General features: G+C 47.1%; 91 protein-coding genes, 4 tRNA genes, 3 pseudogenes and 1 riboswitch (1 of these 99 only partly in view). Of the genes and pseudogenes, 37 read left to right on the forward strand and 61 right to left on the reverse strand.

All coding sequences use genetic code 11. The features are described 5' to 3' along the window. Positions 1–50: 50 nt before the first annotated feature. From ACYVFD_RS11905 to ACYVFD_RS11915, 3 genes are all read left to right on the forward strand, one after another. Complete coding sequence (locus ACYVFD_RS11905; protein ID WP_461090265.1) at positions 51–329, forward strand: hypothetical protein; 279 nt, start codon at positions 51–53, stop codon at positions 327–329. 226 nt (positions 330–555) lie between these two features. Next, positions 556–1,536, forward strand: coding sequence for a ThuA domain-containing protein (locus tag ACYVFD_RS11910; RefSeq protein ID WP_461090813.1), 981 nt, complete (start codon positions 556–558; stop codon positions 1,534–1,536). A gap of 363 nt (positions 1,537–1,899) precedes the next feature. Beyond that, positions 1,900–4,377 carry an ABC transporter permease gene (locus tag ACYVFD_RS11915; RefSeq protein WP_461090266.1) on the forward strand — a complete coding sequence of 826 codons (2,478 nt, stop codon included), beginning with the start codon at positions 1,900–1,902 and terminating at the stop codon, positions 4,375–4,377. Positions 4,378–4,879: 502 nt separating this feature from the next. Here the strand turns inward: ACYVFD_RS11915 and ACYVFD_RS11920 are convergent. The 9 genes and pseudogenes from ACYVFD_RS11920 to lipB all read right to left on the reverse strand — a co-directional run bounded on the left by ACYVFD_RS11920 (position 4,880) and on the right by lipB (position 11,086). Further along, positions 4,880–4,953, reverse strand: a tRNA-Gln gene (locus ACYVFD_RS11920). Between the two features lie 148 nt (positions 4,954–5,101). Then, positions 5,102–5,181 (reverse strand) — tRNA-Tyr (locus ACYVFD_RS11925). Between the two features lie 6 nt (positions 5,182–5,187). Next, a tRNA-Pro gene (locus ACYVFD_RS11930) sits at positions 5,188–5,259 on the reverse strand. A gap of 449 nt (positions 5,260–5,708) precedes the next feature. Continuing rightward, positions 5,709–6,081 (reverse strand): annotated as a pseudogene (locus tag ACYVFD_RS11935) (peptidylprolyl isomerase). 242 nt (positions 6,082–6,323) lie between these two features. Next, a tRNA-Arg gene (locus tag ACYVFD_RS11940) sits at positions 6,324–6,395 on the reverse strand. An 87-nt stretch (positions 6,396–6,482) separates the two neighbouring features. After that, positions 6,483–8,933 (reverse strand): ribonuclease R, encoded by a 2,451-nt coding sequence (rnr, locus tag ACYVFD_RS11945; protein WP_461090268.1) that lies wholly within the window; start codon positions 8,931–8,933, stop codon positions 6,483–6,485. A gap of 136 nt (positions 8,934–9,069) precedes the next feature. Continuing rightward, positions 9,070–9,807: a 3'-5' exonuclease gene (locus ACYVFD_RS11950; protein WP_461090269.1), complete on the reverse strand. Its 738-nt coding sequence runs from the start codon at positions 9,805–9,807 to the stop codon at positions 9,070–9,072. Positions 9,808–9,885: 78 nt separating this feature from the next. After that, entirely contained in the window at positions 9,886–10,290 is a 405-nt protein-coding gene (locus ACYVFD_RS11955) for a hypothetical protein (RefSeq protein ID WP_461090271.1), read from the reverse strand. 43 nt (positions 10,291–10,333) lie between these two features. Then, on the reverse strand, positions 10,334–11,086 hold the full coding sequence (lipB, locus tag ACYVFD_RS11960) for a lipoyl(octanoyl) transferase LipB (RefSeq protein WP_461090272.1): 753 nt from the start codon (positions 11,084–11,086) through the stop codon (positions 10,334–10,336). Positions 11,087–11,265: 179 nt separating this feature from the next. On the opposite strand from lipB, the gene ACYVFD_RS11965 reads away from it, so the two are divergent. The 3 genes from ACYVFD_RS11965 to ACYVFD_RS11975 all read left to right on the forward strand — a co-directional run bounded on the left by ACYVFD_RS11965 (position 11,266) and on the right by ACYVFD_RS11975 (position 14,826). Next, positions 11,266–11,619: a YraN family protein gene (locus ACYVFD_RS11965; RefSeq protein ID WP_461090274.1), complete on the forward strand. Its 354-nt coding sequence runs from the start codon at positions 11,266–11,268 to the stop codon at positions 11,617–11,619. A gap of 89 nt (positions 11,620–11,708) precedes the next feature. Beyond that, complete coding sequence (locus ACYVFD_RS11970) at positions 11,709–13,172, forward strand: S41 family peptidase (RefSeq protein WP_461090276.1); 1,464 nt, start codon at positions 11,709–11,711, stop codon at positions 13,170–13,172. A 181-nt stretch (positions 13,173–13,353) separates the two neighbouring features. After that, positions 13,354–14,826 carry a TonB-dependent receptor gene (locus ACYVFD_RS11975; RefSeq protein WP_461090278.1) on the forward strand — a complete coding sequence of 491 codons (1,473 nt, stop codon included), beginning with the start codon at positions 13,354–13,356 and terminating at the stop codon, positions 14,824–14,826. On the opposite strand, the gene ACYVFD_RS11980 is transcribed toward ACYVFD_RS11975, so the two are convergent. Then, a complete protein-coding gene (locus ACYVFD_RS11980; RefSeq protein WP_461090280.1) occupies positions 14,818–15,366 on the reverse strand; it encodes an RNA polymerase sigma factor in 549 nt (182 codons plus the stop codon). The genes ACYVFD_RS11975 and ACYVFD_RS11980 overlap by 9 nt on opposite strands. Before the next feature lie 840 nt (positions 15,367–16,206). On the opposite strand from ACYVFD_RS11980, the gene ACYVFD_RS11985 reads away from it, so the two are divergent. Both ACYVFD_RS11985 and ACYVFD_RS11990 read left to right on the forward strand, forming a co-directional pair. After that, entirely contained in the window at positions 16,207–16,482 is a 276-nt protein-coding gene (locus ACYVFD_RS11985) for a hypothetical protein (RefSeq protein ID WP_461090282.1), read from the forward strand. Between the two features lie 156 nt (positions 16,483–16,638). Continuing rightward, entirely contained in the window at positions 16,639–17,190 is a 552-nt protein-coding gene (locus tag ACYVFD_RS11990) for an RNA polymerase sigma factor (RefSeq protein ID WP_461090284.1), read from the forward strand. A gap of 68 nt (positions 17,191–17,258) precedes the next feature. Here ACYVFD_RS11990 and ACYVFD_RS11995 read toward each other — a convergent pair whose 3' ends face one another. The 5 genes from ACYVFD_RS11995 to ACYVFD_RS12015 all read right to left on the reverse strand — a co-directional run bounded on the left by ACYVFD_RS11995 (position 17,259) and on the right by ACYVFD_RS12015 (position 24,088). Then, positions 17,259–18,014 (reverse strand): Dph6-related ATP pyrophosphatase, encoded by a 756-nt coding sequence (locus tag ACYVFD_RS11995; RefSeq protein ID WP_461090286.1) that lies wholly within the window; start codon positions 18,012–18,014, stop codon positions 17,259–17,261. Then, positions 18,011–19,060: a YncE family protein gene (locus tag ACYVFD_RS12000; RefSeq protein ID WP_461090288.1), complete on the reverse strand. Its 1,050-nt coding sequence runs from the start codon at positions 19,058–19,060 to the stop codon at positions 18,011–18,013. Before ACYVFD_RS12000 ends, ACYVFD_RS11995 begins: the two co-directional genes overlap by 4 nt. Then, positions 19,057–21,009 carry a TonB-dependent receptor plug domain-containing protein gene (locus ACYVFD_RS12005; protein WP_461090290.1) on the reverse strand — a complete coding sequence of 651 codons (1,953 nt, stop codon included), beginning with the start codon at positions 21,007–21,009 and terminating at the stop codon, positions 19,057–19,059. Before ACYVFD_RS12005 ends, ACYVFD_RS12000 begins: the two co-directional genes overlap by 4 nt. A 60-nt stretch (positions 21,010–21,069) precedes the next feature. Next, positions 21,070–21,280: riboswitch (cobalamin riboswitch) on the reverse strand. A gap of 81 nt (positions 21,281–21,361) precedes the next feature. Further along, positions 21,362–22,738: a M16 family metallopeptidase gene (locus tag ACYVFD_RS12010; protein WP_461090292.1), complete on the reverse strand. Its 1,377-nt coding sequence runs from the start codon at positions 22,736–22,738 to the stop codon at positions 21,362–21,364. A 6-nt stretch (positions 22,739–22,744) separates the two neighbouring features. Continuing rightward, positions 22,745–24,088, reverse strand: a complete 1,344-nt coding sequence (locus tag ACYVFD_RS12015) for a M16 family metallopeptidase (RefSeq protein ID WP_461090294.1) — start codon at positions 24,086–24,088, stop codon at positions 22,745–22,747. Positions 24,089–24,299: 211 nt separating this feature from the next. Here ACYVFD_RS12015 and ACYVFD_RS12020 point away from each other — a divergent pair, with 211 nt between their 5' ends. The 3 genes from ACYVFD_RS12020 (at position 24,300) to ACYVFD_RS12030 (ending at position 26,089) form a co-directional block, all read left to right on the forward strand. Then, on the forward strand, positions 24,300–24,653 hold the full coding sequence (locus ACYVFD_RS12020; protein WP_461090814.1) for a PadR family transcriptional regulator: 354 nt from the start codon (positions 24,300–24,302) through the stop codon (positions 24,651–24,653). 17 nt (positions 24,654–24,670) lie between these two features. Further along, on the forward strand, positions 24,671–25,207 hold the full coding sequence (locus tag ACYVFD_RS12025) for a hypothetical protein (protein WP_461090296.1): 537 nt from the start codon (positions 24,671–24,673) through the stop codon (positions 25,205–25,207). A 111-nt stretch (positions 25,208–25,318) separates the two neighbouring features. Beyond that, positions 25,319–26,089 (forward strand): SDR family oxidoreductase, encoded by a 771-nt coding sequence (locus ACYVFD_RS12030; RefSeq protein WP_461090298.1) that lies wholly within the window; start codon positions 25,319–25,321, stop codon positions 26,087–26,089. A gap of 124 nt (positions 26,090–26,213) precedes the next feature. Here ACYVFD_RS12030 and ACYVFD_RS12035 read toward each other — a convergent pair whose 3' ends face one another. The 3 genes from ACYVFD_RS12035 to ACYVFD_RS12045 all read right to left on the reverse strand — a co-directional run bounded on the left by ACYVFD_RS12035 (position 26,214) and on the right by ACYVFD_RS12045 (position 30,088). After that, positions 26,214–27,158 carry a sugar phosphate isomerase/epimerase family protein gene (locus tag ACYVFD_RS12035; RefSeq protein WP_461090300.1) on the reverse strand — a complete coding sequence of 315 codons (945 nt, stop codon included), beginning with the start codon at positions 27,156–27,158 and terminating at the stop codon, positions 26,214–26,216. Between the two features lie 176 nt (positions 27,159–27,334). Continuing rightward, positions 27,335–28,546 (reverse strand): DUF1501 domain-containing protein, encoded by a 1,212-nt coding sequence (locus ACYVFD_RS12040; protein WP_461090302.1) that lies wholly within the window; start codon positions 28,544–28,546, stop codon positions 27,335–27,337. Between the two features lie 93 nt (positions 28,547–28,639). Beyond that, complete coding sequence (locus ACYVFD_RS12045) at positions 28,640–30,088, reverse strand: DUF1800 domain-containing protein (protein WP_461090304.1); 1,449 nt, start codon at positions 30,086–30,088, stop codon at positions 28,640–28,642. A 253-nt stretch (positions 30,089–30,341) separates the two neighbouring features. Here ACYVFD_RS12045 and ACYVFD_RS12050 point away from each other — a divergent pair, with 253 nt between their 5' ends. Both ACYVFD_RS12050 and ACYVFD_RS12055 read left to right on the forward strand, forming a co-directional pair. Next, the gene (locus ACYVFD_RS12050; RefSeq protein ID WP_461090306.1) at positions 30,342–30,908 is read left to right on the forward strand and encodes a hypothetical protein; all 567 of its coding nucleotides are present in this window, start codon (positions 30,342–30,344) and stop codon (positions 30,906–30,908) included. An 18-nt stretch (positions 30,909–30,926) separates the two neighbouring features. After that, the gene (locus tag ACYVFD_RS12055; protein WP_461090308.1) at positions 30,927–31,403 is read left to right on the forward strand and encodes an RES family NAD+ phosphorylase; all 477 of its coding nucleotides are present in this window, start codon (positions 30,927–30,929) and stop codon (positions 31,401–31,403) included. A 68-nt stretch (positions 31,404–31,471) separates the two neighbouring features. On the opposite strand, the gene ACYVFD_RS12060 is transcribed toward ACYVFD_RS12055, so the two are convergent. The 3 genes from ACYVFD_RS12060 to ACYVFD_RS12070 all read right to left on the reverse strand — a co-directional run bounded on the left by ACYVFD_RS12060 (position 31,472) and on the right by ACYVFD_RS12070 (position 33,414). Continuing rightward, on the reverse strand, positions 31,472–32,140 hold the full coding sequence (locus tag ACYVFD_RS12060) for a hypothetical protein (protein ID WP_461090310.1): 669 nt from the start codon (positions 32,138–32,140) through the stop codon (positions 31,472–31,474). 64 nt (positions 32,141–32,204) lie between these two features. After that, complete coding sequence (locus ACYVFD_RS12065; RefSeq protein WP_461090312.1) at positions 32,205–32,771, reverse strand: hypothetical protein; 567 nt, start codon at positions 32,769–32,771, stop codon at positions 32,205–32,207. A gap of 40 nt (positions 32,772–32,811) precedes the next feature. Next, positions 32,812–33,414 (reverse strand): hypothetical protein, encoded by a 603-nt coding sequence (locus ACYVFD_RS12070; RefSeq protein WP_461090314.1) that lies wholly within the window; start codon positions 33,412–33,414, stop codon positions 32,812–32,814. 197 nt (positions 33,415–33,611) lie between these two features. Between ACYVFD_RS12070 and ACYVFD_RS12075 the strand changes: the two genes are divergently transcribed. Then, complete coding sequence (locus ACYVFD_RS12075) at positions 33,612–37,670, forward strand: S8 family serine peptidase (protein WP_461090316.1); 4,059 nt, start codon at positions 33,612–33,614, stop codon at positions 37,668–37,670. Between the two features lie 90 nt (positions 37,671–37,760). Next, positions 37,761–40,553 (forward strand): S8/S53 family peptidase, encoded by a 2,793-nt coding sequence (locus tag ACYVFD_RS12080; protein WP_461090318.1) that lies wholly within the window; start codon positions 37,761–37,763, stop codon positions 40,551–40,553. 85 nt (positions 40,554–40,638) lie between these two features. Here ACYVFD_RS12080 and ACYVFD_RS12085 read toward each other — a convergent pair whose 3' ends face one another. Further along, the gene (locus tag ACYVFD_RS12085; protein WP_461090320.1) at positions 40,639–42,243 is read right to left on the reverse strand and encodes a S8 family peptidase; all 1,605 of its coding nucleotides are present in this window, start codon (positions 42,241–42,243) and stop codon (positions 40,639–40,641) included. A 116-nt stretch (positions 42,244–42,359) separates the two neighbouring features. Further along, positions 42,360–43,478: a DUF3500 domain-containing protein gene (locus tag ACYVFD_RS12090; RefSeq protein WP_461090322.1), complete on the reverse strand. Its 1,119-nt coding sequence runs from the start codon at positions 43,476–43,478 to the stop codon at positions 42,360–42,362. Between the two features lie 176 nt (positions 43,479–43,654). Between ACYVFD_RS12090 and ACYVFD_RS12095 the strand changes: the two genes are divergently transcribed. Next, a complete protein-coding gene (locus tag ACYVFD_RS12095; RefSeq protein WP_461090324.1) occupies positions 43,655–44,752 on the forward strand; it encodes an LBF_2804 family protein in 1,098 nt (365 codons plus the stop codon). Positions 44,753–44,826: 74 nt separating this feature from the next. Here ACYVFD_RS12095 and gldE read toward each other — a convergent pair whose 3' ends face one another. The 3 genes from gldE to mutY form a co-directional block, all read right to left on the reverse strand. Then, on the reverse strand, positions 44,827–46,167 hold the full coding sequence (gene gldE, locus ACYVFD_RS12100; protein ID WP_461090326.1) for a gliding motility-associated protein GldE: 1,341 nt from the start codon (positions 46,165–46,167) through the stop codon (positions 44,827–44,829). A 42-nt stretch (positions 46,168–46,209) separates the two neighbouring features. Continuing rightward, positions 46,210–46,734 carry a single-stranded DNA-binding protein gene (locus ACYVFD_RS12105; RefSeq protein WP_461090328.1) on the reverse strand — a complete coding sequence of 175 codons (525 nt, stop codon included), beginning with the start codon at positions 46,732–46,734 and terminating at the stop codon, positions 46,210–46,212. A 72-nt stretch (positions 46,735–46,806) separates the two neighbouring features. Then, positions 46,807–47,925 carry an A/G-specific adenine glycosylase gene (gene mutY / locus ACYVFD_RS12110; RefSeq protein ID WP_461090330.1) on the reverse strand — a complete coding sequence of 373 codons (1,119 nt, stop codon included), beginning with the start codon at positions 47,923–47,925 and terminating at the stop codon, positions 46,807–46,809. Positions 47,926–48,064: 139 nt separating this feature from the next. Between mutY and ACYVFD_RS12115 the strand changes: the two genes are divergently transcribed. The 3 genes from ACYVFD_RS12115 (at position 48,065) to ACYVFD_RS12125 (ending at position 51,273) form a co-directional block, all read left to right on the forward strand. After that, the gene (locus ACYVFD_RS12115; protein WP_080059271.1) at positions 48,065–48,367 is read left to right on the forward strand and encodes an HU family DNA-binding protein; all 303 of its coding nucleotides are present in this window, start codon (positions 48,065–48,067) and stop codon (positions 48,365–48,367) included. Positions 48,368–48,434: 67 nt separating this feature from the next. Then, positions 48,435–49,292 carry a tetratricopeptide repeat protein gene (locus ACYVFD_RS12120; RefSeq protein ID WP_461090815.1) on the forward strand — a complete coding sequence of 286 codons (858 nt, stop codon included), beginning with the start codon at positions 48,435–48,437 and terminating at the stop codon, positions 49,290–49,292. A 418-nt stretch (positions 49,293–49,710) separates the two neighbouring features. Continuing rightward, positions 49,711–51,273, forward strand: coding sequence for an Rne/Rng family ribonuclease (locus ACYVFD_RS12125; RefSeq protein ID WP_461090332.1), 1,563 nt, complete (start codon positions 49,711–49,713; stop codon positions 51,271–51,273). 100 nt (positions 51,274–51,373) lie between these two features. On the opposite strand, the gene ACYVFD_RS12130 is transcribed toward ACYVFD_RS12125, so the two are convergent. Together ACYVFD_RS12130 and ACYVFD_RS12135 are read right to left on the reverse strand one after the other, a co-directional pair. Beyond that, positions 51,374–52,486, reverse strand: coding sequence for a lysophospholipid acyltransferase family protein (locus ACYVFD_RS12130; RefSeq protein WP_461090334.1), 1,113 nt, complete (start codon positions 52,484–52,486; stop codon positions 51,374–51,376). Between the two features lie 12 nt (positions 52,487–52,498). Further along, positions 52,499–52,672, reverse strand: coding sequence for a hypothetical protein (locus ACYVFD_RS12135; RefSeq protein ID WP_461090336.1), 174 nt, complete (start codon positions 52,670–52,672; stop codon positions 52,499–52,501). Positions 52,673–52,835: 163 nt separating this feature from the next. Between ACYVFD_RS12135 and ACYVFD_RS12140 the strand changes: the two genes are divergently transcribed. The 3 genes and pseudogenes from ACYVFD_RS12140 to ACYVFD_RS12150 all read left to right on the forward strand — a co-directional run. Continuing rightward, the gene (locus ACYVFD_RS12140; RefSeq protein ID WP_461090338.1) at positions 52,836–53,843 is read left to right on the forward strand and encodes a LytTR family DNA-binding domain-containing protein; all 1,008 of its coding nucleotides are present in this window, start codon (positions 52,836–52,838) and stop codon (positions 53,841–53,843) included. A gap of 591 nt (positions 53,844–54,434) precedes the next feature. Further along, a pseudogene (locus tag ACYVFD_RS12145) lies at positions 54,435–54,614 on the forward strand (LuxR C-terminal-related transcriptional regulator); the annotation flags it as partial. A gap of 112 nt (positions 54,615–54,726) precedes the next feature. Continuing rightward, positions 54,727–54,930, forward strand: a pseudogene (locus tag ACYVFD_RS12150) (LytTR family DNA-binding domain-containing protein); the annotation flags it as partial. A gap of 10 nt (positions 54,931–54,940) precedes the next feature. Here the strand turns inward: ACYVFD_RS12150 and ACYVFD_RS12155 are convergent. After that, entirely contained in the window at positions 54,941–55,636 is a 696-nt protein-coding gene (locus tag ACYVFD_RS12155; RefSeq protein WP_461090340.1) for a LuxR C-terminal-related transcriptional regulator, read from the reverse strand. 316 nt (positions 55,637–55,952) lie between these two features. Between ACYVFD_RS12155 and ACYVFD_RS12160 the strand changes: the two genes are divergently transcribed. After that, positions 55,953–56,348 (forward strand): hypothetical protein, encoded by a 396-nt coding sequence (locus ACYVFD_RS12160; protein ID WP_461090341.1) that lies wholly within the window; start codon positions 55,953–55,955, stop codon positions 56,346–56,348. Positions 56,349–56,425: 77 nt separating this feature from the next. Here ACYVFD_RS12160 and dnaG read toward each other — a convergent pair whose 3' ends face one another. After that, a complete protein-coding gene (dnaG, locus tag ACYVFD_RS12165) occupies positions 56,426–58,504 on the reverse strand; it encodes a DNA primase (protein WP_461090342.1) in 2,079 nt (692 codons plus the stop codon). 261 nt (positions 58,505–58,765) lie between these two features. Between dnaG and ACYVFD_RS12170 the strand changes: the two genes are divergently transcribed. Beyond that, entirely contained in the window at positions 58,766–60,103 is a 1,338-nt protein-coding gene (locus ACYVFD_RS12170) for a vanadium-dependent haloperoxidase (protein ID WP_461090816.1), read from the forward strand. 90 nt (positions 60,104–60,193) lie between these two features. Here the strand turns inward: ACYVFD_RS12170 and ACYVFD_RS12175 are convergent, their stop codons facing one another. The 3 genes from ACYVFD_RS12175 to ACYVFD_RS12185 form a co-directional block, all read right to left on the reverse strand. Then, the gene (locus ACYVFD_RS12175) at positions 60,194–62,086 is read right to left on the reverse strand and encodes an amidophosphoribosyltransferase (protein WP_461090343.1); all 1,893 of its coding nucleotides are present in this window, start codon (positions 62,084–62,086) and stop codon (positions 60,194–60,196) included. Between the two features lie 115 nt (positions 62,087–62,201). Next, positions 62,202–62,840 (reverse strand): phosphatase PAP2 family protein, encoded by a 639-nt coding sequence (locus ACYVFD_RS12180; protein ID WP_461090344.1) that lies wholly within the window; start codon positions 62,838–62,840, stop codon positions 62,202–62,204. 51 nt (positions 62,841–62,891) lie between these two features. Continuing rightward, complete coding sequence (locus ACYVFD_RS12185) at positions 62,892–63,371, reverse strand: gliding motility lipoprotein GldH (RefSeq protein ID WP_461090345.1); 480 nt, start codon at positions 63,369–63,371, stop codon at positions 62,892–62,894. A gap of 107 nt (positions 63,372–63,478) precedes the next feature. Here ACYVFD_RS12185 and ACYVFD_RS12190 point away from each other — a divergent pair, with 107 nt between their 5' ends. The 3 genes from ACYVFD_RS12190 (at position 63,479) to ACYVFD_RS12200 (ending at position 66,859) form a co-directional block, all read left to right on the forward strand. Further along, positions 63,479–63,838 carry a BlaI/MecI/CopY family transcriptional regulator gene (locus tag ACYVFD_RS12190; protein WP_461090346.1) on the forward strand — a complete coding sequence of 120 codons (360 nt, stop codon included), beginning with the start codon at positions 63,479–63,481 and terminating at the stop codon, positions 63,836–63,838. Positions 63,839–63,971: 133 nt separating this feature from the next. Continuing rightward, the gene (locus tag ACYVFD_RS12195; RefSeq protein ID WP_461090347.1) at positions 63,972–65,858 is read left to right on the forward strand and encodes a M56 family metallopeptidase; all 1,887 of its coding nucleotides are present in this window, start codon (positions 63,972–63,974) and stop codon (positions 65,856–65,858) included. An 8-nt stretch (positions 65,859–65,866) separates the two neighbouring features. Further along, positions 65,867–66,859 (forward strand): hypothetical protein, encoded by a 993-nt coding sequence (locus ACYVFD_RS12200; RefSeq protein WP_461090348.1) that lies wholly within the window; start codon positions 65,867–65,869, stop codon positions 66,857–66,859. Positions 66,860–66,903: 44 nt separating this feature from the next. On the opposite strand, the gene ACYVFD_RS12205 is transcribed toward ACYVFD_RS12200, so the two are convergent. The 3 genes from ACYVFD_RS12205 to recQ form a co-directional block, all read right to left on the reverse strand. Continuing rightward, on the reverse strand, positions 66,904–68,094 hold the full coding sequence (locus tag ACYVFD_RS12205; RefSeq protein ID WP_461090349.1) for a PSP1 domain-containing protein: 1,191 nt from the start codon (positions 68,092–68,094) through the stop codon (positions 66,904–66,906). Between the two features lie 97 nt (positions 68,095–68,191). Then, entirely contained in the window at positions 68,192–69,478 is a 1,287-nt protein-coding gene (purD, locus tag ACYVFD_RS12210) for a phosphoribosylamine--glycine ligase (RefSeq protein WP_461090350.1), read from the reverse strand. 93 nt (positions 69,479–69,571) lie between these two features. Then, on the reverse strand, positions 69,572–71,782 hold the full coding sequence (recQ, locus tag ACYVFD_RS12215) for a DNA helicase RecQ (protein ID WP_461090351.1): 2,211 nt from the start codon (positions 71,780–71,782) through the stop codon (positions 69,572–69,574). Positions 71,783–71,889: 107 nt separating this feature from the next. On the opposite strand from recQ, the gene ACYVFD_RS12220 reads away from it, so the two are divergent. The 4 genes from ACYVFD_RS12220 (at position 71,890) to ACYVFD_RS12235 (ending at position 76,411) form a co-directional block, all read left to right on the forward strand. Continuing rightward, positions 71,890–72,858 (forward strand): KpsF/GutQ family sugar-phosphate isomerase, encoded by a 969-nt coding sequence (locus ACYVFD_RS12220; RefSeq protein ID WP_461090352.1) that lies wholly within the window; start codon positions 71,890–71,892, stop codon positions 72,856–72,858. A 274-nt stretch (positions 72,859–73,132) separates the two neighbouring features. Continuing rightward, positions 73,133–73,648 carry an RNA polymerase sigma factor gene (locus ACYVFD_RS12225; protein ID WP_020597432.1) on the forward strand — a complete coding sequence of 172 codons (516 nt, stop codon included), beginning with the start codon at positions 73,133–73,135 and terminating at the stop codon, positions 73,646–73,648. Between the two features lie 329 nt (positions 73,649–73,977). Further along, entirely contained in the window at positions 73,978–75,450 is a 1,473-nt protein-coding gene (locus tag ACYVFD_RS12230) for a phytoene desaturase family protein (protein WP_461090353.1), read from the forward strand. A gap of 124 nt (positions 75,451–75,574) precedes the next feature. Then, positions 75,575–76,411, forward strand: coding sequence for a phytoene/squalene synthase family protein (locus ACYVFD_RS12235; protein ID WP_461090354.1), 837 nt, complete (start codon positions 75,575–75,577; stop codon positions 76,409–76,411). 170 nt (positions 76,412–76,581) lie between these two features. Here the strand turns inward: ACYVFD_RS12235 and ACYVFD_RS12240 are convergent, their stop codons facing one another. Then, entirely contained in the window at positions 76,582–77,469 is an 888-nt protein-coding gene (locus ACYVFD_RS12240; RefSeq protein WP_461090356.1) for a cupin-like domain-containing protein, read from the reverse strand. 176 nt (positions 77,470–77,645) lie between these two features. On the opposite strand from ACYVFD_RS12240, the gene gatB reads away from it, so the two are divergent. The 3 genes from gatB to proC all read left to right on the forward strand — a co-directional run bounded on the left by gatB (position 77,646) and on the right by proC (position 81,163). After that, complete coding sequence (gene gatB / locus ACYVFD_RS12245) at positions 77,646–79,136, forward strand: Asp-tRNA(Asn)/Glu-tRNA(Gln) amidotransferase subunit GatB (RefSeq protein WP_461090358.1); 1,491 nt, start codon at positions 77,646–77,648, stop codon at positions 79,134–79,136. Next, positions 79,133–80,266, forward strand: a complete 1,134-nt coding sequence (locus ACYVFD_RS12250) for a redoxin domain-containing protein (protein ID WP_461090360.1) — start codon at positions 79,133–79,135, stop codon at positions 80,264–80,266. The genes gatB and ACYVFD_RS12250 overlap by 4 nt, the downstream gene beginning before the upstream one ends. A 93-nt stretch (positions 80,267–80,359) precedes the next feature. Then, positions 80,360–81,163, forward strand: coding sequence for a pyrroline-5-carboxylate reductase (gene proC / locus ACYVFD_RS12255; protein WP_461090361.1), 804 nt, complete (start codon positions 80,360–80,362; stop codon positions 81,161–81,163). 96 nt (positions 81,164–81,259) lie between these two features. On the opposite strand, the gene purB is transcribed toward proC, so the two are convergent. The 16 genes from purB to ACYVFD_RS12335 all read right to left on the reverse strand — a co-directional run bounded on the left by purB (position 81,260) and on the right by ACYVFD_RS12335 (position 102,460). After that, a complete protein-coding gene (gene purB / locus ACYVFD_RS12260; protein WP_461090362.1) occupies positions 81,260–82,600 on the reverse strand; it encodes an adenylosuccinate lyase in 1,341 nt (446 codons plus the stop codon). Positions 82,601–82,691: 91 nt separating this feature from the next. Beyond that, entirely contained in the window at positions 82,692–84,212 is a 1,521-nt protein-coding gene (locus tag ACYVFD_RS12265; RefSeq protein ID WP_461090364.1) for a DUF1207 domain-containing protein, read from the reverse strand. A gap of 49 nt (positions 84,213–84,261) precedes the next feature. Then, positions 84,262–85,623 carry a dipeptidase gene (locus ACYVFD_RS12270; RefSeq protein WP_461090365.1) on the reverse strand — a complete coding sequence of 454 codons (1,362 nt, stop codon included), beginning with the start codon at positions 85,621–85,623 and terminating at the stop codon, positions 84,262–84,264. A gap of 149 nt (positions 85,624–85,772) precedes the next feature. After that, on the reverse strand, positions 85,773–86,423 hold the full coding sequence (plsY, locus tag ACYVFD_RS12275) for a glycerol-3-phosphate 1-O-acyltransferase PlsY (protein WP_461090366.1): 651 nt from the start codon (positions 86,421–86,423) through the stop codon (positions 85,773–85,775). Between the two features lie 163 nt (positions 86,424–86,586). Beyond that, on the reverse strand, positions 86,587–87,867 hold the full coding sequence (locus tag ACYVFD_RS12280; protein ID WP_461090367.1) for a M16 family metallopeptidase: 1,281 nt from the start codon (positions 87,865–87,867) through the stop codon (positions 86,587–86,589). Positions 87,868–87,971: 104 nt separating this feature from the next. Next, a complete protein-coding gene (gene porV, locus ACYVFD_RS12285) occupies positions 87,972–89,165 on the reverse strand; it encodes a type IX secretion system outer membrane channel protein PorV (protein ID WP_461090368.1) in 1,194 nt (397 codons plus the stop codon). A 116-nt stretch (positions 89,166–89,281) separates the two neighbouring features. Continuing rightward, positions 89,282–92,719, reverse strand: a complete 3,438-nt coding sequence (porU, locus tag ACYVFD_RS12290; RefSeq protein WP_461090369.1) for a type IX secretion system sortase PorU — start codon at positions 92,717–92,719, stop codon at positions 89,282–89,284. 28 nt (positions 92,720–92,747) lie between these two features. Beyond that, a complete protein-coding gene (locus ACYVFD_RS12295) occupies positions 92,748–93,371 on the reverse strand; it encodes a sprT domain-containing protein (protein WP_461090370.1) in 624 nt (207 codons plus the stop codon). A gap of 62 nt (positions 93,372–93,433) precedes the next feature. Further along, the gene (locus ACYVFD_RS12300; RefSeq protein WP_020597416.1) at positions 93,434–93,625 is read right to left on the reverse strand and encodes a hypothetical protein; all 192 of its coding nucleotides are present in this window, start codon (positions 93,623–93,625) and stop codon (positions 93,434–93,436) included. 143 nt (positions 93,626–93,768) lie between these two features. After that, on the reverse strand, positions 93,769–94,281 hold the full coding sequence (locus tag ACYVFD_RS12305; RefSeq protein ID WP_461090372.1) for a GtrA family protein: 513 nt from the start codon (positions 94,279–94,281) through the stop codon (positions 93,769–93,771). A gap of 225 nt (positions 94,282–94,506) precedes the next feature. Beyond that, entirely contained in the window at positions 94,507–95,913 is a 1,407-nt protein-coding gene (locus ACYVFD_RS12310) for an NADH-quinone oxidoreductase subunit N (protein WP_461090374.1), read from the reverse strand. A gap of 74 nt (positions 95,914–95,987) precedes the next feature. After that, complete coding sequence (locus ACYVFD_RS12315; RefSeq protein ID WP_461090376.1) at positions 95,988–97,466, reverse strand: complex I subunit 4 family protein; 1,479 nt, start codon at positions 97,464–97,466, stop codon at positions 95,988–95,990. A 53-nt stretch (positions 97,467–97,519) separates the two neighbouring features. Next, entirely contained in the window at positions 97,520–99,430 is a 1,911-nt protein-coding gene (gene nuoL, locus ACYVFD_RS12320) for an NADH-quinone oxidoreductase subunit L (RefSeq protein WP_461090378.1), read from the reverse strand. Positions 99,431–99,539: 109 nt separating this feature from the next. Further along, positions 99,540–99,884: an NADH-quinone oxidoreductase subunit NuoK gene (gene nuoK / locus ACYVFD_RS12325; protein WP_020597411.1), complete on the reverse strand. Its 345-nt coding sequence runs from the start codon at positions 99,882–99,884 to the stop codon at positions 99,540–99,542. Between the two features lie 117 nt (positions 99,885–100,001). After that, entirely contained in the window at positions 100,002–100,823 is an 822-nt protein-coding gene (locus ACYVFD_RS12330) for an exonuclease domain-containing protein (RefSeq protein ID WP_461090380.1), read from the reverse strand. A 56-nt stretch (positions 100,824–100,879) separates the two neighbouring features. Then, positions 100,880–102,460 (reverse strand): FAD-dependent oxidoreductase, encoded by a 1,581-nt coding sequence (locus ACYVFD_RS12335; protein WP_461090382.1) that lies wholly within the window; start codon positions 102,458–102,460, stop codon positions 100,880–100,882. Between the two features lie 162 nt (positions 102,461–102,622). Here ACYVFD_RS12335 and ACYVFD_RS12340 point away from each other — a divergent pair, with 162 nt between their 5' ends. Further along, positions 102,623–105,187: a TonB-dependent receptor gene (locus ACYVFD_RS12340; RefSeq protein WP_461090384.1), complete on the forward strand. Its 2,565-nt coding sequence runs from the start codon at positions 102,623–102,625 to the stop codon at positions 105,185–105,187. Positions 105,188–105,459: 272 nt separating this feature from the next. On the opposite strand, the gene ACYVFD_RS12345 is transcribed toward ACYVFD_RS12340, so the two are convergent. From ACYVFD_RS12345 to ACYVFD_RS12355, 3 genes are all read right to left on the reverse strand, one after another. Further along, positions 105,460–105,852, reverse strand: a complete 393-nt coding sequence (locus tag ACYVFD_RS12345) for an ExbD/TolR family protein (RefSeq protein ID WP_020597408.1) — start codon at positions 105,850–105,852, stop codon at positions 105,460–105,462. 81 nt (positions 105,853–105,933) lie between these two features. Further along, positions 105,934–106,644 carry a MotA/TolQ/ExbB proton channel family protein gene (locus ACYVFD_RS12350; RefSeq protein WP_461090387.1) on the reverse strand — a complete coding sequence of 237 codons (711 nt, stop codon included), beginning with the start codon at positions 106,642–106,644 and terminating at the stop codon, positions 105,934–105,936. 224 nt (positions 106,645–106,868) lie between these two features. Continuing rightward, positions 106,869–107,840: a zinc-dependent alcohol dehydrogenase family protein gene (locus tag ACYVFD_RS12355; protein ID WP_461090389.1), complete on the reverse strand. Its 972-nt coding sequence runs from the start codon at positions 107,838–107,840 to the stop codon at positions 106,869–106,871. 234 nt (positions 107,841–108,074) lie between these two features. Between ACYVFD_RS12355 and ACYVFD_RS12360 the strand changes: the two genes are divergently transcribed. Further along, a complete protein-coding gene (locus ACYVFD_RS12360; protein ID WP_461090391.1) occupies positions 108,075–108,800 on the forward strand; it encodes an MIP/aquaporin family protein in 726 nt (241 codons plus the stop codon). 104 nt (positions 108,801–108,904) lie between these two features. Here the strand turns inward: ACYVFD_RS12360 and ACYVFD_RS12365 are convergent, their stop codons facing one another. Further along, on the reverse strand, positions 108,905–110,251 hold the full coding sequence (locus ACYVFD_RS12365) for an FAD-binding protein (RefSeq protein ID WP_461090392.1): 1,347 nt from the start codon (positions 110,249–110,251) through the stop codon (positions 108,905–108,907). A gap of 77 nt (positions 110,252–110,328) precedes the next feature. Between ACYVFD_RS12365 and glpK the strand changes: the two genes are divergently transcribed. Then, positions 110,329–111,828, forward strand: coding sequence for a glycerol kinase GlpK (gene glpK, locus ACYVFD_RS12370; RefSeq protein ID WP_461090394.1), 1,500 nt, complete (start codon positions 110,329–110,331; stop codon positions 111,826–111,828). Positions 111,829–111,939: 111 nt separating this feature from the next. Here the strand turns inward: glpK and ACYVFD_RS12375 are convergent, their stop codons facing one another. The 4 genes from ACYVFD_RS12375 to lon all read right to left on the reverse strand — a co-directional run. Then, positions 111,940–112,347 (reverse strand): Dabb family protein, encoded by a 408-nt coding sequence (locus ACYVFD_RS12375; RefSeq protein ID WP_461090395.1) that lies wholly within the window; start codon positions 112,345–112,347, stop codon positions 111,940–111,942. A 168-nt stretch (positions 112,348–112,515) separates the two neighbouring features. After that, on the reverse strand, positions 112,516–113,742 hold the full coding sequence (locus ACYVFD_RS12380) for an NADP-dependent isocitrate dehydrogenase (RefSeq protein WP_461090396.1): 1,227 nt from the start codon (positions 113,740–113,742) through the stop codon (positions 112,516–112,518). Positions 113,743–113,836: 94 nt separating this feature from the next. After that, positions 113,837–115,084, reverse strand: coding sequence for an AGE family epimerase/isomerase (locus ACYVFD_RS12385; RefSeq protein WP_461090397.1), 1,248 nt, complete (start codon positions 115,082–115,084; stop codon positions 113,837–113,839). 103 nt (positions 115,085–115,187) lie between these two features. Further along, positions 115,188–115,343, reverse strand: the 3' portion of a protein-coding gene (lon, locus tag ACYVFD_RS12390; protein ID WP_461090399.1) for an endopeptidase La. It continues 2,334 nt past the right edge of the window; 156 of the gene's 2,490 nt are visible here — the last part of the coding sequence; its start codon lies beyond the right edge, outside the window; its stop codon occupies positions 115,188–115,190.

Raw genomic sequence — 115,343 nt, forward strand, 5'->3', positions numbered from 1 at the left:
GTAGAATACATGAATATGTTGATCCTTACCCAGTTTGTTTACGTTTAGCTATGGGAACCAGCTTCTCAGACGAAAATTCTCAGGAAACCTTTCTGGCGGTTTTTCAACTGCACGAAATGCCCGGTGTTGTTGCGTTCGATTCTACTGCTGATGCCATTGATTTTCTGGAAACAAGTGCCGATTTAGATGAACTTTCTCCGTTAGGTGTTGTCGAATGGGATCAGTACAGAAACAGCGCCAAAGAAGTATATTGGCAATACAGCTCATCCATTTCTCCCGGAATGATTATGGCAACGGCCTTTCAGGGCTATGTAGGTTGCCGAAATTAGACCAGACAAGTGTTAGGTTGCCCAATATCCTTGTTAATTCATACCCGATAGCTTCACGGCCACGCCAAGTGGCTCCACTGCCCTCCACGAAGTGAGCATAACGCCGTGGTAAATCATACTGCTTAAGTAGATTCAAATCCATTAGTTGTTTTGAAAACTATGACTCCTCTATGCAGACTCGCTAGGGCATACAGGAATCATGACCATTCTCCTTAATCAAAGCATGATACAATCCCTATACGCGCTTATCGTATTGACGGTCCTTTCTGGCCATACGGTTCAGCTTCAATCACCGATAAAGGAAAAAGCTAAAGTCATTCGGACGTTGATTGTTGATGGACAAAACAATCATGAACAATGGCCTAAAATCACCTTTATGATGAAGCGATACCTCGAAGAAACGGGTAAGTTTTCGGTCGATGTAAAGCGAACCTATTACACCTGGAACGGAGGTGACTTGATCGAGAAATATAAAATCCCAGGCGTTCAAAACACCAAAGCATTACCTAAAGCTAAAGCAGACTCAAGCTTTCACCCCGACTTTTCGAAGTACGATCTCGTAATCTGCAATTTTGGCTGGAATGCCGCTCCCTGGTCCGACGAAACGCAGGCCGACTTTGAAAACTTTATGAAAAAGGGGGGCGGCCTGGTCGTCGTCCATGCGGCTGATAATTCGTTTCCTTTATGGCCTGCCTATAATAAAATGATCGGTCTGGGAGGCTGGGGCGACCGCACCGAAAAAGACGGGCCTTATGTTTATTACAACAACGAAGGAACGTTAACCAAAGACCCACAGCCCGGCCGCGCTGGCTCACATGGAGCACAGCAGGAATTCCTGATAACGGTTCGGGATGCCAGCCATCCTATTACCAAAGGCATGCCACTAACCTGGATGCATACAAAAGACGAGATGTACGACCGTTTGCGTGGACCCGCCGAAAACATGACTGTACTAGCTACGGCTTTTTCGCCGAAAGAAAACAGAGGTACCGATCGAAACGAACCCATGCTGATGACCATCAACTACGGAAAAGGCCGGATTTTTCATACGCCACTAGGGCATGTCGATTACTCCGTCGAATGCGTTGGATTCATTACCTGCCTACAGCGGGGAGCCCAATGGGCGGCCACTGGCAAAGTTGACATTCCCATCCCCAGCGATTTTCCAACCTCCACTGCCACCAGCAAACGGAGTTTTGCTGAGTAGTGACAACCCATTTTCAAGGCTTAGTTCAGTTCCATGTAAACGTTCGCTCAGGCAAACTGATCACCATGGTTGGGAGCGTATTGCCGAAATCTGGCCTATCTGGCGAATAAGCTGTAAATTCTTGATTGCCGGTTATAATCTCATCTGACAGATAGGGCACTACCATCAGTCCTTCATCCCATTTTTAGCCCTATTCATCCCATTTTTTCCTTCTGCTTATACTAGCCCAGTATTTTGGCTGCAGATTACCCGTGTATTCGAACTGAATACTTCGGGCTGATTTGCCTTATCGACGCGTATAGGCTCTTCAGAATTTATACCGTACGAAGACCAACATGTGTAAACCTTTTTATCGACTGGATCATGATCGGAAGCTACATCAAAACAACAAGACGTAACTTAATGCGTAATAAGTTGTTCTCGGCTATCAATATTGTCGGTCTTGCCATCAGCATGTCTGTCGGCTTACTGCTGATCGCCTTTGTACTCGACTTATATTCGTACGACAAATTCCACACGAATGGGGATAGGATCTACCGGATCACCAGCATACAGACTGCAAATCGTGAACAGAGCCGAGCGCGGTCTGGCGACAAGTTTGCAACCACATCAATAAAAATTGGTAAGCTTATCCGGGAGAAAGTGACCGGCATTAACCGCTACACCGGCGCGGAAGTGGCTATTCTTCGCAACGACTTTTCGCAGGATGCGAAGGTTGGCGACAACATTGTATCGATCAAGGGGCTCTGGGCCGATCCGTCACTATTTAAGGTATTTACATTTCCGATGCTGGAAGGCAATCCCAACACGGCCCTGAAAGATCCTTACTCGATCGTTCTTACGGAAACTGCTGCCCGGAAAATTTTCGGAACTCAGGATGTACTGGGCAAGTCGATCAAGTTTGATACAACCGATTATCAGGTGACCGGTGTTATGAAAGATGTCCCTTTCTTTTCGCACATTAACTTCGAAGCCTTGGTATCATTGTCGACGGCTGAGCAACTCAACAAGAACAACGCCGAAAAGTGGGCAAATATGCCGTCGAATTATGTGTACCTACTGCTCCCCGAACATGTCGATATGGCGTCAATCCAATCGCAGCTGGACGCCATTGCCAGGGAGGCAAATTACACCCAGGACAATACAAAAATTCAACTCGAACTTCTTCCATTATACAAGATCGTAGTCGGTGAAAATCTTCGGCCTTCCGAGGGAGGGTCTGGCTACACGGGTCCTCACCTTTCGCCGACTTTGCTTTGGATACTCGGCGGGCTTGCACTGGTTGTGATCTTGTCAGCATGTTTCAACTACACTAATCTTTCGATGGCACGAGCCATGCGTCGTTTTAAGGAAGTAGGTCTTCGTAAAGCGATCGGCGCGGATAAGAGCCAGGTGCGAAAACAGTTTCTGGTGGAATCGATTATGATTTCCCTGGCCGCTTTTGTTCTTTCCTGCGTTATTTTCCTCGTGTTACGACCACTGCTGATAAACCTGGCTCCGGAGATGCAACGCCTGGTGAAGCTCGAACTTACGCTGCCGATGATCATAGCTTTCATCATCTTTTCGGTCACTGTAGGTATTGTTGCCGGCTTCATGCCTGCCCTATTTTTCGCGAAAGTTAGCGCGATCAATGCACTTCGAAATGTATCTACCCAGAATGCCGTACCACCAGCCTACCGGGCGGGGAGCGTATTCAACTACGTGTCACTCAGACGTGCGCTGGTGGTGATTCAATACACGATTACACTAATCTTTATAACAACAACCGCCATTGGCTATGTGCAGTATAAAAACATACTGGCATTCGACCTGGGATACAAGACGGAAAATATCCTGAACATTACTATGCAGGGTAATAAGCCGGATGCGTTCCTTAAAGAACTGAGCGAGATGCCTGAAGTAACTGCCCTATCGCGATCGTTAATAATCACCAGCGTCGGGAATGCATGGGGCGGCTTTATGAAATACAAAGATTCACGCGATTCGGCCCTGGTCTTAACGAACAACGTCGATGAAAACTACCTGGCGCTGCATGAATACAAACTCATTGCCGGAGAAAATTTCAGAGCTCGACCCACTACAACCGCAGCCGCCACTGAAGTGATTGTTAATCAGCAGGTCTTAAAACGATTTAATATAGCTAACAAAGACCCACAGAAAGCAATTGGACAGGAAATCACATTCAGCAATTTCCATGGAACACGCAGGATGACCATTGTTGGTGTAATAAAAGACTTTCACTATGGTAAAGTCGACAACCTCATCGAACCGGTTGCGTTCATGTTCTGGACACCCGGCGACAGGGCAGTCATTAATGCCAAAATACAGAGTAATGACCTGCTGGCGACCAGAGCCAAAATCGAGTCGGCCTGGAAGAAGATTGATCGTGTTCATCCATTACAGGCTGAATTCTATGATGAAGCCATAGAAGAGGCATACAGTGAGTTTTCCACGATGATCAAGATCATTGGCTTCCTTTCATTTCTTGCCATTTCGATTGCATCAATGGGGTTATTCGGAATGGTGGCGTATACTACCGAAACCAGGTTGAAGGAAATCAGTATTCGGAAGGTAATGGGTGCAACCTCAGGCAATCTTGTTTACTTATTGAGTCGGGGGTTTCTCCTGCAATTGTCAATATCGGCACTCATCGCGCTGCCCGTAACGTATCTTTTCTTCGAAAACGTTGTGCTTACCCGTTTCCCCTATCACAAGCCTGTGCAGATCGCTGAGTTGTTTGTCGGCCTGTTGGTGGTATTGCTAATTGCCTTCATGATGATCGGGTCGCAGACGATGAAGGCGGCAAAGAGTAATCCAACAGAAATTCTGAAGAGTGACTAGGAATTAACTACTGTACAAACGCGAAGAAACAACTGATACAATCACTTAATAACTTCTTCGTGGTACAAAGAATGGGGTACACTGTAGTGCAAATCATTGGGTAAACACTATTAATCCCGCTTAATTATAAGGGCATACATAACACAAAATATCAGGTATCAGGTCAGATTGGAAACGATGTTCAACGGCAATACAGGCCGATAACCTACCACTCACCTACTAAGTTGGGATAGATAGACTCGAACTATCGCTTTTGAAACCTATACTGTTCCTCTGTCCTACCCTTAGACGATATCCCAATAAAATACTCGATGTCCTGCCAGGGTTTGAACGGCAACGGCTGACCGTCTGAGACCTGTTGAGCTTCAGGACAATGGCAGAGAGACAGGGATTCGAACTGCTCCGGCATCTCTCTACAAAAGGGGTAACAAACTAAACGGGACTGAGCGTACCCAAAACGAACCGGGACGCCGGAGCGGTAACCCGCTTATACGAGACCCGTTGGTTGGGGTAGATGGAATCGAACCACCGCGATCTGAACCAAAATCAGACGTACTGCCACTGTACTATACCCCAATGTTGCACATCTGGATTGATTCGAACCACAACGGCGGACCGCTATCCTAGCCACTGGACGACAGATGTATAGAGCCTAGTTTCGGAATCGAACCGAATCCGACTGTTTTGCAGACAGTTCCCACGCCACATGGGTTACTAGGCCTAGTAGGAGTAGCAGGACTCGAACCTGCGAAGCCGAAGCAACTGATTTACAGTCAGTCGTAATTGCCGCTATACGATACTCCTATGTTGTAGAGTAGGCCAGATTCGAACTGACGACCCCTTGGTCCCAAACCAAGTATGCTACCGCTGCACCACTACTCTGGAAATGAAAAAGCCCCTACCGTATTGCATCGGTAGGGGCTTTCTATAGAAAAAGTCGTTGAACTTACTCAATAGTCATACCCCTAGCGTGCCAATACTGACAGCTACATGGTTGGGGTTGATATTGCGTCATTGCGTTCATACTGCAAAGGTAAAACAAATCAATTCACATTTGCAAATACTTTAGAATTCAGCAGCGCTTGATCTTAATTTAAACAGATCGTAATGACCTTGACGTACCGGAGGTCTTTGCGGCCAAAGACCAGGCACGCCATAAATCGGTAACGCATGAATGGATAGTGCTGATCGGTTTCAAAATGCCATCTTGTAAACTGGTTCATGTGGGAAATTTTACTCTATGGGTTTCCCTTTAGACTGAACAAAAGGTGGTAAGTCATTAATCAATCCACTACGTGACGGCCATCATAACGGGGAACGAGACCTACAACTTACTTTGATGGAACGATTAGCTTGCTTGAGGTAAGTAAGCAGTTACGGAGGTTGTTGGTATTGGGTCCTCTATTGGCCATGCTGACAATGCCCATTCCACTATGTTTGAGCTGAAAATTCTCATCCTGAAATTTATCCCCGTAGATGGACTTACCTCCCGTTCCCCTTGGTAATATCCCCGCCCTGCATCATGAACGTCGGAATAATCCGGTGAAACACATTTTTTTTGTAACCAAATCCATTCTGACCTGTGCACAGGGCCCGAAAGTTAGCGGCCGTTCGGGGGACAATGTCATCATACAGCTCAATCACTACTTTAAGAGGCTGGCCGAAGTTACTGATTGATAGGTCAAGAAAGACGCGTGAATTCATACAATTAAGCGTGAAAGGTGAGTGGGAAAGATACAGGTTTAGTCACTGCAAGTCAACGACTTACCTTCAATTTAACCCTCTTAATAAGCGATCACAGGAAGGACAAAACCTCTAACGATGGTAGATCTTATGTAGCAAAATCGTAGTAAATCAGATGAGTAGCTTTTATTCGCTGCGAGAGTTAATGAAATAAAAATGCCTTATAAATCAGAGACTTATAAGGCATTTTTATTTATTCTAAGTGCTCCCGAAGGGATTCGAACCCCTATCGATGGTACCGGAAACCATAATTCTATCCATTGAACTACGGGAGCAGACATTCCAGTTTGGGAGTGCAAAGATAGCACATCGAATCGCTAAAAAGCAAGTTCACCTCTGGAAGTCTTTACGCATTTTGGGGTTTATCGACGGCCCCGGCCACCCCGCCGGTTCTGGCCTTTGGCCGCCGTACCTTCTTTCCGCTTCGATTTGGTTACTGGTTTCGCCGTACTATGCGAACGCCCCGAACCCGATGAACGGCCGCTTTCCCGTTCTCCGGCTCCAAAACGCCCTTTAGGCTCTGTCATGCGATCCGACTTATCGCCTACCAGCGCAAAATCCATACTCCGGCGCGCCAGATTCGTTTCTTTCACCCGAATAACCACCGGATCGCCAAAGGTGTATATCTTCTTATGCCGAACTCCCACGATCCGGTAATTGTCTTTGTCGAACTCGTAGTAGTCATCACTCAGGTCCTGCATCCGAACCAGTCCTTCACAACTGTTTTCGGTGATCTCAACGAAAATACCAAACTCCGTAACGCCCGAAATGACACCTTCAAATACCTGGTTGGGGTCCATGCGGCTCATAAACTCCACCTGCTTGTATTTGATACTGGCCCGTTCGGCTTCGGCGGCCATGCGTTCACGTTCCGACGAATGACGACATTTTTCCTCATACTCCTCCCGATCAGCCGGTTTGCCTTTGTCCAGATAATGCTGAAGCAGTCGATGCGCCATCATATCCGGATACCGACGAATGGGCGACGTAAAATGCGAATACCGACGAAAAGCCAGACCGAAGTGCCCAATGTCTTCAGTGCTATACCGGGCTTTCGACATGGTTCGAACGGCGAGTTGCTGCAACATTCCGGCTTCAGGCCGTCCTTCAATGCTACTCATAAACCGATTCATCGACGCCGACAGATGCTCCTCATCGACAGCCAGTTTATAACCCAGCCGACGAGCGAAATCGGAGAACATCTTCAACTTCTCTTCATCCGGTCCTTCGTGAATCCGGTACACCATGGTGTTCTCTTCGCCGTGCTTATTCCGCTTCGACAATGCATGTACGTACTCGGCTACCCGTTTGTTGGCCAGTAGCATAAACTCTTCGATGAGCTTGTTGGTATCCTGCCGGATTTTAGGATACACCGCCAGCGGAACGCCGTTTTCATCCAGCCGGAATCGAACCTCAACGGTCTCAAAATTGATCGCGCCGTTTTTAAATCGTTCGTCGCGAAGTTTATAGGCCAGCTCGTTCAGCAGCCGCAGTTCTTCCAGAAAGTCGCCCCGGTCGTTGTTCAGAATTTCCTGCGCTTCTTCGTAGGCAAATCGGCGGTTCGAGTGCGTTACCGTACGGCCAAACCATTCGTTTACGATTTTGGCATGAGGGGTTAATTCAAACACGGCTGAAAACGTCAGCTTATCTTCATTAGGCCGAAGTGAACACAATCCGTTCGAAAGCTTTTCGGGAAGCATCGGCACCACGCGGTCGACCAGATAAACTGACGTTGCCCGTTTGTAGGCTTCGGCTTCCAGTTTCGAACCAGGCCGAACGTAGTGCGTAACATCGGCAATGTGAACACCGATTTCGTAGTTACCATTGTCGAGCAGTTGAACTGACAACGCATCATCGAAATCTTTGGCATCGACAGGGTCAATGGTGAAGGTGGTTACCTCACGCATATCGCGCCGTTTGGCAATTTCTTCATCCAGAATCTGGGTTGGAATAGTCTCAGCCTCCTGTTCTACCTCTTCCGGGAACACAATGGGCAAACCAAATTCAGCCAGAATGGCGTGCATTTCGGTATTGTTCTGACCAGCCAGCCCCAGCACCGTAATCACTTCGCCTTCAAACTGCTGTTTATGGCTGTCGGCGTCGGGATATTTCTTCAGCCGGACAATGACCTTTTCGCCATTTTTAGCCCCGCTCAGTTTGTCCTTCGGGATAAAAATATCTTCGTAAATCTTTTTGCTATCGGGCGTAACAAACCCATAAGTCGGCCACACCTCAATGCGCCCAACCAGTTCGGTTCGCCCCCGCTCGATAACACTAACGACCTTTCCTTCAATGCGTCGCCCGCGATTACGGGAATCCGTAAAGCGGATAACGCGCACCCGGTCGCCATCAACGGCCCCGGCCAGATCGTCGGTCGATACCCAGATGTCATCGTCCCGATCACCCCGACTACCATCAGCCGTAGCAGGTACAACGAAAGCAAATCGGGAATTAACATGATCTACGACACCCTCAATCAGGTTTGCATCAGCATCAGCACGATAACTGCCATTGGGCTGGCGAACTATGGACCCTTCTTCGGTCAATTCACCAATCAGCCCATGCATGATCAATTTCATACGCCGGTCATGCACCCCAAAGTGCTCCAATAGCTCATCCTGCGTAAATGATCGGTCGTCGTTTATTTGAAAAAACGCCATCAGGTCGTTTTTCAATTCATCCAGAAACGAATCGGCTTGATGAATTGGCCTCGTCTTTGATTTTTCCACGCCCTTTTCACGCGGACGCGCCGTATACGACGAGCCGGAGCCAGACTGTGAATATTTATTTTGTTTTGGTTTTCCGTTTCTCATACTTCTTTGCCTAACTCAAAAAGCAGGCTTAAATGTTTATGTATAGTGAGTGATTTAAATACAGAGGCACAGGGTACACAGAGATGAATGGTTAAAAAACTTTGTGTGCTCTGTGTCTCTGTGTTTAAATCATATACTAGTCGCTCAATACAATATGCTCCTCGGCTACGAGTGGAGCGCCTACCATTTTTAAATAGACCTGAACGAGCATTACCATCGAATCGCGGGCATACTGCTCAATACGGGCCCAGTCGTGTTCGCGGTAATACACTTCGCTGGTGCGGTCGCCGGTCCACTCCAGCGGGCGAGTCGGAATGTTCAGCACAGCCGCCAGCAAATCGAGGGGAACAAAATGCCGCTTATCGCCAAACTGCCATTGTTCCATTGTATCCCGATGGGGGATTTCCCAGGGTTTCTTTCCAGCAATTTGCAATGCGGGCGGCAGTGGCAGACCATTTACCATTAGCCGACGACACAGGTATGGGAAGTCGAACTCTTTGCCATTATGCGCACACAGGGTCAATTCGCCGGGTGGGTAGCGGTTTACGATCGTCAGAAACTCCTGCAAAATGAGTAACTCGTCGTCGTTGCTGATGAGCTTGACTTTTAGATGCGGCTTATCGTCGTCATCGAAAAACAATCCGCCTACGCTGATGCAGATAATCTTCCCGAACTCCGCAAAAAACGACGCCCGGCGATCATACCAGCCAGCCGCCGACAGGTCATCATCCGTTTTAAAATACCGGCTTTTTTCTTCCCACTGCCGTTGCAATCGTGGGTCAACGGCCAGCAGTGACGGCTCACCGGCTACCGTTTTCAGATCAATAAACAGGAGATTTTTTAGACGACGTTTCCAGGAGACGGGCTGAGGCATAGTGTAGCGCGGACATCCTGTCCGCAATGTTAGCTATACGGCGGACAGGATGCTGGTTCATCAACCCGGCCGCGTTATTTAATCGTGCAAAATTCCCTCCAAACCCAAGGCTGGAATGGTTATGAGATTTTCTTCCACGATACTATCAGGCACGAAGATAAACTTCTTATCGAAAATCTGATCACCAATGAAGTAGCTCACCCAGTACTCGTTGTTCAGGTGAAACACATCGGGCATAATGGTTTCGACTACCTCATGGGCTCCGGGGTTTATTTCAACGAAGAAATGACGCAATGTTGATGTTTTCTGCTCCTCTTCGTCTTTCTTGCCGTACCCCCGCGATGTCACAAACACCGTTTTAATGGGAACGTCGTTTTGGTTAATCAAAAAAACCTGCCAATCGTAACCACCAGCCAAGGCTTCTTTTCGGGCAATCACAACCTGTACACCCTCAACGGGCAAAAAATTTATGTCTTTTTTCATTCAACGTAACGCGGACATCTTGTCCGCTACTAGAAAACAGGATTTAATGGGCCGGATGCCCAATCACCAATTCCATTTCAAATAAGGTAGCCATATGTTCCCGAACACGTTCAACAACTTCGTCCATCGGCACGTCATGACCCAGTTCAATCGCCATTGAGGTTACGGCCTTATCGGCAATACCACAGGGAACAATATGGCTAAAAAACCGCAAATCTGTATTCACATTTAAGGCAAACCCGTGCATTGTTACCCAACGGCTGGCTTTTACGCCCATGGCACAAATTTTACGGGCAGGCCCGTCATTCTCATTTCCGGTTGCTTCGCAGCCCAGCCAAACTCCAGTCAGCCCGTCGATCCGCCCTGCTTTTAGTCCAAAATCGGCCAGGGTCTGGATGATGCTTTCTTCCAGCAGGCGCATGTAGTGATGAATATCGGTGAAAAAATTGTCGAGATCCAGAATCGGATACCCAACAAGTTGCCCCGGCCCATGAAAGGTAATGTCGCCCCCTCGCCGGATTTTAAACAACGTTGCGCCCAGTTCGGTGGCCAGTTGCTCTTCATCCAGCAGCAGGTGCTCGGCCTGACTGCTTGTACCCATTGTATACACGGGTGGATGTTCGCAAAAGAGCAGATAATTCGGAGTCAATTGCTGTTGATCGGCCGGACAGGTTCGGTTAGCCAGTTTCTGATCGACAATGGTGGCAAACAGCCGTTCCTGTTCATCCCAGGCTGCTTTGTACTCCATTAATCCCAGATCCCGAACCTCAACTCGTTTATTCATTCGACTATTCATCCCATTTCAGACAGAAAAACTGTCTCTCAAATAACTAACAACCGTCTCACTCCGTTTCGTTCGATTCTGCCCCTTTTGTAGCCTTACCCGGTTTTGCAAGCGACATTCTCTACCGTTATAGGGTATCTAAAAGGCGCTCGCATCGTCTAATAGCTTTTACCTGAACATTACGACATCTAATGGCCCAACATAACGAAACCGGTAAGCAGGGTGAAGCTGAAGCAGCCAACTATTTACGCGAAAAAGGCTACGAAATCATTACCTGGAATTATCGTTACCAGCATGCCGAAATAGACCTGATTGTGCAGAAAGGCAAACTGCTGGTCTTTGTCGAAGTAAAAACCCGAACCAACGTAAGCTTTGGCAATCCTGAAGAATTTGTTTCGTACACCAAGGCCAAACTAGTTATGAAAGCCGCCGAACACTACATTTTCGCCACCAACTGGCAGTATGATGTTCGGTTCGATATTGTTGCCGTTACGGTTTCGGGCAATCAATTGCAGGTAAAACATATTGAAGACGCGTTCTCCTGAAAATTAAGACCCTAACCGCCTTTCACTAAATTATTTAGGCATAATTTTCGTTAGGTAATAAGGACCTAAACAATGCATCAACACACGTTATGAACGTATTTCCCATCGGGCGGGCGGCACTCCTTTGGCTGGTAGCTGGCGCCTTTTTGATGACCTCCTGCAAAAAGAACACCGATGTTACGCCGGTAACTCCTACTAACAACACCTCTACAGTAAATGGCGAGGTGAACAGTTGGGTACTGTCGAATATGCAGCATTATTACTTCTGGAATGACAAACTCCCCACGACGACCGATACGTCATTAACACCCGACAAGTACTTCTATACCCTATTGTACGATTATTATAATACAGCCAATACTGATCGGGATCGGTTTTCCTGGATTCAGCAGAGTGCTGATGAATTGAAGGCGTCGCTCAACGGTCAGTCAAAAACAACCGGGATGGAATACAGTCTCTACTATCGGGATGCGTCGAATACAGGGGTTATTGCTGTGGTGATTTACGTACAACCGGGTTCGCCAGCCGCAAAAGCGGGCATTAAACGGGGTGATGTGATTTCAAAAGTAAACGGCGAATTACTATCGAAGGCTAATTACCAAACCCTGCTGTCCAGCAATGCCGATTCGTATGTATTTGGGTTTGCTACCCTGACCAATGGCGTGCTTACCGACAGTGATCAGACGAAACAGGTCAGTGCCATTGTGTTTCAGTCAGACCCTGTTCTGCTGGACACTACGTACAGCATCGGCGGCAAAACGATTGGCTATGTCGTTTATAATCAGTTCGTTCCCGGAGTTTACAAAACCGATGGTACTACGGATAAAACATACGACCTAAAGCTGGAGTCGATCTTTGGCAAATTCAAACAAAAAGGCGTCAACGAGCTGGTGCTCGATCTGCGTTACAATCGAGGTGGCTACGTCAGTTCATCTACAAACCTGGCGAGTCTGATCGGTAAAAATATTGATGCCTCAAAAGTGTATTACAGCCAGAAATGGAACAGCATTGTCACCGATGAGAACGACAAGAAATACGGAAAAGGCTGGAATAACCAGAATTTTCTGACGAAGTCAACTGCTATTGGAGCTAACCTGAGTCGCGTGTTTATCCTGACAACCGGCAGTACAGCGTCGGCCAGCGAGCTGGTGATTAATGGCCTCAAACCGTTCATGACTGTCAGCACCATTGGAACGACGACAGTTGGTAAAAACGTTGGCTCGATTACCATCTCCGATAACACGGGACGGATCAAATGGGGGATACAGCCGATTACGTTTAAGTCGGCGAATGCGCAGGGATTCACCGATTATGCTGGTGGGTTTACCCCAACCGTAAAAGTGACCGATCCTGATCCTCGCAAAAACAGTCTGAAAGCGCTGGGTGACCTGACGGAACCACTGCTGGGCGAAGCCATTTACCAGATTACCGGTACACGTATGGCTCGCCGGGCAGCATCAATCGAGAGCGAAGTACCCAGCCTTGGCTCTTCGATCGACAGCAAAGCTGGAGGGGGTAATATGTTCATTACGAGTCTGCCAAACGGTCAATAGTACAATAGCAGGATGTTATTTTGTTATTGTCATACAGGAGATCATCGACATAATTTCCTATGAAAAAAGCTTCTGGCCAAAAATCATTAAAATTGGATTATTTTACAACAGAAGCGGCTTAATGGGCTGCTTTTGCTGTTTTATCCTGTAACTTTATCATCAGGCAACCCGCTACAACACCATGTACGAGAAGAATATAGGTACCAAGCAGAAAGCATTACGAATAAATCTTGATCGTCGTATCTATGGGTCGTTTGCCGAGATTGGCGCCGGTCAGGAAACGGCGGCCATGTTTTTTAAGGCTGGTGGCTCGTCGGGAACCATCGCCAAAACCATGTCGGCCTACGACATGACGTTTAGTGACTCAATTTATGGCGTGGAAGAAAGTGGTCGGTATGTGGTGGAGTCGCGACTCGTCAAAATGTTGAGTAAAGAATACAGCTTACTGGAAAAACGACTGGCCGACAAACGAGGGCCTGATACTACGTTCTTTGCCTTTGCCAATACGGTTGTTGCGCTTAATTACCAGAAAACCAACGAAGCCCATGGCTGGATTGGCTGCCGATTTCAGCTAAACCCACAGGCAGGCTATAACGACGTAATTATCCACGTCCGGATGCTCGACAACGAAAACATCCTGCAACAACAGGCTCTGGGCGTCATTGGCGTAAACCTCATCTATGGGTGCTATTACTACGCGAAATCGCCCGAAACACTTGTTCTGTCGCTAATGGACGATCTGGCCCCCGAACGGATTCAGATTGATATGATTCGATTTAACGGCCCCGACTTTCTGGAAGTCGACAACCGATTGATGAGCCTGCATCTGGTGAAAAACGGATTTACCGATGCCGCCTTGTTCGGACCAGACGGACAGGTACTACAACCTTCGGAAGCACTCTATAAGAAGCATATCCTTGTGATGCGGGGGCGGCTCCGTCCATTGACGAACGTGCAGTTGGATATGATAGAAAATGGGCTGAAGCAGTTCAAAGAGGAACCGGATGTCGACGGAAATCGGGTTGTATCGCTGGCTGAGTTAACCCTGCATAACCTGAAAGCGAACGAGCAGGGAATCGACGAGAAAGATTTTCTGGACCGGGTCGACATCCTATGCTCAATGGGTCAGGCGGTAATGATTTCCAATTACCTGGAGTATTACAAACTGGTGGCGTACCTGGCCCGACTGACGCGCCTTAAAATTGGTCTGGTAATTGGCATTCCGAACCTGGAATATATTTTTGAGGAAAGCCACTACGAATTTTTACCGGGTGGTATTCTGGAATCCTTCGCTACGCTGTTCAGCCGGAAAGTAAAGCTTTTTGTTTACCCAACGCTGAAAGAAGGGGCCATTTACACCTGCAACGAATTCAAACTACCTCCAACGCTGGAGCCACTTTTTCAATACCTGGTCCGCAACGATAAGATTGAGGATATTACCGATTTTAAGGAACAGCACCTGCACATCTCCACCGACCATGTGCTGGAAATGATTCAGCAGGGCGAAGACGGCTGGGAAGCCATGGTACCCGAACGGGTGGCTGAACAGATCAAAGCGAACTGTCTGTTTGGCTATCCTTGCGAAGTCGAGTATGTACCCATTGGGCAGCAGGTTCGTCAGCAGCAAGTGGAAGAGCAGGCAACGTCAAGCTAAATGCTTTTTATAGAGCTGATAAATTTTATCGCGGCTTCGTTTCAGCCTCATCTTTACGGCGCTGGGATTCAGATTATAGAGTTGAGCGATTTCATCGATGCTCATATCCTGCTCGTATTTGAGCTGCAACAGCGTTTGCTCGTGAGCCGATAGGGTGGCCATAGCTTTTTTAACAAACAGAATCGTTTCTTCATGAAACTGTGATTCTTTTTCGTCGGCAATGTCCTGTTGTAATCCCTCTTCTACTGAAGAAAAGCTAAGCCGTTTTCCACTCCGAAGCTGATCAGAACAATAATTGAACGCAATAGAGTAAAGCCAGGTTGAGAACGTCGAGCGTTCCTGAAAGGCGTTGAGTTTTGTAAAGGCTTTTAAGAAAATATCATGCGTGAAATCTTCGGCCTGCTCGGTGCTTTTCGTCATGGATAAGCAACGCCGATATACTTTATTCACATAGCGGTTGTAAAGTGTCTCAAAGCATTCCTGAGGGTGGCTGTTTAAGTACTGCCGAATCATTTCCTCGTCTGTTAGTGAAGTATTCATCACAAAATAGCCTATTCAAGCTGCCAGAATTATGTGTCATTCAGTCTATGGGTCTTTGTAAATAGTGACACTAAGACGAAGGCAGACTCAATAGGATACTAAAAATATATTAAGTGGTACATCCTTCCCACCTAAGCTGTTCGATTAAAATATATTAATCTTTCGTAGGCAGAACCGCACTCCCAAGGCTGTATATATAACTAAAAAGACCGTTTCAGCAATCAGTTGAAACGATTGGCTCGCCAAATGGCTATGCAAAATTGTCTGTATCCAATGAATTAAAGCGGCACAGTAGCCAATGAACCCAATTAAAAAGCCGGCAACAATAAGCAGTGAAATAACCAGTCGATTTATTTTTTCTGATACCATTTGAACGAATGCTAGCGTATTGACGCATCTAAGTTGATTTAATGGCCTTTAGCATACTACCCAAAATGTATAATCGGCCGGATTCAGCTAATAACAGGTGAATCGAGCTTCTATTTCACAACTTCAGATTTACCAATAGTCTAGTTGACCTATTAAATCCCCTGTACAACAGTGTTTGACGAAGCAAACTTAAACACCTCAACAAACTGGACTTCCCCTAACCTATAGCAGGTTGGTTTCGCTTTACATGTGGAGAATATAGCGCTATAAATGGCCTATACCTCATTCGTCGCTCCTTCTATATGTTACTTTTTCTGCTTCTAGAGTCTAACCTGTTCATTAAAATCAGGTAATGGGCTTTTACTGAATAGCGGCCTTTTTCACGTAAGTACTAAACAATTACCAATCAGACACCTGTCAGTTTGGCGTTGGATTTGCTTATTATTTTAGAGAGAAGGTCTAATTAACGCTATGAGAACTAAACTGTCGACCCCTAAAGAAATCACCCAAATATTACACAGTCAGAAAAAGCGATTAGCTGAATTATATTCTCTTGAGAAATGGACTGAAACTGAATTTGAAGAAATCATGCGCTGTTCGAGTGAATGGAACGCCGAGATACAAAGCTGGACATTTCCACTTCCAGCCATAGAAAAGCTTGCCTTCGATGCCCGAACACCCGATAAACAGGCCAGAAGCTTGCAGTTTATTGCCAGACAAATAACTTTAAATAGTGCAAATCGCTAATCAATATCAACATATATTAACTTATTAACCAGCAATTAAGACCGATAAATAAATTTTTATAATATAAATTTACCAATACAAACCATTAAGAAACTTCAACTAAGATTATTCATAAATTTATTGTCTACTATGTAACTTAGACTTAATACCTACCTTATGAAAAGTTCATTATCCGATGAAGAAATGATTCGGGCTCACCTCTTCACTCAACCCGATCATTGCTTCGAGACTCTATACAATCGATACGTTGGCAAGGTTTATCAGCAATGTCTTCAGATGACTAATCATTCCGAACAGGCTGAAGATTTTACGCATGACATTTTCCTCAAAGCGTTTTCCAAACTAGATGCCTTCCAGGAGCGATCCACATTTTCAACCTGGCTCTATGCTATTGCTTTTAACTACTGTGCCGACCAAATACGACTATCGAAGCGTATGAACACCACGGCCATTAGCGAAGGGCATGAACAAAGCATGACCGAATCGAAAGACAATCAGCTTCAGGAAGAAACACTTCATCTGGTCAAACAAGCTTTAGAGACGCTCTCGACGAATGAGCAGCAAATTTTGCGCATGAAATATGAGGAAGGCCGAACAATTGAGGAAATTGCTCAACTCTATAAAATAAAACCCGGCGCTGTTAAAATGCGGCTTAAACGCAGCCGGGAACGAATTTATCACTTCTGCCAGAAATCCTATCCTGGCTAAAATACCATCGACGTTCGGAAGTAATTCGTCTGACCTATACCTTTTCCGGTGGCCTTCTTGCCAGATACCTATAATAGCCCATCGGCCAGAGCCGGATTTACCAATAAAAGGTCCTGATACCAGAAACCTGTGTCCCAGTTCTGATCAGCTTTTTTCTCCTCGGTATTTGTGTCGCCCGATGAGGTATAGGTTCGCCGGACCACTTCGCCTTTACGAAAGGCTATTGGCTTAGAAAAAATCGGACCGTCGTATACAAATGAATGGTACTCGCCATTTTCGCCACAGGGGTCAACGGATCTGGGTAAATCTTTCAGTAAGTCCAGATTTAGTTCACGACCCAAAAACTCGGCAGGCAGTACTTTTTCATTGACACAGACCAACACTGCCCGGAAACCTAACTCCACAAACTCGTGGATCAATTCTGTTGTGTCACGTTTCCAGAGTGGAAAGGCACCGGTTAGATTAACCTTTGTTAGCTCTGATTCGCGGTAACGACGTAAATCTCCCAGGAAAATATCGCCAAAAATGGAGTGTGTGACACCCTGTTCCCGCAAGGGTTGCAGTGTTTCCCGCATTCGGGTATTGTACATGTCCATCGACACATCGCCGGGCAATTGCAGCGTATGTAACGGTAACTTTAGCTGTTCGGCCTGCGCCAGTAGCAGTTCTGTCCGAATGCCGTGCATACTGACCCGATTATGCAGCTCATTTACCGACGTAAGCAATCCTTCAATCGCCCACTGGCCGGAGTGGAGACTATGATACAGCGCCAAGGCTGAATCTTTGCCTCCACTCCAGTTTATTATGGCCCGCTGTCGGCTCATCGGAAATAAAAGCCTGAAGGGCCTATTTCAGCTTTAACTGAATCGACCAAAGCACCAGATGTTTCGTAACGTAATATATACCCGGCCTGTTTGTAGGATGGAATTACGCTGGCATAGATACGTTTGGTTGTTGGATCAAAGCCAAGTGCGCTGAAAGACCGGGAAATCACAACGCTACTGGCCGGAGTTGACGAGCTAGTGGCTAAGCTGTATGTTTTACCATTATAGGTATAATAAAAGGTTCGTTTGGTATCATCTAAAATAAGCGAACCAGGCGCTGATGCGAAAGTCAGACGTTTCGCCACAAGTCGAGTAGCCGGGTCAAGTTGCACCAGATCATTACCCGCTTTGAGCCATAGTTTCCCATCCGCATCAAGAGCAACCGGCTCAGGCGTAGCGCCAAAATCAATTCGCTGCTTGACAGCATCCGTGACCAGGTCGATGACCAGTAACGTTTTATCACCACTATAGGTATTGCTCCCGACAAAGACTTCTGTGCCTGACAGCACCATGCCCTCAACTCCTTTCACAGCCGGAATTTTTTTGGTAACCGTATTGGTATTCAGGTCAACTACAGCAATATAACCCGGATCTTTATAGAAATCGGACCCTGAACCCGAAACATCCCAGCAACTGATGTACGCCTTGTTTGGCCCAACCTGAATGACCTGACGGGGGTTTTCAATGTCGGGCGATTTCAGCGTTGCCCGCGACTGAAAGGTTCCGTACTCAACAATCTCTACTTTGTCCTGGCCTGTGTTGCTATTATCGACCAGAATTAATCCTTTACCATTCACTTCGATAAATCCCTGTACCCCACCACTAAGCGTTAATGATGGGTTTGCGGCCTGGAAAATATTGGTAGCTACCGTTTGGCTATTGCGTGATAAAAATGAAACCGTACCATTATTATCAAAGAAATTACCTGCATTTAAAATAAATACACCTGATTCATAGGGAGTTGGTTCGGGGTCCGACGTTTTACAGTTCCAGACACTCAGGGCCACCAGCCCAACTACCATTGATTTGGTCCATTGCTTTTTCATTGTGTATGAGAAGGAAAATTAATAATCAGATTAATGGCCCAGTTTCGGCCCGGTAATGCATTCCGTTTTACGCCCAGCACAAGCGCATCGAACACATTATTCACCTGTCCCTGTATCCGAATCGGAACTGTTTCCCAGACGATCGAGTGCTGCAATAGCACATTTGCCAGCACTGTACCTTTGAAAAACTGGGTATTATCGAAGGTGGTATACCGACGGGAATTGGCCTGAAGTTGGACACTTAGGCGCGTTTGACCTTGCTGCAGATAGGCATTAAGCGTACCCGTGTGAATTGGCACATAAATGAGTTGTTTGCCAATTATATCTTGCGAATACGCATCGTACGCCCGCTCCTGCGACGAGCGGGTTAAAGCATAACTCATCCGTACTCCCGCCTTCCAGCCAACCTGTGCGTAGGTTAGCCCGGTCGTCAATTCAAGGCCGCGTGACATAACTAATTGCAGATTTTCGACATGATAGTTCGTCGTCGGATTCCAGTAGGTCCAGTTATCGACCCGGTTTCGATACGCTGTCAGCTCCGCCGTCAGGTTTAGGTTGTCTGATAGCGCGCCTGCCGTTGCTAAACCGGCTTCCAGGTTCAGGCCATTTTCGGGCAGGAGGTTTGGGTTTCCTAAATCAGTCCAGTAGCGTTCATTTAAGGTTGGTACGCGATAACTTCGGCTAATGGCTCCTTTGGCCGTAAGGCTGAAGTTTTTATGTTGCACAAGCTGATACTCTGCTCCGATTGAAGGAGTAAGTGGAGGATTGAAACGGGCCACAAATGCCTGTCGAACGTTGGCCGATACCAGCCAGCGTGTTGCCTGGAGTCGGAACAACGCATACAGATCGGCCCGATTTTCTTCGATCAACTGCCCACCATAGCCATCCGTCCGGGTTCGGTAATGCGACCATTCACCACCGGTCCGTAACGTAAGCTGGTAGGTTTGGGTCGATTTGATAGAAAACTCCCGTTCTATCCGGCTAATGAATCGGTCGGTCTGCGTATGGGCAGGATCATATATATTGCCTTTGGCATAATCCAGTACGTCACGAATCCAGCCAACTCGAATGGTTGTTTTATCGGCCTCGTACGTAGCCAAAAAGCGGGCCGACTGGGTTCGGGTGCGCTCTCGGGCAATGGTATCCTGTGGTGACTGAATTAAGTCGTTATCTGTTAACCAGGCATTTATGGAAATTTGACGACCGCTCTTGTGCAAAAAATATAAATCCTGAATAAGTCCCCGCTGCCCGGTTGTCGATGGCTCCAGAAAGTAGTTTTGTCGTTCGGTGTACGGATACCTGTTGTTGAATTTTGAGAGATAAGTCAGCGTCTTACCCGCCAATTTCCAGCTCGCTCCCAAGGCCGTTGTATACTGTACGCCAACCTGTGTCTGGTTATTCCGAAAGCTAGCAACCTGCTGGCCAACCGTCAGACGCAATCCAGGTTGCCAATCGGGCGTATTACCGAGCAACACACTCCCCCCAACGGCATCGGACCCTACGGCACTGGCTGAAGAGCCATATTGGACAGCCAATCGATCAAACCCAGCAACGGGTAACGTCGAAAAATCGGTTTGCCCCAGATTTGGCTGGTTGATGTTGATACCATTCCAGAGTACGGCCGTATGATTGGCCGATGTACCTCGAAACGATACCGTTGCCAGTTGGCCAGGGCCGTAGCTTTTGAAAGCCAGTGGGGTGTTCAGTGCCAGCAAATCCGTGAGGGAAGCGAACCGAAACTGAAGCAATGTAGTGGAGTCGATACGTTGAAGTTTCTGGCCAGCCAGGAACCGTTCAGGCGCAATGGCCCGCACCGTAACCGCCGACAGCGATACCGCGTCCGACAATCGACTCGTTGTGGCCGAATCGGATTGCGCAGCGACCGGTTGCCCGACTATAAAGCCGACAAACCATCCCAATACCCACCAGCGAAGGGCTTGCCTTTTCACAATAACGATAACAAGTGTGCAACATCAGCACGCGGCCAGGGTGTTTCCTCCGAACACCAGAACAGCGGATGGTCGTCGGCAGGTCTCCTGGCTCGTCTCATCGATTCGAACCTTCCCGCCCTGATTACCAGCGCAGTGGTCACGTAGTATGAATCGACTTTTTTGAGAGACTTACAGTTGCGGGGACAGCGCTGGCGTTTCACCAACTTCCCTTTTAAGCCTTGAAAGTCGCCACGAAACGACATCAGGCACCGAAAACTCACGACAAAGGTACAGGAATTTAAACACAGAGACACGGGGTGCACAAAGAAATCTAGCGCTGTGCACTCCGTGTCTCTGTGTTTAATCGCAATTAAAACCCGTCGGCTTTGATTTCTTTTTCGGTAATGACGCCGTACTTTTTCACCTTGTCGCGGATGGCGTCGGCTTTGCCAATCAGCACAAATTGCAGGTTATTTTTCGGAAAATACTGGTCGATGATCTGGCGCGTTTTGGCCACGGTTAACCCATCGACGTTCTTTTGAAAATTATTGATAAACGATTCATCGAAGCCCAGGCTAAACATATCGGTCAACAGGTTGGCCAGTTCGGAGGCCGATTCATAGCGGGGTGGGAAGTCGGCTTTGACGTAGTTTTTAGCCGAGGTAAGCGTTTTTTCGTCGATTCCAGTCTTGTGCAGGCTGTCGAGTACCATTAGCGCCATGTCTATTGCCTGCGTAGTGGTACTGACTTTGGTAAAGGTCGAAATGGCAAATGTGCCGCTATTCCGAAAGGTCGCAAACCGACTACCTGCGCCGTAGGTCAGGCCCGAGTTCACCCGTAGGGCATCATTCAGCCAGGAGGTAAACCGCCCGCCCAGAATGGTATTGACCACCGTAATCGGAATAAAATCGGGATTATTTTGCGTAACACCTTTGCCACCGATCAAAAACGTCGTTTCGCGAGCATCGTCTTTATTGACCAATAACACCCGGTTTTTATCGAAAGCAACGGTAGGCTCGGTCAACTTCGGCGACGTTGCCGCAGCCGTTTTCCAGCTCCCGAACAAATCAGTAATGCGTTTCTTCATGGAAGGTGTATCGAAATCGCCCACTACAGCAATGGCAGCCCGATCAGCCGTATAATTTTTCAGGTAAAATTGCCGGGCATCGGCTGCCGAAATGGCCGAAACCGCCGTTGGCGTACCCGTTATCGGGTTAGCGTAGGGATGACCTTCGTACACAAACCGATTGAAATAAGAGTTGACCACTCCACGCGGACTTTCCTTCTGTTGGGTTAGCTGGAGCAGTTGACGCTGTTTATACTTATCGAATTCTGCCTGATCGAAGGTTGGTTTGGTGATCACATCCTGAATAATATCGAACAGTAAATCCTGGTCTTTTACGGCAAACGACGCCGACAGTTTAGCCACCTCTTTTCCCGCATAGGTATCGATAGTAGCGCCAACATATTCAGCTTTTTCTTCCAGCTGAGCTTTGGTGTATTTGGCGCTACCAAACAGCAGTGCTTCGGCGGCCATGTTGGAGAGTCCATACCGATTACCATCCTGCACAGCACCGGCATCAAACACCGCCGACACGTTGATCAGCGGCACTTCGCGCTGCTCCATCAGGTAAACGGTAAGGCCATTTTTCAGCTTGAATTTCTGATAAGGCGGCACCTTGAACGTCTGCGCCCACGACGCACCTGCCACCAAAAGGGCAAGCAATACAAAAGATAGTTGTCTCATTAGTAGTTAGTTATTTTTCGACGGATTCGTTTTCGGCTCGGGCAGTAAATAGCCAACCGTTCGATTCCGGGCGGTGAGATAGGTTTTGGCCACACGCTGTACGTCTTCTTTGGTCACTTTCTCGTACAGCGACGGCGCTTCATATAGTTTTTTGTAATCCCCGAAGAACAGTTCGTAGGTTCCCAGCGAATTAGCCTTCCCGTTGATGCTTTCCATGGTATGATAAAATTCCATCAACTTCTGATTCTTAAGCTTTTGAAGCTCGACGTCGGTAATTCCTTCGTTGACGACCTTATCGATCTGATGCAAGACGGACCGCTCCAGTTGCTCGGCCGAAATCCCACTGGCAGCAATGGCATAAATCGAAAACAGGCTTGGGTCGAACGATTGATCCATATTGGAAAATACCCGCGACGCAATGGTTGAATCGAGCACGAGCGACTTCACCAGACGAGACGAGTTACCCGAACTCAATACACCACTGAGCAGATCGAGTGCATAATAGTCGGGGTGTCGGGCAGCGGGCGTATGATAGGCAAGTAAAATATTAGGGGTCGCAACATCCTTGTACGTAGTGGCCCGACGTTCGCCATTCTGGGGAGGCTCTACCGTCCGAAGGCTATCGGGCAGTTTCTGGGCGGGAATGGGTTCAATATATTGCTCAGCCAGCTTTTTCACCTGGGCTGCTGTTACATCACCCACGACCACAGCCACCGCATTGTTCGGCGAATAATACGTTTTGAAATACTTTTCCAGATCGGCCTGCGTCCACTTTTTAATGTCCGATTCAAAACCGATCACCGGAAACATATAGGGATGCTCCACAAAAGCCACCGACTGCACCAACTCACTAATAACCCGGTAGTTACTATTTTCCAGCCCGGTACTCCGTTCCGACAGAACAACACCCCGCTCACTTTCTACCATTTTGGGATCAATGGCCAAATCCCGAATCCGATCCGATTCAAGGTCGAAAATCGTTTCGAGGGCACCGCTCTGAAACCAGTCCGTATAAACGGTGGTGTTTTCGGTTGTGTAGGCATTGTTGGAGCCGCCGTTGGCTTCCATTACCCGGTCAAACTGCTTAGGGCCGTACTTCTTCGCTCCATTGAACATCATGTGTTCGAAAAAGTGCGACAGGCCCGTAATGCCATGCACTTCGTTGCGGGAACCAACTCGCCAGAAGGTATAAAAGTTGGCATTGGGAATCGAATGGTCTTCCAGAACCATGAATTTCATCCCATTCTTAAGCGTGAACGTCTGAACGTCCTCCGGTTTGGGCTTATTCTGGGCTAGCACGACACTTGTCGACAGTATTAGGCCAGCCAACAGCCCGGTTCGTTTGTTCATGAGAAAATTAGCTTGAAAACGTTAAAAATAACAGTGAAACCGAGGATTGCCAAACAGGGTCGTTTAAGCGGTATGCTGCTATTTAGTCTTCGTTTTTAATCCAACCAACAAGCCGATGGCTGCATCATCAATAAATACAAACTAGTACTTGTATATTTAATTTTCTTATATATATTCGTAGCGACAAACGGGGCAATTTGTGCTCATTAACATGGAACCCATTGGTAGTGAATTTTTACGCGGAACATTAAAGACAATTGTCTTAAAGCTGCTTTCAGAGCAGAATAAAATGTACGGTTATCAGATTACGCAGGCCGTGAAGGAACGTACCAAAGGGGAGCTTACCTTAACCTTTGGTGCGCTGTATCCCGTATTACACAAGCTGGAACAAGAGGGATTGCTGATCACCGAATCGGTAGAAGTAGAAGGGCGATTGCGTAAATATTATTCGCTGACCGACAGTGGCAATGAATTAGCTCTTCAGAAAATATCTGAGTTTGAACGTTTTGTCGATTATATGCAGCAACTATTTCAAACCCCTCCGTCAATTGCCTATGGCCATTGATTTAGCCCGTTACGTTTATGGAAAAACTTACACCCCAGCAAGTCGACCGCCTTTACACCTATCTACTTCAAAGTGGCCTGACCGACGAATTGTTCACTGAGCTACTCGATCACCTCGTTTGTGAAGTTGAACACTACATGTGGATTGGTCTCCCGTTTGAAGCGGCCATGCAGAAAACACTGATGGAAGCCAATGCCGACTCCGTCCAAAAGCTTCGTAAAGTATACCAGCGCGAATTAGCCTTTAACGACGCACAACTCGCCGAAGCCAGCCTGGACGATATCCTGTTCCAGTTTCGGAACAAATCCTACGGAGCGTATGCCATGCGACAGTCGTACAATCGAACGTTGATTTATGCCCTATGTGGTGCCTTAGGCCTGGGTCTGATGATGATTGCGTTGCTGCATCTGATTAGCCAGAAATCTTGGTCGTACTGGAGCCCCTGGGGTATGGTCTGGATTGTTGGCGTGGGAGCCGTTTCAGTGGCAGTGGTGCTGTATTTTCTGCAACAGGAACGCTGGCAAACCGTACCCGAGCACGAAGAAAGGTTGTAATTTACCCGTTGAAGTTCCAAGTTTGTAGTTTCAGGTTTCAAGTTGGCGAACGTATACTAAAAACTGTACATCCGCCAGCTTGAAACCTGAAACTATAAACTTGGAACGTATATGAATCAATCTCTTTGGTCACTCAAAGGCCAGCGTGCGCTCGTTACGGGTGGCACCAAGGGTATTGGCGAAGCAATTGTCCAGCAGTTTCTGGAACTCGGTGCTTCGGTCTTCCTCATCGCCCGCAACAATGACTTACTTCAACAACAATTAACCGACTATCGGCAACAGGGTCATACGGTGGATGGCATAGCTGCTGATATTAGCCAGCCGAGTATAGCTGCGCAGGTCATAGACAAAGTCCAGGCCATGTGGGGCAGCCTGGATATTCTGGTTAATAATGCCGGTACTAACATTCGGAAACCCACCGCTGAATACAGCTCAGCCGAATACGATCATATCCTGAATACCAACCTGCGCTCAGCTTACGAACTTACTCAGGCCGCGTATCCGCTCCTGAAGGCGTCGGGTAATGGGAAAGTGGTCTTTATTTCATCGGTATCGGGATTGGCGCACACCAGCAGTGGCTCGCTTTACGGCATGACCAAAGCGGCTCTGTTGCAATTAACCCGAAATTTAGCGGTCGAATGGGCACCCGATGGCATTCGGGTCAACGCCGTAGCCCCCTGGTACATCAAAACGCCGTTAGCCACACCCGTGCTGACTAATGCCGAAAAGCTTAGTGGCATTCTAAAGCGAACGCCCATGAATCGAATTGGTGAGCCCAAAGAAGTCGCGTCGGTGGTTTCGTTTCTGACGATGCCTGCATCCAGCTACGTAACCGGCCAAACCATTTCGGTCGATGGCGGATTAATGGCGTGGGCGTATTGAATGTCATTGGATGGTCATTCGCTTCGCGTCATTGATCGTCATTCAGTAGTCATGTATGGCAAGCACCCTAACGATGCATGACAGTGAATGACGCGAAGCGAATGACCAATTAATGACCAGTGAATCACACACCTGTCACCATGGCTTTCATTTTCGTCATGGCGGTATTGGCTACGGTTTGAGCTTCCTGTGCGTAGTAGGCTTTGTTGAAGACCTCTAAGGATAACACGATAGGCTTGTCGGAACGCTTGATTAACCGTAGCGTTTCTTTAATTGGCGCTACACCATCGCCGGGGAATACACGGTCAGCATCGGTGATCTTTTCGCGCGTAAAATCGGCGGTATAGTCGTTGACGTGGAATACCTCAAGGGCAGATTTCCCAACCAACGGCAGCATTGTATTCCCTGAGCCGCCTTTGTAGAGATGGTAAATATCCAGCAGCACGCGAGCTGATGGATGGCCACTTTCAATGGCGACAAACATCACTTCGCCCAGCCGACTTAGGTTTGGCGAAAAACCCCACAGTTCGAGTTGTGGAATAACCTTCGTTTTATCGCTTAGTTCGAGAAGGGTGCGATACCGTTCGGCCGCTTTATATAGATCGATTTTGGGACTGTTGGGCGTCTGTGCCCCGATGGGTGGTGTAGCTACACGCATACAACCGACCTCAGCGAGCATCTCCATTTCACGCTTCATCTGATCCAGGCCTTTGGCGCGGTCAGCATCGTTATCGACAATCCAGGGCGCAAACCCGATCGCATTTTCGACTTTTATCCCGGTATCGCTCAATACTTTACGGGCATCGGCTGCTGTCGCACCACTTTTCAAATAAGTCTGCAAGGTTTCAATCCATATTTCGACCGAACGAAAGCCCGCCTTTGAAGCTACTTCCAGTTCTTTGACAAACCCGAGCTTATGGCCCCGGATGGTACTCATGTTCAGGCATAGCGTAAACAGCGACTGAGCCGTTGGCGCAGCTACTACTTCGGATGATTTTGGCGCAAGGGTGGCTCCAACGGTAGCAGTCAGAGCGGCTAAGGTTTGGCGACGAGAAACAGACTGGGTCATGAACGATACATTCAGGCGATTTAGCACTGCCTATTAAATGCGAAAAAGGCCCAAACCTACTTCATTGAATTGTCATAAACTGGTCAGTAGGTAGTCATTCGTTGTCATTTATTGTGAATAGTCTTAACGATTAATGACTACAAATGACAATTTAATGACCACCTAATGGCATTTCTTCAGACAATCTTGACGCCATCAAATTTGCGGCCCAGAATGGCGACATCATCGGCGCCGAGGTAGTCGTGGAGAAGCGTTGCGTAGATTTGACGAAAATCGACCGAATAGCGTAAATCACCTTCATCCAGTTTGGCCAGGTTGGGGGCTTCGTTCAGAACGCGTTTGGAAGGCAGCCCACCCCCAATCAGGAATACATTGTTGGCCGTACCATGGTCGGTACCATTACTGGCGTTTTGTTTTACCCGACGACCAAATTCCGAAAACGTCATAACCAACACGTCATTCTGCCGACCAGCCGTTTTCAAGTCAGTCATAAAAGCCCCCATCGCTTCAGCATATTGGCCTAACAAACGCTCCTGTTGCCCCGGCTGGTTGATGTGCGTATCGAAACCGCTAATCGACACATAGTAAACGCTGGTGGCTACATCCGACTGAATCAGTTGCGATACAATTTTGAGCCGATTGCCCAGTTCAGTTGTTGGGTACGATGCCGTATTCGTATGAACCTTCGCCTTATCGAATACGTACTCTGCCGACGACACCGTTTCGGCTAGTGTCTTGTACAAATAAGCGACCGATTCGGGTTCCTGACCTACGGCCTTATGACCGTTGTTGAGCCCGGTCACTAAACCGCTACGGGTTTGGTTGTAGAGTTTCTTCGGGTCTAAAACGGCCAGTCCATTCAACTCAGTCCCTTTCATGGCCAGACTCAGCGTATCGTCCACTTCAATAGTTCGGAACGGCTGCTGAGCTTTACCGGCACAGGCCGCATCCAGATACCGGCCTACCCATCCCGTCCGTAAGTACTTGTCGGAATCACTAGCTGTTTGCCAAATGTCCATCGACCGAAAATGGGAGCGATCCGGGTTTGGATAGCCGACGTTGTTGATCACCGTAACCAGTCCCTCGTCGTACAGCGCTTTCAAGGGCGTCATGGATGGGTGTAGCCCAATTTCATCGTTCAGTGTAAGCACTTTCTCGGGCCTGATAGCAATAGATGGTCGTTCGCGGTAGTAAATATCATTGCGGTAAGGCACCACCATATTCAGGCCGTCATTTCCACCAGAAAGCTGCACCACCACCAGAATTTTACCGTTCGATGCGAGTCGCTGACCCAGCATCTGCGCTTCGTAAGCTTTCAGAAAATGCGGAATCAGCATCGTTCCCGCTGTCGTAAAAGCCGATTGTTTAAGGAAGTTTCGACGGTTCATAATCTTAATGATTGAATGAGTGAGTGATAGAATGATTGAATAAGAAGGCTTGCGTCAGCCTATTCAATCATTCTATCATTCACTCATTCAAAATTAGGTTAACTGATACTCAGGCAGGCTCATGAGCGCTGCGGTGAGGGTATGAATGCGTTCAGTACGCGACTGATCGGGTTTGGTTTGCTTTTCGATGGTGGTGCGTTGTTCGGAACGAAGCGGAAAGGGCAGCAGGGCATTGGCAATGGCATCGGTCAGGTCGGCGTCGGGTGTTTTGGCAAAGGCAGCTTCAAAACTTGACCAGTCGATCTTGGTTTGAAAACGATTCCCTCCTTTTCGGGCTAACTGCTGCGCATTTATATCGCCCTCATCTTTAGGCTGAACAGTCACTTCAGCTGACTTCAATACGAAGCTGGGCAATTGCATCCGAAACAGCAGGCTCGACGAATCGATCCAGTTTTTACCACCGGGCCAACCGGCTACGTTAGGTGGATAGAACAAAATCTGCCCAAGTGTCCGTTGCACAAATACCTGCGACTGCGGTTGTTCAAACTGTACACCCAGCATGTGACGTAGTCCCGCCAGTAACTCGACCGGCGATTTGATGTGGGCGCCAATATTTTTAGGATCGTAGAACCAGTCGGCGTTGAAGATCGTCTCCATCAGTCCGGCAATGTCGTAACCACTTTTGTAGAAGTGGTCAGCTAGCTCATCGACTCGTTTGGCATCTTCCGTTTCGTTGACGAAGAACCGGTACAGTTTGGCCGTAATAAAACGGGCCGTCTGCTTATTCTCCAGCAACATTGCTATGACATCGTCGCCGTTGAAGGTACCCGTTTTCCCGAAGATTATTTTCTCCCCATCATCGTGGACTTGCTGTCGGAAGATAAACTGACCGTCGAGAGTGAACTGCCAGCCTGTAAATGCCCTGGCCGCTTCTTTGATATCGTGTTCCGAATAGTTACCGCGACCCAGCGTAAACAACTCCATGACCTCCCGGGCAAAGTTTTCGTTGGGGGCATTTTTCCGGTTCTGCTGGTTGTTCAGAAACTGAAGCATAGCCGGTGATTTCGAAACGGCCATCAGCAAATCGCCAAACTTACTAAGGGCATTCTGGCGGATGACATTGGCATACTGCTGCATAAACAGCGGGTTGCGTCCCTGTGTGCGACAGGCAAAATGGCCATGCCAGAACAACGCCATTTTCTCGCGTAAGGCGGCTTTGCCCGTGGCCATATGATCGAGCCATTGCAGATTCAGATCGCGCACTTTTTCGGCATTCTCCCGAATCCGCTCTTTAAGCATATCGCGGTCGAGTTGTCCATTCCGAAACATCCCCTTCAGTTGTTTTTTGGTTTCGTTCTGATCCGGCTCCACCACCTGTAGGTCCGTTACGGTCTCACTATCCTTAAACAATTGACGGACCGCCTTTCGCAATGATTTACGCGATGCTTCCGACAACTCAGTCGGCGTAGCGCCAAACCCAGCCCGGCTATAGAGGTAGCGCAGCCGGGCAATATCCTGTTCGTTTTTTGTGAATATATCCATCCGCGAAGCAGTTGAGCCTATAGGATTACTCAGAAAGCCAAAGGTTTAACATCAAGTTATTAAAAATCATGTTACAGTGGTGTCAGATGCTCACATCTGACACATCGAGGTTTCTCAAAATCGAGTGCATCATTAGGTTTCTCGAAACCTCGCAGGTCGGGTTTAAGAACCCGACCTCACTCAAGTTCAAGTAGAGCCTAAGGAATCAAAATTGAAAAACTTCCGTTAGATTAGTGAAAAACTTCCGTATACGATGGCTATAACTGCTGCTCATCATTCCTTATCGGGCTGGGGCTTCTCTACCAGTGATCTTATTATACAGGCTCGCCAACGTCTGCCGCGTACTCGTATCGATCAGATTGCGGCTATGGGCGGTTTAACCAAGAAAGAGATAGCAGTTGTCTTAGGCATCACTGAACGGAATCTGTACAATCAGCATCAGGGCGACCTATCTGTCCAGCTTTCCGAACGACTGTTGTTGTTAGAAAAGCTGTTTGAGCACGGGCTCGCTGTCTTTGATCATCAACAGGCCGTGTTTACTACCTGGCTACGAACCCCCCTGGCCGAACTAGCCACACCCGAAGTTGGATTCGCACCGCCCCAAAGCCAATATACACCCAAACCGATTGCCGAGATGGGTACGAAACAGGGGCCTCCTGATTTATCGACTCCGGGATCCGTTCGGTCTTTGCTCCCATCTCAGCCAGAAACGTCGGCAGTCCGTCCTTATCCAACCCCATTATCACTATTGGATACAATTACCGGCTGTAAGTTGGTCGATAATGTATTTACTCGTATCGAAGCGGGTGTGTTTAGTTAAGACAGCCTATCAATCTACGTGAAGGTTTATCGCATTTTAAAAGAGCCCTACTGGCATGACCCATTATCGGTGATAGGGGCTGAGATTGCTGGTGGACGCTGGAACCCACCGGGCATTGGGATTTTATATACGGCTACATCGCCCGCGCTGGCTTTGCTGGAAACAATGGTTCACTTTCCACGAGTAAGCTATGACCAACTGCCTCGCCTACGGCTCTTTACACTCGACATCCCCGATGGCGAAGTCCGCTGGATTCATCCTGATTTTTTACCAACCGAGTGGGCGCATCCAACGGCATTGCCTATCACCCAGCTAGTACTCATGGAGTGGCTCCAACATCCGGTTGACTTCGGCTTAGGCGTTCCTTCGGCGGTTATGGATTTGTCGTACAATATCTTACTGCACCCCCGCCACCCACTTTACCAAACGATCACGATAACCGGTGAGCAGGACATTGCTTTGGACAAACGCTTATGGTCAACTACTAACCAGTAGCCACCATGGTCACAAACAAAACAGCCACACCTAGTTGGCGTGGCTGTTTTATTTAGAAAGCCGAATTATCAGTTCTTCATCAATGAGTCACTTCGCCTAAGTAAATCCTTATTCCTAACCTCGAAAGGCTCATACATCTGCTCAATTTCCTTATCCGTTTTATAAAGAATAAAATTGACAGAAGTAAACGGGTATGTTTTAATATCAGGTCTAGCCCCCGGTATCGTTGAAGGAAAATTCATTAAATTAACAGCCATGCATTCACTGATACGCAACGTATAAACAAACAAAGTTTGCCCCTTCAAAAATGGTCGCCAGGGAGAAGAAGGGCTTGAATAGGAAGCGGCAGGGAACGCACGAAATGTTTTTCCAGCCTCTTTTTCAATCATTGAACGAAGGCTATCGAATGAGCAAACTTTTTCCCAAACATGAAATTGATATTCCAGAACAGGGCGCTCATATATGTCTTCTGGACGTTCATAACTGTCTAAAGCAAATCTACCTTTGCGTACTTCATTTTTCAACGTCAGGCTAATTTTTGGCTTATGCTGAAACAGACTGGTATCCTTTATAAATATCCCGCTTTCAAAACGCATATGATAAGCATTGGCAATTTGTCCCACTGTCGCTGGGTAAGGTAGGCTTAAATTCCCAAACCGAAATTCGCCCGCAATACAAAGGGGCGTCTGGCTGGCAGGAGACTGGATTTCAACACCACCATTAAGAAGGACTAGCATACCTAATAATATTCTTGACAAGGCCATTTGGACTAGGTTCGTATACAGCTAATGTGCCTGTTTTCTATTTTGAGAATTGCTTGTAACGAACGTCGTTATCACCTACAAGAACCATATGCTCTTTCCTATCCAGTATTTTAAAATAATAAGTAAAGGCCGAACGTAATGTATCATTATGAGAATTCCATATATATATATTCCGGATAGAATGTATATCATTGAATCTATAGTCTTGTTTATATATGTAAAGCCAAAACCCTATAGATGTATCATGATAAATACCTGAAATACCATTTCGATTTAAAAACTTTAAAGTTGATAACAATTTGGCTATCTCTGCAGATTCCATCCCCTTAAATCCCTCATTCAGGATGGATATCGAATCTATTTTCCCTAAATTTTTTCGCCTAAATAGTAGCGTGCTATCAAGTTTTTTGATGTAACAATTTGTGAATTCTTTAGGCTCTACAGATTCACACAATTTTCGTAAAAGCAACATAGAATCCTGAACGGATTTAGACGGGTCTTTAAATACCAAATAATCCCTATCGGTAGGCGATTGGCAAATAAAATATAGGGGCAAGCTAAAAAAAAGCAAACCTAGCCATCTTAGGATTGATATTACTTTCATAAGAAATGTATCTGGGTTGTTTATTCCATGAATTCATTAGCTAGTACTGGCTCATTCCTCGTTTAATTTCAGTCGCCGATTGCTTGTAAAAAAATCGCACTTCGGGCAGGCTTGCACCCCGGAAATTTGGCTTATTGCGAAAACCAACGGTAACGTCCTCACTTAGCTTTGCCAATCCATAATGATGACGCCCGCCATCTGGCATCAATCGAGCTATCGGCTCTTTCTTTTGCGCATCTGAAAGCGAATCCGTCGAGAATGTCAGCTTACAATGGCATAGCCGCTCTACATTGTGCCTGACGGAGTCAGAACTTATTTTCTTCCCGTCATACAATAGCACATACGAAACAACATCTCGATCATATAGCGCTTCTTTCGGCTGGTGTTCATTCCAGTAATCTCCACTATGAACTATGATATCAATTGACATTTCACGCCCTTCGTCTTTACGGTAATAGTACCCTGGCGACCTAAATGAGAGTTTGTATCGGTTAAAAGCTTCCTCAACGGTGATAGGGAACGCCAATGATTCTCTATCAAATGAAATAGAGACCGGTTGGCTGGATTGGCTTTGACAGGCAGTTAGGGAACCGATAAAAAATACGGCAGTAAGCAGCTTTATTATAATTCCGGGGAAACTCATTATAGAGTATTGCTTAGGCCAATTAGACAATTCTCCAAGTCGTTTTGTCACATGAGGGATTTACTTTAGAAACCTGTCAATTATCAGATTAATGCAAATTAATCTCACAGCTCAGGGTTAGCCGCAACATTAGTCACTCATTTCTCGTATCTATACATGTACTTTTATAGGTGGTCTGTAGGTGACCTTATTCTCTTATGATTCACGCTTTACGGCCTTTTCAATACAGACTTTTTGGTATTCTGGTACTGGCAGGTATTCAATCCATTGTAGCTGCTCAGTCTTTACCCTATTCGTCGGCGCAACGACAACAGATCACGCAACTTCGGCAACTGATTCAGCAAGCCCACGATGCCAGCTATAACCGGGCCGTTTCGCTGGCTAAGCAATTGGGAAGGCCGTTGCGGGAAGTACGGTCAAACGGACGAATTGTGGAACTAGTCGGTGTCGATGATTTCGGGAATTTACTGTATCAGGGTACAACCGTCGTAGGGAATGCACAGGCGGCTACTAGTACCCGAACCTCGTCGCTGTATTCGGGTGGGAGCTTAGGATTGAATTTGTCGGGCAGTAGTGCGTCGGTGCAAAACAAGCTGGGTATCTGGGATGGGGGCGCTGTATTGAGCAGTCACGTCGAATTAAAAGGCCGCGTTACGCAGAATGATAAAGCCAGTACAACCGTTGCCGATGAAGAACACCCTACCCACGTAGCCACCACCATGATCGGTGCTGGGGTGAATCCACTGGCTCGAGGTATGGCATTTGGTGCCAAATTACAGGCCTGGGATTATTCGAGCGATGTGTCGGAAATGACGACTGCTTCGCCGAATCTGCTGGTCTCTAATCACTCGTACGGCTCATTGGCTGGGTATCAATACAACCCCGATCTGACGGGATCGACACAATGGCAGTGGTATGGCGATACAACCGTCAGTCCGATCTACGACTATAAATTTGGGCTGTATGATTCACGCTCCCGGAGTTGGGATCAGATTGCCAACGCAGCTCCCTATTACCTGATCGTCAAATCGGCGGGTAACGACCACGGGGCTGATGGCTATCCTGGAGGTGGGCAATCGTACTACCTGGTGAATCATAACAACAAACTCAGTACTGTAACCCGCGACCGACAGACGGGCTATGACCAGATTTCGACAAACGGCGTAGCGAAAAATATCCTGACCGTCGGTGCCGTAAACGATCTGGCTTATGGCTATAATCAACCGTCGGATGTGAAACTCGCTGACTTTAGTAGCTGGGGACCAACCGACGATGGGCGGATAAAGCCGGATATTGTGGGGATTGGCGTCAATGTGCTGTCGGCCAACTCCAGTAGTGATAGTGCCTATGTGAGTCTGAGCGGCACATCAATGGCATCGCCCAACGTATCGGGATCGATATTACTGCTTCAGGAATATTACAATCAGCTTAATTCGGGTAAGTACATGCGGTCGTCTACCCTTCGGGGGCTGGTACTGCATACGGCCAGTGAAGCTGGCCCATCGCCCGGTCCCGATTATCGATTTGGTTGGGGGCTTTTGAACATGGAGCAGGCTGCCCGAGTCATTGGCAATACCGACCAGAGTCATTTGCTCAGTGAACGAACGCTCAATCAGGGTCAGCGGGATACGATTCAGGTAACAGCATCGGGAAAAGGACAACTTGTGGCTACTATCTGCTGGAACGACCCGGCCGGTACAACCGCGGCCTCGCTGAACAATCGTACCCCAAAACTTGTCAATGACCTTGATGTACGCGTGAGTGACGGCAGTACCACCTGGCAACCATGGATCTTAGACCCCGAAAATCCGGCCAATACGGCTACGCATGGCGATAACATTCGCGACAACATCGAGCAGATCTTGCTGACTAATACCGTACCGGGCAAAACCTATACACTGATCATTTCCCATAAAGGCACGTTGAGCGGCAGTAAGCAGGATTACGCTCTGATAGTGAGTGGCATTGGCGGAAACGTGTATTGCGAATCGAAAGCGACATCGACTGCCGACACCAAAATCAGCCGCGTACAGTTTGGCACGATCAATCAGGCGGGTGCCGATGGGTGCACAGCTTACACGGATTTTTCGCAGGTTAGTACAACCGTTCAGGCAAACCAGCCCATTCCACTAATTGTATTGCTGGGTACGTGCGGGAGCGTCAAAAACGTCGTTGTCAAAGCTTTTGCCGACTGGAATCAGAATGGCAGTTTTGATGATGCGGGCGAAACTATCGCTACGTCGGGCGTAATACCCAATTCGGATCAGTTTTCGACGACAGTAACGATTCCAGGTAGTGTTCAGAACGGGCAGTCGATTCGCTTACGGATTGTGGCAACCGAAACGGATAATCCAACCAACGTGGTGGCTTGTGGAGCGTATAGCAATGGCGAGACACAGGATTACACTCTGAATATCATTCAAACTCTCAACGATATTGGAGCAACCGCACTGGTGTCGCCCGATGCCAATTTCTGCGGTCTGACCACTTCCGATCTGGCAGTAACGGTTCGTCTGCACAATTACGGTTCAGTCGATCAGGCCAATGTGCCCGTCACGGTAAAAATTACGGATGCCAACAATACCGACTTAACGACACTGACCGGTACATTGCCTAAACTAGCCGCTTTCCGAGACGGCATTTTAACCCTGAACAAACCAGCCAGTGTTTCCTTGCTGGCCGGGCAAACCTATCGGTTTACGATAACGACTGGATTAAGCACCGATCAGAATACCGCGAACAATACCATCATTGAAACCCGTACCACTGGCATCGCGCCAACCAACGGACTCTTTACAGCTACCCGCTGCGGCTCCGATACGGTTATTTCACTCCGAAACACAGGTGGTGGTACAGCTTACTGGTACGACACACCCACGGGTGGCACGCTGCTGGCAGCCGGTAATCAGACATTTGCGCAACGGGCACCGTCGGGCGGGCAGTTCTACGCGGCTCTGAATGATTTTTCAGCAACAATCGGTCCAGCTACTAAAGCGGCATTTGGTGGTGGCACCTACTACGGGGCTTATGTGCCGGCTCCGCTTATTTCTACGACGGTTCCGCTCGTCATCGAAAGCGCGCGGCTTTATATCGGCGATGCGGGTCAAATCACATTTACGGTCACTAAATATGATAACACAACGGTTTCCAGTGTCACGCTGGACGTCACCCCTACCCGCGATCAGAGTTTAACGGCTACGACCAGCAATGGGAACTTGCTGGATGACCCCAACGATCCGGGAGCCGTTTATCCGCTCAATCTACGCATCCCGGCAGCGGGCGATTATAAGATTACGATTTCCTATTCGGGTGGAGCTTCCATCTTTCGGAGTAATAGTGGGGTTACGGGGCTTCCTTATCAATTGAAATCACAGAACGGCCAACCCATCGTGACCCTCAAAGGGGCCTTGTTTAACAGCGGTACCTCTACCGATACCTTGACCACCTCCTGGTATTATTTCTATAATCTAAAGGTTCGGTCGCTCGACTGTCCAAATCCTCAACGAACGCCCGTAGGTATCTCCACAGGTGCCTACCCGACGGCGTCGATCAGCCCATCGGGCTCAACCAGCATTTGCCAGGGTTCCAGTTTAACCTTACAAACAACAAATGCGACCGGGTTGACTTATCAATGGTACCGGAATGGTCAGCTTATTTCTGGCGCTACGAGCAATATACTCCAGGCAAACACAGCGGGCAATTACACCGTACGAGTAGCCAATACCTGCCTGCCGATAAGTTCATCGGCCACCGTTGTAGCAGTCAATACACCTCAAACTCCGGCGGTAACGGCCAATGGCATCACCCTTTCGTCCAATGCCGTTGCAACCATTCAATGGCTACTGGATGGGGTTCCGATCAGCGGTGCTACATCGGCCAGTTATACGGCGGTAAAATCAGGACGCTATTCGGTGCAGGGAAATGTAAATGGCTGTGGCGTAGCCACGTCCAGCGAAGTGGTCATAACTATTCTGGCCACTGAGCCTGCCAGTACTGAAGAAGAGTTGAATGTATACCCAAACCCAGCTAATAAGGAACTGACCATTTCCTGGACAGTATCGTCACTACCCAAGTCCCCCGGTGTTCAACTCACCGATTTACAGGGACGGGTTGTTCGCACGGCTACGTTACAAAAAGATGGCAAAAGTTATTCAACGGTAGTTGATGTAAGCGACCTTCCCGACGGTACGTTTTTTGTGGTTGTTGAAGACGACCGGACGCAAAGCGTTCAGGTAAAACGGATTCGCAAACACTAATTATAACGACATCTGGCACGGCTCTACCAGTATAGGTTACGTACGCATTATCAGGCTCAGTTTATCTATTTCAGGGGATTTCCTCTGTTGATGAGCCTGGTTTTGGCTTTTTTGTCAGGAGCTACGACTAGCCCCGTTTGGGCGCAGCATTTCCCATCGAAAGCGGTACCGACCTGGCAGACCGATTTACTGAAGCGTTACGAAAAGAACCGCAAACAAACACGTCAATTCGCTCGTCGATACCATTTACCAATCCGCAAAAATTATTCCAATCAGCGTGTTCTTACCCTTCAGGAAATCGACCCGTTAGGCCAGCCGGTTTATTATTCCCTGCATAATGTTGAAGCCGCTCAGGGTACCCGAACTCAGGCATTACAGGGAGGAGGTTCGCTACCGGTTGCACTATCGGGCAATTCGGCAGCTATGGCAGGGCGATTGGGCTTATGGGATGGCGGTCGGGTCCTTAGTTCACATCAGGAGTTTACAGGCACTGCTTACGGAAGTGCCAAAATCAGTCAGAAAGATAATGGCACGTCTGTAAATGACCATACTACCCATCTGGCCGGAACACTAGTAGCCAAAGGTGTCAATTCCTGGGCAAAAGGGATGGCTTTTGGGGCTCAATTATCCGTATGGGATTATACCGACGACATTACTGAACTGACAACGGCAGCTCCTAACCTCCTAATCTCCAATCATGCCTACGGACCCGTGGCTGGCTGGATTTATAATGAGTCACGACCAGGTACTAATCCAGACCTGAAATGGGAATGGTGGGGTAATCCATCCATTAATGCGACCGAAGATTATCTGTTCGGCTTTTATTCTACCAAAACCCAGGATCTGGATAAGCTGGCGTACAATAATCCGTTTTTTCTGATGGTCCGGTCGGCCGACAACAAACGAGCAGAAACGGGTCCGCCCGACGGTACGGCTTATTATCTGAAAAATACCGATGTAAAAAGTACGGTAGCCCGGAGCCATAATGAGGCCTATGACGTGATTCCGGCCGATGCAACAGCCAAAAATGTGCTGACGGTTGGTGCAGCCAATGTAAGTTATACGAATCAAAATCAACCCGTACTCGTCGGATCAGCCTCATACAGTGGCTGGGGCCCTACGGATGATGGCCGGATCAAACCCGATTTGCTGGGTGTCGGGACCAGTGTTCTATCATCGTTGGGTAGCAGTACAACCGATTATGGAGCTTATACCGGCACGTCGATGGCATCGGCCAATGTCTCGGGTTCCCTGTTTCTGTTACAGGAATTATACACTCGGCAACGGACTGCCGGTGTTCTATCCGGTGGGCAATTCATGCGGGCAGCTACCTTAAAAGGACTGGTTCTTCATACTGCCGATCGGCCTAATCCCGAAGCCGGGCCCGATTACCGTCAGGGTTGGGGGCTTCTCAATACCGAAGCAGCCGCCCGTATTTTACTGAATGAAAATCGGGCGCATCTTATTCTGGAGCAAAGCTTAACCCCTGGTAGTACATTCACCAAATCAGTTGTTGCCCAGGGCAATGAACCCCTCGTCGTAACCATTTGCTGGACTGATCCAGAAGCAGCAGCGACCAGTATCACGCCTACATCTGTCAACAGTCGTAACCCTAAACTTATCAACGACCTCGATCTGCGAATTAGTGATGGGCAACAGACGACCTTACCATTCGTCCTGAACCCAGCTCAACCAGCCCAGGCCGCTGTCAGGGGCGACAATATTCGTGACAATGTGGAGCAGGTATACATTGCCAATCCAGTTCCGGGAAAAACGTATACAATTACGGTTTCATACAAGGGTAAAATGACGTACTCCAGTCAACCCTATTCCGTCATTGTGAGTGGGCTTTACCGAGTGAATTGCACATTAACGGCCAACATTCTATCTGGTCGGGATACCACCCTTTGTCCTGGTGCAACCTTGCTAGTACAGTCTGACACGATTTCGTCGGGTCTGCAATACAAGTGGTTTCGGAACGACACGCTCCTGGCGGGTGCTACGAAGTCCAGCTACCTGATAACCCAGACGGGTTCATACAAACTTCGTGTTACTGCTGAGAATGGTTGCTCAGCTACCTCTCTGCCAATGCAGGTAACTAGCCGAACACCCGAAATCATACTGACACCATCGGGCAATCAATTGCTTTGTGGTATTGATAATCCCCTACGGTTGACAGCGATAGCAGCAAAAAGCGCCAACCTTAATACGGCTACGTTCGACTGGTTACTGGATGGCTCAGTCATTGTCAGCGCCCACACCAGTACATTCAATGCCAGCCAGGCGGGTCGTTATCAAGTACGAGTGAGCCAGAATGGTTGCCAGACATTGTCCAATGAAACCGTACTACAGTCCTCTACCGTCGGTAATCTTTCGCTGGTACCCGAAGAAACCGATTTATACCTGCCACAGGGCGCCACCGTTACGTTGAAAGCCCCAGTCGACACAGACTATCAGTATCAATGGTATCGAAACAACCAGGCGATTGCCAATGCCCGCCAATATAGTCTAATTGTTGCTCAGGCTGGTGTTTATAAAGTGCAGGTTACTCAACAAACGTGCATCGGCTGGTCGACTGAGCGTTCGGTACGGACAACAGCCCTTCTCACAGCTACTACCCTTGACCCAACTAACCAGCTTATGTTTTACCCTAACCCGGCAGAAACGACCTTGTCAATCCGTTATGTCAATCCAGCCTCCCGCCAGGTGCAAATTGGTATATTTGACCTACATGGTGTTTTACAGCAACAACCCCTTTCTTTATCTGCGCCCAACGGGCAATTTGAAGGATCTATATCGGTTCGTGATTTGGCCCCCGGCTCATATATTCTTCAACTCACCGATGGACTCAGTTCACAGACTGGGCGGTTTGTCAAGAAATAGTATGATCAACGCTTTGTAGAACACTGCAAATGCAAAAAGCCAATGACCGCTATGTGGCCATTGGCTTTTCTGGAAACTTGTCAGTTTACTTTCCTTTCCCTGAAGCCCCATCCTGAGCAAGTGCCATTTTTACAGCCTCGTACAGGTTGACAATACCACCGGTTTTTGATAAGGTATTGAAGGCGACTAAATCATTCGATTCGGGCCGGGTTACCTTAGTCGTATAGGGTGTTGCCGATTGCAGAATAATGCGTTTAATATCGGCGTAGGTTAGCTTGGGAAAATACGCTTTCAGAACAGCGGCTACTCCGGCTACTACCGGCGAGGCCATACTAGTACCACTATTGTTTTCATATTTACTGCCCGGTACGGTCGAATAAATATCCTTTCCTGGCGCAAATACGTCTACGTTTTGTTTGCCATAGTTGGAGAAACTGGCAATCAGTTCAGCGTTATTAGGCTCGGCGCTGGCACCTACCGTAATTACATTCGGGATGGCGGTTCCATCTATGAAGCGAGGAGCCGGATAATTCGCGGCCGTATCGATGTCTTTGCCATCATTTCCGGCAGCATGAATCATAAGAACACCTTTCGAAAGGGCATACCGCTCCGCATCTTCAACGGCTTTACGCTGGGGAGAGTAATCCTTCCCAAAGCTCATGTTGATAATCTGAGCCCCATTATCGACGGCGTACCGAATGGCATTAGCTACGTCTTTATCACGTTCATCACCATCGGGAACAGCCCGCACACCCATAATCCGTACCGCGTCGGCTACACCCATAATGCCCAGATTGTTCGTGCGGTCGCCCGCAATGATACCCGCTACGTGGGTACCGTGGTCGGGCCGTGGGCCTGCAATATCGGCGTTCCCATAGTCGCGCTGATTCAGATCATTTGGGTTGTCGCCAACAATCGAGCGTGCGTCGAAATCGGGATTGTAGTTGTACTCGGCACGGGATTTCAGTTGCTCGTTATACTTCTCCAGTTCACCCAGCACTACATCGGCATCAGGAGCATTCTGCTGCTTCAGCAACCGCAATACTCCCAAAACCGGGCGCTTCAGGGCTACATCACTCAGTGTATCGGCCGCCTTACGAAGCGTCAGCGTATCCAGCGTTGTTACGTGTAATACTTTTTTGAGGTTATCAACCGCCGATGAGTACTGGCTATAAAACTGACTGATCCCCTGATACTCTGCTTTATACTTGGATTGATTTTTCTCGACCTCAGCCTTTGCTTTTACATACTGATCATACTCTTTCTGTTCGTCGGGCTTCAGACTTTTCCGGTCCTTTCCCTCATACTTAGGCTTTAGCTGCACATATAGCCGGGTCACTTCAGCCGTTTCGTAGCTAACATTTTTCCCGTCTTTACCACCAATGAAGTTCCAGCCATGAACGTCGTCTACATAGCCATTTTTGTCATCGTCTTTCCCATTACCGGCTATCTCTTTCGGATTGACCCACAATATCCGTCGTAGATCTTCGTGGGTAGTATCAATTCCACCATCAATAACGGCTACAATGACAGGAGTTGGCTTACGATCTTTCAGGAGTTCGCGATAGGTACGCTCTACGCTAATTCCAGCCGTATTATCGGTTTTATCTTGCAGATACCACTGCGTTTGTTGCGCCAGCGCTGCCATCGAAAACAGACAGGCCGACGCACTGATAAGGAGTTTCTTCATGAATTGATAACAAATAATCTTCACAAATTACGAAGAAATGACCGATAAAAAGGCTTAAAAGTTGTTAAATGGCTTATAAAATCATAAGCTTTTAACGTTCGTTGGGGTTTCACTGGTTACTTATGGCTGGTGTTCTGATAGTGTTCACCCAGCACGTCTTCGCCCCAATCGTTGGTCAAATCCCGAACCACGGTATGAATGTGATTAGCGTTGGTTTGGGTATTATCGTATTCGATCAGGATGGTTGGGCCATGAATCCGGTAATACCAGCCTTTACCCGCGCCCAGTTCAGGAGTTAGGTCACCGGCCCAGGCAAAGCGAAGATTATCCAGTCCGGCTTTTTCGAGCTTGTCCATCTGCTGCTTGGCCAGCGTAATTCGGTAGACAGCCAGATACGCCTGTAATAAATCCTTGAACAGTTTCTTCTGCGAGGCATTCATATCGGCATACTTTAGCCCGTCCATTTTTTCCAGCGAGGCTTTCCGTTTGTTGCTGGTCACAATTTCCGGATATGCCACCGGATCGAGTACCACCTGTTTCCGTTGCTCATCGGTGAATGTTTTCAGTAAGGCAAATGCTCGTTCGGTTTCCTGCTTCAGAATTTCCCGGCCTTTTTGGGGCAGATCATTTACACGCGGGTCCGACATGCGCTTGTCGGCCATCTGGGTATCATACCGCAACACACCGGGGTTGCTGCCAAAAAAGGTGGGCGAATAGGCCAGGGCTTTTCCATCGGCACTTGAAAAGTTCAGCGATAGATGGTGCCCTTCAATACGCCAGCCCCAGGGATCTTTGCTCGACGGATCACCAAAGATAGTGATTGAGTAATTTTCTGGATCGCGATACGTATCGTTCGGCGGGCGATTATCAATCACCCGGAGGACGTTTTCCATATCGATAATGGAGGTCACTTTCTCATACCCCTGCACACTTAGCCCGGTTTTAACTAAATCCATGGCGGCCTTTCGTTGTTCGGCCGTCATTTCTTTCAGCGGCAGACCTTTACGGGTTCTGGGTACGAAGTGCCAGTTGAATCGTTCTTCATCGCCAAACGCGAAAATCGCTTTTTGCTTCTGCTCAGGCGTAAGAGACGCCAGATATGTTCTGGCAGCATTAGTCATCTCGTCTTTGGTGCGCTGTTGAACAGGCAGTGTACTGGGTGAAGGGGCAATCTGGCCCAATACTTGTAACTGACCAACCAAGAGGCAGCCAACGAGAAAAAATATGTGTTTCATAGGAGAAGGGCATTTATCCAACAAACTGTAAAGAGGCTTACGGGCTGCATTTACCTATTGATTAGAGTCCTAAGATTTACCGTTCTGCCGAAGTCGGTTAATTATATCCAATTGTTTTCCAACAACCCGAGTATTTTCCTTGTTAAACGCATAACTCACTGTCACAAACTACAAACATGTCTACCCGGCCTCCGAACAACAGCACGGGTCCACTCGACCACCTGTCCTTGCGCTATCTGCGGCAGGCACTGGATATGTCGCATCCGAGCGATGAGCCTTTTGTATTCAATCCTATTGAACAACGGGTTATTCGGCGGGCCAAACTGGCGACCCTTGTTATGGCTACTCTGCTAGGCATTTTTGGGGGATTATTACTTTATGTGCCCCAATATACCTGGCCCGATCTGTTCAGCACAACGACGGTGTGGTTGTTTGGTAATTCGTACGAATTACCGCTGATTACTGCTTTATACAGCATTCTTCTGGTTTATCTGGAAATCAACCTGTTGTTGGCCATAAACAGATGGGGCGTTAAAACGATTATGGAAATTTGTCAGTTTCCACGAGCACATGATGCTCAGTACGAACGGCATTTACAGGCACTTGAAAAGGCTGCGTTTGAAAAATCGCAACCGGGCTTTCTCCGTTTTGGCATCGACCCCTATCTGACCATGCCACGCTGGGGCTTGACCCTGTTTTTCCTGTTGAACGTTGTTAAAGCTTCTCTAACTGCACTGGGCTTACGGCTGATTCTGCAACCATTTATTGGCTCGTATGCTCTCGACTTGATTGGCCTGCCTGTTTATGCACTTTGGAATGCTTGGGCATCCTGGCAGGTCTTGCACGAAACACAGATACGGGTGATGGCTCCCACAACGATCCGGGAGTTTGTCCATGAACTTTTCGAAGAATGGGGCAAAAACGACCAATTTCGCCCACTGATTATGGAAGCCCTCCAGTTTATATTTGTGCTGGACCGCCCCTATAATTATGCCCACTTTCTGCTGACCGAAACGGTGAAAGATCGGTTTGAGCTTACGAATGATATGGGTGTTTCAAACCAATTTACTGAGCAAATACAAAAAATACCGAGTGCAGTACATCATAGTCTGGAACGGTTGATTGTATTCGGGGCGCTGATTGATGGCCATTTGTCGCGGGCTGAAAAAGGCCGCATCCGTCAACTTCGTAAAAGCGGTTTTATGAGTTATTCGGTCAAAGAAATCCAGCAAATGAGCACCGATTATAATCAGGGGCGGGGTCTGTGGGTCTGACGGATAAAAGGCTATACATAAAAGGCCCGTCGAATCTAGCGGATGTGCTGGCAGGTTTATCTATTCAGGTTAGGTTATTCCTGTTCTACCACATCATTTTTTCGGACGCGAACCTCATTAATCCGTTTATCATCGGCTGATAGCACCTGAAAAACAAACCCGTCGTACTTTGTTTCGTCACCTGTTTTTGGAAGCCGATGAAACAATTCGAGCAGTAGCCCTCCCAAAGATTCACTATCACCCTGCACCTCTTCAAAGGTGGTAGCATCGACATTCATAATTCGGCAAACATCTGTCAAAGGCATCTTGCCTTCAAACACAACGGTTTGAGAATCTTCGCGCCGATAGCCGACAGGCGTTTCTTCATCAAATTCGTCGTTGATGTCTCCAAAGATTTCCTCGATAACATCCTCTAGCGTGACCAGACCACGGGTTCCTCCGTACTCATCGACGACAATAGCAATATGAACTCGTCGCTTCTGAAAGTCCTGAAGTAAATCATCTACTTTTTTGTTTTCTGGAATAAAGTAGACCGGTCGCAGCAGCGATTGCCAACGGAAGCTATCCGATTCATGAATATGCGGCAGTAAATCTTTAATATACAAAATACCTTCTATTTCATCCAGCGACTCGCCATACACAGGCACCCGAGAATAACCCGATGCATTGATCTGAGCCAGCAATTCACTAAATGGTAGCTGATCTCTGACGGCTGAAATATCGAGTCGGGCACGCATCACCTGACGGGCCGTCAGATTGCTAAAGTTGACTATTCCTTTCAGAATCTCTTTTTCCTCAACTGTTGCATTCACACCAGTCAGCTCCACAGCCTGACTCAATTCTTCGACTGACAATTTGTATCCCCGTCGCTGAATGCGTTTATCAACCTGATTACTCAGATTTACGAGCATCATGGCCAACGGTCGGAAAACCATCAGCCCTATCTGCGCTAACGCTGCCGTCTGGCGAGCCACCGTCAGGTTATTCTGACTGGCATACACTTTCGGTACAATTTCACCAAACAAGACAATGGCTACTGTCGTTGCCAGCGCCACCCCAATCAATAGCCAATTGGAACCACCCGACCCTTGCGAGAACTCCCAGGTCAGGTAAGTGACAATAACGACAATAGCGATGTTGAGTAGATTATTGAAAATTACCAGCGAAGCCAGCAATCGCTTCGGTCTTTCCAGAAGCTGGGCTATACGTTGGTCAGGCACTTTAGAGCTCTCCCGACACTGTGCGCGATCATCGGGAGAAAGGGAGAAGAAAGCTGCTTCGGACGCCGATACCAGACCGGCTAGCGTCAGTAGCAGTAAAATTAAAGCCGTATAAGGGGCGTATAAATCAAAATAGGTGCTCCAGCCATCTACGGCTGGGAGCACCTGTCGAGGAAGTGGGTCACCAGGATCCATGTATATCAGTTCTCGTTCAACAATAGAGCGTCGGGGTAGCGATTAGAATGGGAGGTCATCATCACCACTATTGCTCTCGAAAGGCACAGGTTCCGGCTCTTTACGGCGGTCCGGCGTTCCGGCTGGCTGTTGCCGAGGAGCCGGAGCAGCTTGCTGGCGGGGAGCACTTACGGGCTGGGCAGGGGCCGCCTGCTGGCGAGGAGCTTCATACGAAGGCTCATCTGCCCGATCACTGTTCGGGCTACCCAACAATTGCATCGTATTGGCCCGAACGCGTAGCGATGTTCGTTCTTTACCTTCCTTATCCGTCCAGATTTCTGTCCGCAACCGGCCTTCCACATAAACCGAATTACCTTTCTTCAAGTATTTTTCAGCCACTTTGGCCTGTTCATTCCATAACTCAATCCGAAACCACTCTGTCTGCTCTACTTTCTCGTTATTTCGGTTAGTAAATTTCTCGGTAGTGGCGACGTTGAAGGTAGCTACTACAGCTCCGCCATCCAGGTATCGTACCTCAGGATCGGCACCCAGGTTACCGATTATTATCATCTTATTAAGACTTGCCATGCTCTTTGTTCTGTTGGTTATGAATTAATTATGTGGCGTTTAAGAAGAATAAAGATACCGAATTATACCGATTTATCCAAGCAGATCCTTCAAATAGTTTGTAATCAATACGGGCTTAGGAAGTTGACTTAGGGCTTCTTCATCAAACCAGTGCAAGTCGCTGGACAAACGGGAAATAGCTTCTTCTGGTAAATCAATCAGATAAAATCGGGCACGTATCCGCTGATGCGAAAGTAACTGCATGGCCTCAATCGGCTGATCGGCCAACGTACCCTGTGTTACCGTTTCAAGGATTGGTTCAGGTAACGACAATTGACGCCAGAAAGATTCCATTTGATGCTCTAAAATGCTTCCTGATGCAAATTCCGTGGTTTCGAGTAAGTAAAAATCAAACAAATTCTGCCAAACATCACGGGCGGTTCGTTCGTGCATAGCCAGTTTTCCATTATGTCGAAAAACCAGGTACGTAAAATATCTCTCTCGAACAGCTGCTTTCTTCGCCTTGACTGGCAACAGATGCTGTCGCCCTGTTTGGTACGCTACACAAGCCTCCTGCAACGGACACAACAGACAATCCGGCCCTACGGGTGTGCAATGAATTGCTCCAAATTCCATGATGGCCTGATTGTATGTAGCCGGGTCGCCAGCCGACTGGATTAGCCGATTGGCTAACGTGGCAAAGGTTTTCTTTGCCGATGTGGTCGTAATGTCCTCAGTAATCCCAAATACCCGGGCCAGTACACGGTACACATTCCCATCTACTACCGGCACCCGCTCGCCGAAAGCAAAGGAAGCCACAGCAGCAGCCGTATAAGCGCCTATACCCTTCATTTTCAGCAGATCATGATACGTAGACGGGAACTTGCCGCCTAACTGTAGAGTTACATAACGGGCTGTCTGATGCAGATTCCGAGCACGGGAATAATAACCCAATCCCTGCCAAAGTCGAAGTAGTTCACGCTCATCGGCGCGAGCCATATCGTCAATGGTTGGATAGGCAGCCAGGAACCGTTCGTAATACGGTTTTCCCTGTGCTACGCGGGTTTGCTGAAGGATAATTTCCGATAACCAAATGCGATATGGATCGCGGGTATGGCGCCAGGGAAGATCACGTTTATGCGCTTCGTACCACCTCTCCAAAATAGGCGCGAAGGTGACTTCAATTTTGTTAAGGTCTGATTGCCAATTCAAAATAAAACAAAAAAATAGAACGTTAGCAGGAAAAATGGAAGACCGGACTTTTTAAATTTATAGGAAAGCCCTACCTTTGTGCTCCCATTTTGAGACCCGAATTTTCAACAACACAGAAAACGTTAAAGTTTAAGAAGTCGTGACGAAAGCAGATGTAATTGCCGAGATCGCCGATAAGACTGGCATTGATAAGGCAGAAGTAACAAACACATTGGAAACCTTCTTTTCAGTAGTTAAGGACTCATTGGCCGAGGGAGAGAACATTTATGTGAGAGGGTTCGGCAGCTTTATCAATAAGAAGCGCGCTAAGAAGGTAGCCCGGAATATCTCGAAAAACACCGCTATGGTAATTGACGAGCACTTCATTCCGAGCTTCAAACCCGCCAAGGTTTTTGTTGAACAGGTAAAAACCAGCGAAAAGGCAAAAGTAACTGCTGAGTAAGCAACCTTGCTATGACGGCTTAAGCTGAGCCATTCAGGCCAGGCTTTGCCCGTGACGACCATCCATGATGAATAAATCCGTGCTGCTTGTTATCGTATTGGCTTCGGCCCTGACGGTGGGGTTATACTCTTTACCAAAGGTAGTCGTACGAAATGATAACAAGCAGCTTGGTGGTCGCTCCATGCAGGCCTCCAGCCCCAATCAGCCAGGTGTAGAATCACCCAGCGAAGCTACCAGCGGCTCCGGCGCATCCGTACATGAAAAGCCCTTATCGGCCGACCAACAAAAACGGCTGACCGCGCTGGAGACTGAGTTTACCAAGGCTAGTTCTGCTCAGAAAGAAGCCATCGGCGAAAAACTGATTACGCTTCTGCACGAGATAACCCGTTACGATAGTGCGGCTTATTATGCAGAAGAGTTGGTTAAATCGGTTCCGAGCGAGCGCAATTTGCTACGAGCTGGCGATGCCTTTTTTGAAGCCTATGGGTTTGCTGTTGATGAAAAAAAATCGGCCTTACTAGGTCAGAAAACCCGGGATTACTACGGGCAGGCTTTGGCCAAAAATCCAAATCTGCTGTCAGCCAAAGCCAATATGGCAATGACCTATGTGAATACCGACTCACCGATGCAGGGCATTATGCTGCTGCGGGAGGTGATCAAACAGGACCCGACGAATGAACTGGCTCTGTTTAATTTAGGTTTACTGGCCATGCGGTCGAATCAGTATGAACGGGCTATCGAACGATTCCGGCAAATTCTGGTTAATAATCCGACCAGCCGGAAAGCTCAGTTTTACTTAGGCGTAAGTTTAGCCGAAGCGGGTCAGAAAGCTGAAGCCCGGCAAGTGCTGGCTCAAGTGAAAAAGCAGGAGAAAGACCCGCAAATTCTAGCAGCCGTTCAGGAATATGAAGAACGGCTCAAATGACGAATGTACGATGGGCAATGTAAAATGAAGCAGGCTCTGATCCACTCATTATACATTATTCATTTTTCATTATACATTAATTATAAGGGCTAAACTAGGTTGTTTGGCCGACACGAATTTTAAACCATTAAAAACATTTATTGATTATGCCTTGCGGTAAGAAACGGAAACGGCACAAGATTGCTACTCACAAACGGAAGAAGCGGCTCAGAAAAAATCGGCATAAGAAAAAATAGTTTACGGTTTATGGTTTACAGTTTATAGTTGACTGACACACGAACAAATTAATGCGTCAGTCAACTATAAACTGTAAACCGTAAACTTAAAACTCATTTTGTAGAAGCCTCGGCCGGCCTGTAAAGTCCGAACGTGGCTTCTATTTTTTTACTCAGCCATTTTCTAACCGTATATTCATCTTGTGAGTAATGAATTAGTTATCAGTTCAACTCAGAAAGGTGATCGGATTGCGCTCTTGCAAAACAAGAGACTGCTGGAGTATCACGAAGAAGAGTTAGACAGCAGCTTCACCGTTGGCGATCTTTACTTAGGAACAGTCAAGAAATTATCCACTGGCCTCAACGCTGCTTTTGTCGACGTTGGGCACGAAAAAGATGGTTTCCTGCATTATCAGGATCTGGGGCCGAATGTTAATTCGCTCAATAAACTGGTTAAAGATGTAATCGCCAAGCGCGTCACGTCCGGGCGGCTCAGTGGTATGAAGCTGGAGCCACCTATCGAAAAGATTGGGAAAATCGATAAGGTACTGACGAAAAACGCTCCCATCCTGGTTCAGGTAGTCAAAGAGCCTATCTCAACCAAAGGTCCACGCCTTTCCTGCGATATTTCGATTGCCGGCCGCTATTTAGTGCTGGTGCCATTCTCAGATGGCGTAAACCTTTCCAAAAAAATTACCGACCGTGCCGAACGGTCGCGGCTGATGCGGCTCATGTCGTCATTAAAACCGCAGCATTTCGGTGTTATTGTTCGGACAGTTGCTCAGGACAAAGATGTAGAGGAACTCGACCGCGACCTGCAAAACTCGTTAGCTAAGTGGGACCAGGCCCTTAAATCGCTGTCCGAAGCGAAACCCCGAGATCGGGTTTTGGGCGAAATGAACCGGGCTTCGTCGATCCTGCGCGATATGCTCAACGAGTCGTTCGAAAGCATTACCGTCGATACGCGTGAATCGTACGATGAGATCAGGGACTATATTCATACGATAGCGCCCGAGAAAGAAAAAATCGTTAAGCTCTACACGGGCAAAACGAAAGTTTTTGAAGCATTAGGCCTCGAGAAACAGCTTAAATCACTGTTTGGCCGATCGGTAAGCCTGCCAGGTGGGGGCTATCTGATTATTGAGCATACCGAAGCGCTTCACGTTATTGATGTTAATAGTGGGAATAAATCGAATTCTGAAGAAGATCAGGAAGCAACCGCTATTAGTGTGAATCGGGAAGCTGCTAAAGAAATTGCCCGGCAGCTTCGCTTACGCGATATGGGTGGTATTATCGTGATCGACTTCATCGACATGAAGAAGGCAGAAAACAAAAAGCTTCTGCAAGACATCATGCGCGATGAGATGAAACCCGAGCGTTCGAAGTTTACGATTCTGCCGCTTACCAAATTTGGGCTGATGCAGATTACCCGTCAGCGTGTTCGGCCCGAAATGAATATCGTGACCCGGGAGGTCTGCCCAACCTGTGGTGGCACAGGCACCATTCAGGCCAGCGTATTAGTAACGGATGTGATCGAAAACAACCTCGATTACATTCTGACAAAGCAAAATGAACGGGGTATTTCGATCTCTATGAACCCGCTTTTATATGCCTACTACACTAAGGGTATTTACTCTAGACAAATGCAGTGGTATATGAAATATAAGACCTGGGTTAAACTAATTAAGGACAGTTCGTTAGGAATTGTTAACTTTAAGTTTTTTAACAGACAGGGGGAAGAAATCGAACTCAGTAATAATGCTTAAAAACGTAGTAAAATTTTACTACGTTTTGACAAAATAACGCCGAGGGATTACCACAGTAGCTGGTAATCCCTCGGCGTTTATGTTAGGAGTTGAAAGTAGCTTACAACAGCACTTCCATCTCCATTAATTCACTAAGCATTTCCTGACCTAAGAGTTCCTCAACTGACTCTACCTCATGAAGATTAAGGAGCAAATCCCGTAAATCTTCCGTAATCTCATAGGTCTGGTACAACCGGCGATCGAATAGAATAGGGGCATCTTCCAAATCGCACAATGTATACCGGTTTTCATTGAAAGCAATTTGCTTACGGTAACCCGTATACGTTTTGTTCGTTTTTTCCGGCTCTAAAAACAGGTGAAGGTAATTCCAGCCATCCCACTGACCTGGATACTGCTTCAGAAACGGCCAGAACCCATCATATAATTGCTGCATAGCCTCCTGGCAATACAACTCCCGATCACTTTGTGGAATCGGTTTAATCGATTTCAGGCAATGTAGCACATTAACCATATCGGACCGACGATAGCTGACCACCGGGACGATGGGTACGCCCGCAGCATGCGAGAGGTAACCAACTCCTTTCCGGGTGAGCATCCGACGATGCCCAAAACGAACAGAAAGAAATTGGGATTCTTCGCCGGGTTTAGGACCCGTTTCGGGACTCCCATCGACGTACACAATCAGTGACCGCCCAGCTTTCAACTCCCGCAGCACGGTTAATCCCGCAGTAGGACTTCCGGCCTCAACTACCCGAAACACATTGGTAAGGCCATGTTTTTGCCGTAAACCCTCAATATGCTCGGCCATTCCATCCCCTTGATTGCGATTCATGTTGCTACCAACCAGTAGCACACAATCGACGCCTTTGCGAAACAGCACACTGGTCAGCATTCGGTACGAACCGAGGTGATAGGTGCAGTAAATTCGGGGACTATACTCTTTTTCGAGCAGATGATCTGCTCCACGCAACTTTACCAGATCACCAGCTGTAAGACACTGCTGATCGAAGGTGGTGAACATCTGCTGCAACAGCAGCTCCCGAAAGAGCATATCATGTTCCTGACGGGGAATAGCAGGCAGCAGGTTCTCGACGTTGGCCGAAAACGTGGTGTATTTCATCAAATACCCTCGCTCTTTCTCCAGGTCGATTTGCTCGAAGTGGGCGCGACAACGCTCCAACTCCTCCTTGTAAAGTTGTCGTGTGGTACGCATACTAGTAAGAAATTAGAGCGAGAAAACAGACTTATTAGCTACCCCAACGAAGCCAACATCAAATCCTTGACAGCAAGGAGAATCTGCTGCCATAAACTTTAACAAACTGTTTGATTCAGACTTAGATACAGGCTTGATTACGTTTTTAACTGCCTGAGCTGACTTGATGACAAATTGCTTTTTCATGACTATTTGTAGCTTGTATAATTGATTTAGCTTTTACTTGATTTGATGATACAAAGCTACTGGCTCGCCAAAGGCCCTTCAATGGCAAAAAAGTCATGATTATTGGTTGCAATTAGTTAAAAATTACCAGTATATTAGTCCGACTTTTGTTTACGAGGCCTGCATGAAGGAGATTCAAATTACCCGCGCTTTTTTAAAGAAGCCGTTTAACAGTGTCCTGGTACTACTAAGTATTGTAGCACTAGTTGAAGCTGTAGGGTGGTCTGTTGCATCTCCTGCAAAAATTAGTAAAGTCGCTAAAGCCGGCGGAGGCCTTCACTATATTGGTGTACTCATTAGTCAACTCTTTTTACCTGAGCTATGCACGCTATTAATTGTCATAGCTCTTATGAATATCTACCATCATTTCCGAGGCATCAATAGAGTAGAGAACTCTTGGCGTTCTGTTGGTCATTACGAGCTACGTTGCCTACCTGTGTTACTAATATCTTTTTGGGTATTTAACCCCTTCACCCAAACAGTTCGTTATTTTTTTGAACAATATCCCAGCTATTCCTTGACGAAGTATTGGCAAGATTATATAGTATATACTTATACTTGGTCTACATATTTTAAATATTTAGCCCCGGTAATTCTTATAGGATACATAGCTTTAAACATATCACTGCTTAGAGACTATCTACAGCAGCGCAAGGAAGCTCAGGAAAAAGCAGAATCCGATGCTGCCATTGCTTCTCAGAAATATTTAGAATTATTTGAAACATTCTCGCCAAAACCTACTGTAGCTTCTACCAACTACCTTAATTATTTAAAAGGGAAAGGCAAACAGGGCGAATTTGATTTCCCAGTTAACGAAGCGTATTACTTCACAGTCGAAGATCGCGCTTACTATGCCGAAACGGTCAAAGAACGGTATATGGTCAGTAAGACCATTAATGAATTAGAAGCGGAACTAGACCCAGCTCAGTTTTTCCGCATTAAACGCGATTATATCGTGAACCGGCAAGCCGTACTGCATTATTCCTATTGGGAAAACGGCAAATACATCGTTACACTCAATAACCCGGACCATCACGAGATCATTGTTCCGCGTGTACGGATGCAGGAATTCCGTGAGTGGCTACAAGGCCGTGATCCAGCCGGTAAACCGGAACCTGCAGACGCCCTATAAGGCAACTTTCCTCAGCAAGTACCCTCTCTCCAATCGTTCCTGCTATACCTACTTTATAAGGTTAGTTTATTTGCTGTCATCCGTTTTGGATATCCTGAACAAATATTATTTGTCCGTTTAATAAAGAAAATACGCGTTGCCTGAAATCACTCATTTCATGCGCGAAATCAACTAAATAGGCCTGCCCTGCCCAAACCTAGTTTGGCCACGGACTAAATCTTTATGGCCAAGCCAAAGCTTAGCCTAGCCCTGTGTGTCATCTCCTTCCTCTACTAGTTATTTGATTGGCTGGAACCTGTCTCTAAGCCAGATTAGCTTATGGAGTCAATTTTTAGTGATTTCGTCCGATGAAATGGTGATTTCAGACAAGACAAGTTGACTTGCCTATGCATAATAGCCTACTTGCAGCCAATCAAGTACGGATTCTGCATTCTTGCTCCACTTTCGATTCATACGTGTACTGATGCCTCACGACCAAACCGGCATTGCCTCAATTGGTTTCGCTGGTACACGCTACGCTACAAGCTTCAGAAACGAATGAGAAGATAACTATAAACTGCACTTTTAACAGCGTTTAGAACGCTCAGTAATCGGGAGCTTGATGTATTACATTTAATTGCCAGTGGATTAACTACACACCAAATAGCCGGACAACTGTTTGTTAGCCCACATACTGTAAAGAACCAGCGGGTACAGGTTTCACAGAAATTAGGCTTACAGGATGCATGTAGTCCGGGTTATAGCTATAGTTTTCCGGCTACTGCCTCTTGAAAGAATGATCAATTGCACACTATCTTAGTGCCTATCAGTGGCACCAATGTAGAGTTGGGCGGTTCAACAAAAACGTCGACAGTAAAATCATTATGAACCGGAAGCAGAATTTGATCCGAGACAGTTTTTCCTTATCAAGCGGGGTTACATTGTCAAATGGCAGGCTATATTAAGCTATTCCCATTGGGAAAATGGCAAGTACACTGTTCGGCTTAACACACCAAAAGGTCAGGACATAGTAATCCCACGCACGAGGATGCAGGAACTTCGTGAGTGGTTGCAAAAAGATAATAAAGAATTACTTGAAGTAAGCTAATCTACCTCGCCTATAGATAGTTTTTTACGGTAATACCGTAACGAGGAAGCTCCCGACAGCTCTTCAAGTTCAGTTTACGGGCGATATGTGCCTTGTGGTTTACCGCCGTTCGATAGCTGATATTTAATCGCTCAGCAATATCGGTGCAGGTATCACCACTGGCTATCATCCGAAGGACTTCCCGTTCCCGTTCGGTCAGTCGATTTAGTTCATCACGCGTATCATCGGAGATGACATTGACTCCGAAATTCCGCAGGAGGTCCATAAATCCATTGCTGTAGTAGCAACCACCATTGCTGACCGTCTGGAAGCAACGATAGAGTTCATCCAGCCCGTCCGAAGCGTAAAGGAAGCCAAAAAACCCCTTTTGCATAGCATAGGCGATGGTACGCAGATCGGGCTTCCGGGTGTATAAAATAAAGCGGGTTTGCTGATTGGCGCTTCGGGTTTGCTCCACAATATCCAGGCTGCCCTGACCTGAGATTTCCGATTCGACAATGACGCACTTTGGGCGTTTAACTCGAATCTGTTGCAAAGTATCCTCCATCTCGACCGCACGGCCGACGACGTTATACCCTTGTTCCCGTAGAAGCTGACTTAATACTTCGCAGTTGAACAGCTCTGACTGGGCGACGAGAATCGAAAAGTCTCGCCTGCGAATAGCAAAGTTTTTAGTGCCCTCCTGGACACCAGTAGATTGATTCATGATTGATTACATATATGGGTGCATGAAGGTAACACCAAATCTCCAATTTTGGTAACACTATATAAATGAAATCGTCAATTTTCTGACTGAAGCGTCGGGCAAGGTTCAATTTTTTGAGGTGATTTCATACATTGAGTGGATTGGTTTCGGCGGCTTCACCTGTTATTTCACGCAAATTCTAGGTTGATTTCAGACTTTTTGGGTGATTTCAGACCAGAAATGGGTGATTTCGCGCATCCCTATTTGCTTTCAGCAATAGGGACGTCATACTTTTGATTCAGTCAATCGCACAAACAGAAATTCTCAAGCAAGGGTGATGAATCAAGAGGAAACAACAAAATTTTTCGGCTACGAAGCGTCGGCTGAAGAAATTCAGAAACTGGTTATGGAATGGGCAAGCGCAACTGATGCGTTTCACCGTCGCTATGCCAAACTGAATCAGGTTATCAACTCGTTGCAAGCTTCATTCTCTCGCCAATCGTCTGTAAGCCGAACCCGCTTACGGAACCTCATCGACCTGCGTGAGCAAATGAGCGATGTACTGATGACTCTGTTTCTTGACATGTCACCCAATTCAAAGTCTGGCCGTTCGGCATTGCCATCGAAACCTGGTCAGCTTCATTCACATGCAATTTTATTGCGCGAATTAAATCGTAAAATCGACGCTGAATTAATCGGCGTAATTGGCTCCACTACGGTAGCCCAGGCGTAGCGTTCACCCTCTCCTAATGATAAAGGTTAGCCCTGGTTATGACTTCATAGCCAGGGCTTTTTGTTGATTGACGTTCTCTAACCAGAAATCACAGTGCCCAGAAGCCCTGAGATCTGCATTTCAATGCGCTTAAAATGCATAAACTCAAGCAGGATCTGATCGGCTTCTTCAGGCGTTTTTTTGCCCGATTCCCGCATTAATTGCTGTAGTTCTGCCATTCGTTTTTCGGCCAGCATTTTCTTAATCCGAAGGATGTTTCGATAGGCGGCATCCGCCAAAATGCTGATCTCTTCCTCTGAGGGAACAAAAATCTCGTGTTTTAGCCAGCCTTCACTGATTTCATAACGGGGTGTGGTCAAGTGAATGGTTCTGTTTTGCAAATCCGTTTCATGTCCTTCCTGCCGATTTAGAAAGTCATTGGCGCTTAAAATCTCGCCACGGCTGTAGGCCTCTCGAAATAAGGTGAGCATTAAATCATAGGGAGTTGTTTGAAACTCAATTTCATGCAACTCATCAAGTATATACTGGCAAAGTGAAATACCTGGCTCCAGCTCACGAGCGCCGTAATTCATTAGTAGCCGAATACATTCTTCCTCCTGATACGATATTGGCGTTCTGACGGCCTTTTGGGAGGATACTGGCGCAGTCGATACTTTGGGGGCCTGCTCAGTAAAATCGGTAATGTCAGGCCCTCCTTCACTAAATCCATCCAGTAAGGCGTTTATGTCGTCGAGTGAGGGCTCTGAAGTTAAAGTATTACTTGAATTAGGATTGGGTTTATTACCACCAGCACTACGTTGTTGACGCTCGTAATCTTTTGCATGTTGCTCCTGCTGTTTTCGGAGAAGCCTGTTTATTTCGGAAATAACAGACTGTTCGCTAACATGGAAAACCTGAGCTACCCGTTGCGAGAGCGTCTGACGCTTGAGCGGATCAGGAATTCGGGTAATACTTGCACAAACATCCGAAATTCCTTCGGCTCGCTTGAGCGGATTATCACCGGCCTCAGTTAACCAACGACTGGCTTTGAAATCTATAAAATCCTGTGAATGAGTTTGGATATAGGACTTAAAAGCATCGGCTCCGACTTTATGTACATAACTGTCGGGGTCTTCGCCATCAGGCAATAAGAGTAGTCGTAGATTTAGACCTTCCTCCAGCACCATATCGAGCCCACGCAGAGCCGCTTTGATACCAGCAGCGTCTCCGTCATACAGAATCGTTACGTTTGGCGTAAACCGGGCAATTAATCGAATCTGTTCAGTTGTAAGCGAGGTTCCCGACGAAGCCACCACGTTCTTAATGCCAGCCTGATGGAGCGAGATTACGTCGGTATAGCCTTCGGTAAGGAAACAGACATCTTCCTGTCGAATCGCCTGTTTTGCCTGATAGATGCCATACAACACCTGACTTTTATGGTAAACCGCTGTTTCGGGCGAGTTCAGGTATTTAGGCTGATTCTTATCGGTTTTCAGGATACGGGCTCCAAACGCAATTACCCGGCCCGAAACGTTATGGATCGGAAACATGACCCGTCCACGAAACCGGTCGAATATCTTTCGATCTTTACCCGAAGTACCTTCTTTACTCAATATCAGCCCGGCCTTTTCCAGCAACTCCAGACTGTAGCCTCGTCGCTGCCCTTCCTGCAAAAGCGCATCCCACTGATCGAGCGTATAGCCTAGTTCGAAGGCTTCAATGGTTGGGTTAGAAAAACCTCGCTCCCGAAAGTAACTGAGCCCGATGCTCTTTCCTTCATCCGAGTTAAGCAGGGTTTCCTGAAAGAATGTCTTGGCAAAGTTGAGAACGATCAGCAGACTTTCGCGTTCATTCTGGCGGAGCAGATCTTCCGGCGTTTGCTCCTGCTCCTCGATTTCGATGCCATATTTCTTCGCCAGGTATCGCAGGGCTTCCCCATAACCAATATTCTCAATGTCCATTACAAAGCGAACCGCATCACCTGCTTTACCACAGCCAAAACACTTATAAATCTGTCGGACAGGATTTACATTAAATGATGGTGTTTTCTCATTGTGAAAAGGGCAACAGGCAATGTAATTGCTCCCGCGTTTCTTGAGTGAAACAAAGTCGTTAATAACTTCCAGAATATCGGCAGACTGCCGGATTCGTTCTACAGTCTCTTCAGGAATACGCATTGAGTAAGCTTTGTTGGTTCAGCTTATCAAATGTACGGCGAAAAAGAGAGTTTGTCCGACTCGCCGAACAGCAAATACTACGGTGAGTCATGCGTGAGTCTGGCAACATTTTTGTAAGGCTAATTGATACTCAGATTTCTACCTGATGTGAGGACCACCTTTACTCCGTAAAATCGCATGAATACACGTTTCCCTTCTGTATTCCCCAAACGTTCAATTCAATCATTGAAGCGTCAGAGCCGCCATCATGGGCTTCTGACGATTGTTCTGCTCATCGCATTATTTCAGGCTTGCCGAAAACAACCTACCGACGATGTACAACCCACGACAATTGGTGGTGGCAAACCGGCTACTGAGTACAACAGCAACGTGGCTGCTACCTGGGCCGCTTTACAACTGAAGCTAACCAAAACGACTGCTGGCTTCACCCCTCCGGTTGCTGCGCGTGCCTATGGGTACGTCGGCCTGACCATGTATGAAGCTATTGTACCTGGTATTGCTAACCGCAAATCCTTAGCAGGTCAACTGCAAGGACTGACGACGCTTCCTCAGGTTGAATCGGGTAAGACCTACAACTGGGCGTTAAGTGCAAATGCTGCTGAAGCTGCTATTCTACGAAGTCTATACCCAACTACTAATGCCGCAAACAAAGCCTTAATTGACTCGCTGGAAACCGTCAACCTCAATGCGAATCTAGACACAGACGAAACTGTGAATCAGCGATCTATTGAGTTTGGAAAGAAAATCGCCGACGCTATTTTCGAATGGTCAAAAACAGATGGTGGTCATGAAGGCTACACCCGAAACTTCCCGGCCAGTTATGTTGTGCCTACGGGTCCCGGTTTGTGGCAACCCACCGAAAACGGGCAGAAAATCCCAATGCAACCTTATTGGGGACAGGTTCGAACATTTTTGAAGGCAAACAATGATATGCCAATGCCGAAACCACTTGCTTATTCTACCGACATCAAGTCGGCAATCTTTGGGCAGTACTTCGATGTATACAACAAATCGCAGAATTTAACCCAGACCGAAAAAGAAATAGCGGTGTGGTGGGCCGATAATCCAGCCGAAACGTTTACTCCACCTGGCCATTCGTACAGCATCGCGCTCATTGCCGTGACAACCGCCAAAGCAAATCTCGCCAAAGCGGCCGAAACATTTGCCCGCACGGGTATCTCGGTAGCCGATGCTTTTATCTTATGCTGGCGCTGCAAATTCGTCTACAATAACTTACGCCCATATACTTACGTCAGGCTCACCATTGACCCTAAATGGGTGCCCTTCTGGCCAGCACCACCTTTTCCGGGTTATCCTTCTGGACACGCAACTCAATCGTCTGCTTCGGCTACCGTGCTGACGGCCCTTTATGGAGAAAACTTTGCATTTACGGATAATTCGCACGTAGGACGAGGGAAAGATGCTCAGCGTAATGTTGAATTTAAAGCCCGTTCGTTCAACTCATTTGCACAAGCTGCTCAGGAATCGGCTGATTCTCGCTTCTATGGCAATATTCACACCCGTCAGGATAACGAAACCGGCTTAACCGAAGGCAAAAAGATTGGCGCCAATGTGAATGCGCTGGCGTGGGAGAAGTAAAACAAGGCGAAAAGGAGAAGGGAAGAAAGGAGAAGGGACTTGCGGTTGCATTCCTTTTTTCCTTTCTTCCCTTCCCCTTTTCGCCCTATTCTAATAGGCTCTTACTAGTTTACCTTCCATAAAGTTAACGAAGGCTTTGTTAACCACATTATTCCCGCCAGGAGTTGGATAATCGCCGGTGAAATACCAGTCGCCCGAATGATTAGGGCAGGCTTTATGCAGGTTTTCAACGGTTTGATACACCACTGCTACCTCGGCTTTTAAATCGTTAGGGGTAACGATCTCCGATACTTTCTTCGAGATCTGTTCGTGTGTAAACGGCTCAAAAATGGCCTTTACGTAATTTTGCTGGCTTGCATTTCCCGATTCAATAGCCGCTACGCACTGTGCGTACACTTCATCGAGTATATAATCCTGCCCATGTTCACGAAGCAGTTCCAGTGCAGCCCGGAAAGCCACAAATTCCCTGAACTTCGACATATCGATGCCATAGCAATCGGGGAAGCGAATCTGCGGAGCTGACGAAACAATAATAATTTTCTTCGGGCCTAGTCGGTCCAGCATGCGAAGAATACTCTTTTCGAGTGTAGTACCCCGAACGATCGAGTCATCGACCACGACGACATTATCTTTCCCTTTTTTGATGACTTCAAAGGTCGTGTCGTACACATGCGACACCATATCGTCGCGCTGCGAATCGTCGGCGATGAACGTCCGGAGCTTAACATCCTTGGCGACCAACTTCTCGATCCGTGGACGGAACGACAGCACCCTATCCAATTCCTCTTCAAACAGAATACCTTCCATAATCGCTTTTTTGCGTTGCTTATAGAGGTACTCTTCCAGCCCTTCTACCATACCAAAGAATGCCGTTTCGGCCGTATTCGGAATGTAGGAGAAAACAGTGTTTTCGAGGTCGTAATCTACTTCTTTCAGAATTTGCGGAATCAGGAGTTTACCCAGCGATTTCCGCTCATTATAAATATCGGGGTCAGTAGCCCGTGAGAAATAAATCCGCTCGAAACTACATGATTTCTTCTCGACGGGTTGTACAAACTGTTGCTCGGCGTACTCACCGTATTTATCGATGATGAGCGCATGACCAGGCTGTACTTCCCTGATGGCACTATATTCAGCGTTGAAAGCCGCTTTGATGGCTGGTTTTTCCGAAGCCACCACCACAATTTCGTCATCGGCATAATAATAGGCTGGACGAATACCAGCCGGGTCACGCGCCACAAAAGCCGCTCCGTAGCCAGTCATACCAACCATGGCGTAGCCACCATCGAAATCACGGCATGAGCGGTGCAACACGCGCTGGAGATCCATATTATCCTCGATAATGTCGGAAAGGTCAGGGTTTTCGTAAATGCCCTTAAACCGATCAAACACCCGCTGGTTTTCTTCGTCCAGAAAGTGCCCGATTTTTTCCATCACCGTGACGGTATCGACCTTTTCTTTCGGATGCTGGCCTAATGAAACGAGTTTAGTGAATAGCTCATCCACATTGGTCATATTGAAATTGCCCGCGACCACCAGATTACGACTCCGCCAGTTGTTTTGACGCAGCATAGGATGGCAGTTTTCAATTTCGTTGGCACCGTGAGTACCATAACGCAGATGACCCATCCAGACCTCACCCGTGAAGGCAACATTCTCCTGGAGCCATTTGGCATCTTTAACCTTGTGTTTGTTGCCTTTGATCGCCTTCCGGAATTTCTTGTTGACCTTCTCGAAGATATCCGTCACGGGTCGCTGATCGACGGAGCGGTATCGGCTAATGTACCGGTGACCGGCAGGAACGTCGAGTTTGATGTTGGCAATCCCAGCTCCGTCCTGGCCGCGGTTTACCTGCTTTTCCATCAACAGATAGAGCTTGTTAGCTGCGTACAGAGGGGTTCCGTACTTGTCGATGTAATATTGATAGGGTTTGCGGAGCCGAATCAGGGCAATACCGCACTCATGTTTGATGGCGTCGCTCATGAGAGAGAGTGTCGAAGCACGTTGGTTCTCGTCAGTAATGAAGTACTAAAGCAGTAACGGCTCCGCTTACACAATGGTTCGGCGGAGTACTCAACAAAGGTAGACAAAAGCGTATCTAATTGCTGTTAAATTTTAACCCTTTCATTCCCCATCGGCGCATTAGTAAATAAATTATAACCGATGAAACCGTCCCAATGACTGATCCGGCATACACATCTTCGACAAAATGCTGAAACAGATAAACGCGTGAAAAGCCGGTCAGAACAGCTAAAAAGAGGAAAATCCAGCCTACCTCCTTGCGCACATACAGGAAAGCCATCAGACTAAACATCGCAAAAGCTGAGATGGTATGACCCGATGGAAAACTATTATAACTGTGAATGTCGAGTCCTTCAATAATGTGGTATTGAAAGGTGGAATGTTCAAAATATTTCAGCGGCCGGGGCGATCCGTTAAATACCACTTTCTTCAAAAATTCCGATGTAAGTGAAGAAAGCGCAAAGCTAGCCAACTCCATCAAGCCAATACGCCAGTTGAAAATAGCCAACAGCAGACACACAACAACATAGGTTGCCCCATCGCCCAGGTAAGTAATGTAAGGAAATAGTTGGTCAGCCAACAGACTATTACGTGTATTGACCCATTGCATAAGCTGCTCCTGCGAATACATCAGTTGCAGCAAACCCACAACAACCAGTAGGATCGCATAGGGTAGAAAAAAGAGCCAGTTTTTACGGATTAGATCAAGTAGCATTCGGTACTATTTTGTTGGCATGATTCGGCCAGAAACTTTTTCAAAGAAGGCTCAGTGTGTAGCCGGAGTCGCTTTTTCAACGGTAATACCAACGCTCAGAATGTTAAGCAACGGGTCCTGTCGCATATACTGCCGAATCTGCATGGTATATTTTCCGGGTTTCGGAAAGTGGTAGTTGCGTTTCATCAGGAATTTATGATCGAACAGATCACCCAACCCATCGCCGTTTGGCTTACCCGTTTTAGGGTCCATCAGAATCAATTCATCGAGCCGCGATTCAATTTCCTTCCCATTGGCATCGCGCAGATAGCGAGTCAGGTAAAGGTTATAATATCCATACGATAAGCTGTTGCGCAGGTTGTAATAGATATTGTACGGCACCGTAGCGTCGGTGATTTCGAACGTGAACGATGGCGTATTTTTGATATACCATTTCCCTTCGTCGATGTCGGTGTATTCCTTATAAACTGCATTGGTGTCGCAGCCGAGGGCCAGCAAGACCAGAAACAGTCCTAAACCTAATTGCTTCATAGTAACAGAAAGAATACACAAAACTACGACGGGCAGACTGGCTTTTCAAATTGCAAAAAACTATCTCGATAGTTTGCAAACGATAAAAATAGTTTTAGCTTTGCTCTATGGAAAAGCTAACAGCCAAAGAAGAAGAAGTTATGCAAGTGCTCTGGAAAATGGAGCAGGCCTATGTAAAAGATATGGTTCCGCAGTTTACGAACCCTCCTCTACACTACAATACAGTATCGACGATTGTCCGCAACCTGGAAGAAAAGGGGTATGTGGGCCATAGGGCTTACGGTAATACACATGAATACTACCCAATTATTAGCAAGGAAGCCTACCAGAATCGGTTTGTTCTGACAAAAGTAGTGGATGAGTACTTCGATAATTCGTACAAAAATCTAGTCAGCTACTTTGCTAAGAATGAGAAAATTTCGGCCGACGAGTTGCGTGAAATCCTGGCGATGATTGAAAAACAATAGTGAATCTATCGTCAAGCGTGGTCAGGCAGTAGCCAAGGATTGTCAGAATTAGCGCTCCTGACCATACTTTACAATCCTTGGCTACTGCCTGACCATGCTTGACAACCCTTGACTATTTCTGACTCGTATCAAGATGGAAACCCTTCGCTATGTCGTTTTAGCCAATGGTCTTTTGGCCGTAGTGAGCCTTGCTTATTACGTTTTGCTTCGACGCGAAACGTTTTTCGGTGCCAATCGGCTGGCGTTGTGGCTTGGTCTGGCCGGTGCGCTGATTCTGCCTTTGCTCGAATTGCCCGACTGGCGCCCACAGCGGGTACGAACCGTGATGCATCGAACAGCTCAGATCATTGTTCCGAGGGTTCTTCCAAAGTCACCAACTACAGAACCAGACGTAACCATTACGTTTCCGAATCAAAAAACGTATCAGGCTTTTCAGAAGCTACCCAAGCCATTTAGCTGGTCCTGGCAATTAGGTCTAATCCTACTGTATGCGCTGGGTGTCCTGCTTCTGGCTATCCGGTTCGGTCTGCAAGTACTGTCACTTCGAAAACTCATTAACCGATCAACTCAGGAGCCATACGACCAGTTTACGCTGGTAACGAATGAGCAGGTAACTTCACCGTTTTCCTTTTTCAACTGGGTTGTCCTGAATCCGTCGCAACATAGCATCATCGAGTTAGATCAGATTTTACGGCATGAGCGGGTACATGTTCGGGAACGTCATAGCCTCGACATGATCGGCGCCGAACTGGTTTGCATCATTTTCTGGTTCAATCCGGCGGCTTATTTGTTCCGTCAGCTTGTTCACCAAACGCTTGAGTTCAGTGCTGACCGAACGGTACTGGCCGAAGGAGTCGATGCAAAAGCCTATCAGTATAACTTACTGAAAGTGAGCTTGGCCTCAGGGCAATCGGGAATTAGTAATCACTTCAGCAAATCGCAGCTCAAATCGCGGATTCGGATGATTAATCAGCGAGAATCGTCTAAGGCTAGCTGGTTAAAGTACCCTGTTTTTTTTATTGCTGCCCTGACAGTGGCCTCAGCCTTTGCTCGTCCACAGCATATTAACGTGTTAAGTCATTACTTACCTAGACCCATTGCAGCGTCAATCGTTGCGATAGCAACTACGCCTAAAGAAACCGTACCTTCAGCGACAGAAGTATCTGGCACCGTTGTTCATCAGGCAGAAATATCTAAACCTAATACTGGGCCAACACCTCAGTCTCAGCCTGCTTCACAACAAGCTGAACTTATACTTAAATCTGAGGAAGTTCCTACTGACAAAGACTCTGTTCGTAGCAGCCCATCTCGCTATATTCAGTATCAGGGAAATTGGCTATTCTGGGTTGTAACACCAAAGACTACGTTCGATGATCTGGTGGTTATGAAGCAGGAATTTGCCAAACATGGTCATACTATGCAGTTGAACGAGATTAAATACGACCCGCTGTATGCGTATATTACCCGGCTTCAGGTATCGATCAAACGAGCGTCGGGAGGTGGCACGAGTTGCGATGAGCTAAATAATGATAATAAACCAATACCATCCATTGCAGGATTTGTAGGCATTGGCCCCAAATCTCACACTGCTGGTACAGGCGGTCTTCGCTACTATAAAGATTATGAGATTCCTGAACAACTTCGCAAAAAGGCTGCTGAAGACGAAAAATTTGTCATAGAGCTTATAAAGGATCAAGCAATGGAAAAGCTAGTTCAAGCTGGCCAGCGTAAATATGGCCATTTGGGCATAGGCCCCCGCCGGTTTAGTAAAGAAGAAATTATCAGCCAGTCGGGAAGTAATAGTTATCTAACCGTTCAGCCTGATAGTTCGCTTTCGGTAGACGAGACCGCTGATTATGCTAAAGTATTCATCAATAATGAACCTGTGGCTCCCCAAGCAATCCGAATGTGGAAAATAAAGCAGTTTTATACGCTAGTTGTCCTGTATGGAAAAGGGTCAGATTCAGACAAACGCCCTGGAATGCGCTATTTACTCTTTTACTTCAACGAAGGTAATTAACACTAACCATGTATTCCTTTACGAACCGATTTAGTGGCCCATCATTGCGAGAGCGAGTGGTTATGATGAATAGCCATCGTTCAAAATCCGCTGTATGGTGGCGTTATGGGATTTGGGTGTTACTGATGTGCGCAATGGGATTTGCCTGTAAACATAAGGTGGAGGACTACACCGAAACCTATAAAGGCGATATTATCAAAGGCTTAAAAGCGCCCTTCCCCGTAACAAACGCAACTCGCTTATTAGCTGCCGAACTTGAAGAGAAAGGCTTACCCTGGTTCCGACAGTCAGGATTGTCGGTACCCGATCAACGTATGATTGTTAATGGCCGACGGATTACGTCATCTGCTTTATTTAATTATCCTGACATTTTGTGCTTACGAGACGGTCATTTAGCCCTTAAACCGATTAATAGCCAACAAGTAAAAGTTTTTGTAAATGGCCGACAATTTCAAACCTTACCAGCTATTTCATTTGAAGAGATCAATGATATGTTGATTTACCAAAAGCTGGAAGATGCTCCCGGCGCAGATAAATACCCAGAATTATATCGCGTATTCATCAGTACAACCCACAAGACACCAACTGTGGATATGAGCAGGCTAAAATGGAAGCAATTTTTAGTAGCCAATGCTGTATCTGATTACCCACTTGGTAAATCGAGCACTTTCTCTATGAACCAATTGCTGGAAGCCACTTTCTTCAGCAACAAACTTGCGTTTGTAACGAGAACTAAAAACGAACATTTAAAGATTTACGATGAATTTGCCGCTGATATCGATTTATATATAAACGGATTGTCAGTAAAACCCTCGGCAATTGAAGAAGTACACGTCAGAGAAGTAGACAAGCTCTATACGCGAGAACGTTCCTTCGAAGAATGGGCAGATGGCCCTAATCGACAGCACCGATTCACAATGTATATTCAAACTACTCCAAAACGTGCCAAACGCGACAGTACCTATTACGTTTTCAGCCCATTTTATACAGGAGACTTTTAACAATATATGGCAAGAAGCCGACTCAATGAGTCGGCTTCTTGATGTTAGGAGGCTTTACCGTTTGTTGATGGCTTTTGATTCTCAGCGCCTTTCGGTTTCTTTTTTTTCTTTTTGCCAGGCCGGGATGTGTATTTGGCATCCAGCTTTTGCAGATCGCTATTGAGAGCGGCTGCCGTAACCGGCTCTTTCTCCGTAATAGGTGTCAGTACCTCGAACGACTCGGGAATAATCCCCTTTTTATTCAGTTCAACGATTTCAAGCACACGGCCAATGGGCAGGGCATGCCAGGTACTTTCGGCACTATATCCAAACCACATCAGTTTCCGGAAAATATCGGTCTTTTGCAAAAAAGCCCGGCCTTTCTGCGTTTCCAGTGGTTTTTCAATCGTCGGAATATCGCGCAAGGCATCCATATAGGTATCCAGCTCATAATTCAGGCAACACTTCAGCCGTCCACACTGACCCGATAACTTGGCCGGATTCAAGGATAGATTTTGATACCGGGCCGCTGAGGTAGCAATGTTTTTAAAGTCCGTCAGCCAGGTCGAACAACAGAGTTCACGCCCGCAGGAGCCGATACCGCCAAGCCGACCTGCTTCCTGACGAAGACTAATCTGCCGCATTTCGATACGCACCTTGAACTCACTCGCGAGCATTTTAATCAGCTCCCGGAAATCAACCCGCTCTTCCGACGAATAATAGAACGTTGCCTTTGTATTATCGGACTGAAACTCAACGTCCGATAATTTCATATTGAGCTTCAGCTCCCGGATAATTTCACGGGAACGATACAAGGCCGGAAGGTCACGCAGAATAGCCTGATCATGACGTTCCATATCTTTCGGCGTGGCAATCCGGTGAATAACTTTGGTGTCGTCGGTAATTTTTATATCCCGTTTTTTGACCTGTAACCGGACTAGTTCGCCTTGCAGCGAAACAGCACCAATATGAAATCCCGACTGCATTTCAGCCACGACATAATCGCCCGTGGTCAGATCGAGCTGGTGGACATTCCGATAGTACTCTTTCCGACCACCTTTAAATTTTACTTCTACAACATCGTATCGATTCTTTCCTGGCATGGCTACGTCGCTCAGCCAGTCGAACGAATTTAATTTATTGCAGCCTGCAGTGCTACACCCTCCGCTGCCGCATCCTTTGGTGGCTGTTTTCTCCCCATCGGATGCACCACGCTGGGTTCCACACCCGCCGGTTGCACAGGACTTACAAGACATATGTTTAAAGTTATAAAGTTGTTGAGTTGTAGCGCTATAAGTTGAGTTTTCCTGTTGAAACTGGACAACTTGATAACCCTATAACTTTACAACTCAGTTAATCCGCGTACCGGAGTAGGTCGAGCCCGATATCTTTCCGATACTGTTTTCCATCAAATTGCACCATCCGGGCCGCTTCCTGCGACTTACGGACAGCATTTTCGAGCGAGTTTGCCTGTGCTGTAATAGCCAGTACGCGCCCGCCATTGGTCAGTACCTGCCCATTTTTTGCCATTGTTCCGGCATGAAAGGCCGTTACGTCCTCCAAACGCTCTAATTCCGAAATAGCTTTCCCCGTCTCATAATCACCGGGGTAGCCACCTGATACCAATACTGTAGTAACAGCCGTTTGTGGCGATACCTGCACCGATACTTTATCCAGTTCACCATCGGCAGTAGCCGCCATCAACTGAACAAAATCACTTTGAATGCGCGGTAACACCACTTCCGTTTCAGGATCGCCCATGCGAGCATTATATTCGATCACGAAAGGCTCTCCATTTACTTTCATCAGGCCCACAAAAATAAATCCCTGATAGCGGATACTCTCTTTTTGCAGACCCAACAATGTGGGCTTAACTACTTTATCTTCAACCTTTTTCAGGAAGGTCTGGTTCGCAAATACGACTGGCGAAACAGCGCCCATTCCACCTGTGTTTGGCCCAGTATCCTCTTCGCCAATCCGCTTATAATCTTTTGCTTCAGGCAGGATTTTATAGTTTTCGCCATCGGTCAATACAAACACCGACAGTTCTATGCCCCGCAAAAATTGCTCGACTACGACTTTGCTACCCGCAGCACCAAATTTCTGCCCACCAAGCATATCTGTTAGCGTAGCCTGAGCTTCGGCTAAGGTTTCTGCAATAATCACGCCCTTTCCGGCAGCCAGGCCGTCGGCTTTTAAAACAATGGGCAAGGAATGATTTTCCAGGTAAGCCAGGCCATCTTCAAGAGTTTCAGCAGTAAAGGATTTTGAAGCGGCCGTAGGAATTCCGTGCCGTACCATAAATTGCTTCGAGAAATCCTTACTCCCTTCCAGTTGCGCCCCTTTTGCATCGGGACCCACAATGCGCAGATCCGTCAAATCAGGTTGTTGCCGCAGAAAATCGACAATTCCTTTTACGAGCGGCTCTTCTGGCCCTACAATCAACAGATCGATTTTTTCCTCCCGAACTGTATTGGCAACAGCCGTGAAGTCATTATAGCTAATTGGTATATTCGTAGCGATCTGAGTGGTTCCGGCATTACCGGGCGCTACAAACAATTTATCACATAAGGGACTTTGCGCCAATTTCCAGGCAAAAGCATGCTCGCGTCCTCCCGACCCTAGTATAAGTATATTCATTCGTAGTTGAGTAGTTAGGAGCGAGGAGTGAGAATCCCTCCGGCGGCATTTAGCTTGCGCCAGTATTCTCACTCCTAACTCCTAACTCCTATTTTAATTGGCTACTTCCGACAGGAATTTGATACGCATCAGGCGTAGATCTTGCTCAGTGAAATCATCGCCACCAAATTCACGCATGGCAATCGCGATGTTGTCGCTCTCTGCGGTCATAAAGTAGTCGTAGATTTCGTCCTGCCGGTCTTCATCCATTACTTGATTGATATAATAATCGAGATTGAGCCGTGTACCTGAATAACAGATATGCTCAATTTCTTCCATCAGATCTTCCATTGATATGGATTTGGATTCAGCGATCTCATCCAAATCAATCTTTCGATCAATCTGCTGAATGATAAAGATTTTAACTTTCGATTTGTTAACTGTTGACTTAACGACTACATCTTTTGCGGTCTCAATCTCATTTTCTTCAACGTATTTTGCAATCAGATCGATAAACGGTCGACCGAATTTTTGCACTTTACCCATCCCAACACCATTGATCTGCGCCATTTCTTCGCGCGTGGTGGGGTAGGTCGTTGCCATTTCCTCCATCGATGTTTCCTGAAAGATAACATACGGAGGCAGGTTCTTTTCTTTGGCAATTTTTTTCCGAAGGGCTTTTAGCAAGCCAAGCAATTCTTCATCATAGGCAGCGCCACCACCGGCTGGCGTCGAATCCCGATCGTCGTCGTCTTTCGTCTCGTTGGCAGCCTGCTCATAATCATGATCTTTAGCCAGCGTTATTGGATACGGATCCTCGATATAGTTCAGCCCTTTCTGGGTTAGTTTCAGAACTCCGTAGTTATCGACATCTTTTTCCAGATACCCATAAATCGTTATCTGTTTGATGAGTGAACACCAGAAGTTACAGTCGTCATTAAAATCACGACCTTTACCATAGACCGCCAGCTTATCGTGCTCATAGCTGGTCACATATTGGTTGCTGGTTGCGGTAAGTACATCGGCCAGGTGCGCTACATCGAACCGCTGATCAGTTTGCAGCACTGTTTGCAACGCCAACACCACTTCATGCTGAACTTTAAACTTCTCGGTGGACTTCATGCAGTTATCGCAGAAGCCACAGTCTTTGTCCAGAAATTCTCCGAAATAGCCCAGCAGTTGACGACGACGGCATACGCCCAGGTTTGAATACGACACCATTTCGGTGAGCAGATGCTTGGCGTTATCTCGTTCTGTAACCGGCTTATCTTTATTAAACTTCTCCAGTTTAACAATGTCGTCGTAGCTGTAGAACATCAGGCAGTTGCCTTCCAGTCCGTCGCGGCCGGCCCGGCCTGTTTCCTGGTAATAGCCTTCAAGCGATTTAGGGGCATCGTAGTGAATAACAAACCGCACATCGGGCTTGTCGATACCCATCCCGAACGCAATAGTAGCACAAACGACATCTACATCTTCGTTCAGAAACGCATCCTGGTTATTCATCCGGGTCTGAGGGTCCAGCCCGGCATGGTATGGTAGCGCTTTTATGTCGTTGACATTTAGCAGCTCAGCTATTTCCTCAACAGTTTTACGGCTTAGGCAATACACAATACCAGATTTGCCTTTATTCTGCTTAATGTATTTGATGAGCTGCTTTTTAGCATCAACTTTTGGGCGGATTTCGTAGTATAGATTCTTTCGATTGAAGGATGTTTTATAAAGGTGAGCATCCTCCATCTGGAGGTTTTTCTGAATATCCTGCTGTACTTTAGGGGTAGCGGTTGCCGTCAGCGCAATGACGGGCAAATTGCCAATATTATCGACGATGCCACGAATTTTGCGGTATTCAGGCCGGAAATCATGTCCCCATTCCGAAATACAGTGTGCTTCGTCGATAGCCACGAAGGAAATGTTGGCCTTCTTTAAAAAGTCCAAATTCTCTTCTTTTGTCAGAGACTCGGGCGCAATGTAGAGCAGCTTAAGAGAACCATTCAGCGTATCCTTTTTGACCTTGTTCATCTCCGCTTTTGATAGCGTCGAATTCAGAAATTGCGCGTTGATTCCAAAGGCATTGAGCTGGTCGACCTGATTTTTCATCAGAGCGATAAGTGGCGAAATGACCACCGCAGTCCCATCGTTAACAATTGCGGGAAGCTGATAACACAGTGATTTACCGGCACCTGTAGGCATAATAACAAACGTGTTACGTCCCGACAGGATACTGTAGATTATAGCTTCTTGTTCTCCCCGAAATTGACTATACCCGAATATTTCTTTTAGTCGTTCTTTTAGCGTCGTATGAATCGACTCATCAACCTGCATCATTCTACAAATCGTACAAAAGTTACTTTACTCTCTTTGCTTGCCGTATCTTTGTTTTATAAAGTTAGCGAATATACGCAGCAAACGGTTCCTGATTGTTAAATCTGACATTGAAAGTAATAAAAAATCCTAATACGATTGCTCGTTCGGTACTTCTGGCCGAAGCCGAAGCGATCCGCAAGGTCGTTGATTTACTTGACGATCAATTCGATGCTATTGTTAATATGTTGCTTACTGTCACCGGTCGGCTGGTGGTAACGGGTGTAGGTAAAAGCGCTCTGATTGGGCAGAAAATTGTAGCGACTCTGAATTCGACCGGCACACCCGCCTTATTTATGCACGCGGCCGATGCGATTCATGGTGACCTGGGTATGATTCAGGATAACGATGCGGTCCTGATTATTTCGAAAAGCGGTAATACTGCCGAAATCAAAGTGTTAATCCCTTTATTGAAGCGGACAGACGTTCGACTTATTGCGCTGGTTAGCGATCGGGACTCCTATCTGGCTCGCCATGCTCATTATGTACTTCACGGGTATACCGAACATGAGGCCGACCCACTCAATCTGGCTCCCACAACCAGTACAACTGTTGCCCTGGCGTTAGGTGATGCCCTCGCTGTGAGCCTGTTAGAATTACGCGGCTTTACCCGTCAGGATTTTGCCCGTTACCATCCAGGTGGTTCGTTGGGGAAGAAGTTATATTTGAAAGTAGCGGATATTTTTCCACATAATCAGTGTCCGAAAGTATTGCTCGATACACCTGTCCGCGAAGTCATCTTTACGATTTCGGCAAATCGGCTGGGTGCTACTGCCGTTGTCGATGAAACAGGATCACTGACTGGAATCGTGACGGATGGCGATATCCGACGAACGGCTTATGACCATACCTCATTCTGGCAACTCTGTGCGCAGGATGTGATGACGAAACAACCCGTTTGCGTAACTCCCGATGAATATGCTGTAGCTGCTTTACAACTGATGCAGGAACGAGACATTACACAACTCATTGTTGCTGAGGCTGGTCAGGTAGTTGGCTTTGTGCATCTGCACGATTTATTGAAGGAAGGGCTGGTATAATTGTGTTATCAAGCCAAACCTTGTTCAAGCCTTTTCCACAAACTTTAAACAAAATCCACACTTTAGATTCCACACAATGGGGGAAATATTCCACACTCTACAAGGATTATCTATTGGCCGCTTGTTTATACTGAACAAATTTGGCAAAAATTAATATATTGATAATCAGCAAATTATTATTAAATCTATTCAACTTTGCCGCGTTCCTGACCAGACTGGTTGTTTTTTTGTCTTAGAGAGAGCAGATGTGATTCAACAGAAAAACTAAACAGCCATGACAGCTCTCGAATTTACTAACCATATTGGCAAAGTGTCTAAATCTTTACGCCCATTCGCGCTACGTTTAACGAAAGATGTTGAAGATGCGAACGATCTGCTGCAAGACACCCTGCTGAAAGCGTTTACCAATCGTGATAAATATACGGATGGGACCAATCTGAAAGCCTGGTTGTATACGATCATGAAAAACACATTCATTACAAACTACCAGCGCATGGTGCGTAAGAATACATTTATTGATACAACCGATAATTTGCATTACATTAATTCAATAGAGAGCAGCACCGATAATCTGGCTTACTCATCTTTCGCACAAGATGATATTAACCGGGCGGTGAATGGCCTCGACGACACATACAAAACCCCATTTATGATGCATTTCCGTGGATTTAAGTACCACGAAATAGCAGCAAAACTCAATATTCCTATTGGCACGGTGAAGAACCGGATCCACATTGCCCGGAAAGAACTGAAGGATCAGCTAAAAGTTTACGCATATTTTAATTCTTAATGCGATACTTTTTTAGTGACCCTCCGTCTAAGAGATATTGATTGAGTAGTTTTTGGTTAAAAAAGAGGAAGGTTCGAAAAAGTTGGGTGGTGTCCGCCCAACTTTTTTTGTTGTAATATACTGAAAAACAACCACATATAAATAAAATTACTCCGTAATAATACTCCCCACAAGTTTAGGTAAGCTTACTATCTCTCTGATCTGCTTACATTAATCGTCAATATTTGACGTTGTTCCGACTACTTTTTGATCAATTTTCAAGTAGGTTCACAAAAAAATTAGCCTTCTCCAGGCAAATTTCTATTACTCAATCAATATTTTTTTGACTAATGCCCCAACGCGTTCTTGTCATTGGCGCCGGATTTGCCGGTTTGGCTGCAGCAACCAGCCTTGCCGATAAAGGTTATGATGTCACAATTCTTGAGAAGAATACCATGCCAGGTGGACGGGCGCGAGTTTTTCAGGAAAAAGGATTCACGTTCGATATGGGACCAAGCTGGTATTGGATGCCCGATGTTTTTGAAACGTATTTCGCCCAATTCGGCAAAAAACCTTCTGATTACTATAATCTTGTTCGGCTCGACCCTTCCTATTCGGTAATTTTTAGTTCTACTGAAGTCGTCGATCTTCCTGCCGGTGTCGAAAATCTGGAAAAGCTCTTCAATCATATTGAGCCGGGAAGTGGGGCAAAACTTCAGCAGTTTCTGAAACAGGCTTCCTATAAGTATGAGGTCGGCATGAATAAGTTTGTCTGGAAACCCAGCCGGTCCATCAGCGAGTTCCTGAGCCTGAAACTGTTGTATGATGTAACGCGGCTAGATGTTTTCCAATCCTTTGCTACCCACGCCCGTAAATTCTTCCAAAACCCACGCTTACTGGAAATCATCGAATTTCCCATTCTCTTCCTGGGTGCTACGCCCGAAAATACGCCGGCCATGTATAGCCTGATGAATTATGCCGAAATGGCACTGGGAACGTGGTATCCGATGGGCGGCATGTATGAAATCGTTAAGGCAATGGTTAGCCTGGCCGAAGAGAAAGGCGTTAAATTATTACTGAATCAGACGGTTAAATCGATTGAGATTACCAACAGGAAAGCCAGGCGGGTCATTACAGAAAATGGAATTTTTGAAGCAGATGTGGTTATAGCCGGGGCCGATTACAACCATGTTGAAACACAACTCGTTGATCCACAATACCGAAATTACGATGATGCTTATTGGCAGAAACGCGTCATGGCTCCGTCGTCCCTGCTATTTTATCTTGGCGTGAATAAGCGAATTCCACGCCTACAACATCATAATCTCTTTTTTGACGAGGATTTCAAGCTGCACGCACAGGAAATCTATGAAACGCCACGCTGGCCGAGCAAACCGTTATTTTATGCCTCAGCGCCGTCAAAGACCGATCCTGGCGTAGCGCCTGATGGATGCGAAAATTTGTTTCTACTCATCCCTGTAGCACCTGACCTTGCTGATAATGACGAAACCCGTGAGCATTATTTTAACCTAATTATGAATCGGCTGGAAGCCTACGTGGGCGAAGACATCCGTAATCATATTGTGTTTAAGCGAAGCTATGCCCACAGCGATTTCAAAAGCGATTACCACGCCTTTAAAGGCAATGCATACGGATTGGCCAATACGCTCAGGCAAACGGCCATTTTAAAACCATCGTTAAAGAACAAACAGGTAGACAACCTGTTCTACACCGGTCAGCTCACCGTTCCGGGACCAGGTGTACCGCCTTCTCTGATCTCAGGGTTAGTAGTAGCTAGTGAAGTTACAAAAGAATTTGTTTAACTTTATGTGCCAAATAACTAAACAAAATAGCATAAAATCGAATTTACTAAGAATGTATAGCCTTTACAGTTAGGATTCGTATCTTTTTGCGCGTTTACTCATTAACCCTTCCTGCTAAAACTCTATGATGGCGTTGTTCAATAAAACTGCACTAGAATGTAGTAAACTGATCACGGAACGATACAGTACATCGTTTACACTTGGCATTAAAACACTCGATCGTAAATTTCACTTTCCGATCTACGCCATCTATGGATTTGTCCGGTATGCCGACGAAATTGTGGATACCTTCCACGAATACGACAAAAAGACGTTGCTGGACCGTTTCAAATTCGATACGTATCAGGCCATTGAAGAAGGAATCAGCCTGAATCCAGTCTTACAATCCTTTCAGCTGGTTGTCAGGCAATACCAAATCGAGCAGGAGTTGATAGAGTCTTTCCTGAAAAGCATGGAAATGGACCTGTACCATCAGAACTACACCATGGAAGGTTATCAGGAATACATTTATGGATCGGCAGAAGTTGTCGGACTGATGTGTTTGCGGGTTTTTTGCGAGGGAAATCCGTCCGAATTTAACCGTCTGCGTGAACCTGCCTGCAAACTAGGAGCCGCCTTTCAGAAAGTAAATTTCCTGCGAGATATGAAAAGCGACTATGTGGAGCGGGGCCGTACCTATTTTCCCGACATCGATTTCAGTAACTTCGATCTCGACGTCAAAAAATGTATTGAAACCGACATACAACGCGACTTCGACGAAGCGTATATTGGCATCATGAACCTTCCACGTGGGGCGCGAATGGGCGTTTATCTGGCTTACATATATTACCAGACGTTATTCAACAAAATCAAACAGCTTCCTGCCTCCCGAATTCAACATGAGCGAATTCGGGTCCCAAATCCGCAAAAGCTGGCCCTCTTAGCACAGACATACCTGATGCATCGCCTGAATGTGATCTGAAAACAATTGATTGGGTGATAGATACGATCACAGCCAACCATTGAACAATTCAACCACTCAATTGCTCGAGAGTCTATTTTAAACTGTGGCACGGCTGATTCCATAGTTGATAATCAGACGCTTGTATTAGCCGTGCCACAGTTCGGCGGGCAGTTTTATTCAACCATTTTTCAAGCCACTTTTTCCATAGTCCCCAGCACAGAACCGAGTACGGCCAAATAACCCTGAACCGCTTTAGCCAATTTAGGCCGACGTTGCTGCATATTCATATCGACCTCGTTCATAAAATTTTTCCAGTTGGAATCGTTCAGACAATCCAGCGCTACTGAAATAGTAGGAGTCAACGATTTTGCTGTGTGCCACCATCCGCAGGGAATAAACAGCGTTTCACCGGGGCCTACGACAAATTTTATCGGAGTTGTTTTCGCAAATAAGGGGTATTTTTCCAGATCGGGATTCCAGATATCATCTACCTGCGACACCCAAAGATTATCGGGCCGTGGATAGACATAAGGGGTTTGATCGGGTGGAATTACCGTAAATTCTTTTTCGCCATAAAGTTGGGTGATGTACGCATGCAAACACATGTAATCGTAATGCACATAGGGAAACTGAGCGCCAGGGCTGCCAAAAAATATTTCCAGTGTATTAGCGCCCGACAAAAACCGCTTGGGTAACAGCTTACTATTGATTCGATCGGGCAGCGCGTATTTGAACCGAGGCAAAACGTCGGGCAACAGTTCTGGATAATCACGCTCAATCTGAAGGGTACAGGGATAAGGAGCCGGATTCTCTTCCGTACCAGTCAACATCCAGTCGATGTATTCGCCTAGCGTATATTTCTTCCCGGAAATTTCTACCTCCCGATCACTATAGTGTTTCTTAAAAAACTCAGGAGTAAACTTATTCTTCGCCGACCAGGAAGCACAGGCATCGCCAATCACGACCGGATAATTCGCGAAAAGATGCTTTTCTGCAAACTCTTCGTAACTCAAATTGTATTTTTTTTCAACAACCAGGGCTCCTTCACGAACCAGTTCAACTGTTTGGGTATCCATCTTATGGGTTGGTCAGTAGTCATTTACTCTTTAGACTTTACGTTCACGGAGGAGGACAACTCTTTTTTTACCTATTTACTGTTCGGTAGTTCCACACACTCCGTGATACTCTACCAATCATTGCACCCTCTGTTTGATTTCTAGCTATCTTTGCGTAAAATCATTATTTTCTACCTATGGTAGCCGAAGCAGCCCTACCGCCAGACGTTCTTTCCCGATACGAACTAGTTGTCGGACTGGAAGTACACTGTCAGTTGCTTACAGAGAGCAAAATCTTTGCGGCCGATGCCAACTCGTTTGGAGCGGAACCCAATACAAATATCAGTGTGATTACGCTGGCACATCCGGGTACTCTACCCAAATTAAACCGGAAAGTGGTTGAGTATGCGGTACGGATGGGGCTGGCCTGTGGAAGTGAGATTACACGCCGAAATATCTTTGCCCGCAAAAATTATTTTTATCCTGATCTCCCAAAGGGCTATCAGCTTTCGCAGGACAAAGGACCAGTCTGTGTACGTGGCGGCATTTTAGTAAAAGTAAAAGACCCGGTAACCGGCCAGCCTTACCAGACGACTATTCAACTACACCATATTCACCTCGAAGAAGATGCCGGAAAAAGCATCCATGATGGTGACGAATGGGCCACTCAGTTAGATTATAACCGGGCAGGTACTCCACTGATCGAAATGGTTACCGAGCCTTGCATCCGAACAGCCGACGAAGCCGGGCAATACCTGACCGAAGTACGCCGGTTAGTTCGGCATTTGGACATCTGCGACGGGAATATGGAGGAAGGTTCGCTACGTTGCGACGTAAATGTTTCGATTCGTCCTAAAGGTGCTACCAATCTCGGCACGAAGGTTGAAGTGAAAAACCTGAACTCCATACGGAACGTAATGCGGGCAGTCGATGGCGAATTCCGGCGGCAGGTCGAACTGATCGAAACGGGCGGGAAGATTACCCAGGAAACCCGCACATTCGATGCAGCAACCGGCCTGAGCTATGCCATGCGGGAGAAAGAAACGATGAATGATTATCGCTACTTCCCCGACCCCGACCTCACGCCCGTGGTTATTTCGGATGAGTGGCTGGCCGACATTCAGGCGCAAATGCCTATGCTCCCAACAGCTTTGTTCCAAAAGTTTACGACTACCTATGGATTGCCTGAGTACGATGCGGCTTTATTGACGGATGCCAAAGAACTAGCCGACTATTTCGAAGTTGTTTGTCAGCATACGTCCCATTACAAAGCGGCATCGAACTGGATAATGGGTCCCGTTAAAGGACAGCTTACGGAAAAAACGTTGCGCGAACGTCAATTTCCGGTTTCGGCTAGCCAATTAGCGGCTTTAATTGAATTAGTTGCGAATGGCACGATCAGTCAAACGGCAGCGCAACAGGTATTTGGTTTAATGACCAACCAGCCTGATGCTTCGCCTGAAGAACTGGCCCGAGCCAATGGATTGATTCAGAATCGCAATACCGACGCATTACAAACGTTGGTAGAAGAAGTACTGGCAGCCTGGCCCGATAAAGTAGACCAGTTTCACAAAGGCAAAAAGAATTTGATGGGCCTGTTTGTCGGTGAGGTTATGAAAAAGTCGAAAGGATCGGCCGACCCCAAATTGGTGAATGAGTTGTTAGCGAAGACCTTACAAAAAAAATGAAACACTTAGTATGCTGCCTGGCTGGCCTAATGGCCCTTAGCCTGACAACCAACGCACAAATCACAAAGCCTTTTACAGTAACCGGCAAAATCGCAAAAGCAACTCCAGGGAGTTATGTCTATCTGGAAGCCAACTCCCAGCCTACCCGTAAAATCGACTCCACAAAAGTTGGAGCTGATAACACCTTTACGCTCAACAGTAAAGTGGCCGAGGGTGGTGATGTATTCATCCTCAATGTAGGCGGTGGACAGAAAATGGCCCTGCTAGTTGAAGGTGGCGAAACGCTGAAAGTAACAGCCGACGGCTTCCGAATGGATCAGAAAACCGGTCAGATGGGTAAATCGACGGTGATGGGCTCTAAAAACATGGAGTACTACGAGAAACTGAACACGCTCCGTACCGACATGGAAGCCAAAGTGCAAATGTGGAACAAACAGGTTGCGGCTGCTACGGAAAAGAAAGACAACAAAAAAATTGCTCAGATCGAGCAGGAATACCAAACTGCTGAGCAGGATGTGGTAAATAAAGTCAAAGCCATGCTACCCGAAATGGGAACATCGCTGGTATCGTTGTTCGCCCTGAATTTCATCAATATTGATACCGATTTCGCTCTTTACGATCAACTGGCCCAAAAGTTTGAGAAAGAGAATCCGAATAGCCCACACGCAAAGTCACTGATTGGTCGGGTAGCCCGGATCAAGGGCGTTTCCATTGGTGCCTCTGCCCCTGAAATTGCTCTGAGCGACACCACTGGAGCGCCGGTTGCCCTCTCATCATTGCGAGGAAAATATGTTCTTATCGATTTCTGGGCTTCCTGGTGTGGTCCCTGCCGTGCCGAAAATCCGAATGTGGTCCGAATGTATAATAAGTTCAAGGATCGCGGGTTTGCCATCTACAGCGTGTCGCTCGACCAGACGAAAGACAAGTGGGTGAAAGCTATTCGCAACGACAACCTGACCTGGACACACGTTTCGGACCTAAAATTCTGGCAATCGGCAGCCGCCCAGCAGTACGGCGTTCAGGCCATTCCGGCTACCTTCCTGCTTGACAAAGAAGGCAAGATCATCGCCAAAAACTTACGAGGTGAGGCACTGGAACAAAAACTAGAAGAAGTGTTACAAGTTAAATAAATATAAGGGAGAAAGTAGGAAAGGGACGAAGGGGAGAAAGGCTATCTTACTCCCTTCGTCCCTTTCCTACTTTCTCCCTTCACTCCCTTCACTATGAAAATTGCTATTGTTGGTTGCGGCAACATGGGTATGGCGTTTGCCAAATCGTTTTTACAGTACGATCTGGTAAAAAAAGAAAACTTACTCTTAATCGAAAAAAGCGCCGATCGCTCGGAAGCGTTGAAAGCCGAGAAAGCGGGGGTAGTCGTTGAAACTATTGGGCCGCATGTCGGCGAAACCGATTTGATTATTTTGTCGGTAAAACCCCAGGATTTCAACAGCGTTCGCGAATCACTTCGGGCTATCATTCAGCCGAATCAGATGATTCTGTCGATTATGGCCGGTATTCCAATTGCGCAGATTCAGGAAAAGCTAGGCCATCCGCTGGTGGTACGCGCCATGCCGAACACACCAGCTATGTTGGGCATGGGTATTACCGGTTTCACAGCCGCCAAAGAAGTTGATCTGGCTAATCTTCGCCGGGTTGAAAACCTGATCAATGCTACTGGCCGATCCATTTTTCTCGAAGACGAAGCCATGCTCGATGCCGTTACGGCCTTGAGTGGTAGCGGCCCGGCTTATTTCTACTATGTGGTGAAAGCAATGATCGATGCCGGGAAACAGATGGGTTTCGACGATGCCGTTTCGGCCTTACTCGTCAAGCAAACCATGCTCGGTGCTTATCACCTGATCAATAACGCCGACAAATCGCTGGACGATCTGATCAAAGCTGTAGCTTCCAAAGGCGGAACTACCGAAGCTGCTCTTCGAACGTTTGAAGGCGGGGCCCTGGCCGATACCTTAGTCGCTGGTATCAAAGCCGCCCAGGTCCGGGCTACAGAATTATCGAAAGGCTAGTAACGCGGTCGGACGGACGCTTCCGCATCTTGTCCGCAGTTATATGATAACGTGAAATATGAGATTTTTGCCCACACTGCGGACAAGATGTCCGCGTTACAGCCCTGTATAACTAAAGGGTGTAATGGCACGTAATTCAGCTTTGATGGCATCAGATACATTCAACTCGTCAATAAACTGCTGAATTGTCTGCTCCGTAATTTTCTCGTTTGTACGCGTTAGCGCTTTCAAGGCTTCGTACGGTTGCGGATAGCCTTCGCGTCGAAGAATGGTTTGGATGCCCTCTGCCACAACGGCCCAGTTATCTTCCAGATCAGCATGAATGGCAGCCTGATTTAATTCAAGCTTATTCAAGCCTTTCAGCAAGGATTTCAGGGCAATTACCGAATGCGCAAACGGAACGCCGATACTCCGCAAAACCGTCGAGTCGGTCAGGTCGCGTTGAAGTCGGGAAATGGGCAATTTGGCCGACAGATGCTCAAACAACGCATTGGCAATGCCCAGATTACCTTCTGAGTTTTCAAAATCAATCGGATTTACCTTATGGGGCATAGCCGATGAACCAACTTCGCCTGCCTTCAATTTCTGTTTGAAGTAATTCATGGACACATACGTCCAGATGTCGCGGTCCAGATCGATCAGGATCGTATTCAGGCGCTTGTACCCGTCAAGTGTAGCCGCCAGCATGTCGTAATGCTCAATCTGAGTTGTAAACTGGCTACGCACCATACCCAGACTTTCTACAAACTTATCGCCAAATTTCTTCCAGTCTTCATTTGGATAAGCGACAAAATGAGCGTTGAAATTGCCCGTTGCTCCACCAAATTTGGCCGCCACAGGAATGTCGGATAATAAATGGAGCTGTTTTTCAATGCGTTCAATAAAGACTTGTATCTCCTTACCAAGCCGGGTTGGCGACGCCGGTTGTCCGTGGGTACGGGCCAGCATAGGAACGTCTTTCCATTGCTCAGCTAACTCCTGCAACCGGACGAAAATCTGTTGATAGAGCGGTTTTACTTCGGTTTCACACGCTTCACTCAACGACAGCGGAATAGCCGTATTGTTTATATCCTGCGAGGTTAATCCGAAGTGGACAAACTCCAGATACGGCTCTACTGGCGAATCTTTCAGTTTCTCTTTGATAAAATATTCAACAGCCTTTACGTCGTGATTGGTCGTTTTTTCAATTTCCTTAATCTGCAGGGCGTCGGCCTCCGAGAAGTTCTCATACAAGGCCCGTAAAACTGGAAACTGAGCAGGTTCCACGCCCGACAATTGCGGAATTGGCCACTCACACAGCGCAATAAAATATTCGATCTCGATCCGTACCCGGTAATGAATCAGGCCAAATTCTGAAAAGTAGGGTGCCAGTGCCTCAACCTGAGACCGATACCGACCATCGACCGGCGAAATGGCTATTAATGCAGATAAACTCATAAACGGATGTATAATGTATGATGCATAATGTATAGTGTATGATGCTAGCTGGTTTGTTTTACATCATATACCATACATTATACATCTTATATCAAAACGGGTTCAGGTATAGTCCGAGGCCAATCCAGGCTGTTTGCTGATCTTCATACTGGCTATAGGGTCGGAACCCGGAATAGCCTTCCAGAAGGAACGTTAAATTGTTTTGTGTACGGCCCAGTTCGATACCAATGCCTCCATGTATCCCCGGCCGGAAGTTCGTCTGCTGCCAGAATTTCACATCTACACCACCCACTAATCGCGCTGCATGCGTCGAAGGCTTTTTGTAGAATGCCCCAAACTGCGCACTCAATGGCTTCCGTTCTTCGGTTTTACGAAGCACAATACCAGCACCACCATACAATCGCCAATTGTTTACTGTGCGGCTATAGGTGAAATCCAGCAATTCGTAATTCACGGCGTTGGGTGATGGGGCCGTTATTTGATTCCGAAAGATATAATCGTCGCCCAAATGTGAAGAAAGGTGATACACCCGAATTCGATAATTGTTTTCGGCCCGTCGAATATTATAAATGATGCTGATTTTGTAATCCGTGTTCATGATCCGCCGACGCGCTTTGTTGGCAATTGGATCATGAAAGGCTTCGAACTGGGTAAACGACGCCAGGTCCAGTACCCACTCTTCGGCCCGATCGGGTGCGCTTGTATGCCGGTAGAAGGGCTTGGCAAAACCAAACGCAAATGGTACGATACTTCCTTTATACTTTTCACCTTCGGTCCAGTAAGCCGGGAAAACGCTACCGTACGTTTGGGCTTCCAGGGGGTCCAACAAAATTGGCTCAAACAAATGACCTTTGGGCAAAAACTCCTTAGTAGCCCGAACGACGGAGGGCTCAGTAGAACTGGCCGGTGCCGCAGCTATTGAGTCAGGCTTAGCCGTAACCGTTTTCCGTTCACGCCTTACCCGCTGAGCCTTTTCGGGCTGAGGAACTGTTGTCGGTTCAGCAGCAGGGGTAGTTACCGGGCTAGATGTTGAAAAGGAGCGAGGGGTGACTGGACTCGATACATCAGCAGCTTTTTTAGCCTCACGCTCAATTTTTTCCTGAGCCGCTTTAGCTTCTCGATCAGCTTTTTCCTGAGCCGCTCTTGCAGCTTTTGCTTCCCGGTCGGCTTTATCCTGGGCAGCTTTAGCCGCTTTGGCTTCCCGTTCTTCCTGTTTACGTTTTTCCCGTAACTCTTTTTGTGAAGGTTCAGCCACTGTAGGAGCCGTTTCAACAGGCTGGCTAACAGCAGGCGGAGCAACCGATGTAGCAGCCGGTGGTGTTACAACAGTTGGAGCCGTTTTGACTGTTTCCTGCGATGGATTCTCTTTAGCGGCTTTTTTGGCCTGTTTCTGCCGTTCTTTCTCGGCCTGTTTGGCTTCGTACTCACGCTGTTTCTGTAACCACTCTGCCCGAATCTGCCGTTCCCGCTGAATTTCGCGCTCTATTTTTTCTTTCTGCTTTTGTTCGGCAGGAGTTAGTACACGAGTCGGCTGCGACGCGGGGGCTTGCTGAGCCGAAGCCCAATTGATGGCAATAAAACTTACTAAAAGAGCCAACAGCGTTTTTTTCATACAGGACAAGGCAGGGTTAGTCTTGAATGGTTTTGCGATGTACAAACGATTACTGCTTAAGGGCTGCGTAATTCTTGTAGAAATAGGGAATTGTTTCGATGCCTTTGTAAAAATTGAACAGGCCGTAACTTTCATTAGGCGAGTGTAGGGCATCGGCATCCAGACCGAAGCCCATTAGAATAGACTTGATGCCTAGCTCCTGTTCAAACAAAGCCGTGATGGGAATACTACCTCCGCCCCGCGTTGGAATTGGCTTTTTACCCCAGGCATCTTCAAAAGCCTTGCTGGCAGCCTCAAACTCGACGGAATCCACAGGGGTAACGTAGGGCATACCACCGTGATGAGGAGTTACCGTAACGGTCACGCCCGGAGGAGCTATTGACAGAAAATGCTTTGTAAACAAGTCTGTAATTTCATCAGGCGTTTGATTGGGAACCAAACGCATACTGATCTTGGCTGAGGCTTTGGAAGGAAGCACCGTTTTCGCTCCTTCACCAATATAGCCCCCCCAGATACCGTTTGCATCCAGCGTAGGGCGAATCGACGTCCGTTCGTTCGTCGAGTAGCCTGTTTCTCCCATTACATCATTAATGCCCAGATCACGCTTATACTCCTCCAGATCGAATGGGGCTTTGGCCAATTCAGCGCGTTCGTCATCGCTCAGGTCCTCCACCTTATCGTAGAAACCGGGAATCGTGATCCGGCCATTTTCATCATGCAGCGACGCAATCATGTTGGCCAGTACATTGATGGGATTGGCCACAGCGCCCCCATATACACCTGAGTGCAGGTCGCGATTGGCGCCCGTAACCTGAACCTCTACGTAGGATAAACCGCGTAAGCCGATCTCCACCGAAGGTGTCTCGTTCGAAATAATACTGGTATCCGAAATCAGAATGACGTCGGCTTTGAGCAGGTCTTTATTGTCAGTCACAAACATGCCCAGATGGTCGGAGCCTACTTCCTCTTCGCCTTCAATCATCACCTTTACGTTGCAGGGCAAACCATCAGTTGCTACCATAGCTTCGATGGCTTTAATATGCATGTAAAACTGACCCTTATCATCGCAGGCACCCCGTGCATAAATCCGCTCGTTACGGATTGTCGGCTCAAACGGAGGAGATAGCCAAAGTTCATAAGGATCGGCAGGCTGTACGTCGTAATGGCCATATACCAACACAGTTGGCTTAGCTGGATCAACTATTTTTTCGGCATATACAATCGGATGGCCTGGCGTTTCATACAACGTAGCCTTATCGAGTCCGGCAGCGGTTAATTTATCTTTCACAAATTCAGCCGCTCTACGAACATCAGCTTTGAAAGCCGAATCGGCTGAAACCGAGGGAATACGGAGTAAATCGAACAATTCGTCCAGGAACCGCTGTTTGTTGGCTTCGAGATAGGTATTCATAATGGATGTATGATGTATGATGTATGATATAGCTTAGCCATTAATACATCAAACTTCCTATATCATATATCATACATCCAAAAAGTTTGCCCCGAAGTTACGGACTTTTCGCGCAACGCCGGGGCTAAACTGAGTGTATAGAAAAGTTCTTAGTGTTTTTTGCGAAAACGAATCAGAACGGTCCGATTTTCTTCACCGCGCAATAAGCGTCCAATGTTTTTTTGATGGGTAAACACAACCAGCAGAAAAATCACAAAGCCGAACACAATCAGGAGTGGGTTCTCTTTCTGGCCAAAAATCTGGAGTAACAGCAGTACCGGAAAAGCCAACGCTGCCATGATGGAGCCAAGTGATACGTACTGAGAGGCAATCACTACCAACAGGAAAATTCCGATGCACACCAGTGCCATTTCGGGGTGTGTGGCCAGCATCATACCCAACAGCGTAGCCACTCCTTTTCCCCCTTTAAAATTGGCAAAAACGGGATAAAGATGCCCAATCACAGCAACCAGGCCAAAAACAATTTTGAACGTCAGAATTTCGGTTTCCGTAATGACATCTGCGTACCAAAGTAGAGTGGACAAAATGGCGGCTGTGTACCCTTTCAGGACATCCACCAGCATAACGATGGTTCCTGCACGTTTTCCTAATACGCGAAAGGTATTTGTCGCACCAGCATTACCACTTCCGAACTTTCGAATATCAATTCCAAAAAATCCCTGACCGTACCAGACTGCGGTTGGGATTGAACCTAACAAGTAAGCGATTACTGTGGTGATGCAAATTAACAGAACGTTCATCAATTCAAATAAAGTACGTACTTATTGGATAAAGAAACTGTCCGCTAAAAACAGCAGGTTCTGTAAAAATAATGTAACCCCAAAATTAAGGGATTGTTACTAAATGGCCAATCTTTTTCGCTGGCAAACTAGGTTCATTTGGCCATTTGGTTATAAAGCCGTGCTATTTGCCACCAACAACTATCTCTTTCAGGCTATTTACTTTTAAATATTGATTTGCAGTTTCCATAATTTCCTCAGGAGTAACAGCACGAATTTTCTGAATATAGGTTGTCAGGAAATCAACAGCTATTCCATCCAGTAAAATAATCTTATAGCGGTCGGCAATCTCGAAGGGTGTATTGAGTGAGCCGACGAATTCGCCCGCCATATAATTTTTTACAATTTCGAGTTCCTCGTCCGAAACCGGTTTGGTCTGCAACGTATAAATTTCTTTCTGGATCTCATCTAAGGTCTGTTGTGTATTTTCCTTATTAACATCCGTACCAATCATAAAATATCCATCGTGCCGGAACGACGGCATATTGGATGAGATACCATACGTAAAGCCTTTTTCTTCCCGGATATTCTTCATCAGCCTTGAGCCAAAATATCCACCCAACACTTCATTTGTGACGAGCATTCGGAAAAAATCGGGGTGCGACCTCGTAAACAATCGACGCCCTACGCGAATGGACGACTGAATACTATCAGGTTTTTCAGCGAGCACAACCTGTTCTGTTGCCTCTAATGGCTTATCTGAAAAAGCGGGCAAACTATCCGTTCGAATGACTGACTGGCCCAATACCCGATTTATTAGTAGCACTTCGTTTTCTGTAGCTTGTCCAGCCAATATAATCTGGAATGGCCGACTACGAATTACTTGCTCATAGAAGTCTACGACATGTTGACGATTTAACTGCTCAATGGCGGCAGGTCGCTGACTACGTCCATACGGATGATCGGCTCCAAACATCTTTTCGCGAAACAGGACTCCAGCCAGATACGCATTTTTTTCATAATTGACCCGCAGATTTTGCAGGGTAATGTTGCGTAAGTCGTCCAGTTCTTTTTGTGGAAAGGTTGGCTCACTGAGCATCTCACTCAATACGGGCAATACGTTCGGAAGAAACTTTGTCAGGCAGTATACAACAATGCTAGCCCGATCTGGCCCACTGTTTAGCTCCAGAAAAGCGCCGTACCGATCAATGTATTCACTGATTTGGGCCGATGAGCGCGACACAGTGCCTTCCGCCAACATCTTAATGGTAAAAAAGGCACTACCCGGAACCTGCTCGTACCAGGTACCAGCATCAAACACGCATTCCAATCGAAGTACGGGTTGCTGAGCTACCGCAATAACATGGAGCGGAATGCCATTATCCAGACGATGTGATTGAACCGACGGTAAATTTACTTCATTAATAGCCTGAAAGGCAGGTGATTTAGTTCTATCGAGAGTCATATAACAGGAAACCGGGCCGCCGGAGCGGAGTAAAAAAGCGAAAGAGTGAAAGAGTGAAAGCCATCCAGCCAAATCACTCTTTCACTCTTTCGCTTTTTCACTCTTTAATTTTCGTCGTTTAAAGCTTCGTCATCTCCACCAATACCACTACCTTTTGCAAAGTTGAATACCAGCGAGATACGGAATGTATCGGCAAGTGGGCTGCCTTGTTTCACGGGAATCAGGTAGGAGAAGTCGACACCAAAGCGTTGCTGTAACCGAAGGCCGATACCGGTGGTAACGTATTTACGACCACCTTTTTCATTTGATTCGTTGAAGTAACCAACTCGGGCGGCAAACTGATCGTTGTACCAATATTCTACCCCTGTCGACAAGGTAATTTCTTTTAACTCTTCACTGAACCCACCTGGTGCATCGGCAAATGACCCAAAAATAGAATCGAAATAATTTTTGTTGGCATTCACGTTAACCATCGTACCACCAATATTCTGATAATTTGGGGTAGGCACCATCAGCTTGTTGGCATCCAGAACAAAGTTGAATTTGTTATACTGGTCGGCAAAAATGGTCACACAGGTTCCTAGCCGAAGATTGGTTGGAATAAAATAGCTCTGCGTACCGCCATAATTAAGTCGGCCACCCAGGTTTGAAATCATACCGCCAAAGGCCCAGCCTATACCTTTACCGGTTGCATTATCCCGCGCTTCATCATGATAGTAAGCACTGATTTCAGCAGCGGCTGTAGAACCGGGTTTCAATCCAGGATTGCTACTTCCGGCAGCCAGGTTAGAATTCAAATATTTGACACTAGCAGCCAATGAAAACGTTTCGGATAGCCGCTGCGAAACCGAAGCAGTAACGGCATACTCCCGCGAATTAAAGGTACCGGCGGCCACACCGTTGGCGGTTGTAAAATCAACCGTTCCGAGGTCGAAGTATAGCAATGAGCCCGATATAGCCGTATTCTTACCCACTTTCGAGTAGCCACTCAAGTAGGTATAATACATATCGCCAATCAGGTTTCGCAACCATGGCGTATAGGAAAGTGCTAAACCCTTACTCTCCTTAGCAAAAACCAGCTTCGATGGATTCCAGAATACTGAACTAGCGTCAGGGTCGCCCAATGCAACGCCTGCGTCACCTAACGCGCCTGAACGGGCATCGGGCGTAAAGTTCAGAAAGGGTACAGATGAAGTAGGGACATTAAGAGGTTGGCCGTTAAGATTATTTTGAGCAGATACGACGAGCGGAAAAAAACTACAGACGCCGAGTATAACACGGAAAAAAGTGCGCTTCATACAAAGAGTGTTGGTCAACGACAGCCACTGGTTGTGGTGAGTCCGGCAGGGCTGTGCGGTCAAAATTACAATGAATCCTTGGATTAGAAAAAACGAGTGATTTTAAGTGCGTTAAATCATTTAGTTAATACAATTCGATTAGTACCAATGGCCGTTGTCGCATCGACTGCCGACCGAATTTCGAGCCGAACGATATATAATCCATTTGGCATTACCTGTCCTGCATCCGTTCGACCATTCCAGGAGCCCACATCGACCGCAGCATCGCAGTTCGTACATTGCCCTGTTTGCTGGCTCAACAACCGGCTGGAGAGGTCATATACACTCAACACCCAATTTAGTGGTTCGCCTGATCGATTCAGTTCGGCCCTTAGCACTGTCTGTTCAGACATTGGGTTCGGGCTAGCCCGAAATGCCTGCAAAGCTAAGCCAGGACGGTCAGAAACTACTATGGTCAACGTGCCCTCACTTGAATTATTGTTAATATCCCATGCTTTGACCCGTACTGTATATTTACCGGTCGATACATTTCGAAATGTGTACAGTACTTCTCCCTGTCGGCCATCAGCACCAGTAGCCACGTAATTATCATTCAAAATGACCACTGGCTGAGTGGCCAGTTGTGCTGTTAGCTCATGCCCCAAGCCCGAACGGGCAATGTTTATGCCTCGGTTATCACTCAGTGAGATTCGCAGGGTTACATCTGGCCCAGCAATACGCACGGTTTCGCCTTCCGGCGTTCCGCCAACCACCGCAAGTGTCATAGATGGCGGCTGGGTATCAATACTATCTGCAAAAACACTGCCACCTACACGTAAACTGTCATAACTTCCGACAGCATCAAGCAAACTATCCGTCCGTACAGCATATAAATAGAGCTTGCCTTTGCCAACTGTATAGTCAATATCTTTCGGTATCGTAAAGCGGGCAGTAAATTGTCCCTGCTGAACAGGTACTTGCCCGGTAAAAATTGGATTGCTAAATGCCTGATAGGCCATTTTAGGCGCTCCGGCTTCAGAGCCGAGGGTTGTGTGTGTAGTTGCCTTATCGTACAATGACAATCGGACGGTGCCAGTAAACGCAGTAAGCCGCTGGCCTGACTGCTGAATCTGACCCGTTAGTTCTACAGTCTGTAAGGCATGAAGTGTATCGATCCGGTTCGCCGAAATAACTTTACCATTTACCTGCGTAAGCACGGCCTGTGCCTGTGGATAAGCAAGTCGCATGGACGGATCGCCCAACAACGCAAAATTTCGATTGACCGGACCGGTAAGGCTGTTGTTTTTCGTCAGCCGCATTACATCACCCAATCGGGGCATTTGTCCATTGATCGGTGTGAAAACAGCTTTATAAAAGGCTTCATTCAGGAGCAGATTCGTATTGGCATATACGGGTCGGGTTGTCGTCAATAACCCAATACCACCACCAGTCCGGCTTAACAGCGTGAGCTCAGCCCCCGAGGTAACGTTGGGGTCATCGTACCGACCAAACTGACAGGTAGCCGTCACAAATAAGGGCAATCGGCTGTTACGCCAGCCCAGAATATCCTGAAGCGTAACCACCTGCTCATCCGCCAAACCTACCACACCACCATGACCACTATAGTTGATGATCAATCGTCCGTTTGTTACGGCCTGGTCAATCGTTTGGTTAACCAATGGCGCTTTCTGACCACCTGAGGTATTTTCCTGCGGATAATCGTCCAGAAAAATCCGTTCGGCTCGATAAGCCGGTGACGTTTTCTCTATGATCTTAGCCATTTGATCGGCATCCTGCTGGTGGATATTATAATCGCCATCGTCGGCAACGAGCATAACCCGGGTTTGCCAATCGCCAGTTATGGATGAATTAGAACTATACTGAATTAGTTTATCGACAACTGTTTGAGCTTCATCTATGGATTTTACCGGAAGGCGACCTACGCCAATATCCATTCGATAGTCACCCTGGTCATTTTCCGGCCAATCGCCCTCATTGGCATCCATAAAGCCAAAATAATCGTCGGAGGAGTAACTTAGCACCGGATGGAGTGATTCGCGACTTTCATAAACCGGAACCATATTGGCCAGTTGAGTTGCATTAACCTGTCCGGCAATATTCCGGTAATCGTAAGTGGCATCGCCAAATAAGAGCAAATAGCGGAGCTTCGTTGATTGTTTCTGGTAAAAATAACGAGCCAAATCCCGAATGGCCGTAGGATCGGGCAGCCCGGACCCAAATTCGTTATACACCTGCTGTGTTGTTACAACCAGAGTCGATAGTTGATCGTGATCTCGACGAAACTGAGCCAACCGATCAGCCTGAGCCTTCCAGGCAATTGGCGTTACAATGAGCAAGTCGGGCGTTTCCTGACTATGTATATCCTGAGTAGCCACCGTTGTCAGTAAAACGGGCGATAAGATTTGAGCATCGGTAAACAGGAAATAATCACTTCGCTTAGATGCCAGCCAGCCAGCTTCCTGACTAGCAGAAAGCACGTAAGCCTGCGACACCGGAATTAGTGGATTGGTAATATCCCAGACATGCAGACTGCTGCTCGCTTGCTTAATGCCATACTGCCCGGCAGGTGATCGACGCACCCACATTGACCGATCAAATTGCCGAAGTTCACGCTGAGTTTGTAGACCCAGGTAATTCAAATAGCCCTGTGCTGAATATAAGCCGTTTTTTCGGAAGGTGACGGCCAATCGAAGAGGACTATCGGCTGTGGTTAATTTAGTCAGAAACGTATCGGTTCGAGCGATGCCCTGATAATCATATTCATACCCAGACACCGAAGACACCGGCATTATACCGACCTGTTGATCGTTTAGCTTTACCCGAAACTGCGTAGGCACTGTAGCACCAGCCACAACTGAGGTCGTCAACCGTATTGGCGTATTAGCCATAAGACCCGGTACCTCAAACGGTACGATCTTCGTTGTATCGGTGGTCAGGTATTCGCCCAGCCACTCACGACCGGAGCGAACGGCTGGCAGTTTTACCATATCCAGCTCATGAAATTGATAATCATTGAAGCTAGTCACGGTAGCCGTTGCTCCTATTGCCCCCGAGGGTCGTTCGGCTATTCGTAGTCCCGAAGAAGTACCAATTGACAGGAAGTAAAAGGTTGTGTCGGAATAGGGATTGATCTGATGGGTAAATCGCCTGGCTACTGAATCGTATCGGACTACATGTGGGCTCTGTCCGAAGAATACGACAGCATCTTCTGCATCAAACCGACCATCACTCTCTCCTACTACCTGAATGGCATTTTCGGTGAGGTCAACGGGTCGGGCAATGGCATTTGATTGTGGCAAAACAGCTCCGCCATTGCCGTACAAATGGAATTTTCGTGGATCAGCTGTCGCAAAGGATGGGTTTACTTTAGTCAGTTGAGCCTGGTTTAGCCGGTATACACCCGATTCAGAAACGGCAATCTTTACCCAAATCCCTTCTCGCAATACCGATTGCGCACAGGCTTTATAATGAATAGTGTAGAGTGTAAAATGAAGAATGAGTATAGATGCCCAATACGTCCATCGAAAAGGGAGTCGCCTTATTTCATTCCTCATTATACATTGTTCATTATCCATTCTTCATTCAATTCACCTCAACCCATGCGTGCGCCAGAATGGCGTATGATTTGCCCGACGATACTTCTTTACAAACGATGCGAGTCCGTCGTAACGTACCCCGCACATACGTCTTTTGCGCTAATCGAAACGAATTTCCTTCCGATACATCCCGAAGCAAAATCCGATTCGCCGGAATCACTTCTGCCGACATAACATCAAATTGTCGCAAGGCTAGCATTAACTGCTGATTCGTATACGTGGTAGCTCCCGGATCAGTCATGTATTGCTTCAATGGATCGAGAACAACAGGAGGAAAAACAGCTTCGGTGAGTAAAGGAAGCATAAGTCGCTGAAAAGCACTTTGCCAGGCCCGTCCGTGTGGTTTTACTCGTCTGATTCTCCGCTGCGAACTAAATTGATGATGAACGTCAGCGTGGGCCGCTTCATGCACATACGTAATCAGGAAAGCGTAAGGGTTCAGATTTTTATTAACGGTAATCTGCGTCTGATTCTGCGGTAATACCCGAAAATCGCCCAGCCGCGTTCGGCGAGGTTTTACAACTTTGAAGCTGAACCGGTAGGACTGCCAAAGTTGGCGGCAGTAGTCGACAGCTCCCGGTGGAATATGTGTGGTAAATACGTCCGTCAAGGTCTAAAAAACAAAAAAGCCTTATAAAAATAAGGCTTTTTCGCATGCTGTGGAGAAGAAACTTATTTCTTCGTAGTGTCAGCAGCAGCTGAATCCGTAGCCATCGTAGAAGCCGAATCCGTAGCCATCGTGGTGGTGTCGGTCGACATCGTAGCGGTCGAATCAGTGGTGGTTTCTTCCGTCTTAGGTTTGCTTTGGCAAGCAGCGAAGGTCAGCATGCTACCAACGAACAATAGAGCGAATACTTTTTTCATTTGACTGAAATGCTATTTTAGGTTTCCGGGCGCAAATATAGTTTTTTTATATCGAATCCAATATTCCTATCAATAAATTTGTTATAATCTGGACTTTATACTCGAAAAGTGCTATTTGAAATTGAATTAATCAGGGATAGCCGTTAAAGCTGTTCCTGCTTTTCTTTCGATGATCGGGCCAGAATCTTATCATACATACCCGTACTACGAAAGGTCAAGAGCTTATGACCAAAATAATTTGCGAGGAAACTCATACCCATACCTACTACGTGTGAACCCGTTTCGCGCCAGATTTTTTGGCCAGGGTTGGGTAACAAGGGAGTGGCTACCCATTCTAATACGTATTTGGAGACGTATACTTGCACGAAAAGGGCCACTAAGGCAATAGCTAAAAATTTGATGGCTTCGCGTCCCGTATTCCCCGTTTTACCTGCCGAAAAAGCATACTTCTTCGTCGGTATAAAGGTCAGTACGGTAGCCGTCAGATAACCGCAGAAAACACTTACATCAAAATCAAAAAATTGCCGATAGAAAATCCGGCTTATGAAGTTAATCGACGCACCCAGCAAAGCCGTCAAAAAGAAGGAAAAAAAGTCCTTGTATTCTCTTGGTTTTGGCTGTTCGATGCTGCTCACGTTCACAATTTGACCGGACAAAGTATACTGAATTAGCTAGTATTGATTAATAATCAAACCCAAAAGTACAAACTCGAAACCAAACGTGTATGTTCAGAAGATAGGTTACTTAGGCTACGGTCATCAGTTAGTTGAAAAGTGAGAATCCTCACAATCAGCACTACTGCAAATCAATATGCTGAATAGCAATAGCTTATCAAAAGTAAATCTTTCCATTTCCGGATAAATTATCGCAATTACGAAAATTTAGAATAGACCCTGCAGTAAACCGGGTGCAATACCTAATCCTAATGTTAACACAGTAGCTGCTACCAGTACATATCGATAAAATGGAGCAACATGAATAGGGTCAGCTCCTCCATCCCGGAAATACATGGCAATGATTACCCGGAAATAATAGTAAATCCCAACTGCTGACATCAACACGGCAACAACCAACAACCAGATTTGGCCTCGCTCAACAGCGGTTGAAAACATATAAAATTTCCCCCAGAAACCAGCCGTTAGTGGAATTCCTGCCAAAGAAAGCATCGAAACAGTCATGGCTACTCCTAACAGCGGATTTTGACGAGCCAGTCCGTTGAAGGAATCAAAATTTTCGGTAATGACACCTTCACTGGTAATGGTCTGTGTACTACGTTGTTGAGCAACCAACACCAACACGCCAAATGCAGCAATAGTTGCCACCGAGTAAGCCAGTGAATAAAAAACAATAGCCTGCTTTGTATTGGTACCCAACGCAGCTAATCCAATGAGCAAATAGCCCGCATGTGAAATGCTGGAATAGGCCATCATACGCTTAAAGCTGGTCTGATAGACGGCAGTAATATTACCAGCAATCAGGGTCAGGGCTGTGATAATCGCCAGGATGGTCCACCAGAAGGTATACACGCCCCCAAACGAAATAGATAATAACCGAAACAGGGCCGCAAAACCAGCCGTTTTCACAACTGTCGACATGAAAGCGGTAAAAATAGTAGGAGCACCATCATATACATCAGGAGTCCAGAAATGAAACGGAGCGGCCGACACTTTGAACAAGAGACCAATCAGCAGCATCAGCAACCCAACATATAATAACAGTGAAAGCCCCACCTGTGGGTGTGCGGCATACGAAGCAATCCCGGCGATGGTGAACGATCCGGTAGCCCCATACAGCAATGCCATCCCGAACAGCATGATACCCGTTGCAAACGAGCCCATCAGAAAATACTTCATGGCCGCTTCGTTCGAGCGCAGGTTTCGCTTATCACTCCCGGTCAATATGTACATCGCGATGGAAAGTATTTCGACTCCTACAAAAAGCATAATCAGGTTCTCGAAGCTTACCATCATGATCGCCCCTACCAACGAGAACAACATAATAGCGTAATATTCAGCCGGCTGTGCCGATTCATCGTCCAGAAAATTACTGGACAAGGCCACCACCATAAAGGCCGACCCCAGCATAATGGCGGTAAATACCATAGCCAGGTTATTGGTCTTGAGCATATCGTTAAAATACAGATATGACTTGTTCCAGTCAACGAAATTAACGGCTAATGCAAGAACCAAAAACAATAAGGTGGCGGGCAATAATATGGCCCTCGACTTCATAAAGCCGAGAAACAACAACCCAATACCAAAAACCGATAACAAAACGATGGGAAGCATTTCTTTCTGTTCAAAGTTTATTGTTTCAAGTTTGGCTCAACAAGTAGATAACCTAAAACTTGAAACTTGAAACATTATTTCATCGATACCGCTGTTGTTCCGATGTATTTCATCAGGTTGGCGACAGCCGGTTCAGTTAATTTCAAAAATGTATTAGGGTATACTCCGATCCAGAATACCATCACTACTAGCGGAATGAACACCCAGCTTTCGGAACTGGTCAGATCAGCAAATGTATCAGTACGGGATGTAGTTGCGCCAAACATACTCTTCTGAAATAAGCGGAGCATGTACACGGCACCGAAAATAATAGTGAAACCAGCCGCCAGACCTAGATAATGGTTATACGTAAAGACGCCATGCAGCAGCAGAAACTCACCTACAAACCCATTGGTGAGCGGTAGTGCTACGCTACCCAGCAGCATAATCATGAAAAAGACGGTCAATTTGGGTGTCGACTGCGTAATACCGCCGAGTTGGTCGAGCTGCCGGGTGTTGGTGCGCGAGAAAATCACATCGGCCACAAAGAACATTCCTACCACATTGATACCGTGTGCCAGCATCTGCACCAGTGCTCCCTGCATTCCAGTCTCGGTTTGCGAAAACACGCCAGCCGCCATTAGACCAACGTGTGAAAAGGACGAATAGGCAATCAGCCGCTTCATATCGCGCTGGCGAATGGCAATAATTGACCCATAAATGATGCCAATGACCGAAAGAATGATAGCCGTTTTCCCCCAGACTTCAACCCCTAATGGAACAATCGGTAAAATAAATCGGATCAGGCCATAAACGCCCATTTTCAGCATGATACCAGCTAACAGCATAGTAGCCGGAGTCGGCGATTCAACGTAGGTATCCGGTTGCCAGGTATGGAACGGGAACACCGGCATCTTAATGGCAAAGGCAATAAAAAACGCCCAGAAAAGCCAGTTTTGCGCTTCGGGTGTCAGTTTAAGCTTGTAGAAATCGGCAATAGCTGCCGAATGAGGAGCCGTTAGCGTAGCGGGTGTCTGGTAGTAGAGATAAACCAGCGCAATCAGCATGAACAAGCTACCGAAGATGGTGTAAACAAAAAACTTGAAGGCCACCGGAATTCGATTTTCCCCACCCCACATGGCAGCCAGGAAATAGATCGGAATCAGCGCAGCTTCAAAGAACAGGTAGAACAAAAAGCCGTCGCGCGCTGTAAACACGCCCATCAGAGCTGCCTGCATGTATAGCATCAGCGCATAAAAGGTGGCAGGCTGCTTATAACTCCTGTTGAAGGTCGAGAGAATAATGAATGGAACTAGCAAGCCCGTCAGCAATACCAGCAATACACTGATACCATCGATACCCGCACTGAACCGAATCCCCAACGAGCCAATCCAGGCATAGTCGAAACCGAATTGGGAGGTTGCATCGGGTTTAAAGCTAACTAAAGCCGCTCCTGCAATGGCCAGTTCGACCAATGCGGCTACTAAAGCAGCCTGTTTTATCCGCTCTCCCCGAATCATCAGAATCAGCGTAGCCGCTACAACGGGGTAAAAAATCAGGAATAATGTAAGCATATACTGATTTACAAAGTACGATGTACGATTGGCAACTTATTCCACCGTATTAATTAAAATCGAATGAAAAACCGAAAGGCGAAGATGAGCACAATGCTGACAACCATGGCCAGAACATAGAATCCAATGGAGCCATTCTGCAGCAACCGCAATTGGGCCGAACTCTGGCGCACTAGCCAGGCAACGCCGTTTACAACACCATCGACCAGCCCTTCGCCAAAGCTGTATAACGCATCGCCAAGCCCACGAATCGGCCGAACGACAATCGTTTCGTACAGTTCGTCAACGTAGTATTTGTTGTACACCACCTGTTCGGGCAATGACCGCTCAGCCGAATCGGGCGCCGGAACAGCTCCCCGGCTGATGTACATGACGTACGCAATAATCAGCGACAGAATCGCTACACCCGACGAAATCGCCATGAGCATATACTCGGTACCGTGATCGATGGCTCCTTCGGCAAAGGCTTCGGGGTTGACCTGACGAGACCCTTCGAACAGTGGCTCCATGAAATGACTCAGCCATCCGCCACCCGGTAAGTTAAGCGTACCACCGATCACCGACAAAACGGCCAGAATCATCAATGGCAGGGTCATGGTAAGGGGGGATTCGTGCAGGTGATGCTTTTGTTCGTCCGTACCCCGGAATTCACCAAAGAACGTCAGGAACAATAACCGGAACATGTAGAACGATGTAAGGCCAGAGCCCAGAACACCTAAGCCCCACAACAATTTGCTATGTTCATACACATGCGCCAGAATTTCGTCTTTCGAGAAGAAACCAGCCAACGGTGGTATACCCGATATAGCCCAGGTGCCCAGCAAAAAGGTGATAAACGTAATCGGTAAGGCTTTCCGCAGGCCACCCATCTTCCGAATATCCTGCTCATCCGACATAGCGTGAATAACACTACCGGCACCAAGGAACAATAACGCTTTAAAGAACGCGTGGGTAATAACGTGGAACATACCTGCCGTGTAAGCCGTTGCGCTCAAACCCAGGAACATATAGCCCAACTGCGAAACCGTCGAATAGGCCAGTACTTTTTTAATGTCGTTCTGCAACAGACCAATCGATGCCGCCAGCAAAGCCGTTGCGATAGCGATTCCACCAATGATTTCGAGCGTAATTGGCGATAAGGTATACAGCACATTCGACCGAACGACCATATAGATACCAGCCGTTACCATCGTTGCTGCGTGAATCAGGGCCGATACGGGGGTTGGGCCCGCCATAGCGTCGGGTAGCCAGGTATAGAGTGGAATCTGAGCCGATTTACCCATAGCGCCAACGAACAGCAGCAGCGTAATGGCCAGAATGGTTTTGTCACCCATCTCCAGTCCGGTTGCCTGTTTAAAAACGTCGAGGTATTCGACTGTGCCAAAGGTGTTTATAATTAAGAATATGCCCAGCAAAAAGCCAAGGTCACCAATTCGGTTCATGACAAAGGCTTTGCGAGCGGCATTATTGTAGTTGGTATTCTTATTCCAGAAACCGATGAGCAAATACGAACATAAACCTACGCCTTCCCAGCCGATAAACATGATGACGTAGTTGGAACCCATCACCAGCAGCAGCATGAAGAAAATGAACAGGTTCAGAAACGCCATGAACTTGCCAAAGCCCTCGTCGTGGTGCATATAGCCAATGCTATACAGGTGGATCAACGAACCAACGCCCGTCACCACCAGCAGCATCAGCAACGACAACTGATCGATCTGGAACGAGAAATTAATGTGCAGGTCACCCACGCTAATCCAGTCGAAGAGGGTAGCGATTTGTGGCCCAGCTTCGGCCTGGAAACCAAGAAAAAGGGAAATGGAAATCAGAAAAGAAGCCAGTACGGCTGCGGTAGCAATAAATCCGACCAAACCCGTTGGCACCCGGCGGAAACCCAGGCCATTGATCAAAAAGCCAACAAGCGGAAAGAGTGGGATTAATGCACAGAGTAATTCTATTTTCATTAGTCGATAGTCGATAATCGTCAGTCAATAGTTACGGTCTGCCTAAGCAGTCAGCCAATAGATTAAAAGAGTATTAATACCAATTGACTACCGACTGACAACTCATTTTTTACCATTTCAATTTATTAAGCAATCCCACATCGATGGAGCGGGTGTTGCGGTAAATCATGACAATAATAGCCAGCCCCACCGATACTTCGGCGGCTGCCACGGCCATAATGAAAAAGACAAATACCTGCCCGGCCGAATCGGATCGATACGACGAAAAGGCGATAAGCAGTAGATTAACGGCATTGAGCATCAACTCAATGGACATAAAAATAATGATAGCGTTACGCCGGGTCAGTACACCAATGATGCCGATCACAAAGAGGGCGGTACTGAGAATCAGGTAATACGTAAGCGGTATTTGCTGAATGACTTCCGGTATGAGGACGTCCTGCGTGGGTTGCATGGCTTGCCGGTTAATAGAAAGTACCGCAAATGTAAAGATTATTCGCTTATGTAGTGCAGTAATGAGCCAAGTGAAAGTAGTGTAGTAATGGAGTGGATGAGCTCACTCCATTACTTTTCACCTTTTTCCATTCACGAGACTGAACATCCGTAATCGGATTTCAGTCAACCGACGTTTGGTATCCAGCGGGAACTCACCTTTTAGTATCCAGTCGTAGAATGAAGGCTCTTTTTTCAATACCTCTATGACCGTCAATCCTTTGTGTTTGCCAAAATTGAACACTTCCTCGCCTTTCTCATTGATGACCATCCGGCCCGCCAAGTCAACATTCGTATTGGCTGTCAGGCTATGAAGCATGTCGATATCATTCTCGAACACAACATCCTGGCCACCGTCGGTTCGGGCAATCATACCCTGGTAACGCTGTACCTGCGCATTAAGCACTTCAAGGCTTGCCATCGTATCGGCTTCAGCGCCATGTGCCCCTATCAGGTCTTTATTGCAGTAAAATTTGTAAGCTGCCGACAGATTCCGTGGCTCCATTAGGTGGAAAATACGCTGTGCATCAACCAACCGCCGGTTTTTCACGTCGAAGTCGACATTTGCCCGTAGAAATTCTTCAACCAAAAGCGGCACATCAAAGCGATTGGAGTTAAAACCAGCCAGGTCGCATCCTTCCAGAAACTGGGCTAATGTCCGGGCTACAGCTTTAAATGGGGGCGCATCTTTTACATCATCGTCATAAATGCCGTGAATCATGCTTGATTCCAGTGGAATAGGCATACCTGGATGAACCCGTTGGGTTTTACTGACAACCTCACCGCCCGGCATCGCTTTCATGATACAGATATCAATGATGCGGTCTTTGGCAATGTTTATGCCGGTGGTTTCAAGATCGAAAAAGGCGAGGGGTTTCTTGAGTATAAGTTGATGCGTCATAACCAAACCGGAGTTTCACACGGTTAGGCAGCAAAGGTAAACACGTTTCGGCGGAATCAGGCTTTTTTCAATACCTTAACCCAATCAACTCCATTTTTCACTTCCTCAACCAGTGGCATCCGGCCTGCTTCCATCAGTTCGCGAATGGCAATAATATCCTTATCGCGCTGAAGCCCCACGGCGGCTTTGATCTGATTTTTTTGTACATATAACGCCAAAAAGGAATCATCTTTTTCGGGATCACCATCATAAATAATGTCGTCGATAGCGGTTATATGCCCAACGTACCCTAGTTGACGTCCCTGCTGATCGGTCCAGAAAAAAGGTGCTGATAGGTAGGGAGTCTGCTGCCCCGCCATGTTCAGCCCGGCTACATGCCCTTGCTGACAGGCTACCCGCCAGTGTTCAATGCGTTGCGAACCGTCGGCCGTTGGGTAATGAACAATATCGCCAGCCGCATATAAGCCAGCCATACTATTCAAATTACCATCCGTGCTGATTCCTCCATCTTTCTCGAGCGGTACACCTAATAGGAAGTCAGTACGAGGCTTAACGCCCAATCCGAGTAAGACGAAATCGGCAGGGATGCGTTCGCCATTGTCCAGCACAACAGCCTGAACGGTATCTTCTCTTTCCAGATGACTAACCTTTCGGCCCAGATGAAACCGTATACCGGCTTCCTCATGCCAGCACTGGATTACACGACCAATTTTCTCGCCCAGGATTTTGCTAAATGGGACGCTGTCTGGCCCTACTACATCGACTTCACTACCTAGCTTCTGAAGACTCATAGCTCCTTCGAGTCCAATAAATGAGCTACCGACGATAACGACTCGCTTGCCCTGTTTCCCTAAATCACGTAATTGCTGGCTATCGTTCAGGCTACGAAGTGTATATACCCCCTTGAGAGTAGGGTTCAGGCCGGGTAGGGTATTGGGTTGTCCGCCAGGGCATAGGAGTGCTTTATCGTAAGTAAATGTTTCGCCAGAAGCTAACTCAATCCGCTTTTCAACCGGATCTAGTGCCGTTACACGTTGCCCTGTCCATATCTCGATACCAAAGTCTTTATAGAAATCCTCAGTCCGCAACGGCATCCATTCGTCAGGCGCGTTGCCTTGTAGATATTCTTTAGAGCAGTTTGGGCGATCATACGGTAATTGATCGCTCTCGGTGAGCATAATGATTTTGCCGGTAAAGCCACCTTCTCGCATCGCTTCGGCTGCGAAAGCAGCTGCCCCTCCCCCACCAATAATAACGTAGGTTTCGGTATTGGCTTCATCGGGTGTAGCCATCGGATTCTCCAGACTCTCTTTACTGGTCGTTACCCGCACAAACACCTGATCATTCTCAATTCGGACTTCATGCGTGGGCAAGCCGTTCAGAGCGGGCGCTTCGAGCCGGTGACCATCCCGTACATCAAAGCAGGCATTATGCCACGGGCAAATCAGCCGATGTCCATTCAGAACGCCCTCTGCCAACGGCCCATGATAGTGCGTACAATGGGGATGGAGAGCGTAAAACTGTCCATCAGCGCGGGCCAGCAACACATCCGTATCGCCTACATGAACTTGTTTTAATTCGCCATCAATAAGGTCATTGATATGACAAACAGGAGCTTCAGTGTAGTCAGCTATCATGGTCGGTATTGTTTAAGGTATTAACCAGAAACTAACTCATTTGATTAAAGCGATCTGGAAACAAATACCTTCATGATGTAACGCTTAAATCTATTTGACGTCTAAGTTCCACGCGCTACCGGCGTTTTTTTATGAAGTAGTAGAATTCTATTATCTGATCGAATGAATACAAAAGTTCTTGTTACCTGTTGTCTGCTATCAGCAACAGCCGCTGCCCAAACGCTTCGTGGCCGCGTCACGGATGAAAGTAATGGCAGCTCATTGCCAGGCGTAACCGTTATGTTGGTTGGACAGCAAATGGGCGCAACAACGGATGCGAACGGCGATTATGTACTTCGGCTGACACCTGGTCAGCATACCCTCAGATTTACCTACATAGGGTATCAGGCCGTTGAACAATCCATCACGGTCGAGGCTTCCGGCACAACGTATAATCTAGCTCTGAAGCCTAGCCAGACCAGCTTGAATGAAGTTGTGGTGGTTGGCTCGCGCAATTTGAATCGCTCCGTTACCGACTCACCCGCTCCTATCGATGTTATTGATGTTCGACAGGTAACGACCAAAACCGGCCAGCTGGATGTAAACCAGCTACTTCAGTTCGTAGCTCCCTCCTTCAACTCCAACCGGCAAACCGGTTCCGATGGAGCCGACCATGTCGACCCGGCTACCCTTCGCGGATTAGGCCCCGACCAGACGCTCGTTTTGATCAACGGCAAACGTCAGCATCAATCCTCTCTGGTCACCCTGTTTGGAACCCGTGGCCGAGGCAATACCGGTACCGATTTAAATACGATTCCAGCCGCAGCCATTGAACGTATCGAAATCCTGCGCGATGGAGCAGCTGCTCAGTATGGTTCCGATGCCATTGCCGGTGTTGTTAATATCGTTCTTAAGTCGTCTACTAATCAATTGACTGCCAATGTTAATTATGGTGCCTATCAGGCGAAGTATCGTTTCGATAGCCAATCCTTCGACGGTGGTAATTTTAATGTGAATGTCAACTATGGCCTGCGGCTTGGTAAAAGTGGGTTCCTTAATCTTACCGCCGATTATAACCAGCGCCAACATACCAACCGGGCGAATACACCAGGTATTGACTCAACCCTGCAAAGACGACAATTCGGTGACGCGAAAATCAGCAATACATCCTTGTATGCCAATGCTCAGATTCCGCTCTCCAACCATTTGCAGCTCTATAGTTTTGGGGGTATCAATATTCGGAAAGGTGATGCTTATGCCTGGACCCGCGCGGCCGATAGCCCACGAAATATTCCTTCTATTTACCCAAATGGCTTCGACCCGATCATCACCAGCGATATTGTCGATGGTACTTTCGCGGCTGGTTTACGAGCCGATCTGCATGGATGGAATGTCGATTTCGGGAATATTTTCGGATCAAACCGATTCGATTATGGCGTAAAAAATACGCTTAACACCTCATTAGGTGCCAGTTCGCCACGCGAATTCAATGCCGGGGGATTTCAATTACAACAGAACGTAACTGGGTTGCATTTTACCCGCTTTTTCAAAAACACACTACAAGGGCTTAATATAGCCTTCGGATCGGAGTTCCGGATTGAAAACTACCAGATTTTTGCGGGCGAGGAAGCTTCTTACAAGGCCTACGATATTGCTAAACCGGCTGGCTCTCAAGGGTTCCCAGGGTTCCAACCCAGCAATGCGCTAAATAAAAGCCGTTCCAATTTCGGCCTCTATATCGATACCGAAGCTGATCTCACGAAAGCGTTTATGATCGGTGCAGCCGCACGCTATGAAAACTACAGCGATTTTGGTAGTACCCTGAATGGAAAACTATCCGGTCGGCTCAAAATCAGCCCAGCCTTTATGCTCCGGGGTACATTGAGTACAGGTTTCCGTGCTCCATCACTGGCACAGGTTTATTTTAACTCAACCATTACCAATTTCGTAGGTGGTCAGGCTGTGCAGGTACAAATTGCCCAAAATGGCGGTGTCGTCACACAAGCGTTGGGCGTTCCGCCCCTCAAGCAGGAGACTTCCGTTAACGCCAGTCTGGGTTTCACTAGCCAGTTAGGCAGTGGATTCTCGCTGACTGTCGATGGGTATTATATCCGCATCAAAGACCGGGTTGTATTGACGGGCCAATTCTCCAACGATTTACCCGAAATCGCTAGTGAATTAGCGAAGCTCAACGTAAGTCGGGTGCAGTTTTTCACAAATGCTATTTCAACCCGAACACGCGGTATCGACATTGTACTATCCCATCATGCCCAGCTTGGCAAGGGTCGGCTGAATACGTCCCTCGGATTGAATATCAATTCATTGGATACCATTAGCGTAAATACAAACGCGAAGCTGAAGCCTTATAAAGATCTTTATTTTGACCTGCGGGAATATTACTTTGTAAAAGCATCGGCCCCACCTTCCAAGGTGAACTTAACGCTCGATTACAGTATCAATAAGTGGGCTTTCCTGCTACGTATGGTTCGATTTGGTGAAGTTAAACTAGCGAACTGGAATTATGATCAGGCTAATCTGGATGTATACCGCCCAAAAATGACTACCGATCTATCCATATCGTACCGATTTACCCCACAGGTTGGCTTGTCAATCGGAGGATCGAATATTTTCAATGTTTACCCTGATCTGCACCGGGCCGATCTGACTGAGTCGGGTGGAGCGTGGGACCCGGTTCAAATGGGCTTCAATGGCGCTTACTGGTTTGGGAAATTAAACTTCAGATTCTAGATTAACGTGAATTATGGACATGTCATCTACCAAGGCATTATTAATCAGCCACTTGCGGTGGCATATTTTGTCATGCTGGCGAAGGAAGCACCCTAATTCGTCCTTATATATTAGTGACGAAATCTTAAGATGCTTCCTTCGTCAGCATGACAAAATGACGCTGGTCAGTTGTCTATAATTCACGTTAGATAAAGCAAAAAAGCAGCGGCTGCGCCATTTTGGAGACGCAGCCGCTGCTTTTTTAATTACCCAGCAATCTTTTATTGTTACCCCTATTTTGATGTCGCCATTACCATTTTGATATTTAATTTGGCGCCCGTTTGCAGCACATCGACCAAATCCTGAACGGTCAGACTTTTATCGAACCGTACCACAACCGTCGGCTCGGCAATACCAGCCATGATGGTTTTCAACTCATTTTCCAGATTGGCGGGATCAACAGGCTTCTTGTCAATAAAGTATTGTTTTTTGTCATCGACGGATAGCGTCACCTGCTTCTTGCTCAACTGCTGCGACGATGCCGCTTTGGGCAACATCAGCTTAATGACGTTAGGGTTGGCTACCGTTGAGATAATGAGGAAGAACAACAACAGAAAAAACATGATGTCGTTCAGCGACGAGGTCGCCACTTCGGCAGCAAACTTATTTTTTCGACGGAGTTTCATAATTGCAATGGATAATGAATGATGAATAATATGCTAGCATCTAGCCCCATTTTTCATTATTCATTTTACATTATTCATTCGTTACCGAACACGTGCCGGTTCGTTGGTTGGTTTCTGAAGCACCTCGATAAATTCAAACGCATTGATTTCGAGCGCGAGGGTAAACCGTTCGATCATCATGTTGAGCAGGTGATAGCCCGTATAGGCAATAACCCCGACGATCAGACCGGCTCCCGAGGTAATCATTTTCTCGTACAGACCACCCGCAATGATCCCAACGCTAATGTTATCGGACAGCGAGATGTCGTAAAAAATGCGGATAATCCCGGAAATCGTTCCGATAAAACCCATCATCGGCGCAATACCGGCAATGATTCCCAGATAGCCCATGTTCCGTTCCAGACGCGACAGTTCGATCTGGCCAACCGTTTCGATGGTGCTTTCAATTTCCCGAATGGGCGAACCAATCCGACCGATAGCCTTCTCAAAAACCCGGCCCATTGCCGTACGCTGGTTTTTGGCGAATGATTCGGCCGATCGGATATTTCCCTGTGCCACCATATCGCGGATATTATCGATAAAGTTAGCGTCGGTCTTTGATTGGGAGCGAATGACAAAGTAGCGCTCAAAAATGAGGTAGAGCGCAGCAAAAAATAAGAGTGCGATGGGAATCATAACCCAACCCCCTTTGGCTACCAGGTCGAATAACTGGAGCGATTGAGTTTGGGTGCCCGCTGTGGCAGACAGCGAAGCGGCTGTAGTATCGACAGCCGGAACCTGAAGCAAAAGCATACGAACGAGTCGGGTAAGTGGATGAGGTAAGACCAACAGAGTCGTTACTGGAACAAACGTGTGGGTTTCACCGGATATTGTTTCAAAGATACATAAGTAACAAAGACATCGTGTCTGATGTTAACAAATACTGCCCGGATGACGGGTCTACTTAGCAAATGCTTGTCTTACAGCAGTAAGCAAACAGGCATGTAATACGTCCAGAAAGCGTATACAGCAAACCGTCAGGGCTTCACTAAAATCTTGCCCCATCGTCCGTGTCGCTCCGCATGCTCAACCGCTTCCCTAATTTGATCGAGTGAATAAGATGCCTCCACAGGCAATTGAATCTGACCGGATGCAAGCAGACTAATCACTTGCTGGGCAACGTCCTGCCGGGTTTGGCTATCCACTCGATGCATCCAGTCGGTTAACCAAAAGCCTCTAATCGTCAACCCTCTGAATATCATCAGGCCCGCATTTATTTGAGGATCTTGCAGACTTAAAACCCCATATATTAACATGGTACCACCTTTACCAAGGCATTTCAAGGCTTCGGTAGCCGTATGGCCGCCAACGGCATCGAGCACACAGGTTACGCCAGCACCTTCGGTGATTTCTTTTACTCGGGCAGTCAGATTTTCTGTTTCGACATTAATGATCTCTGTGAGGCCAAGGGCTTTCAATTCCGGGTTCAGATCGTCGCGTCGAACGGTGCCGATGGTTTTGATGCCCCGCATTTTGCATAACTGGATAACCATTTTACCAAATGCAGAACCGGCAGCCGTGAGCATCAGCCAGCCTCCTTCCGGTACTTTCGAATCCTGTACCATCGCATAAGCGGTAAATGGATTCACAAATAACTGAGCAGCAACATCATCCGACATACTGTTGGGTATCGGAATCAAACTTCGATGGTGCGCAATCGCATACTCGGCCCAGGTCCCTATACTTGTAAAGCTTACCCGCATACCGGTACGCATCTGAACACCTTCGCCCAGCGCATCAACAACGCCCACTCCTTCAAATCCTGCTCCTGACGGCAATTTCGGCCTAATCCCGTATAGATTCTGTACGAACATACTATCCGACGGGTTGATCGGTGCCGCAATTACTTTTATCCGAACCTCATTAGGACCAGGTTCTGGCAAAGGCGCATCAGCGGTTTTAAGAATATCAATAGGCTTTCCTATATGGTCAAAAACAACACGTTTCATCTGCTAATGAATGAGTTAAAGAATAAAAGGTTAGTTGAGTAATAAACAATCCGAGTTCTTTTATGCCTTGAATTTGGATTGCGGCCAAAAATATAATTTAATTTGCATAAACTATTCCTAAACCTCGAAATCAAGTCATTAGTCAATAGGCGTCAATCGATAGCCAGTAAGTAATCATACTTCACATGCTTTCTGACAATTGACGACTATTGACTGACGACTATTTTCTTCCCAATGCACACCTCTCCGTTTCTAGGTGAATTAATAGGTACAACCGTTCTGCTGTTGTTAGGTAACGGTGTTGTTTCCAATGTAGTTTTAAAGCAAACCAAAGGCGAATCATCTGGTTGGATTGTCATCACGGCGGGCTGGGCGTTTGCGGTTACGATGGGCGTTTTCGTTGCCAAAGCATTTGGTAGCATCGATGCTCACCTGAATCCGGCCGTTACGGTTGCGTTTGCTGTGGCTACTAACGATTTTAGCCATGTAGTTCCGTATATTATAGCCCAAATGATCGGTGCTTTTCTGGGTACTACGCTCGTCTGGTTACATTACCTTCCTCATTGGGCTGCGACTCCCGACCCCAGTGCCAAGCTGGCTTGTTTTTCGACTGGGCCTGCTATCCGCTCAACCGGTGCCAATTTCCTAAGCGAAGCGCTCGGTACGCTCGTTCTCATTCTGGGCTTGGCCGGTATCTCATCGAAAAACCTCGGCGAATTAGCGATTGGTGTTGGGCCTTATCTAGTAGGTATTCTGGTCTGGAGCATCGGCCTTTCGTTAGGCGGCACGACGGGCTACGCGATCAATCCAGCCCGTGATTTAGGCCCACGACTAGCTCATGCTGTTCTTCCCATCTCGGGTAAAGGCTCGTCTGACTGGAGTTATTCGTGGATACCTGTTGTCGGTCCAATCGTTGGTGCTATTGTGGGTGGCCTGCTGATTCGGGGATTCGCATTATAAAAGTTATAACACAGAGATACACGGAGCGAAAAGAGATGCACAAAGAATTACTCTGTGTTCCTCTTTTCACTCCGTGTATCTCTGTGTTATAACTCTCTAAAATCTTAGCTTCCGAAAATATTCGTATCCAGAAAGGCATTGCGGAATTTGCCCTGTGGATCGTAATCCATCACCATTTTCTTGAATTCCGGCATCTTCTCATAGCGCGATTGTAGCTGCTTAGGCGCAATAGTGAATAGTTTGCCCCAATGAGGCCGGGTATTGAACGGTGCTAATTCTTTCTCAATCATAGGCAATACCTTTCTGACCGAAGGCCAGTCCTGCTTCCAGGTAAAATGGATAGCTAAGCTAGGGCGCTTGTAGCAGGGGCTCATCCAGAGATTATCGGCATCGATGGTACGTAGTTCGGTAATCATCAGGTGAGGACTCACAAACTTATTCAATCGCTCAACCGCCAGAATCGCATCAACTGCATTTTTCCGGTCTACAAAATATTCCGATTGCAGTTCCTTACCGCTACTCGGTGTAAAACCCATTCGGAAGTGTGGTAGCCGCTCATACCAGGGACCAGGTACGCCCATCTGCTCCGTACAGTTTACGGCCGACAGCTCGGCAATGGGGTGCAGATTCTTCGTCGCTCGTTTAGCGCCGTAAAATTCGGGCTTGGCTTCCAGCGTTTTTCCTGCTTCGACCTTACGCTTGATCCAGACTTCGTTGACCCGTTTTTTCTGCCAGTCGGTAAACAGGCTCACGCTATATCCGCTCGACATAATAGCCTCGAAATGCTCCTGAAGTTGTGCCAGCGGAAGGTTTTCGTACACATCCTGCCGCATCTGGAACGTCGGTTGAATATCGAGGGTGATTTTCGTAACGGCTCCTAACCCACCCAGATGCACCACAGCGGCTTTGAAAGCATCTCCATCTTTGGCTCGTGAAAGCGTACGAACTTCACCTTTGGCCGTGACAAGTTCCATAGCGGCAACGGCCGTAGACAGATTTCCATTTTTTACGCCGGAGCCATGTGTAGCGGTTGCGCAGGCACCGGCTATGGAAATATGCGGTAAGGAAGCCAGATTATGGAGCGCAAATCCTTTTTTGTCCAGATACGGTGCCAGTTGACCATACTTCATACTGGCATCGACGGTCACCGTTTTGGCCTTTGTATCCAGCGAAATCACATCGTCCATCTCGGTCAGCGAAATGAACTGATGCGTACTATCGGCGATGCCGTTGAAACAATGCCGGGTACCCAGTACTTTTAGTTTAGCCTGTTTTTTGATAAACTCCTGTACTTCCTGAATCGACTTCGCTTTAGTGAGTTTAGTGGTACTGTATTCGTAATTGCCGGCCCAGTTTCTGATTTTTTCGTCAGCTACCCAACTAGCCAGTGGAGACAATAACGGAGCGGCCATTAGTGTAGATGATAATTTGAGAAACGTTCTTTTTTGCATGGTTATAGGGTTTTTCGCTAAACTAATTGGATATTTTGGCAATATTACGCACCCAAACGAATATCCCTATACTCTTTATGCCCTCTTACGTAGCCGCCATCGACCAGGGAACAACCAGTACCCGTTGCATCGTCTTCGACCGGCAAGGTCAGATTGTTTCACTGGCCCAGAAAGAACACAAGCAAATTTATCCACAACCCGGCTGGGTCGAACACGATCCCGAAGAAATCTGGAAAAATACCCTCGAAGTAATTGCCTTAGCGCGGATAAAAGCCAAGCTTTCGGTACAGGATATTGCTGCAGTTGGTATTACCAACCAACGCGAAACCACAGTTGTCTGGAATCGGCGGACGGGAAAACCGTATTATAATGCCATCGTCTGGCAGGATATGCGGACGGCCGATCTGGTCAATCAATTTTCCGCCGATGGTGGTCAAGATCGGTTCCGACCCCAGACAGGCCTCCCTTTAGCTACCTATTTCAGCGGGCTGAAACTTAAATGGCTGCTGGACAATGTACCGGGTTTGCGGGAAGATGCCGAACGGGGGGATGCTTTGTTTGGCAATATGGATACGTTTGTCGTTTGGAACCTGACAGGTGGCCCCAATAACGGCCTGCACCTGACTGATGTGACCAACGCCAGCCGCACACAGCTCATGAATCTTCAGACCCTTAACTGGGATGACGATCTACTACGAGACTTTACTGTTCCTCGAATTATGTTGCCGCAGATTCGTCCAAGCAGTGAAGTGTATGGCCATGTCGTTTCAGAAGTGTTGCCGGGCGTTCCGGTAGCCGGTATTCTGGGCGATCAGCAAGCAGCGCTGGTTGGGCAAACCTGTTACGAACCTGGTCAGGCAAAAAACACCTACGGAACGGGTTGTTTCCTGCTCATGAATACAGGCACAGAGCTACGCACTTCGACCTGTGGACTGCTGACGACCGTGGCTTATCAATTCCAGAACGAGCCGGTTCATTATGCACTCGAAGGCAGCGTGGCCATCACGGGCGCACTCGTACAATGGCTGCGAGATAATCTGGGTATCATTAAAAAAAGTACCGACATCGAAACCCTCGCCCGATCAGTAGAGGATAATGGAGGAGCGTACTTTGTTCCGGCGTTTTCGGGTCTGTATGCACCGCACTGGAAAGCTGATGCGCGTGGGGTTATTGCCGGATTGACGCGTTTTGTCAACAAAGGGCACTTGGCCAGAGCCGTTCTGGAAGCAACCGCTTATCAGACTGTCGATGTCGTACGGGCCATGGAACAGGACGCGGGGGTATCGCTCAGTTCGTTACGGGTCGATGGGGGGATGGTTGTCAATTCGCTGCTGATGCAATTTCAGGCCGATATGCTTGACCGACCCGTCATCTGCCCACAGATGACCGAAACTACGGCACTGGGAGCCGCTTATGCTGCTGGATTAGCCGTTGGCTATTGGCAAAACCTGAACGATTTACGGCAGAACTGGGGAATCGCCAAAACGTACGAACCCGCTATGGAAGAAGCCCAACGGGCCAAACTCATGCGCGGCTGGCAAAAAGCCATCGAACGCTCGTTTGGCTGGGAAGAATAAATGTCATTCGTAGTCAGAGATTGTCATTTTTAGTCATTTATTGTAGGCTGTTGGAGCCAGAAACGTTACGATGAATAACCATAAATGACAATCTCTGACCACGGATGACATTTATTTTGCCTGATTGGTAAAGTCGACGACGGTCAGATCACCAATCCAGGGACCTACTACTTTCCCAAACTCTTTGTGAGCCGGGTGAGGCAGGTAAGCATCCCGGTCTTTCTCCGAATCAAATGTCAGGATAAAGGCGTGGGTCAAGCCGTGCGCATGGTTTTCAGGGCTGTTGTTGGTACCCCATTGAAATCCTTTGATTTCTTTAATTTTTGAGGGCAGCGCTTCAAAAGCGGCTACGATTTCTTTCACCTTATCTTGTGTCGTCTCGGGCTTGAACTTGAAGAGGACGATATGTTGAACAGAATTACTTTTCATAGTTTTTACAGGCGGATCGCCGTTCAATGTGTGTGCGTTTGCAGTAACCGATAACAGAGCGAAAGCCGCAAGTATAAGAAGTTGTTTCATGATTAAACGAGTTTAGATTATCAAAGAAAAGAAAAGTGCCGCCCTACTTGAGAGCGGCACTGTCTGAACCGGGATTTATGTGATTTAACTGACCGACTTTGATTTTGACTGTCTAGCTTTCTTTGAAAACCATTTTAATAAAAATCAAGGTCAGTCAGTTAAATCAGTTTAATCCCGGTTCAGTTTCGCTTTCAGGTTGGTATCCAGCGCTTCGAGGAAGTCTTCGGTGTACAGGTAATGCTCACCCGCTACCAGATTCTTCACATCGGGGAATGCAGATAGGGCCAGATCCTTGGTCATTTTACCGCTTTCAACCGTTTCTACGCAAACCGCTTCGAGGGCATTAGCGAAATCGATCAGTTCCTGATTGTCATCCAGTTTACCACGGAATGCCAGACCACGCGTCCAGGCATAGATCGAAGCGATCGGGTTGGTCGACGTTTTATTCCCTTTCTGGTATTCGCGATAGTGACGGGTAACGGTACCGTGAGCGGCTTCAGCCTCCATCGTGTTACCATCGGGTGTCAACAGAACGGACGTCATCAGACCCAGTGAACCAAAGCCTTGGGCAACCGTATCCGACTGAACGTCACCGTCATAGTTTTTACAAGCCCATACGAAGTTACCTTCCCATTTCAGCGCCGAAGCCACCATATCATCGATCAGGCGGTGTTCGTAGTGAACGCCAGTGCTTTTGAACTCGGTTTCGTAGATTTCCTGGAAGATATCTTTGAAACGACCGTCGTATTTTTTCAGGATCGTATTCTTGGTCGAGAGGTACAACGGCCAGCCTTTCTGCACGGCTACGTTGAAGCACGAACGGGCAAACCCTTTGATCGACTCGTCGACGTTATACATGCCCATGGCTACACCTGGACCTTTGAAGTTGAACACTTCGTACTCCTGTACGGTACCGTCCTCACCTTCAAATTTCATGGTCAGTTTACCTTTGCCAGGTACTAGAAAATCCGTAGCCCGGTACTGATCACCAAACGCATGGCGCCCTACGATAATCGGTGCTTTCCAGTTTATGACCAGACGAGGAACGTTGCTCATTACGATTGGCTCACGGAACACCGTACCATCCAGAATGTTCCGGATTGTACCGTTCGGCGATTTCCACATCTGCTTCAGATTAAATTCTTTAACACGGTCTTCGTCAGGGGTAATCGTAGCGCATTTGATACCCACACCGTATTCTTTAATGGCATTGGCCGCATCAATCGTTACCTGGTCGTTGGTTTCGTCGCGGTATTCGATGCCGAGGTCGTAATATTTAATATCAACGTCAACGTAGGGCAGAATCAGCTTGTCTTTAATGAATTTCCAGATGATACGGGTCATTTCGTCGCCATCCAGTTCGACAACCGGATTCGCTACCTTAATTTTCTCCATTGGACTTGGTTCTATAAACGATTGAAAACGATACAAAAACTTGGTCGCAAAAGTAGTGAATATCGCCCAAATCAGTATGGATCGGCTTGCACACTTATGAATTAAGCGAAATACGAGAACGGCCGGGTTGTGGTGTCGCTTTAAGCGGTTCACATTTGGGCAAAAGCTGCGCCGTTTCGGTCAGGCAACGGATAAGGGAATAGCAGCCAACGGCCGGAATCGCTTTGGCCGCCAGCAGGGGTTGTGCCTGAGCATCAATGACCAGATGCCAGCCTGTGGTTTTGGAGTCGGGGAAATGCTGGAAGGTATAGTCGTGGATACGCTTAAACCACTTCAGGCAATCCGCATTGTTGGTATGGTAATAGCATTTCAAAAGGGCTGAAAGGGCTTCTACATGTACCCAGGCCCATTTTTGCTGCGTATCCGGAAAGATAAGAGGTTGGCCTTTGAAATCAATATACAAGTTGAGACCAGTTGTAGTTTCATCCCATGCCTGCTCACACATTTGCTGGCACCAGGCCACAAACTGTGACACTACTTTACGATTAATTAAGCTAGTTAAAGTACTTTTTGACCGGCTGGTTTCGGCATACACATCAAGCAAATAATTAGCAGTCTGAAACGTCAGGCCAACATTCAACCGACGACCTTCGGGTGTGTTCAGGAATGCCCCATCCGGCAAAATGGTTTCGCGAAGGGTATCCGTCCGTCGATCGACAAACTCATGCAAGATTTCCTGAAGTATCGCTTCCAAATACTGCCTCCAGGATTCGTCATCAAGCAGCGGCTGTATTTCCAGAATAGCTTTCAGAATGGCCAGTACTTCACCTAACTGTCGAGTCTGCCGAAAGCTACCTAAAGATGCCTGTTGCTCTCCCCGAATTACTTCCCGACGCTGAAGCATAGTTGATAAGGTCTGCTTTGTCAGCATAGCCCACTCATCCTCGCCCGTAGCCTGATGATACTGTGCATACGCCATCACCGTACAAGCGTTAGGTATAAGGTCGTTAGAAAGGGCTACTGGTCGACCAAGCCGGTCAACTTGAGAAAAACAATTGATATGCTCATCATGAGCAAACTGACTCAAAAAAGAAACTCCTTGCCGGGCATGATCGCGCCAAAGAGGTTGCCCGTCAAGTGTATTGTAGAGCCAGGCAAATGCCCATGCCTGTTGAGCCTGTAACGCAACAAATTTATCCCCCTCAATCACGTCCCCCGTCGTCGAAAGCAAATCAAAATACCCTCCCCAGCGGGCATCCTGGCTGTGTTTAAGCCAAAACGGTACCACCTGACGCAACAGCGCCTGCTGATACTGAGCAGAGAGTTTTTGAAAATCAAGCACTGGCAGGGTAATGTAAAATGAACAATGGGTAATATAAAATGAATAATGGATAATGAACACTAAGCTCGTTGTTCATTATCCATTATTCATTTTATATTACCTGCTAGTATACTTTCTCTACTTCCCGTTGCTCTTTTTCTTCGGGGAGGATGAATTTCATTGGCTTACCAACCTGGCCGGGCAATAAGGCAAAACTCAGCACCTGATCCACTGTATCGACGTAATGGAATTTCAGATCTTTGATGTACGTCTGATTGAC

Source organism: Spirosoma gilvum, from assembly GCF_054776815.1.

Bases quoted from the DNA above. Each gene is read 5' to 3' on its own strand.
- ACYVFD_RS12010 (WP_461090292.1), bottom strand. From the start codon at position 22,738: ATGAGACAACTATCTTTTGTATTGCTTGCCCTTTTGGTGGCAGGTGCG.
- purD (WP_461090350.1), bottom strand. From the start codon at position 69,478: ATGAATATACTTATACTAGGGTCGGGAGGACGCGAGCATGCTTTTGCC.
- ACYVFD_RS12195 (WP_461090347.1), top strand. From the start codon at position 63,972: ATGGAAACCCTTCGCTATGTCGTTTTAGCCAATGGTCTTTTGGCCGTA.
- ACYVFD_RS12345 (WP_020597408.1), bottom strand. From the start codon at position 105,852: ATGAAACTCCGTCGAAAAAATAAGTTTGCTGCCGAAGTGGCGACCTCG.
- ACYVFD_RS12310 (WP_461090374.1), bottom strand. From the start codon at position 95,913: ATGCTTCCCATCGTTTTGTTATCGGTTTTTGGTATTGGGTTGTTGTTT.
- ACYVFD_RS12030 (WP_461090298.1), top strand. From the start codon at position 25,319: ATGAATCAATCTCTTTGGTCACTCAAAGGCCAGCGTGCGCTCGTTACG.
- porU (WP_461090369.1), bottom strand. From the start codon at position 92,719: ATGAGGAATGAAATAAGGCGACTCCCTTTTCGATGGACGTATTGGGCA.
- ACYVFD_RS12140 (WP_461090338.1), top strand. From the start codon at position 52,836: ATGAAGGAGATTCAAATTACCCGCGCTTTTTTAAAGAAGCCGTTTAAC.
- ACYVFD_RS12280 (WP_461090367.1), bottom strand. From the start codon at position 87,867: ATGACTCTCGATAGAACTAAATCACCTGCCTTTCAGGCTATTAATGAA.
- ACYVFD_RS12095 (WP_461090324.1), top strand. From the start codon at position 43,655: ATGTCTACCCGGCCTCCGAACAACAGCACGGGTCCACTCGACCACCTG.
- ACYVFD_RS11950 (WP_461090269.1), bottom strand. From the start codon at position 9,807: ATGCCTCAGCCCGTCTCCTGGAAACGTCGTCTAAAAAATCTCCTGTTT.
- ACYVFD_RS12025 (WP_461090296.1), top strand. From the start codon at position 24,671: ATGGAAAAACTTACACCCCAGCAAGTCGACCGCCTTTACACCTATCTA.
- ACYVFD_RS12330 (WP_461090380.1), bottom strand. From the start codon at position 100,823: ATGACGCATCAACTTATACTCAAGAAACCCCTCGCCTTTTTCGATCTT.
- ACYVFD_RS12335 (WP_461090382.1), bottom strand. From the start codon at position 102,460: ATGATAGCTGACTACACTGAAGCTCCTGTTTGTCATATCAATGACCTT.
- ACYVFD_RS12130 (WP_461090334.1), bottom strand. From the start codon at position 52,486: ATGCGTACCACACGACAACTTTACAAGGAGGAGTTGGAGCGTTGTCGC.
- ACYVFD_RS12225 (WP_020597432.1), top strand. From the start codon at position 73,133: ATGACAGCTCTCGAATTTACTAACCATATTGGCAAAGTGTCTAAATCT.
- ACYVFD_RS12315 (WP_461090376.1), bottom strand. From the start codon at position 97,466: ATGCTTACATTATTCCTGATTTTTTACCCCGTTGTAGCGGCTACGCTG.
- ACYVFD_RS12200 (WP_461090348.1), top strand. From the start codon at position 65,867: ATGTATTCCTTTACGAACCGATTTAGTGGCCCATCATTGCGAGAGCGA.
- ACYVFD_RS12185 (WP_461090345.1), bottom strand. From the start codon at position 63,371: ATGAAGCAATTAGGTTTAGGACTGTTTCTGGTCTTGCTGGCCCTCGGC.
- dnaG (WP_461090342.1), bottom strand. From the start codon at position 58,504: ATGCGTATTCCTGAAGAGACTGTAGAACGAATCCGGCAGTCTGCCGAT.
- plsY (WP_461090366.1), bottom strand. From the start codon at position 86,423: ATGAACGTTCTGTTAATTTGCATCACCACAGTAATCGCTTACTTGTTA.
- ACYVFD_RS12015 (WP_461090294.1), bottom strand. From the start codon at position 24,088: ATGAACAAACGAACCGGGCTGTTGGCTGGCCTAATACTGTCGACAAGT.
- purB (WP_461090362.1), bottom strand. From the start codon at position 82,600: ATGAGTTTATCTGCATTAATAGCCATTTCGCCGGTCGATGGTCGGTAT.
- ACYVFD_RS12230 (WP_461090353.1), top strand. From the start codon at position 73,978: ATGCCCCAACGCGTTCTTGTCATTGGCGCCGGATTTGCCGGTTTGGCT.
- ACYVFD_RS11990 (WP_461090284.1), top strand. From the start codon at position 16,639: ATGAAAAGTTCATTATCCGATGAAGAAATGATTCGGGCTCACCTCTTC.
- proC (WP_461090361.1), top strand. From the start codon at position 80,360: ATGAAAATTGCTATTGTTGGTTGCGGCAACATGGGTATGGCGTTTGCC.
- ACYVFD_RS12180 (WP_461090344.1), bottom strand. From the start codon at position 62,840: ATGCTACTTGATCTAATCCGTAAAAACTGGCTCTTTTTTCTACCCTAT.
- ACYVFD_RS12080 (WP_461090318.1), top strand. From the start codon at position 37,761: ATGAGCCTGGTTTTGGCTTTTTTGTCAGGAGCTACGACTAGCCCCGTT.
- ACYVFD_RS12085 (WP_461090320.1), bottom strand. From the start codon at position 42,243: ATGAAGAAACTCCTTATCAGTGCGTCGGCCTGTCTGTTTTCGATGGCA.
- ACYVFD_RS12160 (WP_461090341.1), top strand. From the start codon at position 55,953: ATGAATCAAGAGGAAACAACAAAATTTTTCGGCTACGAAGCGTCGGCT.
- porV (WP_461090368.1), bottom strand. From the start codon at position 89,165: ATGAAGCGCACTTTTTTCCGTGTTATACTCGGCGTCTGTAGTTTTTTT.
- ACYVFD_RS11905 (WP_461090265.1), top strand. From the start codon at position 51: ATGGGAACCAGCTTCTCAGACGAAAATTCTCAGGAAACCTTTCTGGCG.
- ACYVFD_RS12175 (WP_461090343.1), bottom strand. From the start codon at position 62,086: ATGAGCGACGCCATCAAACATGAGTGCGGTATTGCCCTGATTCGGCTC.
- ACYVFD_RS11975 (WP_461090278.1), top strand. From the start codon at position 13,354: ATGTACGAGAAGAATATAGGTACCAAGCAGAAAGCATTACGAATAAAT.
- ACYVFD_RS12040 (WP_461090302.1), bottom strand. From the start codon at position 28,546: ATGAACCGTCGAAACTTCCTTAAACAATCGGCTTTTACGACAGCGGGA.
- ACYVFD_RS11955 (WP_461090271.1), bottom strand. From the start codon at position 10,290: ATGAAAAAAGACATAAATTTTTTGCCCGTTGAGGGTGTACAGGTTGTG.
- lipB (WP_461090272.1), bottom strand. From the start codon at position 11,086: ATGAATAGTCGAATGAATAAACGAGTTGAGGTTCGGGATCTGGGATTA.
- ACYVFD_RS11965 (WP_461090274.1), top strand. From the start codon at position 11,266: ATGGCCCAACATAACGAAACCGGTAAGCAGGGTGAAGCTGAAGCAGCC.
- ACYVFD_RS12090 (WP_461090322.1), bottom strand. From the start codon at position 43,478: ATGAAACACATATTTTTTCTCGTTGGCTGCCTCTTGGTTGGTCAGTTA.
- ACYVFD_RS12375 (WP_461090395.1), bottom strand. From the start codon at position 112,347: ATGAAACAACTTCTTATACTTGCGGCTTTCGCTCTGTTATCGGTTACT.
- ACYVFD_RS12360 (WP_461090391.1), top strand. From the start codon at position 108,075: ATGCACACCTCTCCGTTTCTAGGTGAATTAATAGGTACAACCGTTCTG.
- ACYVFD_RS11915 (WP_461090266.1), top strand. From the start codon at position 1,900: ATGATCGGAAGCTACATCAAAACAACAAGACGTAACTTAATGCGTAAT.
- ACYVFD_RS12240 (WP_461090356.1), bottom strand. From the start codon at position 77,469: ATGGATACCCAAACAGTTGAACTGGTTCGTGAAGGAGCCCTGGTTGTT.
- ACYVFD_RS12300 (WP_020597416.1), bottom strand. From the start codon at position 93,625: ATGAAAAAAGTATTCGCTCTATTGTTCGTTGGTAGCATGCTGACCTTC.
- ACYVFD_RS12105 (WP_461090328.1), bottom strand. From the start codon at position 46,734: ATGGCAAGTCTTAATAAGATGATAATAATCGGTAACCTGGGTGCCGAT.
- ACYVFD_RS12250 (WP_461090360.1), top strand. From the start codon at position 79,133: ATGAAACACTTAGTATGCTGCCTGGCTGGCCTAATGGCCCTTAGCCTG.
- ACYVFD_RS12035 (WP_461090300.1), bottom strand. From the start codon at position 27,158: ATGACCCAGTCTGTTTCTCGTCGCCAAACCTTAGCCGCTCTGACTGCT.
- ACYVFD_RS11995 (WP_461090286.1), bottom strand. From the start codon at position 18,014: ATGAGCCGACAGCGGGCCATAATAAACTGGAGTGGAGGCAAAGATTCA.
- rnr (WP_461090268.1), bottom strand. From the start codon at position 8,933: ATGAGAAACGGAAAACCAAAACAAAATAAATATTCACAGTCTGGCTCC.
- ACYVFD_RS12350 (WP_461090387.1), bottom strand. From the start codon at position 106,644: ATGCTTTTGCTTCAGGTTCCGGCTGTCGATACTACAGCCGCTTCGCTG.
- ACYVFD_RS12135 (WP_461090336.1), bottom strand. From the start codon at position 52,672: ATGAAAAAGCAATTTGTCATCAAGTCAGCTCAGGCAGTTAAAAACGTA.
- ACYVFD_RS12190 (WP_461090346.1), top strand. From the start codon at position 63,479: ATGGAAAAGCTAACAGCCAAAGAAGAAGAAGTTATGCAAGTGCTCTGG.
- ACYVFD_RS12365 (WP_461090392.1), bottom strand. From the start codon at position 110,251: ATGCAAAAAAGAACGTTTCTCAAATTATCATCTACACTAATGGCCGCT.
- ACYVFD_RS12045 (WP_461090304.1), bottom strand. From the start codon at position 30,088: ATGGATATATTCACAAAAAACGAACAGGATATTGCCCGGCTGCGCTAC.
- ACYVFD_RS12000 (WP_461090288.1), bottom strand. From the start codon at position 19,060: ATGAAAAAGCAATGGACCAAATCAATGGTAGTTGGGCTGGTGGCCCTG.
- ACYVFD_RS12355 (WP_461090389.1), bottom strand. From the start codon at position 107,840: ATGAAACGTGTTGTTTTTGACCATATAGGAAAGCCTATTGATATTCTT.
- ACYVFD_RS12120 (WP_461090815.1), top strand. From the start codon at position 48,435: ATGAATAAATCCGTGCTGCTTGTTATCGTATTGGCTTCGGCCCTGACG.
- ACYVFD_RS12235 (WP_461090354.1), top strand. From the start codon at position 75,575: ATGATGGCGTTGTTCAATAAAACTGCACTAGAATGTAGTAAACTGATC.
- ACYVFD_RS12340 (WP_461090384.1), top strand. From the start codon at position 102,623: ATGAATACAAAAGTTCTTGTTACCTGTTGTCTGCTATCAGCAACAGCC.
- glpK (WP_461090394.1), top strand. From the start codon at position 110,329: ATGCCCTCTTACGTAGCCGCCATCGACCAGGGAACAACCAGTACCCGT.
- ACYVFD_RS12050 (WP_461090306.1), top strand. From the start codon at position 30,342: ATGGCTATAACTGCTGCTCATCATTCCTTATCGGGCTGGGGCTTCTCT.
- ACYVFD_RS12270 (WP_461090365.1), bottom strand. From the start codon at position 85,623: ATGAATACCTATCTCGAAGCCAACAAACAGCGGTTCCTGGACGAATTG.
- gldE (WP_461090326.1), bottom strand. From the start codon at position 46,167: ATGGATCCTGGTGACCCACTTCCTCGACAGGTGCTCCCAGCCGTAGAT.
- nuoK (WP_020597411.1), bottom strand. From the start codon at position 99,884: ATGCAACCCACGCAGGACGTCCTCATACCGGAAGTCATTCAGCAAATA.
- ACYVFD_RS12380 (WP_461090396.1), bottom strand. From the start codon at position 113,742: ATGGAGAAAATTAAGGTAGCGAATCCGGTTGTCGAACTGGATGGCGAC.
- ACYVFD_RS12205 (WP_461090349.1), bottom strand. From the start codon at position 68,094: ATGTCTTGTAAGTCCTGTGCAACCGGCGGGTGTGGAACCCAGCGTGGT.
- ACYVFD_RS12265 (WP_461090364.1), bottom strand. From the start codon at position 84,212: ATGAAAAAAACGCTGTTGGCTCTTTTAGTAAGTTTTATTGCCATCAAT.
- ACYVFD_RS11985 (WP_461090282.1), top strand. From the start codon at position 16,207: ATGAGAACTAAACTGTCGACCCCTAAAGAAATCACCCAAATATTACAC.
- ACYVFD_RS12070 (WP_461090314.1), bottom strand. From the start codon at position 33,414: ATGAGTTTCCCCGGAATTATAATAAAGCTGCTTACTGCCGTATTTTTT.
- ACYVFD_RS12065 (WP_461090312.1), bottom strand. From the start codon at position 32,771: ATGAAAGTAATATCAATCCTAAGATGGCTAGGTTTGCTTTTTTTTAGC.
- ACYVFD_RS12155 (WP_461090340.1), bottom strand. From the start codon at position 55,636: ATGAATCAATCTACTGGTGTCCAGGAGGGCACTAAAAACTTTGCTATT.
- ACYVFD_RS12075 (WP_461090316.1), top strand. From the start codon at position 33,612: ATGATTCACGCTTTACGGCCTTTTCAATACAGACTTTTTGGTATTCTG.
- ACYVFD_RS12020 (WP_461090814.1), top strand. From the start codon at position 24,300: ATGGAACCCATTGGTAGTGAATTTTTACGCGGAACATTAAAGACAATT.
- recQ (WP_461090351.1), bottom strand. From the start codon at position 71,782: ATGATGCAGGTTGATGAGTCGATTCATACGACGCTAAAAGAACGACTA.
- ACYVFD_RS12060 (WP_461090310.1), bottom strand. From the start codon at position 32,140: ATGCTAGTCCTTCTTAATGGTGGTGTTGAAATCCAGTCTCCTGCCAGC.
- gatB (WP_461090358.1), top strand. From the start codon at position 77,646: ATGGTAGCCGAAGCAGCCCTACCGCCAGACGTTCTTTCCCGATACGAA.
- ACYVFD_RS11980 (WP_461090280.1), bottom strand. From the start codon at position 15,366: ATGAATACTTCACTAACAGACGAGGAAATGATTCGGCAGTACTTAAAC.
- ACYVFD_RS11970 (WP_461090276.1), top strand. From the start codon at position 11,709: ATGAACGTATTTCCCATCGGGCGGGCGGCACTCCTTTGGCTGGTAGCT.
- nuoL (WP_461090378.1), bottom strand. From the start codon at position 99,430: ATGAAAATAGAATTACTCTGTGCATTAATCCCACTCTTTCCGCTTGTT.